We start from the raw sequence: 96,875 nt of genomic DNA, 5'->3' as shown, positions 1-96,875 counted from the left end.
GGGCGGCGGCCGGTTTTCCTCAACAAAAATGGCTGTGGCGCCCACCGCATCTGCACCAGAAGCTACCAAATCAATAGCAACTTCCGGCACGGCTGGCGGCGTGGCGGGCTGCCAGACGCGCACGCCCATTTCGCGCAACATGGCGCGCTGGCGTTTGTCGAGGGTAAGACTCATGGCAGGACACTCATAGCTAACTCACAGGGCCAGGCTCATGACGATGGCATCTTCACGCTTTGACGTGGAGGTCGGGTAGTAATTGCGGCGCGTGCCGACATGGCGAAAACCGTAGCGTTCGTAAATGGCCTGGGCGCGCGCATTGCCCACGCGCACTTCCAGCCACAGCCACCCGGCGCCCTGGCCGCGCGCCCAGATCACCAGCGCATCCAGCATGACATGGGCCCAGCCCTGGCGCTGGTGCGCCGGCGCCACGGTGATGTTGAGCAGGTGCACCTCGTCCACGCCCTTCATGGCGACAAAATAGCCCAGCAGCTCGGCGTTGGGCGCGGCGCCCGCCGTGAGCAGCTGCGCCTGGTAGCCGGCCTTGAGCGAGTCGCTGAAATTGCCCTGCGTCCAGGGCTGCTCGTAAGCGCTTTGCTCGACCTGCACCACCGCCGCCAGCCAGGCGGGCGTCATGGCTTCGAACTGGGCTTCGAGGGGTTTCAGGACGGCGGTCATGAAGGACTGGGGTGTTCAGCGGCGCTTGGCGGCGTTTAACGGCATTTAACGGGAAATGAAGGCTTGATCGACAGGGGCCGCGAGCGCCGCCTGGGCCTTGACCCGGGCGCGCTCTTCGGTGGTAAGGGCTACTTTATCGCGAACATAGAGCGGCAGGGCCAGGGCTGCGTCCACGCACTGCCCGGCAGCGGCCAGGGCCGGGGCCAGCCGCAGCAGGGCCGTCGCGGTCGGCAGGGCTTGGGCCTGTGCCAACGATGCCAGGCCGGCCGGCAGGCGCTCGGCATAGACACCAAACACATTGCCGGCAAGCAGTTGGGCCGCCGGATCCGGCACCAGGTTTTCCGGCCGAATCAGCTCGCAGTCGTGAAGCGATGTCCACACTCCGCTATTGAATTCATAGCTCTGCATATACATTTCGTCCATGCGCGCATCGAGCAGCGCCGTGACCCGGAACGGGGTGTTGTGAGTAAAGCCAGTGACTGCCGCCCGCTGGAAGCGCGCCTCTTCCGCCAGCGCCATCAGGGTGTCTATGGGCAGCACCGGGATGCCGGCGCCATGGTTGGCGCCAAAGGCCAGGCCCTGGGCCACGGCGCAGGCCGTGCGCAGGCCGGTAAACGACCCGGGGCCGCGGCCAAAGGCAATCGCGTCGAGCGCGCCCAGGCTCAGCCCCGCCTCGGCCAGCAGCGCCAGCACCGCCGGAATCAGCGTGGTCGAGGCCTGCGCACCGCCCGGGCCGCTATGCTGCCAGACGCGCAGGCCGTCGGTCACGGCCACCGACAGGTGGTCGGTACTGGTGTCAAAGGCGAGGAATTTTCGAAGTTCAGGCATCAAATAGGGCGCCAGCCCCGTCAGAGTGGGCGCAAATAGCTATCAAAAACAGAGCAGCCGGATCACGGCGCCCGGGCCCACCGGGCTGGCGCCAGTCTGGCGCGCCAGCGGCGGGCCGCAAACACATGCCCTGATTATCCGGCCTGCGCGTTGGCGGGGCGGGGCAACGGATAATTGCCGCATGCTTTTCATCCCATCCCGCGCGCGCTTCAAGAAAGGCCTGGCCGCCGGCCTGCTGGCCGGCTTTCTGGGGCTTGGCAGCCTGCTCGCCAGTCCTCCCGGCACCGCCCAAGGCCTGCCGCCCGAGGTGGACGCGCTGCTGGCACGCGCCAAGGTACCGCGCGAGGCGCTGGCCGCCGTGGTGGTGGATGCCGCACCGGCGCTGAACGGCAAATCGGCGCCCTTGCTGAGCTGGCGCGCCAACGCCGCCATGAACCCGGCCTCGGTCATGAAGCTGGTGACCACCTATGCCGGGCTGGAGCTGCTGGGCCCCTCCTTCACCTGGAACACGCCGGTGTATGTCGATGGCCCCATCGCCAACGGCGTGCTGGCCGGCAACCTCATCATTCAGGGCAAGGGCGACCCCAAGCTGGTGATGGAGCGGCTCTGGCTGCTGCTGCGCCGGGTGCAGGGGCTGGGCATCAAGACCATCACCGGCGACATCCTGCTGGACCGCAGCGCCTTTGCGGTCAGCATGCAGAACCCCGCCGACTTTGATGGCGAACCGCTGCGGCCCTACAACGTCGGCCCCGACGCGCTGCTGATCAACTACAAGACGCTGGTGATGACCTTCACGCCCAATCCGGCCAGCGGCAGCGCCACGGTGAGCGTTGAGCCGCCCCTGGCCGGCGTGCAGCTGCCTGGCACGGTGCCGCTGACCGGCCAGCCGAACAGCGGCGCCGCGCCGGCCGAGTGCTGGGATTACCGGGCGCTGCTGAAGGCAGATTTCAGCGACCCCTTGCGCGTGGCCTTTAACGGCAGCTACCCCATGGCCTGCGGCGAGAAAACCTGGACCGTGGCCTACCCCGACCCCGGCCGCTACGCCGAGCGCGCCGTTGCCGGAATGTGGCAGGAAATGGGCGGCCGGCTGGACGGACAAGTGCGCGAGGGCGCCGCCCCACCGGGCCAGAAGCCGGCCTTTGAAATGGTCTCGCCCACGCTGACCGAGGTGATCCGCGACATCAACAAGTTCAGCAACAACGTGATGGCGCAGCAGCTGTTTCTGACGCTGAGCCTGGCAGCTGGCCAACAGGCGGGCCCGGCCAGCAACGAAGCCTCGCGCGAGCTGGTACGCAGCTGGTGGCAGGCGCGCCTTGGCGAGCAGGACCTGCCGCTGCTGGACAACGGCTCGGGCCTGTCGCGGCTGGAGCGCGTGTCGCCGCAGGGGCTGGCCCGCCTGCTGCAAACCGCCTACGTCTCAGGCGCCATGCCCGAGCTGATGGCCTCCCTGCCCATCATCGGCGTGGACGGCACGCTCAAGCGCAACAGGTCCCGTGTCTCGCAGGGCTGGGCGCATCTGAAAACCGGCACCCTGCGCGACGCCACCGCGCTGGCCGGCTATGTGCACACGCCCAGCGGCAGGCGCCTGGTGGTGGTGGCCATCATCAACCACCCGAATGCGCCGGCGGCACGGCCGGCGCTGGACGCGCTGGTGGACTGGGCCGTGAAGGAGGGTGGCCGATGAGCCCGACCGACTTCATCGGCTCGCTGGCCGCGTGCCTGACCACCGTCAGCTTTGTGCCGCAGGTCTGGCTCAGCTTCAAGACCCGCGACGTCAGCGGCGTTTCGCTGGGCATGTACAGCGTGTTCACTGCGGGTATTGCCCTGTGGCTGGCTTACGGTTTGATGCTGGGCGCCTGGCCCGTGGTGATTGCCAACGCGATTACGCTGGTGCTGGCGCTGGCGATTCTGGGGATGAAATTGATTTATGGCCGTAGCGCCGGTACACCCGCACAGCACAGCTAGGCAAAACAGCCCCAACATGCTGCGTCAATGAACAAGTCTGCTGGTTCTGCAAAAAGTCGCGCCCCGGCTTTTCAACCAACTCGCCTGCCAGGCCAGTTGCCCGAGCGGGCGCGCTGTGCCCTATAGCCTGAATATCGGAAAATGGCCTGCATGGGTGCGGGCGCACTGAGGTGCGCTACTGCAAAACCCCCTATGGAGAGGTCAAGGGCTACCCACCATTCCGGCGGTGCCTGACCAGTGAAGTTGGTGATGACTGCTTTGAGGAAATTATCGACAGGTCAACAGTAGATCCTCTGCGGTCACTGAGAGTTGGGCGTCGAACAATGGAACTGCAGCGACAGCGTTCTTTCGGCACTCTCCACCACATGGGGGATAGTCAAACCACAACGTTTGGTCGAGAATCGCTGCCAATGTGGAACGAGCCATTTCTTACAAGTTACCGGGTTTGTCGCCATTTTTTTTAATGGAGCAAACTATTCAAGCGGGACAAGCCTAAATGCCAGTTTTTGTAGTTGAAGTCGCCACGTTATACCGCAGCACGTTGCGGTTTAAATCACGTTAGCGCTCATGCTCAGAATCGCGATTGCCCTCTTTTTGACCGTTGCAAGCTGCTTCGCTGCAGCCGATGAAGTTACTGCACGGGTGCACTCCACAAGCGAATGGGATCCTCGGGTTTTGGATTGCATCAAGAGGCAGAACGGCGGCATCCTAGAACGCGGTGAATGTCAAGGCGAGCTAATACGCCAGCTCAAGCGTGAACAACGAACAATCCTTGGTCAAATCGGAAAATCTCTTTCAGGGTCTGGGCGCGATCTCACCGACTATCGCTCTGCGGCAAAAGGACTGACAGTGGCGCAAGCCAATTGGGAGAAGTTCGTCCGGGCCGATTGTGAGATTATTGGCGACGTCTTCGGTCAAGGAACTGACCTTGGACCTACTGGAGATGCGTGTGTTGTTGACCACTACAAATTGCGCAATGCACAGCTGCGCTTGTTGCAACGCGACTATCTCAATGACCGCTAACTGGCCGTTCGTGTTGGACGGCTACGCCGCCCCACAACTTCAACGTTAGCGAGATAGAAGTCATGAACCTCCTCATAGATGGTCGTTTTTCGGTAGTGTCTGCTTGCGTGACGGCTGCTGTGCTCATTGGATATGCCGCACCAGATGAAAAGAAGCAGTCTCAATCACAGCTAGTGGTGGAGGCAAACATCGACACCGCTGAAAGCTTGTATTACGTGCCAGGCATTGGTCCTGCAACCGCTGCAAAAATCATGAAGGAAAGAGACCTTCGCGCATTTTCTGGTTGCGATGATTTTTCTAGGCGCCTGGGCATTACGCGGTCGCCGACGGGGTTTGGTTTGGCGCAAATGTCTGAGCGAGGGCTCAGAGTCAATGGCGAAACGTGTCGCTAACTCACCAGTCAAGGCCGATCGCCTGCGGCGTCGGCTAACTTTCACGTTAAACCGCATGAATCCGCTTGGCGCGCTCGTCGGAATATTCATTGACTTAGTTATCGTGATCGCGGCAACTTTAGGGCCTTCTCTTTTGGTTCTAAAGTCACCTCGTCGCGTGGGCCGCATGCGTACTTGGTGGCTCGTTGCCACTTTGATCCCCGCCTGCGTATATTGGGGTTCTGCCGCCGCCTATGGGCATATTCAGAGCGAGGTTGCGTGGTCTGCGTTAGCTGCCGGGCCGTTGGTGTACCTGCTTTTCCTCTTGGTGACTCATAAACAGCGCGTCAAGAAAGGCGTAAATGGAAACTAACGTCGATGTTCAGACCTGCAGGTTTAACAAGTCAATGGAGGACGGATCGCCTACGGCGTCCGCTCATTTCCGACGTTATACGGCTTAGGGACCGCTGGCATGAACGACCGAGGCGATTGCCCAGTTCCTGACACGCATCAGAAGTTCAAGGAGGCGACCTACTTCCTCCGGAAGTGCGCCGAGCACTACCATGACCCCGAAGAATTTCAGTTCAACCTGAATGCTTTTATTCAGGCGCTTCGGAACATCACGTTTATGTTGCAGAGCGAGCCGAGTAAGCCGGAAAACTTTGAATCCTGGTATGCGGGCAAGCAAGCTGAAATGAGGCAGAGCGATCTGCTACGACGATTCGTCCAAGCGCGAAACGTCGTTGTGAAGCAGAGCTCATTGAAGGCACGAAGTACGGCTTGGTCCGGTGTGTTTCGCCGCCGTCGCTTCAAACTCGGAATGCAGCACCCTGTGCCCCTCTTCGCTCCATCAAGATGGGTCATAGAGCGATTGAAGGAAAGGGTTGGCTTTTTTCTCGATGAAGAGCACTCGCAGCCTTGGGAGCAATTCGGAGTGCACAGAACCTGGGTGGTAGAGGAGCTCGGCGAATCGGAAGTGCTGGGCCTGTGCGTCCAATCTCTAAACTACGTCGGTTCGATCGTTGAAGAGGCCCACAGCTTCTTTGGGGCTGAAGTTGAGAGCACGGCGGTGGAAGTAGACATGCTGCGAACTCAAACTCTTCTTGAAACCGATGTCGATCCTTCTCTCGTCGTGAAGTGGGGCTGGGATGACGCCGTATAACCCTTCCATCGAGAGGACCTGCCCCGGCAAGCCGGGTCAGGCCTCTCATGTCAAACGTTAGCCAGCAGGAGGCGAATTGGTCACGTTCGAAGAGTTTCGCGAGTACTGCAAGCGGTTGGGCGGCCAGGTGCTGCAAACTGAGGGCAGAGGAAAGCCGTTCACGGTGTCAGTGGATGGTCCCAAGCTTCAATTCGTCCCTGCTTCGGGTAAGCCGCGGGCTGCGAGCCCGGAGCGGACCGCGAAGGTCTTGGACCTCCTAGCCAAGACTGGAGACTGGTCGCCTGCGACATATCGCCAAATCACCTATCACTCATCGTACATCCTGGGGGTGGCTAAGCATCGGGCAAGTCTCGAGGGGCTCGGCGCGGGCTCAGGCGAGTTCGAGGTCCATCAGAGCGCTCGCGTAACGCCGCACACGAACGACTACTGTGAGGTGTGGGGCCGAAGCGGCTGGAGAAGAGTATCCGTGGCTTCAGCATTGGCTCGGCCGAGTGCACTGACACGTTGCATCGAATGCCACGGTGCTGTGCGCTTGCATGTTGCAGGACCGAAGGGAGTTCCGCGAGCGCACGCTGAACACCGTGAGGGACACGAGGGATGCTCCCTCGGCCACTACTTTTCCGGGCTGCGGTCTTCGCACCCAAACCCAGTGCTAGACCCCGTAGCAGGTTCTGACGAGTCTAGCCAATCTCCGATCAGAAGGGCGCGAGTCGTACATCCTGCACCGCAAGCTTGAGCGAGACGGGAGCTTGCCTAGGCGTGTCAAGGCAGCCCGATTGGCCAAGACCGGGAAGCTGGAATGCGAGGCCTGTGCATTCGATTTTGCCCAAGCTTTCGGAGAACTTGGAGAGGGCTTTATTGAGGCGCACCACCGCGTACCCGTCCACAGGCTTGGTGGCACCACGAAGACGAAAGCGGAGGACTTGGCTCTGGTGTGCCCAAATTGCCACCGCATGCTTCATCGAAGCGATCCGCACTTATCGGTGGACGAGTTGCGCGAGCTGCTGGCGAGCAGAAGTTGCGGCAATGCTGGCTAACAGGTCGTATATGGACTCCCCCTCAACGGCAAGAAACTGACCGATAGTTTGGCTGTTGGGGATGCGCCTGCAGTCGTATACCGGCGGCTAATTTTCAGAGCAGACATTCGCAGATGGACGAACAACTTTCGCGCATGAGCGTGTGATGTAGCCTCTACGCGCCGGCGGCACGGCTTGCCCTCGAAGCGCTGGTGGACTGGGCGCTGAAGGACGGCAGCCGATAGCCAGGGGCGGCCAGCCTGCGGACGGGCGGATGAGTTATCCCTGCCGGATGTGGACAAGGCTGTTGATGACCGAACGGTATGCGGGTAAAACCACCATCTGGCGCGGCCCGCGCCGCAATGCCTGAATTTTGGGCAGCCCCATTGTTGACAGGCTGAACCCGGGAAGGCCAGGATGTGAGCTGCGAACCCAACGAACTGGCGAAAGACGACATGAAGAATGCAACGCCTTATTGCATCGTGCTGACCAGCACGGCCAGCGAGGCGCAGGCCGAAACGCTGGCCCGCCAGATTGTCGAGGCGCGGCTGGGCGCCTGCGTGCAGATCCAGCCGATCCGGAGTTTCTACCAGTGGCAGGGCCAGCTCTGCGCCGAGCCGGAGTGGCAGCTGTCCATCAAGACGCAGCAGGCGCGGTATCAGGAGCTTGAGCAATTCATCCTTGCACGGCATGCGTATGAGACGCCGGAAATCGTGCAGATTCCCATCACTGCCGGCTCGAAGGACTACCTGCGCTGGGTGGATGCCGGCACGCAGGATGATGCCGCCCCCTGATCACCCCTTGAGCGCCCATTGATCGCCCGTTGAGGCCGAAAACGCATGCCCTCAACGGCCAGGCGTGAGGGGGTGCTGCTTGCGCCTCTCCAGCAGTTCAAACAGCCCCATGCCGGCCAGCATCGCGATGACAAACACCACCGCCTTGATCTCCCCCAGGCCAAGAGCGACGAGCGCCGGCCCCGGACAGAAGCCGGCGATGCCCCAGCCTATGCCGAACAGCGTGCTGCCCATGAGCAGCCGGCGGTCTATGAGGCGCGCCGTGGGCAGCTTCATCTCGGCGCCCATCCACGACACGGTGCGCTGGCGGGCCACGAAAAATGCGAGTGCACCAACAGCGATGGCGCCCACCATCACCAAGGCCAGCGACGGGTCCCAGCGGCCGGACAAATCCAGAAAACCCAGCACCTTGGCGGGGTTCGCCATGCCGGAAACGATGAGGCCCAAGCCAAAAACCAGGCCGGTGAGCAGGGAGGTGAAGGCGAGCATGACGACGCCTCAAATGCCGACAAGATGCCGGATCACCCACACCGTGGCGAAACCCGCCGCCATGAAACTGAGGGTGGCGGCCAGCGAGCGCGGTGACAGGCGCGACAGCCCGCACACCCCGTGGCCGCTGGTGCAGCCCGCGCCATAGCGGGTGCCCACGCCGACCAGCAGGCCGGCGACGACGAGGGCCGCGTACTCCGCATCAATCTGCGGCGTGGGCGGGAACTGGAACAGCCCGTAAACCAGTGGCGCCCCGACCAAGCCGAGCACAAAGGCGGCGCGCCACGCGATATCGCCCTTGACCGGCTTGAGCAGCCCGCCCAGCACACCGCTGATGCCGGCAATGCGGCCATTGAGCAAGACAAACATCGCGGCCGCGACGCCAATCAGTACGCCACCGGCTAGCGCCGGCCACGGCGTGAAGGCATTCCAGTCGATAGCCATCATGGCGCCTTGGGGCAGTAAAGGCGGTACAGCACCGCCAGGATTTCGAGCAGCGCGGGGTCGGCGACGCTGTAGAAAATGTTCTTGCCTTGCCGCCGTGTGCTCACCACCCCTTCGCCGCGCAGCACGCCCAGCTGCTGCGACAGCGTGGGCTGGTGAATATCCAGCTGCTCCTCGAGCTCGCTGACGCACATTTCGCCTTGCGACAGCTGACACAGCAGCAGCAGCCGGTCTTCATTGGCCAGCAGCTTGAGGACGGCGACGGCCTGCCCTGCGGCGCCGCGCAAAATTTCGGGGTCTATCAAAGGCTGGGAGAGCATCATCGGGGGGTTCACAGGTTCAAGTTGACATCAATATATCATTTAATATAATGTAGAGCAACGCATTGCCGGGAACGCCCCCCAGAGACACGCATGAGCACCCGAACCACGACCCAGGCTTTCCTGGACCCCACCACCGGGACGGTGTCCTATGTGGTCTGGGACCACGCGACCAGGCACGCCGCGGTCATAGACCCGGTGCTCGACTACGACTTCAAGTCCGGCCACACCAGCACCGAATCCTCCGACCGGGTGCTGGCCTATGTGCATGAACAGAGCCTGCACCTTGAGTGGATACTGGAAACCCATGCCCACGCCGACCACCTGTCGGGCGCGTACCACCTGCAGGAGCGCCTGGGCGGGCGCATCGCCATCGGCGAGAACATCCGCCAGGTGCAGGCCACCTTCCGGAAGATTTACAACCTCGAACGCAGCTTTCTGCCCGACGGCGGCCAGTTCGACCACCTGTTCAAGGACGGCGAAACGTTCAGGATAGGCGCGGTCGAGGCCACCGCGTTGCTGGTGCCGGGGCACACGCCGGCCGACATGGCCTACCAGGTGGATGACTCGGTGTTTGTCGGCGACACGCTGTTCATGCCCGACGTGGGCACCGCCCGCGCCGATTTCCCGGGCGGCGACGCCAGGCAGTTGTACCGCTCCATCCAGCGCCTGCTGGCGCTGCCGCCCGACACCGCGCTGTACGTCTGCCATGACTACCCGCCGGCATCCCGCGAAGCCAGGTGGCAGAGCAGCGTCGCCGAGCAGCGGGCCCACAACATCCATGTGCGCGATGGCATCAGCGAAGACGCCTTCGTGGCCATGCGCACGGCACGCGACGCCACGCTGGGGATGCCGACCCTGATCCTGCCGTCGATTCAGGTCAACATCCGCGCGGGGCAGCTGCCGCCACCCGATGACAACGGCATTGCCTACCTGCGGATTCCACTGAACACCCTGCCGCTTCACAAGTCACCGTGAATCACAGTGTCGAGGGAAGCCGACGGCCCTGGCTTGCTTTCTAGCTTGCTTTACCAGGTCTGATCGCGGAATTTGATGGCCGCGTGCGAGCCATCGCAAAATGGCTTGTTCCGCGACTGCCCGCAGCGGCACAGCGTGACGCGGTTGCGCACCTCGTAGGCAAAGCCGTCCGACGAGATCAGGGGAATTCCGCCGCGCAGCCAGAGCGGCCCGCTGCATTGCTGTTGCGGGTCCTCCACGAGGCCAATCGACACCGGCAGTTCCGGCTCCACGGACTCGTCCGTCCCCTTGTCCCAAGCCTCCAGCCGGCCCGAGGGGCAGTGTCCCACCTGGCGAATAAACATCACCCGGACCCCGGCCTTGTCGGTTTGCGCCACCTGGCGCCATACCTGGCCATGCGGATCGCAAAAGCGGGCGGATGCGCAAAGCTTATGGGCGTCGGCCAGCTGCATGCTGGGGCCGTCGGAAACCTTGGCCTGCGTGAGGTAGGGTTCGCGGCTCGCCGTCTCGGTGCCATCGAAGCCTATCTTTCTATGCGTTCCGTCGCAAAAGGGCTTGCTGCTCGAGTGACCGCAGCGACACAGCTGGTAGCCCGCTGGCGTCGGCAAGGCCTCGCCGGCGACCCAGGTTTCCGAGCCTCCTTCGCCATCCACGCCAATCGTCTGCGTGGCCAGCGGGACCTGGCCGGTGACGATGTAGGGGCCGTTCTTGGAAATGACGACGCGAACGTCCTTGCCTGCTGGGATCATGATCCTATCCTCCGCTCTGGGGTGACAGAAGGAGCGCCTGGCGACGCCGGTGAGAAATTGTAGTGCTCTGATCCGAAAAAAGGGGGGTCTCGCCAGCGCGCCGAACGCTCAGCTTGCCGCGGCCCGCCCGAGCCGGTCGCGCACGCCGTCCCATGCCGCGTCAATCGGTGGGTGTTCGACCCAGATCAGCTGGACGCCCTGGGCATCAAAGTCGCGCAGCACGGCGAACAGCTGCCGGGCGGTGGCCGCCGCGTCGTCCGGCATGCGGCGGTACAGCACCTGCGCCGACTGGATGCGCATGATGGCGCGGGCATAGACCGCGATATGGGCGGCGTCCGCTCCCAGCAGATCGAGCGCGGTCTGGATCGCGCCGGCATCCATCAGGCGCACCCTGGCGTTGGGCGCGTAATGCGCTTCCAGCGTACCGGAGGCGCGCGGTGCCGTCCCCACGGCTTGCGGCCATTCGTCCTTGTCCAGCACCGGCTCGCCGCAGGCGGCTTCCAGCTGCGCGCGCGTGAGCACGCCGGGGCGAAGCAGCACCGGCCGGCCGCGCGTGCAGTCCACGATGCTGGACTCAATGCCGACCTGGCACGGCCCGCCGTCGAGCACCAGCAGCGCGTCACCAAACTCCTGCTGCACATGTTGCGCGGTGGTCGGGCTGACGCGGCCAAAGCGATTCGCGCTGGGGCCGGCCACGCCGGTGTTGCAGGCCTTCAGAAAGGCCAGAGCCACCGGATGCGCGGGGCAGCGCAGGCCAATTGAATTTTGACCACCGGCAGAGGCCGCCGCCACGCCGTCCTTGCGCGGCAAGATCACGGTCAGCGGGCCGGGCCAGAAGGCCTTCATGAGGCGGGCGGCAAAGTCGGGCACATGGCTGGCGTAGTCGCTCACCTGCGCCGCATCGGCCACATGCACGATCAGCGGATGGTCGGACGGACGGCCCTTGGCCGCAAAAATGCCGGCCACGGCCTGGTCATTGGAGGCATCGGCCCCCAGGCCATACACCGTCTCCGTCGGAAAACCGACCAGCGCGCCGGCCTGGATGCGGCGGGCGGCCTGCTCAACGGCCTGCGGGTCGGTGCCGGGCAGAATCATCAGACGCCCTCGAAACCGGGCAGGCCCAGAATCGCGGCGGCCTGGCGCGCCGTGGCCTTGACGCTGGCGACATCGGCGCCAGTGATGTTCAGGTGGCCCATCTTGCGGCCCGCACGCGCCTCGGTTTTGCCATACAGGTGCAAATGCGTGCCGGGCAGTGCCAGCACGGCCTGCCAGTCGGGCGTGTGCGCCCGGCCCTGGGCGTCCAGCCACACCTCGCCCAGCAGATTGAGCATGATGGCCGGCGAATGCTGGCGCGGCTGCGGCAAGGGCAGGCCGGCCATGGCATGCACCTGCAGGTCAAACTGCGAGACATCGCAGGCATCCAGCGTGTAGTGGCCGCTGTTGTGCGGGCGCGGCGCCATTTCGTTGACCACCAGGGCGCCGTGCGCGCTGCCGTCCTCAATCACGAAAAATTCGACGCACAAGACGCCGACATAGCCGATGTGATTTGCTATTGATTTGGCAGCGTCCAGCGCCCGTGCAGCAAGGGCTGGAGGCATATTCCCTTCATAAGCCTCGGTCACGGCCAGGATGCCGTCGACATGCACATTGCACTGCGGCGCAAAGCTGACGATGTCGCCCTGCCAGCCGCGCGCCACGATCACCGAGCATTCGGCCTTCAGCGGCAGCATTTTTTCCAGCACGCAGGGCACCTGCTTCAGGTCTGCCCACGCCGCCGCCAGCCCGGCCGCGTCCTTGACGCGCACCTGGCCCTTGCCGTCGTAGCCCATGCGCGCGGTTTTCAGAATGCCCGGCAGCAAATCGGCGGGTACGGCCTGGAGCTGCTCCGGCGTTTCGATGACCGCGTAGGGCGCGCAACTCACACCCGCCATCACCCCCGATTCAGCGGCGCTGGCCGTGAAATGGGCTTTCTCCTGGATGCGGTCTTGCGCAATGGCCACGGCCGCAGCGCCGGGCGCCACCGGACAGCGGACGGCCAGCGCCTGCAGCGCGCCGGCCGGCACGTTTTCAAATTCGGTGGTGACGGCCGCGCACAGCGAGCTCAGCTGCAACAGGCCGTGCGCGTCGCTGTAACCGGTCTGGATATGGTGGTGACTGGCCCGGCCGGCGGGACTGTGCGGATCCGGGTCCAGCACCGCCGTGAAGTAACCCAGGCGCTGCGCGGCATGCACAAACATGCGGCCGAGCTGCCCGCCGCCCATCACGCCCAGCGTGGCATGCTGGCCCGAGGCCGAAACGGTGCCGGGGAAAATCGGCAAGCGAGTCGGGGCGCTCATGCCTGACCCGGGACAGGCAGGCTCATGGCGCGTGCCGCAGCCGTTTGCTCGGCACGGAAGGCGTTGAGCTTGTCGGCCAGGGCCTTGTCGTGCAGGGCCAGCTGGGCCACGGCAAACAGCGCCGCGTTGGCGGCACCGGCGTTGCCAATGGCAAAGGTGGCGACCGGCACGCCCTTGGGCATTTGCACAATGCTGTGCAGTGAATCGACGCCCTGCAAATGCTTGCTGGCCACCGGCACGCCCAGCACCGGCACGATGGTTTTGGCCGCCAGCATGCCCGGCAGATGGGCGGCGCCGCCGGCGCCGGCAATGATGGCCTGCAGGCCGCGGCCCGAGGCCTGTTCGGCATAGGCAAACAAATCGTCGGGCATGCGGTGGGCCGACACCACCCGGGCTTCGTGCGCCACGCCAAACTGCTGCAGGATCTGCACCGCATGCTGCATGGTCTCCCAGTCGCTGCTGGAGCCCATCACCACGCCCACCAAAGGGCCGGGCAGATTATTTGTCGTCGTCATAGGAGGTCTTCAAGGTCTGGAGGTTGCGGGCAGTGCGCCGGGAACCCCCGATTTTAAGGGCTGGGGAAAATTCCGGCCCCAGCCGCTGCCGAAGGACGGCCGCAGCCGCAAAGAGGCGCTGCCGCTTGCATGCTATCGTTTGGCCTTAGGCAAAGCACTGCGCCAGTTTCTTCGCCCTGAGCAGCGGGTTGCCACCGGCCATGCCGCCCGTTGAAACCCTCTTGTCAAACCCCATCTCAGTACCATCATGATAGACGTCACCATTGCCAATTTTGAAGAAGAAGTCATTGCGGCTTCCATGACCACCCCCGTGCTGATTGACTTCTGGGCGCCCTGGTGCGGCCCCTGCAAGTCGCTGGGCCCGGTTCTGGAAAAGGTCGAAGCCGCCTACGCCGGGCGCTTCAAGCTGGTGAAGATAGATTCCGACCAGGAGCAGCAGCTTGGCGCCGCCTTTGGCATACGCAGCATCCCGACCTGCATCCTGATGGTCAACGGCCAGCCGGTGGACGGCTTTACCGGCGCCCTGCCGGAAGGCCAGATCAAGGACTTCCTCGACAAACACCTGCCGCCCGCGGCCGAAGAAGCCCCGCAAGAGGAACTGCCTGCCGCCGAGGCCGAGGCCGACACCAGCCCCGAAGGCGTACTGGAAAAGCTGCAGTACGCGGTGGCGACCGACCCCGCCAACGACAACGCGCGCTTTGACTATGTGAAGCAGTTGCTGACGCTGGGCCGCAGCGACGATGCCAAGGTGGCCTTCGCGCCAGTGATCGCGCAGACTTCCCACGTACGCCGTTTCGACTCGCTGCAGCGCTGGATGGATGCTATCGATTTCGCAGCTGACAGCGCAGGCGGGGCGGGGGCTGAAGCTACATTTGATGCAAGGATTGCGGCCAACAAGCGGGACTTTGAAGCCCGTTTTGACAAGGCCCGCTGCCTGATGGCGCAGCAGCGCTGGACCGACACGCTGGACGAGTTGCTCGAAATCCTGATGCGCGACAAGAGCTGGAACGAGGATCTGGCGCGCAAAACCTACATCGCCGTGCTCGACATCATGGAAGCGCCCAAGCCCAAGGTGGCCGACGGGCAGATTCCGCCCGAGGACCCGGTGCTGGCCACTTACCGCCGCCGCCTGAGCAGCGTGGTGCTGAGTTAGGCCGCTGAACTAGGCCGCCAGCGTTTGCGGCGCCTCGCCAGCCCGCACTTCTCCCGAGGAAAACGGCCGCCTTTCGGTGGCCAGCACCCGTTTTGCATTCAGGCTGCGGATGGGAATGGAGGCATCGGGCGGAATGCCGCCCGAGAGCTGCAGCGCCAGGTAGCGGCCGCAGCACACGCGCAGGAAGGACGCGAAGTTGTCAATGCGTTCGCGTTCGGCCAGCAGCTCGTCATGCAGCCGGGTGCACAACTGGGGCACGCTCATGCCGTCGCGCCTGGCGATGTCGCCCAGCACATCCCAGAACAGGTTTTCCAGCCGTATGCTGGTGGCCACGCCATGCAGGCGCACCGAGCGGATGCGGCTTGCGTACAGCGCCGGGTCGGCGCTTATGAATACCTCGCACATGATGTGTCTCCAGCGGCTTGGGGATTTCGGCGCGCCCCTGTCGGGCGCCCGAAATCATGCAACGCGCGCCGGCCGCCGTCAATGCGTGATCCGCGTGCCGAGCAGGGTCAGAAACTGGGCAATCCAGGCCGGGTGGGCCGGCCAGGCCGGCGCCGACACCAGGTTGCCCTCGGTGTGCGCGGCGTCGATGGCGATCTCGGCGTAGGTGCCGCCGGCGCGCTCCACCTCGGTGCGGCAGGCCGGGTAGGCCGAGCAGGTGCGGCCCTTGAGCACATCGGCCCCCGCCAGCAGCTGCGCGGCATGGCAGATGGCGGCCACCGGCTTGCGGCTGTCAAAAAAGTGTTTGACCATGGCCACCACGGCCGGGTAGGTGCGCAGGTATTCGGGGCCGCGGCCGCCCGGCAGCAGCAGGGCGTCGTAGTTCTCCACCTCGATCTGTGCAAACGAGGCGTTCAGCGCGAAGTTGTGGCCGGGCTTTTCGCTGTAGGTCTGCGCGCCTTCAAAGTCATGGATGGCGGTCTTGATGTGGTCGCCGGCGACCTTGTCCGGGCAGACCGCGTGCACGGTATGGCCCACGGCCAGCAGCGCCTGAAACGGCACCATGGTTTCGTAGTCTTCGCAGTAGTCCCCGCAAATCATCAGAATTTTCTTGGCGGCCATGTCTGTCTCCTTGGATTGGTCAAACGAAAGAAGACATTCTTGAGCAACGCCCGGCGCTTGTGGTGTTAGCCGGCTGTGACAGCGGTCACGCGAGCAGCCTCCCGACCTTCAATGCGGTCGATTTGATCGCTTTTGACGCAGACCAGTATCGATATGAACCCATTTTTTATCGTCATCAACGAGCGTAAAAAAAGCCGCCGTCCCCCACAAGGGCACGGCGGCTCTGGCGTCCGGCGTGGGCTCAGGCGGCGGTCAGGCGCTCCAGGGCCTCGCGGTACTTGGCGGCGGTCTTTTCGACCACATCCGGCGGCAGGGGCGGCGACGGCGGGGTCTTGTCCCAGGGCTTGCCGTTGATGCGCACGGCCTCCAGCCAGTCGCGCACAAACTGCTTGTCATAGCTGGGCGGATTGGCGCCTTCGGCATAGGCCTGCTCGTAGCCCTCGATGGGCCAATAGCGCGAGGAGTCGGGCGTCAGCACCTCGTCCATCAGCGTCAGGGTGCCGTTTTCATCGAGTCCGAACTCGAACTTGGTGTCGGCAATGATGATGCCCTTGGTCAGCGCGAAGGCGGCTGCCGTGGTGTAAATCTCAATGCTGATTTTTTTGATCTGCGCGGCCAGCTCGGGGCCCACCACCTTGACGACCTGCTCGTAGCTGATGTTTTCGTCATGCTCACCGACCTCGGCCTTGGCTGCGGGCGTGAAGATGGGCTCGGGCAATTTGCCGGCGTTTTTGAGGCCGGCGGGCAGGGGTACCCCGCAGACCGACCGGGATTCCTGGTACTCCTTCCAGCCGCTGCCGGCCAGGTAGCCGCGCACCACGGCTTCCACGGGAATCGGCTTGAGGCGCTTGACCAGCATGGACCGCCCCGTGACCTGAGGCAGCTCGGCGGCCGACACCACGCTCTCGGGCGCCTCGCCGGTGAGGTGATTCGGGCAGATGTGGCCCAGCCGGCCAAACCAGAACAGCGCCATCTGCGTCAACAGCGCGCCCTTGCCGGGAATCGGCTCGCCCAGAATCACGTCAAAGGCGCTCAGGCGGTCGCTGGCCACCATCAGCAGGCGGTCCGTGCCCACGGCGTAGTTGTCACGCACCTTGCCGCGTGCGAGCAGGGGCAGGGAAGTCAGGGCAGAAGTATGGAGTGCTTGGGTCATGGTGGTGTCAAAGTGAAAAAGCCCGCGCGACTCGCAAGTCCACGGGCTTTCAATTATCGCCAATCTGAAAGGACAGGCAGCGGGAGGGCTTCAGCGCAAGGGCTTGAAAGCCCCTTAATGGACCACCTGGGCCAGTTCGCCCTTGGCGTATTTGGCCGCCACGCTGGAGAGGCTTTCGCCCTTGATCTTGCCGGCCTGGCCTTCGCAGCCGAACTCGATGTAGCGCTGCTTGCAGATGGCCTTGGCGGCAGCGGTGGCCGGCTTGAGCCACTCGCGCGGGTCGAATTTGCTGGGGTTCTCGGCCATGAACTTGCGGGCCGCGGCCGTCATCGCCAGGCGGATGTCGGTGTCGATGTTGACCTTGCGCACGCCGAACTGGATGGCCTTCTGGATTTCCTCCACCGGCACGCCATAGGTTTCCTTCATGTCGCCGCCGTACTGGCGGATGATGGCCAGCAGGTCTTGCGGCACGCTGGACGAGCCGTGCATCACCAGGTGGGTGTTGGGAATGCGGCGGTGGATTTCCTTGACGCGCTCGATGGCCAGGATGTCGCCGGTGGGCTTGCGCGTGAACTTGTAGGCGCCGTGGCTGGTGCCTATGGCAATCGCCAGGGCATCGAGCTGGGTGCGCTTGACAAAGTCGGCGGCCTGCTCGGGGTCGGTCAGCAGCTGGTCGTGCGTCATCACGGCATCGGTGCCGTGGCCGTCTTCCTTGTCGCCCTGCATGGTTTCCAGGCTGCCCAGGCAGCCGAGCTCGCCCTCGACCGACACGCCGGTCGCGTGGGCCATTGCCACCACCTTGCGCGTCACGTCGACGTTGTAGTCGTAGTCGGCAATGGTCTTGCCGTCGGCCATCAGGGAGCCGTCCATCATCACCGAGCTGAAGCCCAGATTGATGGCGCCGGCACAGACGTCGGGGCTCTGGCCATGGTCCTGGTGCATGACAACGGGAATGTGCGGGAAGCTTTCCACCGCGGCCTGGATCAGGTGCTTGAGAAAACCCTCGCCGGCGTATTTGCGGGCGCCGGCGCTGGCTTGCATGATCACGGGCGCGTTGACCTCATCGGCCGCCTGCATGATGGCGGTGACCTGTTCAAGGTTGTTGACGTTGAAAGCTGGAATGCCGTAGCCATTGACGGCCGCATGGTCCAGCAGCTCGCGCATCGAAACGAGTGCCATGATCGAAATCCCCAGAAAGTTAAAACGCTGTTGGAAACAGTGGGTTGCTGGCGGCAGGCCGGGCAGCGTGGGGGCTGCCTGAAACGGGCGGTAACCGCGAAGTAACCAGAACCCTGATTCTACCGTTTGCCGGACACCGGCCGGACCAGGGAATGAGGGCCCAAGGTCAGGCGATAACAGCGCGTAAAACGCGCCGGGAGCGACAAGGACGCCGCCACCTTGGCAAAGTTGCCGCCATGCATGTCCATGACGCGGCCGACAATCTTGTGCCCCAGACCCAGCCGCTCCGTCGAAGGCCCGGGGGAATGCGGCCCGGCATGGCTGCGGCCGGCGCCGTCGTCGCACACCTGCAGCCAGGCCTGGCCGGCATCAGAGCCCCACTGGACACAGACGGCCGTGCCTCTCGCGGTGTGCTGCAGGGCGTTGTCTATCAGGTTGCGCAAGGCCAGCTCCAGCAACAGCGGATGCGCCATGACCCGCAGGTCTTCGTCGCCCTGAACACTCAGCGGATGCTCGCCTTCCCAGGCGGCCTGCGCATAGTCCGCCACGACCTGCCTGGCCAGTTCCGGCAGGTTCAGCGCCGCCATCTGCTGCCGGAGATCGGCGCGACTGGCGCGCGCCAGTGCCAGCAACTGGCTGATGACATGGCCGGCGCGCAAGGCCTCCGCGCTGATCTGCTGCAGTGCCTGCTCATGGGCCTGGGGCGGCAAGGCGCCACGCAGCGAGGCGGCCTGCAGGGCAATGGAGGACAGTGGGGTACGCAACTCATGCGCAATTTCGCTGGCCAGCTGGCGTTCGCGCTCCAGCGCCGCCTGCTGCTGCCCCACCAACCGGTTGATGGAGCCCACCACCGAATTGAACTCGCGGTAAGGATGGCGCGCCTGCAAGCGCCCGGCCTTGTCCACCTCCAGCCCGGCGACGTCACGCGACAGGGCCTGCAAGGGCCGCAGGCCGCGCCAGATGGCCGCACCCAGCGCCAGCGCCACCACGGGCAGCAGCCATAAGCCGGGCGCGGCCAGCTGACGGGCCACATCGGCCGCCAGTGCATCGCGTTCCGCGGCCTTGACCAGCACCATGACCTGGCGGCTGTGCGAGGCATCCCATTGCGAAAAGCTGCGCCATGCGGCGACCGGCGTGCCAAGCCGCAGATCGGCAAACCCGCCCTGCGGCGCAAAGGAAGGCAGTGGCGCTTCGCCGGAGCGGGCCATCAGGCGCCCCTCGGCATCCCACACCAGCACGCTGAGAGAAGGCTGGTAGTCGTGACTTTTCAGCACAGGGAAGGCAGTCCGGCCCACTTCACGGGACGTGGCCATGAAAGCCGGAAGATCCAGGTTGAGCAGCAGCGCCGCCGTGCTGGCAAGATGGCCGTCGGTCAGCTCGCCCGCTTCACGAACGCCGGTGCGATAACCCACCGCCACAAAGCCGACCCAGACGAGCAGTAGCGCCGCCAGCGCCCAGAGCAGCAGACGACCAGTGAGCGAGACCTGCCGGCTTGCAAGCGGCTTCATGATGGATCGCTACGGGGGATGAAATAGCCCACGCCGCGCACGGTCTGGATCAGCCCCTCGCCCAGCTTGCGGCGCAAATGGTGCACATGCACCTCGACCGCATTGCTGCCGACCGCGTCCTCCCAGTTGTAAAGACGCGCCTCCAGTTGCTGGCGGGACAGCACGCGGCCGCGCGACTCCAGCAACAGCAGCAGCAAGGCAAATTCGCGCGGGGCCAATTCAACACCCTGACCGGCGCGCAGCACGCTGCGGGCAGCGGGATCAACCACCAGCTCGCCATGCACCAGCAGGGGATGGGCGCGACCGGCGGAGCGGCGCAGCAGCGCACGCATGCGGGCCTCCAGCTCATCGAGGTCAAAGGGCTTGACCAGATAGTCGTCGGCGCCGAGGTTCAGCCCCGAAATCCGGTCCGCCACCTGGTCGCGCGCCGTCATGATCAGCACCGGCGTCAACGGATCCGGCAGTTCGCCCTCCGCCCTTTGGGGCCGCCTGATGCGCTGAAGCAACGCAGCGCCGTCGCCGTCGGCGAGGCCAAGGTCCAGCAGCACCAGGTCAAAAGGTTCGCCGCACAGGGCGGCCCAGGCCGACGCCACGCTGCCGCACACATCAACCGCATAGCCTCGCTGCTGCAAATTGGTTTGCAGGCCCACGGCAATACCGGCATCATCTTCCACCACGAGAATTCGCATGCCCTTATTGTCAGACGCTCCGGTAATTCATGAGTGCCGGCCATTAAGGAGCACATAAGACGCTCAGGTTACATTAACTTTCGTTACGCACGAAACCGTCGCCATGCACCAACGTCCCAAGCCTCCGGCCCCACCCCGACTTTTACTTTGGACCTTGGGCAGTTTTCTACTCTTGCTGGCCTGGGATTATTCGGGGCTGGACCTGACGATGGCGCGCTGGTTTGGCTCGGCCTCCGGCTTTGCGCTCGAAAGCCACTGGCTGTGGCGCGACCTGCTGCACGATGACATCCGGATGCCGCCGTGGCTGGTCGAACTGGGGCTGCTGATGGCCATTGCCTGGCCTTTCGGCACGCTCCGGCGCCTGCCGATGGCGCGGCGCGCGCAGCTGGCATTGACCACGCTGATCGCCCTGCTGCTGGTGTCCACCATCAAGCTCTACAGCCGCACCAGCTGTCCCTGGGATCTGCAGGAATTTGGCGGCGTGGCGAGCCATGTGTCGCACTGGGCCTGGGGCCTTCGCGACGGCGGCACCGGCGGATGCTTTCCGGCGGGCCATGCCTCAGCGGGCTTTGCCTTTCTCGGGGGTTTTTTTGCCTTTCGGCGTGTTCTGCCCCAGACCGCACGCCGCTGGCTGGCCGGCGCGATGGGCGTCGGTTTTCTGCTTGGCTTGGCGCAGCAGGTGCGGGGTGCGCACTACATGAGTCACACGCTGTGGACCGCATGGTTTTGCTGGACTGCCGCCGCCCTGGTGGATCAGGCGGTCAGCCAGCTGATCGCGCGAAAACGGGCACGCGCCCGGGTGCCGGCACCGTCCGAGCGGGTGCCGCTGGCACCGGCAGAGTGACGTGAGCCGGGGCGGGTAAGCCGCCCGGGCGATACGGCCGGATCCCGGAAGCCAGGCCGGCGCGGGGGCCTGGGCCCCAACCCGCCACTTCGCCAGCGCTTACGCCACCCGGCAGATCTTGAGCATGTTGGTGCCGCCCGGCGCGCCCATGGGCTCGCCGCAGGTGATGGCATAGACATCGCCGCTTTGCACGATGTTGCGGCGCAGCAGATGGCTTTCGGCCTGCTCCAGCGCGGTGTCGCGGTCGGCGCTGGTGTCCATCAGCAGCGGCCGGACATTGCGGTACAGCGCCATCCTGCGCTGCGTGGCCAGGCGCGGCGTCAGGGCGTAAATCGGCACGCGTATGTCATGGCGGCTCATCCACAGGGGCGTGGAGCCGCTGTCAGTGAGCGCCACTATCGCCTTGGCGCCGAGGTGGTTGGCCGTGAACAGGGCGCCCATGGCGATCGACTGGTCTATGCGGGTGAAGGTCTTGCCGGAAAAATCGCTTTCTAGTTCCTTGTACTCGGCCTTCTCGGCTTCCAGGCAGATCTTGGCCATCTCTTCCACCGTTTCCAGCGGGTACTTGCCGGCCGCGGTTTCGGCGCTGAGCATCACCGCATCGGTGCCGTCGAGCACGGCATTGGCCACGTCGCTGACCTCGGCGCGCGTGGGCACCGGGTTGACGATCATGCTTTCCATCATCTGGGTGGCGGTGATGACGACCTTGTCGCCGGCGCGCGCCATCTTGATCATGCGTTTTTGCAGGGCCGGCACGGCGGCATTGCCGACTTCGACCGCGAGGTCGCCGCGCGCCACCATGATGCCGTCGCTGACGCGCAAAATTTCCTCGAGCCTGGGAATGGCCTCGGCACGCTCGATCTTGGCGATCAGGCCGGGCTTGTGCTTGTAGGGCGCTGCCGCCACATTGCACAGCTGGCGCGCCATTTCCATGTCGGTGGCGTTTTTGGGAAAGCTCACGGCCACATAGTCGGCCTGAAAGCTCATGGCCGTCTTGATGTCTTCCATGTCCTTGGCCGTCAGCGCGGGCGCCGTGAGGCCGCCGCCCTGCTTGTTGATGCCCTTGTTGTTGGACAGTTCGCCGCCGAGCTTGACGGTGGTGTGCACTTCCTCGCCGCGCACGGCATCCACCGTGAGCACGATCAGGCCATCGTTGAGCAGCAGCACATCACCGGCCTTCACGTCGCGCGGCAGTTCCTTGTAGTCCAGCCCCACGCCCCTGATGTCACCCAGCTCCGTGCGCGAGGCATCGAGCACGAATTTCTCGCCGGGCTCCAGCTGGACCTTGCCTTCGGCGAATTTGCCGACGCGGATTTTCGGGCCCTGCAGGTCGGCCATGATGGCGACTTCGCGGCCGGCGCGCTGGGAGGCTTCGCGCACCAGCTGCGCGCGGTCCACATGGTCCTGCGCCGTGCCATGGCTGAAGTTCAGGCGCACCACATTGACACCGGCGCGGATCATTTTCTCCAGCAGGGCGGGGTCGCTGGAAGCAGGGCCCAGGGTGGCAACGATCTTGGTGGCGCGAAGGGTCATGAATGTCTCCTGTAATTTAGTTTCTTATTCTCACATGGAAAAGTTACCAGGCCGGTACCAAATGGGGTTCGCGCCGGCCATGCAAAAAGGCGCCGCAGCGCCTTTTTGCAAGCAAAACAAGCCTCCAGCCCATACAGAATGCGCGCAAGCAGCTATCAAAACAGGAGCGAATAACAGTTATTCCGCCGCCCGCTTCTGCAGGATTTCGAAGGCCGGCAGCGTCTTGCCTTCGAGGACTTCCAGGAAAGCGCCGCCGCCGGTGGAAATGTAGTTCACCTGCTTTTCGATGCCGTACTTGGCGATGGCTGCCAGCGTGTCGCCGCCGCCGGCAATGCTGAATGCGCTCGATTCGGCGATGGCCTGGGCGATTTCCCGGGTGCCGTTTTCAAAGGCCGCAAACTCGAACACGCCCACCGGGCCATTCCAGACGATGGTGCCGGCCTGCTTGAGCTGGGCGGCGAGCTTCTTCGCGGTCTCGGGCCCGATGTCCAGAATCAGGTCGTCGTCGTCCACCTCGGTGGCGGCTTTCACCGTAGCTGGCGCATCGGCCGCGAAAGTCTTGGCCGTGACCACGTCGGTCGGAATCGGCACGGCAGCGCCGCGCGCCTTCATGGCCTCGATCACCGCCTTGGCCTCGGCCAGCAGGTCGGGCTCGGCCAGGCTTTTGCCGATTTTCAGGCCGGCCGCAAGCATGAAGGTGTTGGCGATGCCGCCGCCCACGATCAGCTGGTCCACGTTGGCGGCCAGCGACTTGAGGATGGTCAGCTTGGTCGAGACCTTGCTGCCCGCCACGATGGCGACCAGCGGCCGCCTGGGGCTGGAAAGCGCGGTCGAAATGGCATCCATCTCGGCGGCCAGCAGCGGGCCGGCACAGGCGATGGGGGCGTATTGCGCAATGCCGTAGGTCGAGGCCTCGGCGCGGTGCGCGGTGCCGAAAGCATCATGCACAAAAATGTCGCACAGCGCGGCCATCTTGCGGCCCAGCGCTTCGCTGTTTTTCTTCTCGCCCTTGTTGAGGCGGCAGTTCTCCAGCAGCACCAGCTGGCCCGGCTGGACGTCCACGCCATCGACCCAGTCGGCGAGCAGCGGAACCCCGTGCCCGATCAGCTCACCCAGGCGCCTGGCCACGGGCGCCAGCGAGTCGGCCGGCTTGAATTCGCCTTCCACCGGGCGCCCGAGGTGGGAGGTCACCATCACCGCCGCACCGGCACTCAGGGCCATTTGCAGGCAGGGAATGGACGCCCGGATGCGGGTGTCTTCCGTGATGCGGCCACTGTCGTCCTGCGGCACATTCAGGTCGGCACGGATGAAAACGCGCTGGCCCGCGGCCTTGCCACTGGCGCACAGGTCGGAAAAACGGATGAAATTCATGAGCAACTCACCAAAGAAACGAGGGGATTTTCAGGCCGGGGCGGCCGCAGAAATGCCTGCCATTGTAGGCCGGCCCTGATGGCGAAACCCGGCGGGAAAAGCCCGGGTGGCTCGCGCAGGGCTACCAGCCCAGGCCCAGGTGCAGCGGCAGGTAGACCGCCATGCCGGCGACGATCGTGCCCAGCACGCCATGACGCCAGTAATACCAGGCGAGGCCGGCCACCACGGCAAACAGCCGCGCGTCTTGCCAGGTGCTGATCAGCTGGCCCTGCGTCATGACGATTTCGGGCACGATCACGGCCGCCAGCGCCGCAATCGGCGCATAGTCCAGGCCGCGCCGGGCCCAGCCGGGCAGGGTCCAGGGCTTGCTGGAAATGAAAAAGAAACAGCGGGTGAGGACGGTCACCAGCGCCATGCCGACGATGGTGAGCAGCGTCCAGGGATCGGTCTGGTTCATGCGGCATCTCCGGACTCTTTGGCTTTGGGGGGCACGGCTTGGGGCATGCCTGGCTTTTCCAGCAGCAGGCACACCGCCACGGCGGCGGCAATGGCCAGCAGGATATTGAGCTTGAGCGGCATGGCATAGGCCGCCACAGCCGCCGCACCGGCAACAGCGGCCGCCAGCACGCGCAGGCGGCTGGTGACGAGCGAGCAGCTGATGCCCAGCAAGGCCAGAACGCCGGCAAAACCCAGGCCCCAGCTGGTCGGGATGAAGTTGGCCAGCGCCACGCCTATCAGGCTGCTGCCGACCCAGTTGGCCCAGCACAGGCCGCAGTTGCCGGCCAGGTAGGCCTGCTGCGCCAGGCGCTGGGCCGCAGCGTCGCTGGGCGCGGGAAAGCGCTGCACGAACAGCACATAGGTCAGGTCGGTCGTCAAAAAGCCGGTCAGCAGGCGCTCCAGCCGGGGCAGGTGCATCAGGTAGTCGCGCAGGTGCGCGCTGAAGACCACAAAACGCAGGTTCACGCAAAAGGCGGCGGCCAGAATCACCCAGACCGGCGCGCCCGCGACGATCAGGGGAATGGCGGCGAGCTGGGCGCTGCCGGCGAACACCAGCACCGTCATCAGCGTGGCCTCCAGCCCGCTCATGCCGGAATTGACCATGGCCACGCCGGTCATCAGGCCCCAGGCGGCAAAGCCGGGGAGCACCGGGAGCATGTCGCGTACGCCCCGGCGGAATTCGGGATGGCGGAAATGGGAGGGACGCAGGAACAAGGGGGGCCTTACTTTCCAAAAATCATGCCGGGCTGCAGCGCGAAGCCGCGCAGGAAATCGGCCACGGCCAGGCGTTTGCCGCCGGCGCGCTGCAACTCGGTCAGGCGCAGCACGCCCTGGCCGCAGGCGACCCTGACGCCGCTCGCATCCACAGACAAAATCGTGCCGCCGTCCACATCTGACGGGCGCAAATAGCTCTCAATTTCATAGCGCCAAAGCTTGATGCTTTCGTCGCCCAGCGCGCTGTGGGCACCGGGAAACGGATCGAAGGCCCGGATCCGCCGGCCTATCACCTCGGCCGGCTGGCTCCAGTCGATCAGCGCCTCGGCCTTGTCGATCTTGTGGGCGTAGCTCACGCCGGCCTCGGGCTGCTTCACCGGCCGCAGGCCGCCGCAGGCCGCCAGTCCCAAGGCCTGGGCGATCAGGCGGCCACCCAGTTCCGCCAGCCGGTCGTGCAGGCGGCCCGTGCTGTCCCCGGGCGTGATGGGCAGGCTTTCGACCAGCAGCATGTCGCCGGTGTCCAGCCCGGCGTCCATCTGCATGATGGTCACGCCGGTCTCGGCATCGCCGGCTTCAATGGCGCGGTGAATCGGCGCGGCGCCGCGCCAGCGCGGCAGCAGGGAGGCGTGGATGTTCAAACATCCCAGTCGGGGCAGGTCGAGCACCCACTGCGGCAGGATAAGGCCGTAAGCCGCCACCACCATGACATCGGCCCGCGCGGCCTCAATGGCGTCGCGGGCGGCGGCAGCATCGTCGGGGTATTTGCCGTCCAGCCGCAGGCTGCGCGGTTGCGCCACGGCAATCTGCTGGTCTTGCTGGTTCTGGGCCCACTGCTTGACGGCGGACGCCTGCAGCTTCATGCCGCGACCGGCGGGGCGGTCGGGCTGGGTCAACACCAGGGGGATTTCAAAGCCGGCGGCGTGCAATCGCGCCAGCGCCACACGGGCAAACTCAGGGGTACCGGCAAAAATGACGCGCATGGGGACTGATTCTAAAGACCCTCAGGGAAATCCCGGAGCTGCACCCCGGAAATCCCCGCAGGCCCTGGCGCCCGCGGCGCGGCTTTCAGTGCGCCAATTCGCGTTCTTCGTCTTTTTTCTGCTTGATCATCTTGGTCTTGATGCGGTTGCGCTTCAGCGGCGACAGGTAATCCACAAACACCTTGCCCATCAGGTGATCCATCTCATGCTGGATGCAGACCGCCAGCATGCCCTCGGCCGCATGGACCTGGAGCTTGCCATCCAGATCCAGCGCCTGGACCTTGACGGCAATCGAGCGCACGACGCCGTCATAAATGCCGGGCACGGACAGACAACCCTCTTCACCCAGCCGGGTTTCCTCGCTGGCCCAGACGATTTCGGGGTTGATCAGCACCAGGGGCTGGTCGCGGTTCTCGCTGACATCGATCACGATCAGGCGCTCGTGCACATCCACCTGCGTCGCCGCCAGGCCAATGCCCGCCGCTTCGTACATGGTTTCAAACATGTCGCTTGCCAGCTGGCGCAGTCGCGCATCAACAGCAGCCACGGGTTTGGCAACCGTGTGCAAACGCGGATCGGGGTAACGGAGTATGGTCAGTTGGGTCATGGGACAAATGGTCAGATGTGGCTATTTTCGCCACTTTTCTCGCTTTTTAAGCATTCCTATATTCCCAGAATCGCGTATTCATTGCTTAATCAAGGGCTTAGATACAGAATCGTTAGTGATTTATCAAGATACAAGCACTCGCAACACGGTTTTTCCCCGTCAGTTCAGCACCGTGCCAGCCAGGTATTAGCCGTAAAGGCCTTCAAAGATGCACATTATTTTTGGTCGCTTCAGTCAGATTTCAATAGCCGCCGCAGCCTTGCTGGGCACCACCGTTGGCCTGCACGCCCAGAATTTTCCGATTACCGCCGGCCAGAAGGCCACCGCCACCCAGGTCGCCGAGACCGGCGTCCCGCTGGCAGACCTGGCGCCAAACGCCCCCGACAGCTACAGCGTCAAGCGCGGCGACACGCTGTGGTCGATTTCCGGCCTGTTCCTCAAAAGCCCGTGGCGCTGGCCCGAACTGTGGGGCATGAACCTGCAGGACATCCGCAACCCCCACCGCATCTACCCCGGCCAACAGCTCTACCTTGAAAAAGCCAATGGCCGGGCCACCCTGCGTACCCGCCAGGCAGCGAACGACGGCCCGCCCACGGACACCGTGCGGGTGTCGCCGCGCACCCGCACCGAATCCCTGGCGGATGCGGCCATCCCCACCCTGGCCACCCATGTCATTGAGCCTTTCCTGGCCGAGCCCCTGATTGTCGACGAGGCCACCTTTGCCCAGGCCCCGCGCATTGTGGCCACGCAGGAAGGCCGTGTACTGCTCAGCCGGGGCGACCGCGCCTATGCCCGCGGGGCGTATGCGGGCGGCGACGCTGGCGGCCAGCCCCTGAGCGACGCCAAGGGTGCGCCGCTGGATTACCGGGTGTTTCGCAATGCCACGCCGCTGAAAGACCCGAGCACCCAGAAAATCCTGGGCTATGAGGCGCAGTATGTGGGCAAGGCCGAACTGGTGCGTGGTGAATCCACCGTCCAGCTGGACGACAAGGAGGGCAAGGCCAGCACCGACATTGTGCCGGCCACCATAGACATCGTCTCCACCAAGGAAGAGATGCGTGTGGGCGACCGCCTGATTGCCGAGCCGCCCCGCGAATTGCTCAGCTACGTGCCGCGAGCGCCCGCCACCGCCATCAAGGGCCAGATTGTCTCGGTCTATGGCAGCGCCGTGGCCTTTGCCGCGGAAAACCAGGTCGTGGTGATCAACCGCGGCAGCAGCGACGGACTGGAGCGGGGTCACGTCATGGCCATCGTCAAGGACGGCCAGCGCCTGCTGGACAAGACCGACAGCGCCCGGCCGCAAATCAAGCTGCCCAATGAGCGCAACGGCTTGATGATGGTGTTCCGCACCTTCGAGCACCTGTCTTACGCGCTGGTCCTGCAGGTCACGGACGGCGTCAAGGTCGGCGACCGCTTCGTCAACCCGAATTGAGGGCCGCGGCGCGCCACGCTGGCCATCAGGCCGGGCCCGCGCTCTTCTGAGCCCGCGAACACGTGGATCCCCAAGAGCTTCAAGCCTGGCTGCGGCTGACCCTGACGCCCGGCGTCGGCAACGAAACCGCCCGCAAGCTGCTGGCCGCCTTCGGGTCGGCGCAGGCGATTTTTGAGCAAAGCGCCAGCACCCTAAGGCAGCTGGGCACCGACAAGCTGGCCAGCGCCCTTCTGACCGAGCCCGCGGCCCTGGCCAGCCAATTGCAGACCACCCTGGACTGGCTGCAGGCGGGTGACGACCGGTGCATCGCCACCCTGGGCGACGCCGCCTACCCGTCCGCCCTGCTCGACATCGAAGATCCCCCTTTGATGCTTTATATGCTGGGAGCCCTTGCCAACCGGTCGCAACAAACAGCTACAAATACCGTAGCAGTCAGGCTGGCCATCGTCGGCAGCCGCAATCCCACGCCGCAGGGTGAAGCCAACGCCCGGGAATTTGCCAGGGCGCTTGCCGGCGCCGGACTCTGCATCGTCTCGGGCCTGGCCTTGGGCATTGATGGCGCGGCCCACGACGGCGCGCTGCTGGGCGGCGGCGAGACGGTGGCCGTGGTCGGCACCGGGCTGGACCGGGTCTATCCCAAAAAGCACCTCGCCCTGGCCCATCGCATTGCCCAGCAGGGCATGATTCTCAGCGAATTTCCGCTCGGCACCCCGCCGCTGATGGCCAATTTCCCGAAGCGCAACCGCATCATTTCCGGGCTGTCCCGCGGCACGCTGGTGGTCGAAGCGGCGCTGCAGTCGGGTTCGCTGATCACGGCGCGGCTGGCCGCGGAGCAGGGCAAGGAAGTCTTTGCCATTCCCGGCTCGATTCATTCACCCCAGTCGCGCGGTTGCCACGCGCTGATCAAGCAGGGCGCCAAACTGGTCGAACTGGCGCAGGACGTGCTGGAAGAGCTGAATCTTCCGCTGAGCGGGTCCTCGGGGCGTGGGACCAGCGCGTCCCTGGGCGCCAAGGGGGATGCGCCGGCCGGAGATCAATCCGCCGATGACCCGCTGCTGGCGGCCCTGGGCTTTGATGCCGTGAGCCTGGATGCCTTGCAGGCGCGGACCGGGCTGGAAACCGCCCGGCTGCAGGCGCAACTGCTGGAACTGGAGCTCAGCGGGCAGGTGGCACGCCTGCCGGGCGGCCTGTTTCAGCGCCTGGCGGCGGGTTAAGCCCTTCTCAAAACCTCATTGATAAGAGGGATACCGCCAGCGCCCAACTGCGTTATATTGGGCACATGTTTGAAGTGCTGGTGTACGTTTACGAGAATTATTGGCAAGGTGACGCTTGCCCCGAACTTCGGCAGCTGGGCCGCAAACTCACCGCCGCTGGATTTGACGCCGAGGAAATCCAGGCGGCGCTGGTCTGGCTTGAAGGCCTGAACACGGCGGCACAGGTCACGCAGATCGGCCTGCCAGCCAAGGCGCCCTCGGGCACGGCCAAATCCCTGTCCACGCCTTCCGCTTCCTCCGGTATCCAGCCCCAATCGGCCCACAGCCTGCGCGTCTATTCGATTGCCGAGCAGACCCATCTGGGCGCGCAGAGCCTGGGATTCGTGAGCTTCCTGGAAACCGCGGGCGTGCTGCCGCCCCACATGCGCGAGATTGTCATTGACCGGGCCATGGCGGCGCCGGGCGAGCCGGTCACGCTGGATGACCTGAAAATCATCGTGCTCATGGTGTACTGGAGTTTTGGCGAGGAGCCCGATGCGCTGGTCCTCGACGAGCTGTGTGACGACACCGAGTTCCGTGTCGCACACTGAAGTCACCCAGCCTGCCGCCTGAAACGGCAGCGCTGTCCAGCCAGCCGCCTCCCCCCAGAGCCTAGGTCTACCCGAGCAAGCGCTCCGGGTTGGCATCGAGCTTGGCCAGGGCGTCGCGTGTGGCGCGCACCGTGAGCGCCTCCTCTTCGGTGGGCAGCAGCAAACCCGCTTGCAGGTAAGCCGCCAGCCGGCGTGCCTGAATCAGGAAATTTCGTCCGTCGGCGGAGGCAAACAGGTGCAGCTGCTTGCGATCGCTGCACCAGGCAAACTGCACATGGCTGATTTTCCCATTGTGGTCCAGGCTGAACCAGGTGCCCAGCTGCAGCTCCTTGGCCCAGGCGCGCATGGCCTCTGTGGGTTGACTGCCCCCATCGGTGATCACCTCGATATCCGCGGCGTCAATCCCTATCATCGTGACCAGGCTGTCGGTGTCCAGCGGCAGGTCGCCGACATCCTCGTCGGACAGGTAGTCCTCCAGATTGGCCAGCCTTTTGGCCATGGCCTCCACCCGCTCCATCGAGATGGCGTCGGTCTTGGACATGAACGCATCGGCCAGCGTGTCGCTGATGACCTTCAGCCGCCTGTCCTGTTCGGGCACGGTCAGGCCCAGCATCGTCATGCCCAGGCGCAAGAGCTGCAGCATCTTGGGCAAATCGGCAATGACGCGGGCACGATCCTCGCGGTTCGGCTTGGCGCTTGCCGCCCACACCAGGTCGGCAGAGGCGCGCTTGAGCGCAATGGTTTCCGCGTGCTGCGGGCCATTTTTCATCGCGGTCATGGCCAGCACCTCGGCCCAGATTTTGAACAGGAATTCGCGGATCTCATCGCGCACCGGCATGTCATTGAGCATGTGGCGCATCTCAATGGTGTACTGGATGGTCATGGTTTCTTTTTGCTCGACCTGCTGCGCCACACTCACCACACGCGCCGAGCTGCCCTGCTGGGAAAGAAATTTGGACAAAAACCTGTCGAACTCGTCGTACACGAGCTGGAAGACCCGGCGCCCGGTTTCGGGATATTGCTCGATCACCTGCACAACCCGCTTGATCTCCGCCTCCATGGCACCGCCCGAGACCGTGACATCGAAACCGAGCACGCAAGAGCCCATGCGGTCAATCAGGCGGCGCGCAGGATGCTGCAGGGAGCCGAAAAATTCGGGCTCGGAAATCGCCACCCGCAGCACCGGCATTTGCAGCCGCGCAAACCAGACGCGAATCACCGGCGGGATCCGGTCTTCGGCCAGAATGCTCTGGAACATCAAGGCCACGATTTCGATGGTCGCCTTTTCGGAAGAAGTGGCCGCCGCCTGTTTGAGGGCGCTGGTGCGCTCGCGCAAGGCACCGGCGGCCTGGTCAACATGCACTTGGCCATACACCTGCCCGGCCGCATCTGCCAACAGCGTAGGTTCTGCGCCGCTTTCTTCCGCCCGCAGCACGCTGCCCATCGCCCGCTGAAGCTGGGGGGAAACCCGGCTGGGGCGGGTGTCGTCATATCCCGCGACCTGGTCTGACAGCAGGCGCCGCAGGTGCCCCATCACGCCCTGGGCGCGCATGCGCGCTCTGGCCAGGGGCGTGGTCCCCGTTTGCATGCGCGTCTCGTCGTAGACCGGGGTGCGGCCCGAGACTGAACCTTGAGGCGCTGATGCCGGGTCTGTCTGGCTGCTGCCCGCAGCCCCGCCGCGCGTGGTTGCGCCACCGACAGCCGGCCCAGACCGGAAATTTGAAGCGCTGCCAGACCCTGGGCTCCCGGCCGCCCCGGTCGGATGGCCGACAGCGCCGAAGCCAAACCGGCCGGAACCGTCACTGGGCAGGCTTTTTTCCTGGTCCGGTTCAGCGGGCATTTTCGGCGCCGTGGCGGTCCCGGCAGCCGCCCCGGCAGCAAAGGGTGTGCGTTTCACCAGCGATCGCAGGTCGATTTCGGCCATCACCCCTTGCTGGACCAGGAACTCATTGGCGGCATGGTAGATCTCCAGCAGATGCTCACCCATGCTTTTCTGGATCAGGTCCTGGACCAGGCGCCAGACCTCCCGGGGCAACGGTGCACGGGCCCACTGCTCGACCAGATGCTGCGCCAGCACTTCCGGGCGAAGAATGTCCTGCTTGTGCAGTTCGGAAGTCGCTTCCAGATTTTGCACGCGCAGCCGCAGGTCGTTGAGTTCCCAGCTCACAGAATCGAGCAAGCGCAGCGCCAGACGCGAGGCGAGAATCTTGTCCTCCATCACTTCGTCGCCCATCAACTCGAGTTTGCTGCTTTCTGCAAACCGTGACGGCGCCGTTGCGGGAAGAAGGGGGATTGATTGCGCCTTGTTCCAGGCGCTGGCAGTGCCCTGAACCCAGGCCGGGCCGCTTTTCTGAAAAGCCTGCCAGGCATCACGCAGTTCCTGCATTTCGCGGGCGCTTCCAGGCTGGGACGCCAGGGCCGAGAGCCTGTCCTGAATGGCTTTGGCCAGCGTGGGCAAGGTGCGCACAGCATGCTCCGTGAACAATGCACGTGCCTGCCCGGCCAGAAAGCTGTTCTTGTTATTGCTTGGAGCCACGCCCGCCCTGAATGGTTAGCCTATAGCTTACACCGTGGCGCCCGCATTGGGATCATTGGGATCCTCTTCCTTTTTGACCTGGCCCTTGACCAGATCTTCCCGCTTGATGCCCAACCACATGGCGATGGATGCGGCCACGAACACCGAGGAATAAATCCCGAACAGGATGCCTATCGTCAGCGCAAGGGCGAAGTAATGCAAGGTGGGGCCACCAAAAAGCAGCATGGACAGCACCATCACTTCGGTGGAGCCGTGGGTAATGATGGTTCGGCTGATGGTGGAGGTGATCGCATTGTTGATGATCTCCACCGTGGTCATCTTGCGATAGCGGCGGAAGTTCTCGCGAATCCGGTCAAAAATCACCACCGATTCATTCACGGAATAACCCAGCACCGCCAGCACCGCCGCCAGCACAGGCAGCGAAAACTCCCACTGGAAGAAGGCAAAGAAGCCAAGAATGATGACCACGTCATGCAAATTGGCAATGATGGCCGCGACGGCGTACTTCCACTCGAAACGGAAGGCGAGGTAGACCATGATGCCCAACACCACCATGGCCAGGGCCTTGAGGCCGTCATGCGCCAGCTCATCCCCCACCTGCGGGCCGACAAACTCGGTGCGGCGCAAGTTCACGTCGGGGCTGGCTGCCTTCAGCGCCGTCAGGACCTTGTCGCTTTGCTGGGCGGTACTCACCCCTTTTTGAGCCGGCAGGCGGATCATCACATCGCGCGAGGTGCCGAAATTCTGCACCTGCACATCGGCAAAGCCAAGGCTGGCCACGGTGGCCCGGATTTTCCCGACATCGGCGGCCTGCGCGTAGTTCACCTCCATCAAGGTGCCGCCGGTGAACTCCACCGAGAGGTGCAGGCCGCGGGAGAACAGGAAAAACACCGCCAGTACAAACGTCGCCAGACTGACCACGTTGAAAATCAGGGCGTGGCGCATGAACGGAATGTCACGCCGGATTTTGAAGAATTCCATCTAGGGTCCTTGAAAGCAGCTCAGGAAAAAATACCGGGTTTATTTCGCCACGGTGCCGGAGGTCTCAGGCCGCCACACCGTGCCAATGGACACCGTCTTGAGCTTTTTCTGGCGGCCATACCAGAGGTTGACCAGGCCGCGCGAGAAAAATACCGCCGAGAACATGCTGGTCAAAATGCCTATGCAATGCACCACGGCAAAACCACGCACCGGGCCGGAACCAAAGGCCAGCAAGGCCAGGCCCACAATCAGCGTCGAAATATTGGAGTCCAGAATGGTCGCCCAGGCCCGCTCGTACCCCGCATGAATGGCGGCCTGCGCGGAGGCGCCGCCGCGCAATTCCTCGCGCACGCGTTCATTGATCAGCACGTTGGAGTCGATGGCCATGCCCAGCGCCAGCGCCATGGCGGCCATGCCCGGCAAGGTCAGGGTCGCCTGCAGCATTGAAAGCACCGCCACCAGCAGCAACAGGTTGACGGCCAGCGCCAGGCCCGAAAACAGGCCAAACAGCAGGTAGTAAACCGCCATGAAGGCCACGATCACCAGAAAGCCCCAGGACACGCTGTGAAAGCCTTTGGATATATTGTCGGCACCCAGCGTCGGCCCGATCGTGCGTTCTTCAATGATTTCCATGGGCGCGGCCAGCGAGCCTGCCCGCAGCAGCAGCGCCAGGTCGTTGGCTTCACCCACGCTCATGGAGCCGGAAATCTGGAAACGGTTGCCGAGTTCGCTCTGGATGACCGGCGCCGTCAGGACTTCGCCCTTGCCCTTTTCAAACAGCAGGATGGCCATGCGCTTCTTGAGGTTTTCGCGGCTGGTGTCGCGCATGATGCGCCCGCCCTTGGCGTCTACCGTCAGATCCACCTTGGGCTGCTGGTTCTGGGAGTCAAAGCCGGGCTGCGCATCCGTCAGGTTGTCGCCGGTCAGGATCACCTGTTTCTTGACAATCACCGCATGGCCATTGCGCTCGAAGAAACGCTCGGCGCCAAAAGGCACGGGGCCGGTGTTGTTTTCGGCGGCTCTCGCCTCGGCGCCGTCTTCCACCAGACGCATCTCCAGCGTGGCCGTGCGCCCCAGGATGTCCTTGGCCTTGGCGGTGTCCTGAACGCCGGGCAATTGCACCACGATGCGGTCTATGCCCTGCTGCTGAATCACCGGCTCGGCAACGCCCAGCTCGTTGATCCGGTTGTGCAGGGTCACCATGTTCTGCTTGAGCGCCTGGTCCTGAATCCGGCGCGCGGCCTCAGGCTTGATGGTGGCGGTCAACTTGTACTCGGTGCCTTCCGGAACCTCAACCATCTGGAGGTCAGGGAACTGGTCCTGGACCAGCGCCTTGGCGGAAGCCAGGGTCTCGGAGTCACGGAATTTGATGTCGATGGCCTGCCCGCTGCGGGCGATGCCACTGTGGCGGATATTTTTTTCGCGCAGCGACATGCGGATGTCGCCCGCCAGGGACTCAGCCCGCTTGGTGAGCGCCGCCTGCATGTCCACCTGCAGCATGAAGTGCACGCCACCGCGCAAGTCCAGCCCCAGGTACATGGGGAACGCATGCAGCGAGGTCAGCCAGGCCGGTGAACGCGACAGCAGGTTCAGCGCAATCACATAAGCAGGATCTGTCGCATCGGGCGACAGGGCCTTCTGGAGAGCGTCCTTGGCTTTGAGCTGCGTGTCGGTGTCGCCAAAACGTGCCTTGACGGAGTGGCCGTCGAGGGCGATGACATCCGCCGTGATGGCCGCGTCCTTCAGCGCCTGCTCCACCTTGGCCACGGTCGTAGTGTCCACCTTGACGGTGGACTTGCCGCTGGAAACCTGCACCGCCGGCGCTTCGCCAAAAAAGTTGGGCAGCGTGTACAAGGCTGCGATCAGTAGCAGGGCCACAATAATGGCGTACTTCCAGGCCGGATAACGATTCATGAGTGGGCTGTTCTGGTGGACGGAGGGACAGAAAGAGGCCTTAAACCGGCCTCAGCGGACCATTAATGGGGCGCCTTGCTTACTTGGCGCTATTGATGGCGCCCTTGGGCAGCACCTGAACGATGGCGCTGCGCTGCAGCTGCACTTCAACGCCAGGCGCGAGTTCGAGGGTCAGGTAAGCCTCGCCCAGCTTGGTCACCTTGCCGAGCAGGCCGCCAGCGGTGGCGACTTCGTCACCCTTGGCTAGGGCTTCAATCATGGCGCGGTGCTCTTTCTGCTTCTTCATCTGTGGGCGGATCATCACGAAATACAGCACCACAAACATCAGCACCAGAGGGAGCATGCCGGTCAGTGAGGACATCATGTCGCCACCAGCGGCAGCTGCGGGAGCGGTTTGGGCAAAAGCAGAAGAAATGAACACGGCTAACTCCACAACGGTATAAAGACACAGACACGCGCTCCGGCCAATGCAGCCAGCGCACAGAGACCATGATTGTATGGGCTGGCCGTGTCACCTAGCCATCACAGGCGCGTCTCGGGGGTATTTGCGCAGCGGCTTGCCCGCCGGTCCCCCGGGAAGCCACGGTGGCGGACCCGCCGTCCGCACACCGGGCTTCAGGCGGCGTGCTGTTGCGACACGGGTTCCGGATGCCGGAAGGACTGCATCAGCGCCGCCCATTGCGGGCGCGCCGTGGCCAGATGCCGGGCCTTGACATGGCCATAGCCCTTGATCAGCTCGGGAATCCGGGCGATTTCCAGGGCCGTGCCATGGTTTTGAGCATTCAGGCCCGCCAAGACCTCTTCAATACTGGCCTTGTACTCATCGATCAGCGCGCGTTCCATCCTGCGCTCCTCGGTCCGGCCAAACACATCCAGCGGCGTGCCGCGCAAACCCTTGAGGCGGGCCAGCAGCTTGAAGCCGGTCAGCATCCAGGGGCCGAATTTCTGCTTTTGCAGTTCGCCCTTGTCGTTTTTGGCGGCAATCAGTGGCGGTGCCAGGTGGTAGTTGAGCTTGAAGTCGCCTTCGAACATGGCGTTGACCTTTTCGACAAAGCCGCTGTCGGCGTGCAGCCGCGCGACCTCATACTCGTCCTTGTAGGCCATCAATTTGAAGAGATAGCGGGTGACCGCCTCGGTCAGCGTGGTTTTGCCCAGCGGCGCCTCTGCCGCACGCACCCTGGTCACAAACGCCTGGTAGGTCTGCGCATAGGCCGCGTTCTGGTAGGCGGTCAGAAAATCCACACGCTTGCTCAGCATCTCGTCCAGTGAGGGCTTCTTCATGAACTCGATCACCTGGGCCGCCTTGAACAGGGCCTGGACCGAGGCCAGGTCGTGGGCGCAGCGACGGCCCCACTCGAAGGCCGCCTTGTTGTTGTCGACCTGCACGCCGTTGAGTTCGATGGCACGCATGAGCGCGGCATGCGACAGCGGCACCCGGCCTTTTTGCCAGGCAAAGCCCAGCATCAGGGGGTTGGTGTAGATCGAATCGCCGACCATCTGCACGGCCACCTGCTCGGCATCAAACGTGCCCATCAGGCCCGGGCCCACGGCGGAACTCACGGCACTTTCGCAGTTGCCGCCCGGGAATTGCCAGCCCGGGTTGGTCACAAACGCCGCCGTGGGCGTGCCATGCGTGTTCATGGCCACATAGGTGCGGCCGGGCTGCATGGCGGCGAGGGTGTATTTGCTGGCCGTGACGATGGGGTCGCAGCCAATCACCAGGTCGGCCTTGGCCGTGTCCACCTTGGTGGTGTAGATGGCCTCGGGCCGGTTGGCGATCTGGATGTGGCTCCAGGTGGCGCCGCCTTTTTGCGCCAGGCCACCCGCATCCTGCGTGACCACGCCCTTGCCTTCGAGGTGGGCGGCCATGCCCAGCAACTGGCCGATGGTGATGACACCGGTGCCGCCGACGCCGCCGACCACAATGCCCCAGGCGCATTCCGCCACCGGCAGCACCGGTTCGGGAATTTCCGGCAAGCCCGAAGGTGCGCCTTTTTTCTCTTTCTTGGGCTTCTTGAGCTGGCCACCCTCCACGGTCACAAAGCTCGGGCAAAAGCCCTTGACGCAGGAGAAATCCTTGTTGCAGGTGTTCTGGTTGATGCGGCGCTTGCGGCCAAATTCGGTTTCCAGCGGTTCCACCGACAGGCAGTTGGACGCTACCCCGCAGTCGCCACAACCCTCACACACCAGTTCATTGATCACGACACGCTTTTCCGGGTCCGCCAGGGTGCCGCGCTTGCGGCGCCGGCGTTTCTCCGTGGCGCAGGTCTGGTCGTAAATGATGGCGGTCGTGCCCTTGAGTTCGCGGAACTCGCGCTGTATGCGGTCCAGTTCATCGCGGTGGTGCACGGTCACGCCGGGCGGCAGCGAGTCGAGCAGTTCGGGGTGGCCCGCACGCGCGGGGCTGATCGGGCCGGTGTGCATGCGGCCGTGGTACTTCTCGGGCTCGTCGGTGACCACGACCATTTTGACCACGCCCTCGGCCCGCAGGCTGTGGGCAATTTGCGGCACCGAGTGCCCCTCGGGCCGTTCGCCGACCTGCTGGCCGCCGGTCATGGCCACCGCGTCGTTGTAGAGGATCTTGTAGGTGATGTTGACACCGGCGGCAATGCTCTGGCGGATCGCCAGCAGGCCGCTGTGGAAGTAGGTGCCGTCGCCCAGATTGGCAAAAATGTGCTGGTCGGTGGTGAAGGCCGACTGGCCGACCCAGGGCACGCCCTCGCCGCCCATCTGGGTGAAGGTGGACGTGGAGCGGTCCATCCAGGTTGCCATGTAGTGGCAGCCAATGCCCGCCACGGCGCGCGAGCCCTCGGGCACGCGCGTGCTGGTGTTGTGCGGGCAGCCGCTGCAAAACCACGGGGCGCGTTCGCCAGTGTCCACGGTGAGTTCGGCCAGCGCACGCTCGCGCGCGTCGATGACGGCCAGCCGGCCCTCCATGCGCGCAATGATGTCGCCGGGCACGCCCAGCTTCTTCAGGCGCTTGGCGATGGCCTTGGCGATGATGGCCGGCGTCAGATCGGCCTTGGCGCGCAGCAGCCAGTTTTCGCTCGGGTTGGGCATGGACCATTCGCCGCCCGAGGCATCGCCCTCGGGCTCGTCGAACTTGCCCAGCACATTGGGGCGCACGTCGGCGCGCCAGTTGTACAGCTCTTCCTTGATCTGGTATTCGATGACCTGGCGCTTTTCCTCGACCACCAGGATTTCCTGCAGCCCCAGGGCAAAGTCGCGCGTGATGCTGGCTTCCAGCGGCCAGACCACGTTGACCTTGTGCAGGCGTATGCCCAGCTGGTGGCAGGTGTCCTCGTCCAGCCCCAGGTCGATCAGCGCCTGGCGCGTGTCGTTGAAGGCCTTGCCGCTGGCGATGATGCCGAAGCGGTCTTTCGGGCCCTCGATCACGTTGTGGTTGAGCTTGTTGGCACGGATGTAGGCCAGTGCGGCATACCATTTGTAGTCCATCAGGCGCGCTTCCTGCTCCAGCGGCGGGTCGGGCCAGCGGATGTGCAGGCCGCCGGGCGGCATCTGGAAGTCCTCGGGAATGATGATGCTCACGCGGTCCGGGTCCACCGACACCGAGCTCGACGACTCCACCACCTCCTGGATGGTTTTCATGCCCGACCAGACGCCGGAAAAACGGCTCATGGCGAAGGCATGCAGGCCCATGTCGAGAATGTCCTGCACGCTGGACGGGAAAAACACCGGCAGGCCGCAGGCCTTGAAGATATGGTCGCTCTGATGCGCCGCGGTCGAGCTTTTGGAGATGTGGTCATCCCCGGCAATGGCGATCACGCCGCCATGCCTGGCGGTCCCCGCCATGTTGGCGTGCTTGAACACATCCGAGCAGCGGTCCACGCCCGGGCCCTTGCCGTACCAGATGCCGAACACGCCATCGAACTTGTTGGTCTGCGGAAAGATGTCGAGCTGCTGGGAGCCCCAGACGGCGGTGGCAGCCAGCTCTTCATTGACGCCGGGCTGGAACACCACGTTCTGTACGGCCAGGTGTTTTTTGGCGGCCCACAAGGCCTGGTCGTAACCGCCCAGCGGCGAGCCGCGGTAGCCGCTGATGAAACCTGCGGTGTTCAGGCCGGCGAGGACGTCACGCGTGCGCTGCAGCATGGGCAGGCGCACCAGCGCCTGCACGCCGCTCATGAAGGCGCGGCCGTGGTCAATGGAATATTTGTCGTCCAGCGTGACGGTTTCCAGCGCTTTGCGGATGTGATCGGGCAGCGGGGCGTTCATGGTCGTTGTCTCCAGATGGTGGCTAATGCCGGCCTTGCGGGCTGGTCTCTACAGGGCCAAACCCGGTTTTGGCCGGCCCGCTATCTCCCTGCAAAGTGTATGCGTCACGGGCGGATAAATCTTTGCTTTCTTTGCCCGATAAAAGCCTACTCAAGAAAGAATCTTGCCGCAAAATAAGAGAAATGGAAACACTAGACAAGTTCGACATTGCCATCCTGAAAGAATTGCAGCTGGAAGCCCGGCTGACCAACGCCGAACTGGCCTCGCGCGTGGGCCTGTCGGCCGCGCCCTGCTGGCGCCGCGTGCGGGCGCTGGAAGAAGCCGGCTACATCACCGGCTACCGTGCCGAGATCAACCGCTACAAGATAGGCCTGGGCGTGCTGGCCTTCGTGCGGCTGGATGCCGACCGCAACAACGGCAACGCGACGCGCGAGCTGGAAGAAGCCATCAAGAAGCTGCCCGAAGTCATCGCCTGCCACTACATCAGCGGCACCGGCACCTTCGAGCTGCAGGTGGTGGCGCAGGACCTGGAAGCCTTCAGCAAGTTCGCGCTGCAAAGCCTGATCAACCTGCCGAATGTGAAAGACCTGCATACCAGCTTCTCGCTGGGCGAGGTCAAGGCCAGCAGCGCGTTGCCGCTGGAACACCTGAGACGGACCGCGCGCTGAGGCTGAAATATGACTGAAACAGGCCTGTAGCGCTTGCGGAACGGGCGTATTCAGCTATCGTTTCAATAGCAAATCACCAAGCACCGGTGACACGGCATCAGTCACGCACGCGGCACGGGCCGAGGCGCTTACTTGGGCCAGAGCACCCAGAGCCGCAGCGGCTGGTTGACGCGCGACGCCATCTCGCCGGCCTCGGCCCCCGTGCCCGCGAAATAGTCGGCCCGCACCGCCCCCACGATGGCACTGCCGGTATCCTGCGCAAACACCAGCTTCTGCAGAGCGGCCGCATTGCCGCGGGAGGCCAGCCACACGGGGGTGCCGTAGGGAATGCTGCCCGGGTCGACCGCAATCGAGCGCCCCGGGGTCAGCGCCACGCCCTGCGCACCCTTGGGGCCAAAAGCCGCATCAAAATCACTGAGCACCTCTTCGCGGAAGAAGATATAGCGCGGATTGCTCCAGAGCAGCTGCTGCACGCGCTGCGGATTTTGCGCCACCCAGGCCTTGGTGGCGTCAGGCCAGGGGCTGACCTTGCTGACGCCCTGCTCCAGCAACCACTGGTTCACGCTGCGGTAGGGCTGGTCGTTGGAGCCGGCAAAGGCGACGCGCACCGTGCGCTGCGCGCCGTCGGGCTCGCTGATGCTGAGCCGGCCCGAGCCCTGGATGTGCAGCACCAGGGCGTCGATGGGGTCGGCCACCCAGGCGATTTCCCGGCCCTTGAGGGCGGCCTTCGCCTCGGGCAAGGTATCGATTTCCTGCCGCGAGAACCACGGCTTGCGGCTGCCCAGCGTGGCCGGCGTGCGGTACAGCGGCACCTCGTAAGCCCCGCCCGCCTGGCGGCTGGCCTTGAAAACCGGCTCGTAATAGCTGGTCAGCAGACCCTCTGCGCTCCCCTGCAGGGCCTCGACCCGATAGGGCTGGAGGCGGGCCAGCATCCAGGTACGCTGCTCTTCCCCGGACGCAATGCTCAGGCGCCGGACCTCGCCGCACAGCGGCGCAAAGGTCGGGCCTGGCCGCTCGCAACTCTTGATCCAGGCGTTCCAGGCTTCAAACAGCGCATCCTCCTCAAACCCCGGCAACTCGGCCCAACGGACAGGAACCCAGCGGCTTTTGGCCTTCAGCAAGGGCGCGGGCAATGGCCCCGCATCGCCCGGGCGCTGGCCTGTTGCCGTGGGCTCCGCGTCAGCACCGGGCGGCAATGGCGCCATGGGCGGCAGGGGCGTGCCCACGCAGGCGGCGAGCAGCGCCACGATGGCGATAATTGACGCCAACCGTATTGACCGCCCTGAGCGCATCGAAGCGGTATCTGCAATCCAAGGAAATGTCATGGCCCTACTTTTTCTCGAAGCCCTGGGGGCGTTGCTGCTGCTGGTATTCATTGTGTGGTGGACGATGTTTTCGGGCCGTCGGCATGGCGAGCTGAAAGACGATTCAGCGCACCCCGCGCCGCCCCTGGAAGCCGAGAAAAACAAAACCCGATAGCTACAAATTTCGTAGCATATTAGCCAGCTCCACCGCCGACTTGACCCCCATCTTGTCAAAAACGCGGGCCCGGTGAACCTCCACCGTCCGGACGCTGATATCCAGCTCGTCGGCGACCAGCTTGTTGGGCAACCCCTCCACGACCAGGCGCATCACGTCGCGCTCGCGATCGGTCAGGCCGTCCAGCCGCGCCTGCAGGCCGATGGATTGGCTGTGCTCGGCCAGCGCGGCCGCGGAATGCTGGAGCGCCAGCACCACCCGGTCCACCAGCGCGTTGTCTGAAAACGGTTTTTCACAGAAATCGAAGGCGCCGCGCTTGACGCTGGCCACTGCGGTGGGCACATCGGCATGGCCGGTCAAAAAGATCACCGGCAGGGTCGGCAGCAGGCCATAGGCAATCAGCTTTTCAAACATGGCCAGGCCGCTGAGGCCCGCCATGCGCACATCGAGCAACACGCAGGACGGGGCCTCGACCTTGAACTGCTGCGACACCCGGGCATCGAAGGCTTCGGCGGAGTCAAAGGTCTCGCTCAGCAGGCGCCGCGAACGCAGCAGCCAGGCAAGCGCATCGCGCACGCCGGCGTCGTCATCGACGATGTAAACCGTGGCGTTGTGAATGGGTTCCATGGTCAGGTTTTCCAGGTGGCCTAGGAGGCGTTCGGCGCGGCGGCGTCAGTCGTCTGCGCCAACGCCACCGGCAGGGTAAAAGTGAAAATGGTACCTTGCGGCTGCGCGGGCTCAAATCCGAGGAAACCGCCGTGCTGCTCGATCACGGTGCGGCACAGGCTCAGGCCCAGGCCCATGCCCTCTTCCTTGGTCGTGAAAAAGGGGGTGAAAAGCTGCTTGGCGACCTGCTCCGAAATCCCCTCGCCGCAGTCCGTCACCGAAAACTCCACCCAGCGGCTTTGCGCCCTGGAGGCCGCCGGGCGAATGCGCAGCGTCAGCACTTTCTCGTGCAGGGCCGCAGGCGTCTGTGCCGCCGGCGCTTCCTGCGCGCCCTGCATGGCCTGCATGCCGTTGCGCGACAGGTTGAGCAGCACCTGCTCGACCATGGTGCGGTCGCACCGCACCGGCGCGCAGGCCGCATCCACCTCGATCGCCACGCGCACCCCCAGCTTGCGGGCCTGCAGGCTGACCAGCGGCATCACCGCGTCGAGCAGGGCACGCGGCGCCACCGCCTCGCGCACCTGATCGCGCCGCCGCACAAAGTCGTGCACGCTTTTGATGACCTTGCCGGCACGCTCGGCCTGCTCGGCAATGCGGCGCATGGCCAGCTGCAGTTCTTCGGACAGCGGCGGCTCCGGATGGTCCGCGCCCGGGCCGCCCCGGAAAGACGTCGCCATGGGGGCGGTTGCACCTTCCTGCAGGAGATTGAGCGAGCCGGTCGCATAGCTCGAAATGGCGGCCAGCGGCTGGTTCAGCTCATGGCTGAGCAGCGAGGCCATTTCACCGACCATGGCCAGCCGCGCCGTGGCCTGCAGGCGGTCCTGGCTGGCGCGGGAGAGCTCCTCAATGCGGCGCTGCTCACTCACATCGAGAATGGCACTCATCCAGCCGGTGTGCTTGCCCACGGCGTTGATCAGCGGCGCCTCCATGATGAGCACCGGGAACCGCGTGCCGTCGCGCCGCATGAACACCGACTCATGGCTCTCCTGCGGCAGATTTTTACCCGACAGGCGAACTTGCTGGCGCTGCTGGTACATGTCCGCCAGTTCCGGGGGCCAATAGGGCGAGGGGAAGCTCTGGTTGAGCAAATCCTTGGCCTCCACCCCCACCATCTGGCAAAAGGCCGGATTGACATAGGTGATACGTCCCTCCAGATCCCGCGCACGCAGGCCCGTGCGCAGCGAGTCCTCCATGGCCTTGCGAAAGGCCAGGGCCTCGCCCAGGTCGTGCTCCACCTTCTGGCGCCGCCGCATGTCGCGGGCCAGCAAAAAAAGCACGGCCAGCAAAGTCAGTGACATGGCCGTGACCAGCGCCGTCAGGATATTGGGGAACAGGGCCGGCGTCCCGAGCCGGCGCTCCATGCGGACGACCAGCGTGTTGCCCGACAGGTCCAGCAGTTGCTGCGCGACATAAATCCGGCTGCCGCGCGAAGGCACGCCGAGCAGCGCCAGACGCGTGCCATCGGCCTCCGTGAACGACAGGCCCACACCTCGCACCAGCTGCTTGCCCACCAGTTCGCCCAGGATGTCCTGCAGCGAATAGGTCGCCACGATGTAGCCGGTCACGCGGCCGGCCAGCACCAGGGGCATGCACATGTCCAGAACTTCCATGCCCATGCCATCCGGTTGCGGCAGGAAGTAGCTGGTGGAATAGGTCGGGCCGCTCAGACGGCTGGCCGTCGAGCAGGTCAGGCTGACATCAGCCTCCATGCTGCCGCGCCCCAGCCGTTCGAACACCGAGAAGCGGTACGGCGTCTCGACCGCCCCCAGCACCTGCAGCGCCTGGTTGCGCCACTCCAGCCGCATGATTTCACGGTTTTCGCGCAGCAGATCGGCCGCCCGCGCACGCCAGGCGTCGGGCGTCTGTTCAAACGCGTGCAGGGCCTGAAACGTATGCAGGTTGCGGGTCAGCCCCGAACGGATGTCGGCCACGGCTTCCGCCGCATCATGCTCCAGCCGGCTTTGCACCATGCTGGATTCGTAGCGTCCGCTCAGCCAGATCAGGGTCCCCAGCAGGGCCACGACCAGCGCCACCAGCAAGGCCCACAAAGACCAGCGCCGGCTGGCCCAGCTGATGCCACGCCACGGGGAAAATCTCACGCGCTTGAGCTTCACAGCACGCGATGCCCCAGGGCCGGAAGACGGCGCCGCACGTCCTGAAGATGGGCACCCAGCACCTCGCCCATCACCAGCCCCGCACCTTCGGCCTGCTGCGCCAGAACCTGGCCCCAGGGATCCACCAGCATGCTGTGGCCCCAGGTGCGGCGCGCATTTTCGTGGATGCCCCCTTGGGCGGCGGCCAGCACATACGCCAGATTTTCAATCGCCCGGGCGCGCAGCAAGACCTCCCAGTGCGCCTGGCCGGTGGTGTAGGTGAAGGCGCTGGGCACCAGCAGCAGATCGGCCTTCAGGGCACGGTAAAGCTCGGGGAAGCGCAGGTCGTAGCAGACGCTCATGCCTATGGTGTAGACATGGCCGTCACGCGACGCCAGCTCAAACCGGACCGGCTGCGAGCCCGGCTCCAGCACGCGGGTTTCGTCGTAGTCTTCCTGGCCTTGCGCAAACCTGAACAAATGGACCTTGTCGTAGCGCGCCACGCAGTCGCCCGACGGCGCGTAAGCCAGTGAGCAGTTGCGTGCCCGGCCGGCGTCGGGGGTCGCCATCGGCAGGGTGCCGCCGACAATCCACAGCCCCAGTTCACGCGCCGAACGGCTCAGGAAATCCTGGATCAGGCCGCGCCCCGCGGTTTCCCGGATTTTCAGTTTGTCGGTGTCCTTCAAACCCATGACGCAAAAATACTCGGGCAGCACCGCCAGCTCGGCCCCCTGGGCGGCGGCCTGGGCAAGCAACTGGCCGGCGGCCTCCAGATTCGCCTGGACGCCGGTGCCTGAAACCATCTGGATGGCAGCAACTTTCATGATCAACGGGTCTCCGTGGAAGTGACATCAGCCTGACCTTCGGGCTGGGCTTTGCGGCTCACCTTGGTGATTTTGGGGTCTGACCAGGTGCCATCGATCTGGAACTCCTGGGTGGCCGCCTGCATCAGCGGGCGGCGCAGAAACATCTGCGCCAGAAAGCTGCCCAGGCCAATGGCCGGGTTGATGACCGTGGCAATCAGCGAAGCCGTGCCGGCATTGATTTCAGGCACGACGACCACCCGGATATTTTGCGTTTCACGGGCAATGTCGGCGCTGCCTGCCATCAGCACGGCGGCATTCACGCCGCGCATCTGCAGGTTGTTGGTGGTCGCCAGCCCCTGGTTGATGTTGACGTCGCCGCGCACGAAGTCGAAGGCAAAGCCTTCGGAAAAGACATCGCGGAAATCCAGCGTCAGGCGCCGGGGCAGGGACTGCAGGCTCAGCACACCCAGCAGCTTGGCGATGCCCGGGTCGGCCTTCACAAACTGCCCCGACTCGACATTCACGTTGAACTGCCCGCTCATGCTCGGATAGTCCAGGCTCAGGGGGGAGCCCATCCAGGCCACCTGGCCTTCGAGCTTGCCCTTGCCGCGGCGGATCAGCTCGCCCATGCCGAAGCGTTTGAGCAGCTCACCGGAGTCGGCCATGTCCAGCTTGAAGTTCATCGCGGTACGGCGGCGCTCGGCGGCGGCCTTTGCCGTGGCGCGCGATCCGCTGGTCCCTGGGGAGGTGGCCGGCACGTTCACGGCCGCCCAGTTACCCGTCGCCGTGAACACGGCTTCGGGCAGGATCACGTTGAATTTGTTCAGGCGCCACTCGCGAACGCCCTCGCGCGCTGCGCCAAAGCTGCCCCGGTTGACCGCATCAATTTCAACCCGCCCCAGCTTCTTGCCGCGCAACTCCATGTCCTCCACCACGATGTCCAGGGCCGGAATACTGGCAGGCTGCTCATCCAGAATGGCTTCCACATCGCTGGCCGCGCTGGGCGCCAGGCTCAAACGCGAAAGCCGCGCATACACGCGTCCCGCGCCAATGCCGCCGGGCTGGCGAAACTCCGCATAGCCGTTGAGCTCGGACGCCTCGATATTGGCGCGCCAGTTCAAGCCTTCTCGTGATCCGCCCACCACCACATTGTTCAGCCTGCGCCCCCCCACCAGCAGTTCCCTGGCGCGTATGGCCATTACCGTGGGCAGATAGGTCATGGCCGCATTGGCGTCCGAGTGGCTGGCGGCCACGGAAGCCGGCCCGGAGGCGGCGCCGGTCGCGGCACTGTCGCCAGATGGCGTGGAAAGAATTTTCTCCCAGGCATCCAGGTCGACCCGGGCCAGGTTGATGTTGGCGGCCACGCCCGCTTCCTGCGACGGCACCGTTTCACCGGCCTCCAGACCCACGGCAATGCCGCCCCGGAGCACACGGGGTTCGGCGCCGCTCAGGTCGCGCACATAGTTGATCGAAGCCACGCGGCCAATGCTCAGCGACAGCTGATCCTGCAGTTTCTGCCCCATGCTCATGGAATCCCGCAGCAGGGCATTCTCGAACCGGAGCGGCAGCGCAGCCTCCGCGGTTTTGCCCAGGGGGGCCGGCAGGCTCAGCGCCAAACCCTGCAAACTGCTGGCCACCATGAACTCGGAAACCCCGCGCCGAAAGCCCAGCGAGGCGGTGTAGGCGGTGCTGCCGCTGGCGTGTTGGGCCATGCGGGAGACAAGCCCCAGGTTGCCAGCCTTTCGCAAGCCCTCTGCGGTGAGCGTGCCCTGCGCCTTGAAGGCCACGCTGGTGCCGGCCTCCGGCCCGCCTGCCGCCGGACGGGTCGCAGTGCGCGTGCCGCCATCAAAACGGATATCGCCGCCCAGGAGCTGCGCCTGGGCGCCTGCGACCGAAAACCCCCGCTCGCTCACGGTCACCACGCCCTTGAGTTTGCCCAGCTGCGGGGTCCCCGGGGTGAACTGCACATCATTGCCGGGCAGGGTGATGCTTCCCTCGACCCGCGATTTGTCGATCGAATGAATCGGCAGGTTCAGGCGAAAACGGTAATCGCCCGCGCCGGTGGCCACGGCCTTGGCCAGCACCTGGTCCGTCATGCCGCCCACCGGCGAGGTGTTGACGAAGCCCAGCGCGTCGGCCAGCGCCCCCTTGAGCTCAAGCGCCACCTCGACCGTGGCGTTATGGATCAGGTCGGGAATTCGGGCACTGCCCTTGAGCAGCTGCAGGCCGGGCAAGCCCGCCAGCTTTCCGGTGGCGCCGTTGACCTCGAGGGCCGCCCGGTTGAAGACCAGCTCGCCATCGAGCCCGGTGAGGGCCGGCCACGGCGCAGCGCCGGCCGGCTGCAGGGTGTTCGGCACATAGGCAAAGTGTCCGTTTTTCACTTTGGCGGAAACCCGGAAATCGCCCTGCGCCGGATTGGCGAAGGGGAGCTGGCTGACGGGGCCCTTGACCTTGAATTTCACGTCGCTGACCTGGCCCTGCACCACGGCATCGCGCACATAGTGACGCGCCTCTGGCGCCAGCACCAGCGGCAAATAACGGTGCACCCGGCTACCATCGCCCCGGCTCAAGCTGCCCTGCAGATCCAGCACGCCGGGGAAGCGGTGGTCGGACAAGGGGCCAGCGCCGGCCGCGGTAGCCGGGGTCGTCGGAGCGGGGGCCGAATCGTCGGTGTGCCAGCTGACCTGCGCCTCACCCTGCGCATCGGTATTGGCAAACTGCAGATTGCGCAGTTGCACTTCCATTTTGCGGCCTGAAAACTTCCACTGGGCGTCCACCGACAACTGATCGAGCGGGAGCTGCGGCTCCTCGAAGATGCCCGGCAGATCAAGCCCGCCGTTGAGGATTTTTACTTTGGCGTGGCCGCCTTCGTTCGTGAGGTCAAAATCAATCGCCGCCCCGCTGATGCCCGGCCGGCCGGGGCTGTCGTGCGAGACAGCGCTTGCGGCGCCAGCCACGCTCAAACCCGCCACGCGGCCCTTGGCGGCAAAGCTGGCAGGCGCCTCCGGCGGCCCCTGCCAGCGGAGGTCCACGGTCTCCACCAGGCCCCTGGGGGCAAAAGAAGTCAGGAGCTCATGGGTCGCACTGTCCAGCGGCAGGCGATGGGCAATCTGCGCCAGCGCGGCCAGGTCCAGCATGTCGCCCTTGAACTCGCTGTGCAGGGGCGCTCCCGCTGCATCGCTGGTTTGGACCAGCGCCAGGTTGCCACCGGGCCACTGCAGGCCCTCCCGGGTTCGAAACCGCAGGCCCTGGGTGTTGAAATCAAAACCATCGGCGCGCCGTCCGCCGCCGAAGCGCCCGGCGACGGACTCAAACCCGAGTGGCTGCAACTTCTGGCCGAGCCTGGCCTCCACCTGCTGCAGCGCCACATCGGCCACGCCTCCGGTGATTTTCCCCTTGCTGACATCCGCCCAGGCGCGCAGCGCCCCGTGGCCTCCGATCAGCTCCACGCCCAGCGAGTCCAGGTTGCTGTATTGCTTGACGCGGGACAGGTCGACACGGTCGGACCCGGCGTAGAGCTGGCCGGTCCATGTCGCCAGATCGCCGGCCTTGGTCGACAACAAGGACTGCCTGAAGATGCCCCTGAGGGTGAAGCGCTCACCCCATTCGGCCGGCGGCGTGGCATCCAGGCGCATGAGGTGGCGCCGCCGGGCATTGCGCATGACGCCGTCCACCTGGGTCAGCGTCAAAGGCGGTGCCTGGCGCAACTCGTCGGTCCAGTGCACGGTCCCGCCGCGCAGGACAAACTCGGTCTGCGAGAAAAACCAGTCGGCCACCGCGCTGTGGCCGGCGGCCTGCTCCCTGGACACATCCAGCCCGCCCACATAGATTTGGCCATCGGCGGCGCGCCGGACATCGAATTCGGGCTGGTCGATATACAGCTGCTCAAAGCCCAGCCCCCAGAGCGAGGAGGGCGACAGGGCGCCCAGCAGGCGCGGCAGGCGCAGGGCCTCGCGCCCTTGCGCATCCAGCAGGGTGACGTCGCGCAACTCAAACGACGGAATCATGCCCTGCGAATGGGCGCTGATCTGGCCAATGCGGACCGGCACCCCCAGGGCCTTGCTGGCCTCTGCTTCCAGGCGCGGACGGAATTCTCCGATTCGCGGCACAATCCAGCCATGCAGCACGATCCAGCTCAGGCCGAAGAGCAGCCAGGCGGTCACGACCAGCCACAACACCAGGCGCACGGCGCCGGTGATCCATCGCAGGCGTCGGGACGGCAGGGCTGAGAGAGTGGGAATCGTTGGCTCCATTGACATGAGAATTATGACCGCCGACGGCGCAGCCCGCCCGGCGCAAAACCACGATGATTTGTGAAGTAGTGTGATGACCGTCGCCTCCACCGCCTGTCCCAACCCCCCGCCTTCCTCCCAGTCGGCCGCCTCGGCCTATTCCCGGTTTGTTCTGCGCATTCGCCGTCGCTACGCGGAACAGATGCCGCTGCTGCCTGCCGGCGCGCCGCTGCGTGCGACCATGCAAACCACTCTGGAGGCGCTTCTGGCGAGCGGCCTGGACACCGGCTCGGCGCTGCGCGTGCTGCGCCAGCTGGTGATGGAGCGGCTGGTGGTGCTCGATTGCGACGGCGCCTGCGAACATCAGGCGCCGCTCGTTGTGGTGACCCGGGCCATGACCGAGCTGGCCGAACTGGCCCTAGATGTGGCCATGCAAAATTCCGGCGAGGCGCTGGACGCGATCTATGGTGCGCCGCAGGCACCCGGCGGGGCGCGCGCCCAGATGTGGGTGGTGGGCATGGGCAAGCTCGGGGCGCGGGAACTCAATGTCTCCAGCGACATCGACCTGATTTACGTCTATGACCACGACGGCGAGACGGCGGGCCGCAGCGATGGCCGCGGCCAGATCTCCAACCACGAATACTTTGCGCACCAGGTCAAGGCGGTTTTCAACCTGATCGGCGATGCCACCGAGCATGGCTTCGTGTTCCGCGTCGACCTGGCCCTGCGGCCCAACGGCAACTCCGGGCCGGCCGCCATTTCGCTCAGCGCGCTGGAAGAGTATTTCCAGGACCAGGGGCGCGAATGGGAACGCTTTGCCTGGCTGAAGAGCCGCGTGGTGGCGCCCCTGGCCTGCATACGCAGCGGCTCGGCACAGGCCTTGCGCGGCTCCGTGCTGCCCTTCGTCTTCAGGCGCTACCTGGACTACAACGTGTTTGATGCGCTGCGCGTGCTGCACCGCCAGATTCGCGACCATGCGGCCAAGCGCTGCGCCGGCCATCCCGAGCGCGCCAACGATGTGAAGATGTCGCGCGGCGGCATTCGCGAGATCGAATTCACCGTGCAACTGCTGCAGGTGGTGCGCGGCGGCCGGTTCCCCGAACTGCGCACCCGCCCGACCGTTGACGCCCTGCAGCGCCTCGCCCATGCCGGGCTGATGCCCCAGGATACCGCCGACGCCATGGCGCGGGCCTACGACTTTTTGCGCAAGGTGGAACACCGCATCCAGTACCTGGATGACCAGCAAACCCATGTCCTGCCGACCCGCGACGATGACCTGGGCTGGATTGCGCAAACCCTGGGCTACAGCAGCTGCGGCGCGCTTCTCAGCGAACTGGACGCGCACCGCGAGCTGGTCGCCGGCGAGTTTGACCGCCTGCTGGGCGGCAGCGCCGACTGCAAGCGCTGTGGCAAGGTTGCCGGCGCGCCGCCTCAACAGCTCGATGAGCTGCTCGACCAGCTGTCGGAGCAGTGGCCGGAACAGTTTCGCGCCCGGCTGGCGCCGTGGCGCCAGCACCCTCGGGTACTGGCCCTGCGCGAGGACTCGCGCACCCGCCTGATGCGGCTGCTGCAGCGCACGGCGCAGTGGCTGCAGGAAGGCAGCGTCACGGAAGAAGCCGCCGTTCGGCTGATCGACTGGATTGAGCCCCTGCTCAGGCGGGAAAATTACCTGGCCCTGCTGCAGGAGCGCCCGGCCGTGCACCAACGCCTGCTGCGCCTGCTGGGTGCGGCCAGGTGGCCGGCGCGCTACCTGCTCCAGCACCCCGGCCTGATTGACGAACTGGCCAGCGACGAACTGCTGCATGAACGCTTTGACCCCCTGGCTTTCGCCAGGGAGTTGCAGCAGCGGCTGGCCGCGCTCCGGCGCACCGGCGAGGACGACGAGGAAACCTGCCTGAACCTGCTGCGCCGCGCCCACCATGCCGAGGTGTTCCGCACGCTGGCCCGGGATGTGGAAGGGGTGCTCAGCGTCGAGCAGGTGGCCGACGATTTGAGCGCGCTGGCCGAAGCCGTGCTGCGCATCACCACCGACTGGTGCTGGCAGCGCCTGAAAAACCGGCACCGCGACACGCCCCAGTTCGCCATCATTGCCTACGGCAAGCTGGGCGGCATGGAGCTCGGCTACGGCAGCGACCTGGACATCGTGTTTGTCTACGAAGACGAGGACGAGCGCGCCCCCGAAGTCTATGCGGCCTTTGTGCGCAAGCTGATCAACTGGCTGACCGTCAAGACCGGCGAGGGCGACCTGTTCGAGATCGACACCGCCTTGCGGCCCAACGGCAATTCAGGCCTGCTGGTGACCAGCTTTGAGGCCTACACACGCTACCAGCAGCAACGCGGCAGCAACACCGCCTGGACCTGGGAGCACCAGGCCATGACGCGCGCCCGCTTCGTGCTCGGCGATGAATCGCTGCGCCAGCGCTTTGACCTGGTGCGCGAGGCCGTCGTCACCGCGCCGCGCGAGGCGGCGGCGCTGCGCCATGAAATTGTGGCCATGCGCGAAAAGGTGCGCGGCGCCCATCCCGTCAAAGGCGGCAAATTTGACATCAAGCACAGCACCGGCGGCATGGTGGATGCCGAGTTTGCGGTGCAGTTCCTGGTGCTTTCACAATCGGCACGGCACCGGGAGCTGATCGACAACGTGGGCAACATCGCCCTGCTGCAGCGCGCGGAAACCGCCGGCCTGCTGCCCGCGGGCATTGGCCGGCAGGCCGCCGCTGCCTACCGCGAACTGCGGCGCGTGCAGCACCATGCCCGCCTCAACGAGGAGCCGACCCAGGTCACGCCACCGGCGCTCCTGGCCGAGTGCACCGCCATCCAGCAGCTGTGGGCCGCCGCCTTCCCGTCAGGCAGCTGATTGTGAGCGGCTCTTAGTTCAATCAATCGTTTGACTCATGTGCTTTAATCCAGCACATGAATGCCTCCAGACGCCCCAAAACCCCCTTGCGCTTTGCGGGCCCCCAGGGCGCGAGCCGAAAGCAGCGCGCAGATGGCGTGGAAGCGCGGGCGCAGTTGCTGCACGCGGCGCTCAGGCTGTTCTCTGAAAAAGGCTTTGCCAAAACCTCGACCCGCGAGATCGCGCAGGCGGCCGGCGCCAACGTCGCCGCCATCAGCTATTACTTCGGCGACAAGGCCGGGCTGTACCGGGCGGTGTTTACCGAGCCCATAGGCAGCGCGCGCGACGATATCGCGCTCTACAACCAGCCCCATTTCACGCTGCGCCAGTCGCTGCAAGGCTTCTTCGCGGGTTTCCTCGAACCGATGCGCCAGGGTGAGCTGGTGCAGCTGTGCACCCGGCTGCACTTTCGCGAAATGCTGGAGCCCACCGGCCTCTGGGCGGAAGAGGTCGACAACGGCCTGAAGCCCGCGCATGCCGCGCTGGTGGCCGTGCTGTGCCGCCATCTGGCGCTTGCCGAGGCCGATGACGATGTGCACCGGCTGGCCTTTTCCATCACCGGGCTGGCCGTCCAGCTGTTCATCAGCCGCGACGTGGTGGAGGTGATACGGCCGCAGCTGTTCGGAACGCCCGAAGCCATAGCCCGGTGGGCCGGCAGCCTGGTGGGCTACGCAGAGGCCATGGTCGCTGTCGAAGCGGCCCGGCGAAGTACCGCACCCACCCACCGTTCTGCGGCCAGCCCTGTACGCATGAGGACTGCAAGCCATGAAAAGGTCTGAGCGCCAACCGCAGCCTTCCCGCCGGCTGAACCTGTGGCTCCGCCTCTGGCCCTTGGGGGCTTTATGGCTGGCGGGCTGTGCGGTCGAAGCCCCGTTTGCCCCTGTCGCCGTCGCCATTCCGCCCGCGTGGCAGGCTCCCTTGCCGGCGGCAGGCACCACGGCGGCATTGCCGCACCGCGGCAGCCTGGCCAGCCTGGCGCAGTGGTGGCAGCAGCAGAATGACCCCTTGCTCGTGGAGTTGATCATGGCCGCCGAGGCCGCCAGCCCGTCCATCGTGTCGGCGCTGTCCAACATCGAGCAGGCGCGCGCGTCCCGTGTGGCCTCCGGCGCGGCCATGCTGCCCACCCTGGACGCTGTCGGCAGCGTCACCCGCAGCCGCCCGCCACCCGTGAGCCGGACCATCTCCCCGATCACCACGACCCGCGAGGCGGGCTTGCAGTCGTCGTGGGAAATCGACCTGTTCGGCCAGTACGCCGCCAGCCGCGATGCCGACCAGCAGCGGCTGGAAGGCTCCCAGGCGCTGTGGCACGCTGCGCGGGTGTCGGTCGCCGCCGAGGTGGCCAATCAGTACTACAGCCTGCGGGCCTGTGAAAAACTGCTGGCTGTCGCGCGCGCCGATGCCGCGTCCCGGGAGGAAACCTCGCGCCTGGCAGAACTCAGCACCCAGGCTGGCTTTCAGGCGCCCGCCACCGCCGCACTGGCGCGTGCCAGCGCGGCAGAAGGCCGGGGCAACGCCATCCAGCAACGCACGCTGTGCGATCTCGATGTCAAGGCGCTGGTGGCGCTGACCGCCATGGCAGAGACCGACTTGCGGCAAAAACTGGCCCAGGCGCCCGCCGACCTGGCGCAGGAATCCCCGGCGCCCGTGGTCAGCGTGCCGGCCGAGGTGCTGGCCCAACGGCCCGATATTTTCAACGCGGCGCGCGAGGTGGATGCTGCCCACCTGGAGGTAGGCAGCGCGCGCGCGGAACGCTACCCGCGCCTGAACCTCAGCGGCTCCATCGCCACCGCCGAATCGAAAACGGGTCATTTTTCGCAGCGCTTTGACACCTGGTCGGTGGGGCCGCTGCAACTGACCATTCCGCTGTTTGATGGCGGTGCGAGCGAAGCCAACGTGGAAGCCGCCAAGGCGCGGTACGAGAACGCGGCGGCCCAGTACCGCGGCAGCGTGCGCCAGGCCGTCCGGGAGGTGGAAGAAGCCCTCGTCAACCTGCAAAGCACCGCGGAACGCAACCAGGACGCCATGGTCGCCGCCGAGGGCTACCTTGCATCCTTCACCGCAACCCAGGCCCGTTACGCCAGCGGCCTAATCAGCCTGGTGGAACTCGAAGACGTGCGGCGCACCCTGCTGGCGGCGCAGAGCGCCGTCGTGAACCTGCAGCGCGAACGCCGCAGCGCCTGGGTGGCCCTATACCGGGCGCTGGGCGGTGGCTGGACCGCGGCCAGCCCGCCGCCACCGCCCATGACCAGCGATGTTTCTGCCCCGATCACACCCGCCCTGCTCACCGCCCCCTGAGGGCGGCGCCCCGCCTTGCCACTGCCCACACGACCGACGGATCACCTCTCATGGAAAACTTCAAGCGCAAGCCGCTAGCTCTTGTTTTGATAGCTGCCATCGCCCTGTCTGCGGGCGCAGTAGCCATTTTTTCTTCAAAATCCGGGGCCGCCCCTGCATCCGGGGCAGGGGCCGCCAAGCCGGCCCTGACGGTGACCACGGCGCTGCCGCAGCCGCTCAGTCTTCCTGTCAAGCTCAGCGCCAATGGCAGCATCACGGCCTGGCAGGAAGCCATCATCGGCTCCGAATCCAACGGCCTGCGCCTGATCGAGGTGCGGGTCAACGTGGGTGACAAGGTCAAGGCCGGGCAGGTGCTGGCCGTGTTTTACGAAGGCAGCGTGCAGGCCGACACCGCGCAGGCGCGCGCCAGCCTCCTGGAAGCCCAGGCCAATGCGCTGGATGCCGCCGACAACGCGGCGCGCGCACGCACGCTGGAGCGCTCGGGCGCCCTGAGCGCGCAGCAGATCAACCAGTACAACACGGCCGAACAAACCGCCAAGGCCCGCGTCGAAGCGGCCCAGGCCGTGCTCGCCGCGCAGCAGCTGCGCGGCCGCCAGACCCGGGTGCTGGCCCCCGACAGCGGCGTGATTTCCGCGCGCAGCGCCACCCTGGGCGCGGTGGTGGGCGCCGGCACGGAGCTGTTTCGCATGATTCGCGGCGGACGCCTGGAGTGGCGCGCCGAAGTCACCTCGGCCGAGCTGGGCCGCATCCAGCCCGGCACACCGGTCACGGTGACGGCCGCCAGCGGCGCCGAACTCAGGGGCCGGGTGCGCATGGTCGCCCCCAGCGTGGACCCGCAAACCCGCGCCGGCCTGGTCTATGTGGACCTGCCTGGCTCTGCCGGCATGGCGTCGCCGGCCAAGGCCGGCATGTTTGCCCGGGGCGAATTTGAGCTGGGAACGACGGCCGCGCTGACGGTTCCGCAACCCGCGCTGGTGCTGCGCGACGGCTTCAGCTATGTGTTCCGGCTGAATGCCGACCAGCGCATCAGCCAGCTCAAGGTGCAGACCGGCCGGCGGGTCGGTGACCGGGTCGAGATCACCGCCGGCCTGGCCGCCGACACACGGGTCATTGTGAGCGGTGCCGGCTTTCTGAACGACGGTGATCTGGTGCGGGTGAACGATGCCTCAACATCAAATCAGCCTGCAGCCCCCGCCAGTTCAGCGCAGATAGCTACCAATTAAGGAGCAATCTCCTCATGAATGTCTCCGCCTGGGCTATCAAGAATCCGATCCCTGCCGTCATGCTGTTTGTGCTGCTGAGCTTTGCGGGCATGCTGTCGTTCAAAGCGATGAAGGTGCAGAATTTTCCCGACATCGATCTGCCCACGGTGTCGGTGTCGGCCTCGCTGCCCGGCGCGGCACCGGCCCAGCTTGAGAGCGAAGTGGCGCGCAAGCTGGAAAACTCGATGGCCACCCTACAGGGCCTCAAGCACCTCTACACCAAGGTGCAGGATGGCGGCGTCAGCATCACCGCCGAGTTCCGGCTCGAAAAACCGGTGCAGGAAGCCGTGGATGACGTGCGCGCCGCCGTGGCCAAAGTGCGCGGCGAATTGCCGGGCGATGTGCGCGACCCGGTCGTCACCAAGATGGACCTGGCTAACCAGCCCGTGCTGGCCTTCACCATCCGCTCACCACGCATGGACCAAGAGGCGCTGTCCTGGTTTGTCGATAACGATATTTCGCGCAAGCTTCTGGCCGTGCGTGGCGTGGGCGCCGTCAATCGCGTAGGCGGCGTGTCGCGTGAGGTACGCGTGGCGCTGGACCCCTCGCGCCTGCAGGCTTTGGGCGCCACCGCGGCCGACATCTCGCGCCAGCTGCGCCAGGTCCAGACGGAAAGCGCGGGCGGCCGCGCCGATCTGGGCGGCAGCGAGCAACCCATGCGCACGATGGCGACCGTCAAGTCCGCCGAGGAGCTGGGCCGGCTGGAGCTGGCCCTCAGCGATGGCCGGCGCATCCGGCTCGATGAGGTGGCCACTGTCAGCGACACCACGGCCGAGCCGCGCGCCGCCGCCTTGCTCGACGGCAAGCCGGTGGTGGGCTTCGAGGTATCGCGCAGCCGCGGCGAAAGCGAAGTCGCGGTGGGCGCGGCGGTGCGAAAGGCGCTGGCCGAACTCAAGCAGCAATACCCCGACGTGGAACTCACCGAAGCCTTCAATTTTGTGCAGCCGGTGCAGGAAGAGTACGACGGCTCCATGAACCTGCTGTACGAAGGCGGCATGCTGGCGGTGCTGGTGGTGTGGCTGTTCCTGCGCGACTGGCGCGCGACCTTCGTGTCGGCCGTGGCGCTGCCGCTGTCGGTGATCCCGGCGTTTATCGGCATGCACCTGCTGGGCTTTTCCATCAACGTCATCACGCTGCTGGCACTGTCCCTGGTGATCGGCATCCTGGTGGATGACGCGATCGTGGAGGTGGAGAACATCGTGCGCCACCTGCGCATGGGCAAAACGCCTTACGAAGCGGCGATGGAAGCGGCCGATGAAATCGGCCTCGCTGTGGTGGCCACGACTTTCACGCTGATTGCCGTCTTCTTGCCCACCGCCTTCATGAGCGGCGTGGCCGGAAAGTTCTTCAAGCAGTTCGGCTGGACCGCCTCGCTCGCCGTCTTCGCCTCGCTGGTCGTGGCCCGGGTGTTGACGCCCATGATGGCGGCCTACATTCTCAAGCCCATCGTGGGCCAGCATTCGGAGCCTCGCTGGATGAAGCTCTACCTGCGCGCGGCCACCTGGTGCATGCAGCACCGCGCAACGACCATGGCCTTCGCCACCGTCTTTTTCTTCGGCTCGGTGATGCTGATTCCGCTGCTGCCCACCGGCTTCATTCCGCCCGACGACAACTCGCAAACCCAGGTCTACCTGGAGTTGCCGCCCGGCGCCACGCTGGCGCAAACCAAAGCCTCGGCAGAACAGGCGCGCCTGCTGGTGAGCCAGGTGGCGCATGTCAAAAGCGTCTACACCACCATTGGCGGTGGCTCGGCCGGGAGTGACCCGTTCGCCATGCAGGGCGCAGCGGAAACCCGCAAGGCCACCCTGACGGTGCTGCTGGCCGAACGCAGCGCCCGCCCGCGCAAGCAGGGCATTGAAAACAAGATGCGGGCCGCGCTCGAAGCCCTGCCGGGGGTGCGCAGCAAAGTCGGACTGGGCGGCTCGGGAGAGGCCTATATCCTGATGCTGACCGCCGAAGATCCCAACGCGCTGCAAACCGCCGCGCTGGCGGTTGAAAAAGACCTGCGGACCATTCCGGGCCTGGGCAACATCTCGTCCAGCGCCAGCCTGGTGCGGCCGGAAATCGCAGTCCGTCCCGATTTCGCCCGCGCCGCCGATCTGGGCGTGACCAGTGCGGCCATGGGCGAGACGCTGCGCATTGCCACCGTCGGCGACTACGAGGAATCGCTGCCCAAACTGAACCTGCCCGAGCGGCAGGTGCCGATTGTCGTCAAGCTCGACGACGCCGCACGCAAAGACCTCAGCGTGCTGGAGCGCCTGGCGGTGCCCAGCGTCAAGCCGGGTGTCGGCCCGGTAATGCTGGGGCAGGTCGCCACCCTGGAAGTGACGGGCGGCCCGGCCATCATCGACCGCTACGACCGCTCGCGCAACGTCAAGTTTGAGATCGAGCTTTCGGGACGGGCACTCGGCGATGTCACCGAAGCGGTGAAAAAGCTTCCGGCCATCAAAGACCTGCCGGCCGGCGTCAAGGTGGTGGAGGTCGGTGACGCCGAAGTCATGGGCGAGCTGTTTGCCAGTTTTGGCCTGGCCATGCTGACCGGCGTGCTGTGCATCTACATCGTGCTGGTGCTGCTGTTCAAGGATTTCCTGCACCCGGTGACGATTCTTGCCGCTTTACCTTTGTCATTGGGCGGCGCCTTTGTCGGCCTGCTGATGGCGCAGAAAGCCTTTTCCATGCCCTCGCTGATCGGCCTCATCATGCTGATGGGCATCGCCACGAAGAACTCCATCCTGCTGGTTGAATATGCCATCGTGGCGCGGCGCGAGCACCAGCTGTCACGCCGGGACGCCCTGCTCGACGCCTGCCACAAGCGCGCCCGGCCCATCATCATGACCACCCTGGCCATGGGCGCAGGCATGTTGCCGATTGCCCTGGGCCTGGGCGCCGCCGATCCCAGCTTTCGCTCACCCATGTCGATCGCGGTCATAGGCGGGCTGATCACCTCCACCGTGCTCAGCCTGCTGGTGGTGCCCGCGGTGTTTACCTACATCGACGACCTGGAACACGGGATCAGGCGCCTGGCGGGGCGCTTGCGCGGACGCCGGCAGGGCGCCAGAAACCCCCAGGGCCAAGCCGGGCAATAGCCCGCCAGCCGGCCCTGGCACCGGTTTTGTCGTGTTGACCTGTAAAAAGCAGCCTCGCCGTGCAATTTTGGTGATTTAGCCGCCCGCTCCGCGCGGGTTTCTATTGGCCCCGAAAGCCGGCTGGCTTATACTTACAAGCTTGGCTTTACATTTCTTAACATGTCAAAACGCGTACTGCTTTCGGGCGCAACCGGCCTGATTGGCGGCGAGTTGATGCTTCTTCTGGCCGGGCGCGGCGTCTATAGCACCGCTGTGGTGCGTGCCCCGGATGCCGACCAGGCCCGCCAGCGCCTTCTCGAACGTCTGCAAAAAAGCGTTTTGTGGAAGCCTGAATTTGCCGAGATGGTGTCGGCGCAAGCCGGCGATGTGATCGAGCCCAACTTCGGCCTGAGCACCGAAGTGCTGCAATCGGCAGACGTGGTCCTGCACTCCGCGGCCAGCACCTCCTTCAAGCCTGGTGCGGGCGTCTACCCCATCAATATCAAGGCCGCCGAGCAGTTTTCCGGCATCCTCAAAAACCTCAAGCCCTCGCAGCGCGGCTTTTTCGTGGGAACGGCGGCCGTGACCACCGAGCCGCGCGGCGTGATCACCGAAGACCAGCCGTTTGCCGGCTATGCCAACGACTACATCCGCTCCAAGCGCGACGCCGAGACGCTGTTGCGCGCCGCCGGCAGCCCCTTTGTCAGCCTGCGACCCGGCATCGTGCTGGCCCGCGGCATTGACGACGCCAAGCTGTCGCGCAACATGCTGTGGGCGATTCCGGTGATGGCCGAGCTGGGCGATGTGCCGCTTGACCCGATGGCCAAGCTCGACTTTGCACCGGTGGACTTCATCGCCGGCGCGTTTGCCGAAATGCTGCTCAAGGCCGACCTGACGCATGACTGCTACCATGTGTCGACCGGGGAAGACTCCATGACCTTCAAGGCGCTGGCCGATGAGCTGAAAACAAGCATGCCCGGCATCGGCAAGATGGTGATGCGCGGCCGCGACTATGTGCCCACGCCCCAATTCGCCCGCCAGCGCTGGATGTACGAAGCCCTGCAGCCCTACCTGCCCTTCCTGACCGCCGACGCGGTGTTCAGCAATGCCCGCCTGCGGGCCGAAATCGGTGCGGCGGCCATGGCGCCGGCGCCCAGCAGCTACCTGGGCGAGCTGCTGGGAAGCTTCAGCCTGTCGGATGCCGTCCGGCAGATGTACACGCCCTGAGGCAGAAAAAACAAGGCCATCACTTTGTAGAATGCCCCCGTCGATCCCGGCCACTGGTAGTTGTCGTATCGATGAGGGACAATACAAATTGCTTACACATTTACTGGTTGGGTAATGAATTCTGATTTGATCAATCTTTTTGCCGAGACCTTTGGCATCAGCGAGGACAAACTGCTGCCGGATGCCACGCTGGAGAGCCTGGGACTCGACTCCCTGGCGGTCATTGAATTCCTGTTCCAGATCGAAGACAAGTTCGGCATCCAGATTCCCGATCAGGCGAATCCGCCGCGCACCCTGGGTGAAATGGTCCAGCTGATTGAGCCCCTGTTGCCAGCGGGCAAGCCAGGCGCCTGAGCCCCAGGACGGGGCTGGTCAAGACTGCCATGCGTCGCGTTGCCATCACCGGTCTTGGCGTTGTTTCCGCCATTGGAACCGGCACCCCCGTATTCTTTGAGTCGCTGCTCTCGTCCCGCTCGGGCATCCGGTTCATAGACATCCCCTTTCCAACCGGCACCGAAAGCGTGCTGGCGGGGGCGGTTGACTTCGATCCCGACCCTCACTTTCCACGCGCCCGTCTGCTGACCATGGACCGGGTCAGCCAGTTTGCGCTGGTCGCGGGCCGTGAGGCCATGGCCCAGGCCGGACTGAGCGACGCGACCGCCTGGCCTAGCCGCCTAGCGCCGGAGCGGTTTGGCGTTTCCATGGGGACCGGCAGCGGCGGTGCCAGCTCCACCGACGTGGCCTACACCGCCTTGCTGGAGCAAAAAGTCGCGCGCCTGCGCCCCATGACGGTTGTGCTGGCCATGAACAATGCCATTGCCGCCCATGTGTCGATGGAATTCGGCCTCAAGGGGCCGAGCAGCACCGTGTCCAATGCCTGCGCTTCCTCGGCTACCTCCATCGGGGAAGCCTTTCGCCAGATCCGGCACGGCTATGCCGATGCCATGCTGGCAGGCGGCGCGGAAGCGCTGCTGAACCGCGGCACCATCAAGGCCTGGCAAGCCATGCACACCCTGGCCAAACCGCATGCCGATGGCGCCGAAACCTCATGCCGTCCGTTTTCCCTTGACCGCACCGGCCTGGTCCTGGCCGAGGGTGCAGCCATGCTGGTGCTGGAAGAATGGGAAAGCGCCCAACGTCGCGGTGCCAACATCCTGGCTGAACTCTCGGGCTATGCCTCGACCACCGACGCCCATCACCTGACACAGCCCGAGCCGCAAGGGCAAGCTCGCGCCATGACGCTGGCGCTCGCCGATGCGGAGCTGAATGCCTCCGACATCGGTTACCTCAACGCCCATGGCACCGCCACCGAGGTCGGTGATGTGGTGGAAACCAACGCCATCAAGCTGGCCTTTCAGAATGCCGCCAGCCGCTTGCCCGTCAGCTCCAGCAAAGGGGGGCATGGGCACGCCATGGGCGCGGCGGGCGCCATGGAATTCATCGCCAGTGTGATGGCCTTGCGGGCCGGACAGCTGCCACCGACCGCCTTCCTCGAACACCCGGATCCACGTTGCGATCTCGACTACATCCCCCTGGTGGCACGGGATTGCCCGGGCTTGCGCGTGATCATGTCCAATTCGTTCGCGTTTGGCGGCTCCAACGCCGTGCTGATCGCCAAAGCGGCCTGAACGCCCTGACGACCCATGGTCGCTCGCGGCCGGATCGTGGGACAGCCGGCAAAAAACTCCGTCAGTTGGCGGACCGGATTTTTTTCACCAGCGCCGTGGTGGAATAGCCCTCGACAAACGGAATGGCCAGGGCCTGGCCGCCATAGGCTTTCACAACGGCCGTTTCGGCCAGCTTTTCCATGTCATAGTCGCCGCCCTTCACCAGGATGTCGGGCTTGAGTTCGGCGATCAGTTCCAGTGGCGTATTCTCGTCAAACCAGGTCACCAGACTCACGGACTCCAGCGCCGCCATCAGGACGGCCCGGTCCTCTTCATTGTTGAGCGGGCGGTCAGGCCCTTTGCCCAGCCGCCTGGCCGAAGCGTCCGTGTTGAGCGCCAATACCAGGCTGCCGCCCAGCTCGCGTGCCCGGGCCAGGTAAGTGGCGTGGCCGCGGTGCAGCACATCGAACACGCCATTGGTGAAGACCACCGGCCTGGCAAGCGCCGCCACCCGGGCCGGCGCCTCCTCGCGCGCCACGATTTTGTCGAAAAAAACCGGCTTGCTCACGCGGCCAGCGGTTTGCTGTCAGGCGCGATGACGGCGGCCAGCTCCTTGCCGATTCCCTTGCGGAAGCGATTGAGTTCCTGGACGCTCTTGAAGCTCTGGTTCATCAGCAGGCTCAAGTTATGCAGGATGCGGTCGACGACCTTGCCCTCCCACACGGCATCAAACTTGATCTGGGTGTCCAGCCAGTGCTCCAGCCATTCGGGGTTGGGCAGGCGGCTCTGGATGGTGTCGCGCGGGAACAGGTTCTTGTTCACATGCAGGTTGGTCGGATGCAGGGCCTGCGCTGTGCGGCGGGCACTGGCCATGAGCACCCCCACCTTGGTGAAGGCCGTCCTGGCTTCGTTGCCGAAGTTGTTGATGGCGCGCTTCATGTAGCGCAGGTAGGCGCCGCCATGGCGCGCCTCGTCCTGGCTGAGCTGGGTGTAAATCTGCTTGATGACCGGCTCGGTATGCCATTCGCTGGCACGGCGGTACCAGTGGTTCAGGCGGATCTCGCCACAGAAATGCAGCATCAGGGTTTCCAGCGCGGGCGCCGGCTCGAACTCAAAGCGCACCTCATGCAGCTCTTCTTCCGTGGGCGCCAGGTCAGGCCTGAAGCGCTTGAGGTATTCCATGAGCACCAGCGAATGCTTTTGCTCCTCGAAAAACCAGATCGACATGAAGGCCGAAAAATCGCTATCGTCCTTGTTGTCACGCAAAAACATCTCGGTCGCCGGCAGGGCCGACCACTCGGTGATGGCGTTCATCTTGATGGTTTGGGCCTGTTCGTCGGTGAGTTTGGATGCGTCAAAACTGGCCCAGGGGATGTCCTTGTCCATGTCCCAGCGGACGGATTCCAGTTGTTTGAACAGTTCGGGGTAAAGCATGGGAACTCCTTGGCAAGCGGGTACGCAGGGAAATCTGCCTCGGATGTCCTGCCGGTTCATCCTGGGTACTCCCCTGATTTTAGGCGGCGAATGTGACAAGTGGTGACTTGCGGGGCTTTTGCCAACTTATCCCATGGATTTCGGCCTGAATGCCGGGGCATTTGCCAACCGGCGGGTGTTTCCAGAAACTTTCTGCCTCCCCTCAGCGCGGACTTCCAACCCGCAGGCCAAAGCTGAATCCGGCGGCAGGGCCGGGCGCCGGCCCAAAGACCATCGCTTCAACCCGACTTTTGGGGCGGCCTGCGTTGCAGGCGCAAACGCGTCAGAATGAATCCACCATGAATCGCATCCGGCACCAGCCAGCGAGTCCAGCCATGCCCCTTCCTGCCGCCAGACCCTTGCGCGCGATCACCCTCGCCATCCTGGGCGCCGCGCTGTGCACGGCGGGCGTCGGGGCAGCAACGCCTGTTGCGCCCGTGGCCCCGGCGGCGGCCTGTACCGGCCTCCTGCAACAGACATTCCTGCGGTTGCAGGATGAGAAACCGCAGTCTCTTTGCCAGTACAGCGGCAAGGTGGTGGTCGTGGTCAATACCGCCAGTTTTTGCGGCTTCACGCCGCAATATGAGGGCCTGGAAGCGCTTTATGCCAAATACAAGGACCGCGGCCTGGTGGTGCTGGGCTTTCCTTCCAACGACTTTTCGCAGGAAACCGGCAGCAACAAGGAGATTGCCGATTTCTGCGAAAACACCTTCGGCGTGAAATTTCCGATGTTCACCAAAACCAGTGTGCGAGGTCAAGACGCCAGTCCCCTGTTCAAGCAACTGGCCGCCCAGACCGGCACCGCACCGCGCTGGAACTTCTACAAATACGTGATAGCGCGCGATGGCGTCAGCGTCACCAGCTTCAACTCCATGACCGACCCCGCCAGCCGCCAGTTTGTCGGCGAGATTGAAAGGCAGCTGGCCAGCAAATGGCCGCATTAACAAAAATTTACCTGGCCAAGCCCGGGGACGCTGGGAACTACCGCGGCAGCAGGTCCTCTATATTGAAATCAGCGCGGTTTTTTCACATGAACGGCGCAGTCAAAAACAGTTTCATTGTTGCGAAGCCTTTTGAACCGTTTCGGTTCGAATGCAATCCCGGGGCGCTCCTCCTCCTCCCTCCCTCCCTCGTTCGCGCCGGGGCGCTTCGCAGCATTTTTATCTTCCGGGTGTCCGCATGAGGGCGGCGCCCCTGCGCCTTGCAATGATTGCTTAAGGTATTTCCGGGCTGGCTGCTGGGCACCGCCCTGAACGGCCAAGCCGGAGTACGCGGCATTTTCAGCCACATGCGTGAGGCGCCGGCCGAAAAGCCGCCGTCTTGCGTCGCGCGCCCACCCGCTACATTTTTAATAGCTGCTTGCGCCCATTCTGATTGGGCTGGATACATCTTTTACAGAAATATCAGCCGGGCTGCGTGTCAGCAAAGCTGGGGCGCTGAACCAGTTTTTCCTGCAGCCTGGCGAGGTTGGGATGGCTTTCGCGCCAGTTGATCTGCGGAAAACGCAAATCCAGGTAGCCCAGCGCGCAACCGACCGCCACATCCGACAGGCTGAAATGAATGCCGCTGCAAAAAGCCTTGTCGGCCAGCCCCGCGCTCATGGCCTTGAGGGCGGTGGCCATCTTGCCCGTTTGCCGCTCTATCCAGGCCTGGCTGCGCTCGCCGGCGCCGCGGCCCGACCAGGTGGCCTCCAGCCGCGCCAGAATGGCGGCGTCCAGCACGCCATCGGCCAGCGCCTCCCAGGTCTTGACCTCGGCGCGCTCGCGGCCCTGCACGGGAATGAGCCGGCCCACGGGGGACAGGGTGTCCAGGTATTCGACGATCACACGGGAGTCAAACACGGCTTCGCCGCCCTCCATGACCAGGCAGGGCACCTTGCCCAGCGGATTGGAAGCGTTGATATGGGTATCGGCGGCCCAGACATCCTCCAGCACCAGCTGGTAATCGAGTTTTTTCTCAGCCATCACAATGCGTACTTTGCGCACATAGGGGCTGGTGGCAGAGCCGATGAGTTTCATAGTGGGTGAGATCGTAGTCCGGGGGAAGAGGATTCTATCGAGTATGCCCGCAGTGACGGCCGATGAAAGCCCAAGGCGTGCGAATTTGCACGATTTTGGCCCCGCCGCAGGCGGCAGGCCATGCGGCCCCCCGCCATCGGGCGCCCGGCCTACAATTGGCGCATGAGCTTTTCCACCATCAATGCGCTGTCCCCGCTGGACGGCCGCTACGCCAGCAAACTGAGTCAACTTCGTCCCCTGATGTCCGAGCAAGGCTATATGCACCGCCGGGTTCAGGTGGAAATTGCCTGGTTTATCGCCCTGTCTGACGCCAAGTTCGCCGAGTTCAATCCACTGAGCCCCGGTGCCCGTACCTACCTGCTGAACCTCGTCAAAAACTTCTCCGAGGCCGATGCGGTCGCCATCAAGGAGATTGAAAAGACCACCAACCACGACGTGAAAGCCGTGGAGTACTGGATCAAGTCCAAGTTTGAAGCCCGCCCCGAGCTGCAGCACGCCAGCGAATTCGTGCACTTCGCCTGCACCAGCGAAGACATCAACAATACCAGCCATGCGCTGCAGCTCAAAAGCAGCCGCGAACTGGTGCTGCTGCCGGCGCTCGACAAGGTGATTGCACTGCTGCGCAAGATGGCCCACGCCTATGCCGACGAGCCCATGCTCAGCCGCACCCACGGACAGACCGCCAGCCCTACCACCGTGGGCAAGGAGATCGCCAACGTGATGGTGCGCCTGGTCAATGCGCGCGAGAAAATTGCCGGCATCCAGCTGATGGCCAAAATGAATGGCGCCGTGGGCAACTACAACGCCCACCTGTCGGCCTGGCCCGAGTTTGACTGGGAAGCCTTCAGCAAGAAGGTCATCGAAACCCCCGAGCCGCTGGGCCTGGGCCTGACCTTCCAGCCCTACAGCATACAGATCGAGCCGCACGACTACATGGCCGAGCTGTTCGACGCCGTGGCGCGCACCAACACCATCCTGATCGACTTCGCCCGCGATGTCTGGGGCTATGTCAGCGTGGGCTACTTCAAGCAGCGCCTCAAGGACGGCGAGATCGGCTCGTCCACCATGCCGCACAAGGTCAACCCGATTGACTTTGAAAACGCCGAAGGCAACCTGGGCCTGGCCAACGCCCTGCTCAGGCACCTGAGCGAGAAGCTGCCGATCAGCCGCTGGCAGCGCGACCTGACCGACTCGACCGTGCTGCGCAACATGGGCGTGGCGCTGGGTTACGCGGTGCTGGCCTACAACTCGCTGAGCATCGGGCTGAACAAGCTCGAACTCAACCGCGAGGCGCTGGCCGATGACCTGAACGCCTCATGGGAAGTGCTGGCCGAACCGATCCAGACGGTGATGCGGCGTTACGGCGTGCAGGGCGCGTATGAAAAGCTCAAGGAAGTCACCCGCGGCAAAACCGTCCAGGCCGAAGACCTGCACGGCCTGATCCGTTCGCTGGAGATTCCCGAAACTGAAAAAGAGCGTCTGCTGGCCATGACGCCGGCCAACTATGTCGGCATGGCGGCCGAACTGGCCAAGCGGGTCTAAAAAGCACTTGGGCGCGGGCTGACATGGGGCCCGCGTCATGTTTGGGCCTGCGGTGGCATATCCGCTCCACAGTGCCAGCACTGCTCAAACCCACCTTCTACGATTTCGCCACAAGCACACAGCCAGCGCCGCTGCGGCCGGTTTTGCAACGCGTGCAACAAGGCCTGTGCGCGGGCCTCGTCCTCGTCATGCGTGAGCCAGACCTCGGGCAGGCACTGGTCGGGCGGCAGTTCGCCGGCGATAGCGCCCAAAAAGTAACGCTGCACGCTGGCCGCGATGCCGGCCTGCTGCAGGGCGTCGGCCCACAGCGCGGCCATCGCAATATTGGGTGCGCGGGTCAGTCGGAGCATGGCATCAGTGTAGTCCGATTCGCTCCCAAATCAATAGCTGCCTGCACCCGCCCCTTAAGGGCTAAAGGCCGAAATGACTGGTATTTTTCAGGATGCGTCAGGTGGCGCGGCCGGGGCCTTGTTCTCGAGCGCCCGGTCGGCGTAGCGGCCAAAGCGCCAGGCCGTATCCTCCTGCGTGATGCGCCGCCAGGTGCTGCGCTTCTCGGCGGGCGTCATCTCCGGCCAGCGCTGGACTTCTTCAAAAGTGCGGCCACAGCCCTTGCACATGTCATCGCCCTGGCTGGTCGAGCAGATCGCGATGCAGGGGGTATCGGCCTGGGTGTCGTACCAGCTGCGCCAGGCCGCCATGGCCTGGGGCGGAAAGCTCCGCTCGTCGGCCTCGTCCTCATGGTAGAAAACCATCAGCGCATAGACCTCGGCCAGCACGCGCAGCTCGGGCGCGAGCGTCACGCCGTCGGACGACGGTTTTTTCTCGCGCCAGTAGTTGATGGCCGCTTCGATATCGGTGATGTGGATGCCGGGCATGGAGAAGAGGTATTAGTGCTGGTCCGCGCCATGAAAGGCGCCGCAAGGCCGGGCTGTTCATTATCGGCCAGACGCCCGCGCCGCTCGCCGCCCCACCGCAAAGCCGTGGCTGCCGGAAGGGCTCTGGCAACCCAGGCAACGCCCGCCCGGCCACGCGCTACAGCTGGACTTGCGCAACACCGATGCCGTCAAATTCGGCAATCACCCGGTCTCCGGCCCTGGCATGCAAAACGCCCACCCAGGTGCCCGTGGTCAGGACCGTGCCGGCGGCCACGGTGCGGCCGCCGCGCGTCGCGTGGCGCAGCCATTCACCAACGCCCCAGACCGGATTGTCCAGCGAATGGGTGCCTTGGCGCTGGACCACCGGCTGCTCGCCAATGAACACGCGGCAGACCTGCTTGGCCCAATCGCGCGGCGCCCAGGGCACCCACGGGCCCAGCACCAACGCGCCGTGCGTCTGCAGATCGGCCAGGCGCAGCAGCGCCGGCGCCGACATGCCGCCGGTCCAGCGCGAATCGACGACTTCTATGGACACCGCCATGGCCTCTATCAGCGCCGAGGCGCTGGTTTCGTCCAGCGTGGCCGCCCGACCCGCATCGACCGCCTCGCCCAGGCGCAGGGCGACCTCGGCCTCGATGCCGCGCATGCCGAAGGCAAACGCGCCGGCGGTGGCCGGGCTGTTCCAGACACCGGCCGGCGGCAGGGGCGCATGCGTCAGCGTCGCCTGGCGCGAGGCGCCACCCGACTTCCAGTGCATGGGCCCCTCGGCGCCGTACCACTGCAGGGCCTCGGCCACGCCGGCCTGCACCGCATAAGCCTGTTCTGCGCTGGTCAGTGTTTCGGAAAATTCGCTCGCCTCGGCGAGGCGATGCTCATGGCGTGCGCGCAGCAGCGCATTGACGACGGTGGTGACGCAGGGGTCAGACATGCAGGAGGCTCCTTGGTACAAAGTGGTGGGAAGGCCGTCACAGCGGTGGCCAGCGGTCGGCCCAGGGGGCCGCCGCCTCGTAGGCCGCCCCCAATTCCAGCAGCATATCGTCTGCGCCGTAAGCGCCGATTATCTGCACGCCTATGGGCAAACCGGACGAAGAAGGCTGGGCCGGCACGGCCAGCGCCGGCAGGCCGGCCGCATTGACCCAGGCGGTGAACACCGCATGGCCGCGCGGCCCCACAGTCTGGCCGGCAATGACGGACGGAAAGGCTTCTTCCGCCGGCCAGGGCAAGGCGGCGGCGGCTGGCGTCACGAGGACGTCGATGTCACTAAACAGGCGCGCGCAGTCGCTGCGCAGCTGCGCCACGGTTTCCAGGATCTCCCACAGGCGCGCCGCCGGCTGGGCCGCGCCCTGCTGCGCCATCTCCAGGTATTTGGCCGATGCGCCCTCGCGCCAGGCCGGGTGGGTCTCGAAGAGATGGGCCAGGCCGACCTGGCCGACCACCGGCCAGGCCGTGGCCATGAAGGCGAGGTCCAGCGGCATCGCGCCCTCGGTCACCGTGTGGCCGAGATCCGCCAGGCGCCGGGCCGCCCACGCGCAATTCGCGGCGATCTCCGGGTCCACCGGCGCACCGTCCAGCGTCGGCACGTACAGGATGCGCAGCGGGCCGGCGCCGCGCCGGGGAGCGCGCGCCGCCTCGGCCGCCAGCGAGTGCCTGTCGGTGACACGGGGGCCGCGCAATGCGTCGAACAGCAGCTTCACGTCGGCCACGGTACGCGCCATCGGCCCGACCACCTCGAAGTCGAGCAGCAGCGAGGGCAGGCCCTGGCCGCGCGCCAACGCGCCTATCGAGGGCTTGAGACCGACCACACCGCAGTGCGAGGCGGGCCGGCGGATGGAGCCGCCACCGTCGGTGCCCAGGGCCAGCGGCGCGATGCCGGCGGCCACGCCGGCGACCGCGCCGCCGCTGGAGCCGCCCGGCGTCAGCGCCGGGTTCCAGGGGTTGCGCGTGGTGCCGAACAGGCGGTTGCTGGTGTAGCCCTCCAGCGTGAACTCCGGCACATTGGTCTTGCCGAGGATCAGCGCTCCGGCCGCCCGCAGGCGAGCCACCGGCAACTCGTCGCACGCCGCGCGGTGCTCGCGCAGCGCCGGCGAACCCCAGGTGGTTGGCAGGTCACAAGTCAGCAGGTTGTCCTTGATGCTCAGTGGAATGCCATCGAGCGGGGACAGCGGCCGGCCGGCGGCGAAGCGGGCGCCGGCGGCGCTCGCTTCGTCGAGGACGGCGGCATCGCGGCGCGCCACGACCGCGTTGAGTGTCGGATTGACGGCCTCGAGCCGGGCCAGGCAACTCTCAACCACGGCTCGCGGGGTCAGCGAGCCCGCCCGGTAGCGACGTTGCAGTTCGCTGGCAGACAACTGCCACGCTTGGGAGACGTCGTTCGCTGTCATTGGCATGCCTTCAGCTGCGGGCCGGCAGCCAGGTCACGCGTTGCGGCATCCTCATCCGTCGCAGCGTGAACAGGACCATGACCATCATGGCGACCATCATTGAATGTATTCATGGTTCGATATTCTGTACAAAGACTTGGTTGGAATCAGTCAATCACCGGATGCCGGCAAGCTTGCGCAAAAGGCTGCGGCAGGCTGCCGGCACTGGACCAATCACGGGAACGTCGAAGCGAGTGCTCAAGGCTTGCGCAGCCTGACCTAGCGGTCCGCCGCCTATCACCACAGCCTGGGCGTGGTCGATCTCTATGCAGGCCGCTACCGCATCCGCCAGCGCCGCTTGCAGCGCCGCCGGCTGCTGGCCGAGCGCCTGCGGGTCACCACTCGTGAAACGCACGCCGCTAAAAGCAGCCGCTAGCCCATGGTGCCGCACATTGGCCTCGATCGAGGCTGACATGGATGGCGTGGTGGTCGCGATACCAAACCGGCGCCCATGCTGCGCCGCCTCACGCATTGCGGCTTCGCCGATACCCACGACGGGCACGGCCAGCCGTTGCCTGAGCAACGCCACACCGGGATCGCCAAAGGCCGCGACGATGACGCCACAGACCTCATCCGCCGCCAATTCCGTTTGCGTCAAGGCCAGTTCACCAACGGCATGCGCGGCGGCCTGCAGGTCTGCCTCTTCAATAATCATCGGCACACCATGCGGCATCGTTAAACCGCGGATCTCCGGCGCGCCGCCCGGCCAGCTGGCCAGGCAAGCACGAGCGATATCAACCATCATCTGCGTGGTGAGCACGGAGGTGTTGGGGTTGACCAGCAAGATGGGCTTCATGCAGGCCTCAAACCGGTCTTGCAGCGGCGGCATCGCTCACCGCGGCATCTGTTTGCTCATTGTCCGCAGTGTCACCCATGGGGCGGCCGAAAGTTTCCGGTGCAAATTGCACGCTCAGCGCAAACACCCCATACATCCCGGCCAGCAGGGTGAACATGCCGCCAATCCCGTAAGACTGGAACACCTGGCCACTGAGCAGCGGCGTCAATGCACCCGCCAGTGTGCCCAGCGCCAGGATCATGGACGTGCCGAAGGCGCGCACATGGGTCGGATATTGCTCCGGCGCAAAAATCCAGATCGAGGTATTGAGGAGCACCACACAGAATGTGAAGGACGCCCCGAACAACAGCACCAGCGCCACGTTGGAGGTGAGGAAAGCAAAGCACAATCCGGCTGCGCAGGCCAATCCCGCACCGAGGGTCAGCACGCGCTTGCGCGGGAAGTGATAGCCGCAATAGGAAGCTGCCAGCGCACCGAACAGGCTGCCGCTTTGCATCACCATCGTAAAGAGCAAACTCTTGGAGATGGTGTAGCCCTGAGCGATCAGGATGGTGGGCATCAGCGTCAGCACTGAAATCTGGGCGCCGTAGGTCATCGAAACCGCAACGCCGAGAGCGATCGTGCGGCGTTTCAACCGTCCCGAAAACAGCGCGCGCACGCTCTCCAGAAAACTCATTTTCTTGTGCGCAGTATCGTCTTGCGACCAGGCCTTGACATAGGTCCTTGGTTGACCCTCCAGTTTCCCCAGTCGTCCCGAAGCCAGGATAGACAACACGCGGTTAGCTTCATCGACTTTGCCTTTCGATAACAGGAAACGCGGAGTCTCTGGAATAAAACGCCGGTAGAACACCACGAAGATGACCGGCACGACCAGGCAGCCGAACAGCCAGCGCCAGCTGTCCGGTCCCGGGAACATGGCAAATACCGCTAAACCGAAGGCCGGCGCCAGCATATTGCCAATCCCGCCGCTCCCCACGCTGACCAGGCCCACCGCGGTACCGCGAAAGCGGGTAGAGCACAGTTCGGCCAGCATCGTGACGGCAATGGAAATCTCCCCGCCCAGGCCTATGCCAACAATAAACCGGCCCGCTGCCAATACCGTGTAATTCGGTGCAAGGGCGCAAATGATCGCGCCCAAGGTGAACAGCAGCAAGTTGGCGCTCAGCATCGTGCGCCGGCCGTATCGGTCGGCGATATAGCCCGAGGCGATGCGCCCGAGCGCGGCGGCACTGAAGGTCAGGGTATTGAGGAAACCTACTTGTGCTATCGAAATGCCCCATTGCTCGCGCAACATGGGTCCTATCAATCCCACGGCGTTCTGTTCGAATACATCGAACATCACACCTAGCATGATCATGAAGATGATTTTTTTATGAGAAGCCGTTACGCCGATATCGTCCATCGCCCGGTCAAGCTCATGCTGTTGCGGGGATTTCGACGTTTGAGTCGTCATTTCTGCACCCATGGTTGTCTCCTGTAGGTTGGGGTCCGCCGAGTGCGCCTCGGACTATTTGTCACGGGAATCGTTTGCTGTTTCAAGCTCAGCCATGAAGATTCCCCTTGCGTCGTTCACTCCAATGCTGGCGTTGTATGAGGCGCTCACTCCACCGGATACCGGGCGGTCGCTTGTGCGGTCGATTGCAGGTGCGCCATGGCCGCCACGACGCCGCTGCCCTGCAGCGCAACGCCGGCCAGCCCCAGGCCCATCTCGCAACCGCTCAAGGTCGCCATCAGCGTGAGGTCGTTGCATTCGCCGAGGTGGCCGATGCGGAACATGCGGCCCTTCAACTTGCCCAGGCCGGCGCCCAGCGACATGTTGAAGTGCTCATAAACCAGCTTACGCACCCGGTCGGCGTCCACGCCGGCGGGCATCATCACGCCGGTGAGCACCGGGGAATGGCAGGCTTCCTCGACGCACTGGATCTCCAGGCCCCAGGCACGCACGGCTTGGCGGCAGGCCGCGCCGAGTCGCAGGTGGCGGGCGAACACATTGTCCAGACCCTCCTCGAGAATCATGTCCATGGCCTCGGCCAGGCCGTAGAGCAGGTTGGTGTTGGGTGTGTAGGGCCAGTAGCCGGTGCTGTTCATCTCGACGATCTCGTCCCAGGCCCAGAAAGCCTTGGGCAGCCTGGCCACGCGGCTGGCCGCGAGGGCTTTGGGCGACAGCGCGTTGAAGCTGATGCCGGGCGGCAGCATCAGGCCCTTTTGCGAACCGCTGACGGTGACGTCCACGCCCCATTCGTCGTGGCGGTAGTCGGCCGAGGCCAGCCCGGAGATGGTGTCGACCATCAGCAGCGCCGGGTGCCTGGCCCTGTCGATCGCGCGGCGCACGGCGGCGATGTCCGTCGTCACGCCGGTGGAGGTCTCGTTGTGCACCACGCACACCGCCTTGATGCGATGGGCGCTGTCCGCCTGGAGGCGCTGCTCGATGAGATCGGCTTGCACGCCGCGCCGCCAGCCCTCGATGCCGGGCAGACCGAGGAACTCGGGCTCAAGGCCCAGGCGCTCGGCCATCTTTTTCCACAGCGACGCAAAGTGCCCGGTTTCATACATCAGCACCGCATCGCCCGGGCTCATGGTGTTGGTCAGGGCCGCCTCCCAGGCGCCGGTACCCGAGGCCGGATAAATCACCACGGGATGCTGCGTCTTGAAGATGGCACGGATACCGGCGAGCACCTGCCGGCCCAGTGCACCGAACTCGGGCCCGCGATGGTCTATGGTTGGGTAGCTGATCGCCCGCAGGATGCGGTCGGGAACCGGGCTGGGGCCGGGGATTTGCAGGAAGTGGCGACCGGCAGGGTGAAAGTTCAGGTTTGGCATGTCAGGGTAGCTCCTTTTTGGTATACAAAATACAATAAGCCGAATAGTGCCACGCAAAAAGCCAGGCTGTCTAGTGATTAACCCGAATTTTGAATACATAATGCAAATCATGGACAACGTTTTGGATGCAGGAATCGAGGTCGCACGCGACACGCTTCAACAGCGGGTGGCGATTCGGCTGCGCGAACTGCTGATCCAGGGCGTGCTCGCGCCAGGCGCCAAACTCAATGAACGCGAACTGTGCGAACGACTCGGCGTTTCCCGCACGCCGCTGCGCGAGGCGATTCGCCTGCTGGCGGCCGAAGGACTGATCACGCTGGACCCCGGCCGTGGCGCCTTCGCCCCCGTGTTCTCGCTGGCCGATGTCGCCCACACCTTCGATGTGCTCGCCGTGCTGGAAGGCCTGGCCGCCGAACTGGCCGCCAGCCAGATCACCGAAGCCGAGCTGGAAGAACTGCAGGCGCTGCAGCTTGAAATGCAGGCCGCCTTCGAGCGTCACGACCTGCCCCACTACTACCGGGCCAACGCCCGCACCCACGAGCTGCTGAGCACGGCGTCGCGCAACCCGGTTCTGCGCGCGACCTGGCAGCAACTCAATGCCCGCATGCACGCGCTGCGCTTTCGCTCCAACCAGGACGAGGCCAAATGGGCACAGGCCCTGAACGAGCACGCACTCATGATCGAGGCGCTGCAGGCACGCGACGGTCCGGCCCTGAGGGACTTGCTGGTGCATCATCTGCATCGCAAGCGTGATGCGGTGCTGGAGCAGCTCGCCATCGCATCGGCCGCCAAGCCGGTCTGAGCGGCCGCGCCGCGCATGACAGGCCGGGCGCATCCCTTGCCGAGAAAGACCCTGGCTTGCAAAAGCCCTTGTTTTGTTGTCCAATAACTGACCGAAGGGGAGTAACTCCCTCGTTTTGCTGCACTAATTCGATAACAGACACAACAGCAAAATCGCTTCAGCAAGTCGTCAATACGAAGTTCACACTTCCGGCTTGTTGGGCATGCAGCGACACTGCATGTCGAGCCAGACCTTCGATTGAAACCTGTTCAGGTTTGATCGAAGCGTTCGCGGCATACAGCATCTGATCCGCACCACGCCATTCAACCTGTCCGGTTCCACGAGTCCGGAAATCCGCACGTCGGATTTCCACGTCGAAACTTGATACGGAGTGTGTGCAATGGAATTGTTTTCAACCCCCTGGTGGTCGGCCCTGCTGGCGATCATCCTCATCGACCTGGTGCTCGCTGGCGACAACGCCATCGTGATTGCCCTGGCCGCCCGCAACCTGCCGCCCCCTCTGCAGAAAAAAGCCATCTTCTGGGGCGCCGCCGGAGCCATCGTGGTCCGCTCGGCCATGACCGTGGGCGTGGTGTGGCTGCTGAAGGTCCCCGGCCTGATGCTGGTGGGCGGCCTCGGTCTGCTGTGGATCGCCTACAAACTGCTGGCCGACGACGGCGGCGGCGAACATGACGGCCCGGTGGCCAGCACCTTCTGGGGGGCCATGAAGACCATTGTGGTGGCCGATGCGCTGATGGGCATAGACAACGTCCTGGGCGTCGCTGGCGCCGCGCACGGCTCGTTTGACCTGGTCATCATCGGCCTGCTGGTCAGCGTGCCCATCGTGATGTTTGGCAGCTCGGTGGTGCTCAAGCTGGTGGAGCGCTTTCCCGTCATCATCAGGCTAGGCGCTGCCGTGCTGGCCTTTACCGCCGCCAAGATGATCGTCGGCGAACAGCTGCTGGACCCGATTTACGGCGGTCCCAATGCCCTGCCATCCGAGGGTCTCCTGCATACCGCCGCGGCATGGGCCACCTATGCGCTGGCCATCGCCGGCGTGCTGGGCGCGGGCTGGTGGGCCACCCGGCGCACCAAACCCCAAGGCGACGCCAAGCTGATTACCCGCTGAAAAGGGCAATTCCGGGGCCCCATGGGCCCTTGTCTGGCAAGTAGCCGAGCTTTTATAACGACGACAACTCAAGGAGAACTTTATGGACAACATCATTGTGTACGTTGACGATGCCGCGTACGCCCTGCAGATGCTGCAGCCCATGCTGCCCTCGGGCGATACCCGCAGCCCCACCCGCTGGATCGTGGTGGGCTGCGCGCCACGCGTGACGCACCGTGTCAGCAAATGGGTGACCCACAGTGCCCGGGAAAGCTGGCGTGGCAAATGGGCGGAAAAGGTCTTTTCGCAGCTGTTGCCGCTCCTGCAGAAAGAGGGTGACACCGTGCTGACGCAACTGGCACAGAGTACCTTGTGCGCCCAGACCGAGTCCCTGATCAAGACACATGGCGCCGCCCGGGTGCTGGATGCGCGCCGGCCCAAGTTCGGCCAGGACCTGCAGCCCGTCACCGCCACGCAAGCCCAGGAAAGTCACGGCTTGCTGGGCTATGCCGCGGCGCTGGCAGGCGCTGGGCTGCTGGTCGCCACGGATTGAGGGGCTCACCACGTGCAGCGCCCTGCCCCAGCGGGGCTAAACATGCTCGGGGCAGCCCTTCGCGGCGTTGGATGCCCCCCACTTTTTCACATCGAACAGTTGTCGCTGCGATGGTATTCTGGGGCCATGAAACTCATCATCAACTGGCTTTGCAGCGCGGCCGCCTTGCTGGCGGTGGCTTATCTTTATTCAGGCGTGACGGTGAGCAGTTTCACCGCGGCGCTGGTTGCGGCGGCCGTGCTCGGGGCCCTGAACATGGTGGTGCGCCCCATCCTGGTTCTGCTGACGCTGCCGGTGACGCTGGTGACGCTGGGGCTCTTCCTGTTCATCGTCAACGCTCTCATGTTCTGGGCGGCGGCCGGTCTGGTCAGCGGCCTGAGCGTCAAGGGATTTGGCGCGGCGCTGATTGGCTCCCTGATCTACTCGGTGCTGCAGCTAGCGATCGACTTTGTCCTGGAGCACCTGCTCCTTAAGCAGTGATTCGATCTGGCGGGCCCGCGTGTCGATGATCGAGCCCTCGACGTAATCGGCGCTGTCGGGCTTGCTGCGCATCTGCGCCTGCGCCGCCTTCAACCGATCCAGTGCCGCTGCGTAATCCAGCTGAGCGGCCCGGCTTTCGGCATCGGCCCGAATTGCCCGGACACTCTGGTTCTGGTTGCCGTAGGCCACGGCCAGCAGCTGCCAGGCCATGGCATCTTTGGGATGGGCCGCGACCCAGGTCTGCAAGCGATCCGACACCTCTTTCGCCCGGTGCGCCGCCGTTAATGACTTGGCCTGGGTCAATACATCAGCCCGTGAGGTGGTCTTGGCCATATCGAAGGATGACGCCGAGGGCGGCACCTTCCCCGCCAGCAAATCGATCTCAATGGCCAGCAGTTCCACCGCGTCGTTGGCGCGCTGAATGTCCGCAGTGAGCGGCTTGAGGCGGGTCAGAAAACCTCGCGCACCGGCAAAGTCACGCAACTGGGCCGCCGCCAACGCGCCCGCATACAGGGCGCCGGCATCACGGATATTGGCCGCCGAGGCCGGTGATTGCAGCGGCTGCAGTGAAGCGCCCCGGTGCTGGGCTTCGGCCACCATGGCGCGCAGCGCATCGACCCCGGGAACCGCCAGAATACGGGCGCGGGCAGCCATCATCCCGTGCAGCAGGTGCGCCTTGCCGGCTTCGACTTCCTTTTCTTTTGACGGCTTGGCGGCATCCACGGACGCCAGTTGCACCCGGGCTTGCGCCCCGGCAATCCGCTCGGTGGTCAGCGGGTGCGAGCGCAAGTAGGGGAAAGAGCCGTTGTCGTTGAGCCGGGCGGCCTGCTGCAGCTTTTCAAACATGCTGGCCACGCCACGGCTTTCAAAGCCGGCATCGGTCATGACACCAAAGCCGACACGGTCGGCTTCCCGCTCCATGTCGCGTGAAAAATTCAGCTGGTTCTGCGCCGCGACCGCCTGGCCGCCGACGATGGCGGCGCCGGCAACATCACCACTTTTTCCAGCCGCGAGGGCGCCCAGAACCATGGCGGCAATCATCCAGGGCATTTGCCGGCTCTGCTGCGTCATCAGGCGCGAAATATGTCGCTGCGTGACATGGCTGAGCTCGTGCCCCAGCACCGCCGCCATTTCATCGGCGTTGCTCACGGTGGAAATCAAACCGAGGTGTACCCCGAAATAGCCGCCGGGCAGCGCGAACGCATTGATAGACCGGTCGCGCACCAGAAAGAGCTCCCAGGCAAACCGTTCATCCAGTTCGGCCGACAGCTCACCCCGCGCCCGCGCAGCCGCCAGCAAGGGCTGCCAGATGCCTTGAAGGTAGTCGCCCAGCACCGGGTCATCAACGTAATCCGGATCGCGGTAAATGCTGACGGCAATGCGATCCCCAATGCGGCGCTCCGCAGCGGTGCCCAGCTCGGAGTTGTCGCCCAGCGAGGGTAGGGAGCCTGCAGCGCCGCCGGGCGCTTGCGCCAGCGAGACATTGGCAGACGCCACCAACACCACGGTGGTCAGCGCCAGCCGGCTCAGGGCCAGGCCGCCTTTTGCGCGGAGATTTTTGGAACGAATCGATGGGAACAAAAGCAATTACCTCGGCAGTGGTGGTGGGTCCGCAATCCAAGCTCTTATGATGAGGGATGGTTGTAAAGGTTTTGTAACAGCATGACGACGTCTTCTTCAGCGCTCACCCATTTTGATGCTCAGGGCCAGGCCCACATGGTCGACGTGGCGGACAAGGCGGCCACACACCGCATCGCCGTGGCACAGGGCCGTATCGTCATGAATCCGGAAACCCTTTCCGTCATTCTTGGCGGCAATGCCAAAAAAGGCGATGTGCTGGGCATTGCACGCATTGCCGGCATCATGGGCGCCAAAAAAACGAGTGACCTGATTCCCCTGTGCCATCCGCTGGCGTTAACGCGCGTCGCAGTGGATTTCACGCCGGATGAAAAAAATACCAGCATCGCATGCCGCGCGACCGTCGAAACCGTCGGCCCAACGGGTGTGGAGATGGAAGCGCTGACAGCGGTGCAGGTGGCCCTGCTGACCATCTACGACATGTGCAAGGCTGTCGATCGCGGCATGACCATCACCGACGTGAAACTGCTCGAAAAGCACGGGGGGAAATCGGGAAGCTATCTGGCGGGCCCCTGATGGCGCTCAGGCAAGGAGCGCCACGCGTTGTAATTGGGGTTGAACTTTGCAGATCATCCGGCCCGCATCAACCAACCGTATGTGCCTTGGCCCACTGGGCATGGTCTTTTGGGAACGCTGCGCGGTACCTTGCCAGATAAAACAAGGCCTCATCATCGCGCCCCAGCATCACCGCACTCTCAATCAGCTTTTCAATGACGCGCGGCTCGGGCGAATAGTGCAGCAGCGCCCTTGCCGTGTCGAAGGTCCACTGCGCGTTGGCCTGCGTCAGCGGCGTGATGCTCAACTCGGCAAAGCGCACCTGATTGGCAAACAGCCACGAGTTGCGGATTTTGGCCAGCGTATCGTCACGATAGGCCGCGGCGCGCACCTCGGGCGCCCGGTAAATCTGGCTGATGCGGTGGTAATCCCACATCGCATAGCCGGTTATCGCTATCAAAACAATAGCTATATGCACCCGCAATGTATGGGCCAGGGGCCGATTTTGCTTGAATTCCTGGCCAGAGTCCATGTTATTGCCACGCCGCAGCATGAGCACGCACAGCCCCACGGCCATCTGGAAAGGCCCGTACCAGAGCGGGTACTCCAGCAGGCTGTGCAGCCCGATCAGCGCCAGCACGCCCCAAGCCAGTTGGCGTGAAGAATCCATCTCAGACCAGGGCCGCTGCCGCCAGACCCACCATATGAAAGCGCCACACAGCAGCAACGCGGCCGGCACACCCAACTCCACCGCCAGATGCAAGGGCAGGTTGTGCGCGTTGTCCAGAATCTCGCAAAAGCGCGGCCCATCGTAGCGCGTGATGTAGTGCGCGTAACCCAGCTCGCCCCAACCCCAGCCCAGCCAGGGCTTCTGGGCAATCAAGTGCAGCACGTTAGACCAGAGCGTCAGGCGGCTGGCGCAGAGCGGGTCGCCCGCGTGCAGGCGGGCCAACATGCCCTGCGCCGACAGATCCAGCCCGGCCAGCCAGGGCAGTGCCAGCGTTGCCAGCACATAAGCCCCCACCGCAGCCACCAGCACACGGCGAAGCACCGGCTGGCGCCATCCGCCCCAGATCCCGAATAGCGCGCACAGCAAGCCGAGCTGTAGCAGCCCCGTTCGCGATGAAGATGCAGCGTTTCCGGCCGCCAGCAAGCCCGCCGCGACCCACGTCAACCACTGACTGCGCCCGGCAAAGCGGCCCGTTGCCGCAAGCCACAGCAGGGCCGCCAGAGACAGGCTGGTCAAGGTCGCAAACTGGTTGCGCTGGCGCAAATTGGCAAACGCCTCGCCCACTTCCGTCTGGTTCATCCACGGTGAAAAGTGGCCCGCCGCGCCGAAATACTGGCACAAACCGATCCCGCTGCTGAGCAGCCCCGCCGCCAGCCATGCCCATGCAATGGCAGGCATCCAGCGCCCTGCGCGCAAACGGTCAGGGCCCCGACGCCACACGCCCAACAGCAGCGCAGCGCAGGCCCACGAGAACAGCAAGGGCATGGCAGCCGGCGTGGGCGCCGGGGCAAACGGGTTGAGCCACGGCAATGCGATGAACAGGAAAATGGGAATGGACGTAATCAAGGGAAAGGCAGCGAATCAGGGCGCTTGGACATCAAAGTTGAATCGAGCCATTATCTTGTCTGGCCAAGCAGGTGACTCAAAATCCAGACGATCGGCACGCGCTGCAGGCCGAGGTCAAGAGGCGCCGGAATAACAAAGCGAAAGCGCGTCGCCATTGTGAGCTTAGCGCAGCAATCCACTATCCGAGCCGTCGAATTGAATGCTTAAGATAATGTCGGGTGAGGCTGACCTTGATGGCCCACTTTTGCAATAGCTATTTGCCCCAACCAATCATGGATTAGAGCTTATTTTGATATTCAACAGAGGGCGTGATTGGCAGATGAGTTGGCGACTAAACCAAATCAGCGACTTGATTTCAGGTGATGGGAATTTAAATCCAATCCCGATTAAATAATTGATCCATAGGCCTCACAAAACGTTCAGTTCGGCCAAGGAACGGCGGCAATTGCCGGGTTGCCATGAGAGTCTTGTGCCCAGACGCGTCTGATCAAATCACACTCCTCGACGCTGGAAATTTTGCATATCCTGCTTAGCCATTGCCGCGCCTCCTCCCGACGGTCATTTAAAGCCAACGCAGTGGCGGCTTTATAGAGCACGCCACCACCAGGATAAGCATTGACCACTTGAAGCACCCAAGCCAACTCCTCCGCGCTCATTCCTCGCTTCACTTCGTAGCGCATCAAACCAATTCTTTCCCGCAACTGGGTCAACAACACAACGTCTGGGGGCTTTCCTGGCGGCAAAGTACCGATGCGTGCCAGTTCAAAGCGTAGTGTCTGAAAGCTAGACTCCACCCGGAAGTAGTCGCGAACAAGACCCGAAAAAAGTAGTGCCGCCGCAAGCCAGAGACAACTCAACGTCCAGCGCGGCGTAATCCCCACGGGTTTCCCGCCAACACGACTATTCAACACACCCATCACCATGCCTGTTGGCAACAAAAAATAGGCGTAGTGCAGCGGCAACTCCAGCATGGCGTGAATCCCAATGACGCCAAGAAACATGACCAGCATGGCATCTTTCGCATTCGAGACGGCTCGAATATAGGAACTGAACCACCAAGCCAGGGCCAAAGATACAAAAAGACCGATCGGCCAACCAAGCCACAAAACCAAATCAAGAAACAGGTTGTGCGATTGCCCAAAGGTCCCATGCAAAGGAGGAAAAGCAGATGCCACAGCAAGCTGCGCGTGCCCCACCTCAGTCCACCCATATCCAAACCAGGGACGATTCAAAGTCGCATTCAGGAACAAGCGCCAAGCCAAGGGGCGCAACTCACCCTGGAGCTGTCCTCTGAAGTAACTGTGTTCAGAGACGAGTAGCAAAGAGTCGGCCAGCCCTCTTAAAAGTGGGGGGCACACCCAAAAGAACACAAACAAGGCGGTTACACTCCAGGGTACCCATTTTGAACGCCAAAGTCGTCTCCAAGCCCACGTTGCGCCCACTAAGAATGTCAACCCGAGCCAAGCGGTGCGGGACTGGGTCAGCGCGATGCCAAGCAACAAAAAACAGGCCAGCATCCAGGCCACCGATGCTCTGATTTTTTGATTGACAAAGCCCCAGGCACAAGCCAGCAAACCCCAGAGCAATAAGGTTGCGAGCTGATTGGGTTGTCCAAAATTGGCATAGGGGCGTTCACCCGCCAAGCCCATGGACCATAAATCAAAGATGCCCGTGTCCATCAAGCCCAGCCAAGTCTGAAGCTGTAGATTGACTGACAAAATAGAGGCCGCGCCAATAGCCCAGAACAAGCCGCCAGCCAACTGATCGGGGCATGCCCGTTCCCACCGTTGACCGGTCAACAACGCCAACAGCAGGCCCAACAGATAAGCGGTAGAGATCCAGGCCTGTCCCGCGAAGGAAATCAGGCCTGCACTGTATTGCAGCCACGGGACGCAAACCAGCACCGCCACCAGCACAGCGGAGCCATGCCACTGCGTGGGCGATTTGGAACGCAAGATCACGGCGACGGATGCCAGCGCAAGTACTGCCGCAGTCCATGCATCAGCGTGAAATCCAGCCCACGGCGGGTAATGATTCGGCAATAACCATGCACATGACAGCGCACAGGCCCACCCGCCAAGCCAGAAAGACGTTAGCGGTGGATCACCCACTCGAATCATTCGCCGCTGCGAAAACCAGCGGATATCGGATGTCAGTAAGGAATTCATCATGCAGAAAAAGCAAGAGGCCCTTTTCAGGGCCTCTTGTGTTTAGCAATTCACGAAAAACTTATTACTTGCAGCTTGCAGGCAAGTACTTGGCATCAATGGGATTGGTAGCGCCTGCTGCGCAAACCCATGTCACCTGACCATTCGCGGCCAAGGTTCCAGTCATTTGAAGTGTCTTGCTGCTGATCTTCGCATCGCCTGCTGCTGTAGTTGTCACGGTAATAACACCCGTCGAGGCATCGGTCTGGGAATACGCGACACCCGATACATACTTCGAAGATTGATTATCAACCACCAAGCTCGCCGTTGCGGGCATGGCCGCGTTAACCTGAGCAGCCTCGGCCACGCTAGTTTTCGCCGAGGAAGCGGCCAAAATCACTTCAGACACTTTGGCACGCACGGTGTAATCTTGATAAGCCGGCAAAGCCACGGCCGCCAAAATACCAATAATCGCCACAACGATCATCAATTCGATCAGGGTGAAACCCTTTTGAACCTTTTGCATGGAACGCTTCATTTAAAACTCCTTGGTTGGAAAAACTGACGCAAGGACTAACGCAGATTGCATGCCAAGCCTTGCAAGGACGTTTTTGCGAACTTAAGCGTGATATTTTTCCAAACCCGGCATGTCAAAGTTACGTTTTTTGACCATTAACACCAAAACAAACGACATTTTTGTCACCAGATACCGGCCGGCCGGAGCACTTTCAGATCGCTCAGACCCGTAATCACTTTCTTCGTGCTGCCCACTTTCAGAGCTCGCATGGGTCAGCAGTCCTCATTGACCATTGACGGCGTATAGGGGCAGTCGATCTGCCTTAAACAGCCTGCGGAAGACTTGAAAAACTCGTCTCATGATCGCGTTCCGGCAGGGCTGCTTACAACTCAAACTCCTGCCCCGCCCGCAGCCATCGGATGTCATGCGGCAGGTTGGACCCCGCCAAATGCGTCTGCTCAAGCCGCTGTACCTCCGCCATGATGAGCGCCGTCTCGGCCGGCTTGGTATGGGTGATGTAAATCGGGTAGTTCCTGCCCGGGCCTATGCACTCGAGCTCGCTGGCAAGCACGTCGGGCGACAAATGCAGGCTGCGTTGGGCCAGGCCGCGCTCGCGGTTGCTAAATGCCGTTTCAATCACCAGCATGGCAACGTTCAGCTGATTGATGCGGTCCCACAAGGCAGGATTTATTTCGGTGTCGCCGGTAAACACCCAACAGCCCTTGTTGCCGGTCACGGCGTAGCCCACCGCTGGCACCGTGTGCACAGCGGGCAGCACTTCCACCTGCTTGCCGGCCAGCCACAAGGTTTGCCCCAACTCCAGCGGGTGAAAGCGGATGAATGGCGCCGCCGGCGTCGGGATTCTTGAAAAATCCGGCCAGATCGTGTTGTTGAAAATATGCGCCTGCAGGGCGTCAATCGTGGCTTGCAGGGCGTGAACCTGAATGGGCCTGGTCCTGCGTGCAGCGATTGCATCCACCATCAGCGGCAACGCCGCGACATGGTCCAGGTGGGAATGGGTCAGCAGCACATGATCGATACCGGCCATTTCATCGAGCGTGAGATCACCAACGCCCGTGCCGGCGTCGACCAGCAGATCATGGTCCAGCAAAAAAGACGTGGTACGGCAGTCCCTGGCGATAGCCCCCGAGCAGCCCAGTACACGTACTTTCATGCGGTTTTCCCTGTTGGTAGCTGGTATCAAACTTGAAGCCCTGGGCCCGGGCCATCGACTCGGTCGCGCTACCTCCGGCCGCGTGATCCGCCAACGCATCTGGCCCGCAACCACCAGAGGGCTCTGCCCATGCCCCTTGCCGGAACCTGGAACGCACCGGCACGCATTTCAATGCTGCACAAACTGCATATGGGTGCCGGCCAACTCGAGCATGTCACCATGTTTCAGCGTCACCGGCTCGGCACCAATGACGGTGCCGTTCAATGTGGGCTTGCCAAAGCCTTCCACATGGGTCACGACAAAACCCTGGGGACGTCTGGTAATGGCGGCGACCGCAACGCCTGGCTTGCCGATGGTGGTCACCACCTTGACGAGGGCCACTTCGCGACCCGCAGCGGCCCCCGACATGACCTTGATGGCGGCCCCCGAACCCAGGCCAGCATCGGCCACCGGCGCAGCAGCAATGCCCGTTGCGGCAAACCCTGTCGTGTCCGCGGGGCCTGCCACCATGGTTTTTTCAAACGCGGCCGACCCGGCCTCATTCACGTACTTGATTCTGTACTTGCCAATCTCAACGGTGTCATTGTTTTGAAGCAACTGCTTCTTGACAGCCTTTCCATTGACATAGGTGCCGTTGGTGCTGTTGAGGTCTTCGAGGTAAACCTCGTTGCCCGACATTTGCAGCACGGCATGTTCCCCACTTACAGCCAGGTTATCGATGACCACGTCGTTGTAGGGCCTGCGGCCCAGGGATGTCCGGTCTTTCGTCAACTGGACTTCCTTGATCACGACACCGTCAAGAGAGACGATCATTTTCGGCATGGCCGACTCCTGTCTGTTTTCAATTTTGCAGTCACCGCGCTATTTTCCCAGCATTCTGGACAGAAGGCCGCGCTTCGCAGCGTCTTCTTTCGCACACGCCAGCAATACGGAAATATTGTCACGCCCGCCGGCTTCGTTGGCCTCCACAATCAGTTGCTTGGCCTTATGCTCCAGCGTTCCTGCCCCCTTCAGGATGGCAGCGATGCCAGGGTCGGTCACCATGTCCGACAGTCCGTCCGAACACATCAAATAGATATCGCCCGCTTCCACACGGTATTCGTTGACTTCAACCAGCACGGTGTCTTCAACGCCCAGCGCACGCGTCACAAGGTTTCTGTTCAACGAGGTCAGCGCCTGCTCGGGGGTGATCAGGCCGGCATCCAGCTGCTCCTGAAGCAGGGAATGGTCTTTGGTGATCCGCTGAAGTTCCTGACCGCGCAAACGATAGCAGCGCGAGTCCCCGATATGGCCCAACGTCAGGCGGTTTTCCTGGAAAACACCGACCACCAGCGTGGTCCCCATGCCGGCGTACTGGGGGTTGGAGCTGGCCGCGTTGAAAATCGAGTGGTTGGCATTTTCCACACAAATTTCCAGGGCCCGGCGCACTTCCCTGGCAGTGGCATGCCTGCCAGCATGAGACAGCCAGCGGCCCATTTCCGACTTGATAAAAGCCACGGCCATGCCGCTGGCCACCTCGCCCGCGTTATAGCCGCCCATGCCATCGGCCAGGATACAAAGCCGCGTCGCCGCATCAAACGCCACCGCATCTTCATTGTTCTCCCGCACCAGCCCCGGGTCTGTTTGGGTGCAAATCTGGTAAATCATCTTGTTCATGCTATCGCGGCGTCTGCGCCATCCGCAACGCAAGCCTGCCGCCGGGCCCCTGGTCCACGGGGACGCGGGGTAGCGGCGTGGATGTATAAGGATGCATCATAGGACCGGAAAACCAGCCGGCAGGCCAGAACTGATTCCATTTGCCAGATGATCGCACTGCCCATCCCCTGTCCTGATTCGCCGCACAGCCGCAGCCGCTTTATTTAATCGGTATTTTCGCGCTTCAGGGCTCCCGCCAATCGGTTCGGACGAGCTACAAGCACCTGACAGCGGACATTAACAGAGGGGGGGGCTGGCGGACAAGCGACTTTTGCACGCGGGCCGCAACTAATGCGGCAAATAGGTACTATTTGGCAAAATCCGGCCTCTACTCAGGTCTCAGGCAAGACCTGGCGCCATAGAGGCGCCATGGGACCGGTGTTGGGGCCGGTCACTGCCCGCCGCCCCGAGGCTGGGCGAACGGGGGGAAAACATCATTTCCTTAGGTGGCCGAGCTTGTCTTTTGCTGGCGCTTCGTGAGGTAAGTCCCCAAGGCCACGACCAGTACGGCCCCCACCATGCCGCCAAAGGTGACTGTTTGCTCGCTCACGGCGCCCAGATGGGTGGTCACGGCCGGATCGGTCAGCAGCATTTCGCCGGCCAGGAAGCCCAGCAGCGCCGCACCAATCGTGATGATGATAGGAAAGCGCTCCATGACCTTGGTCAGTAGCGTGGCGCCGAAAACGATCAAGGGAATGCTCACCAGCAGGCCCAGTATCAGCAGCGGCAGATTGCCCTTGGCGGCCGCGGCCACGGCCAGCACGTTGTCCAGGCTCATGACCAGATCGGCAATCAGGATGGTACGGATGGCGGCCATCATGCCGTTGATTTCATGGCCTTCGCCGTCTTCCTCTTCTTCACCCTTGAGCAGGTCAACGCCGATGTAGACCAGCAAAATGGCGCCGACTATCTTCAGGTAGGGCAGGCTCAGCAGCTGGATGGCCACGATGGTGAGCACGATACGCATCACGATCGCGGCGGCGCTGCCCCAGAAGATCGCCTTGCCGCGCTGCTCGGGTTTCAGCGTTCGCGCCGCCATGGCAATCACCACGGCGTTGTCGCCGGACAGCACGATGTTGGCAAGCACGATGGAGCCGAAGGCGCTCCAGAACAAAGGCGATGCGAGGTCTAGTCCGAAAATCATGGCGGCTCCGTTGTTAAGCATGAAAAAAAGCGCCGATTAGCGCTTTCTTTCAAATTGCTTTCAGTTTAATCCGGAGCGACCCCTGCCGGGATTAGTACTACTGCTTATCCAAGCAATAAGTTCTAGCTACCGGCAACATCCATGATGCATTGCCTTAGAGCAGGGCCTTCAGCAGCTTGGCCATTTCGGAAGGGTTGCGCGTCACGGTGAAACCACACTCCTCCATGATCGCCAGCTTGGCATCGGCTGTGTCGGCACCGCCAGAGATCAGCGCACCGGCGTGGCCCATGCGCTTGCCGGCTGGTGCCGTCACGCCGGCGATGAAACCGACGATGGGCTTTTTCATGTTGGCCTTGCACCACATGGCCGCTTCGGCTTCATCCGGGCCGCCGATTTCGCCAATCATGATGACGGCGTCGGTGTCCGGGTCGTCGTTGAAGGCTTTCATCACATCGATATGCTTCAGGCCATTGATCGGGTCGCCACCAATACCGACGGCGCTGGACTGGCCCAGGCCGATCTCGGTGAGCTGCGCCACGGCTTCATAGGTCAGCGTGCCGGAGCGGCTGACCACGCCAATGCGGCCCTTGCGGTGGATGTGGCCGGGCATGATGCCGATCTTGATCTCGTCGGGCGTGATGAGACCCGGGCAGTTGGGGCCCAGCAGCAGGGTTTTCTTGCCGCCGGCGGCTTCCTTGGCCTTCATGCGGTTGCGCACTTCCAGCATGTCACGGACGGGAATGCCTTCGGTGATGCAGATCGCCAGGTCGAGATTGGCTTCAACCGCTTCCCAGATGGCAGCAGCGGCACCAGCCGGCGGCACGTAAATCACCGACACGGTCGCACCGGTCGCCTGGGCGGCCTCGGTCACGTTGGCGTAAATCGGGATGCCTTCGAAGTCCTCGCCGGCTTTCTTGGGGTTCACGCCCGCCACAAAGGCCTCTTTGCCGTTCGCGTAGTCGCGGCACATGCGGGTGTGGAATTGACCGGTCTTGCCGGTAATGCCTTGCGTGATGACTTTGGTGTGTTTGTTGATGTAGATCGACATGCTTGTTCCTAATCGCTTGCGCGGGCTTACTTGACGGCGGCGACGATTTTGGTCGCGGCTTCGGCCATGGTGTCTGCGGCAATGATGGGCAGGCCGGAGTCGGCCAGCATCTTCTTGCCCAGGTCTTCGTTGGTGCCCTTCATGCGCACGACCAGCGGAACCGACAGGTTGACCGCCTTGCAGGCGGCGATCACGCCGTCGGCAATGGTGTCGCACTTCATGATGCCGCCGAAGATGTTGACCAGGATGCCCTTGACATCGAGGTTCTTCAGCATGATCTTGAAGGCTTCGGTGACCTTCTCGGCGGTGGCGCCGCCGCCCACGTCCAGGAAGTTGGCGGGCTCGCCGCCGAACAGCTTGATGGTGTCCATGGTGGCCATGGCCAGGCCGGCGCCGTTCACCAGGCAGCCGATGTTGCCGTCCAGGCTGATGTAGGCCAGGTCAAACTTGCTGGCCTCGATTTCGGCCGGATCCTCTTCGTCCAGATCGCGGAAGGCCACGATTTCAGGGTGGCGGAACAGCGCGTTGGGATCGAAGTTGAACTTGGCGTCCAGCGCCATCAGCTGGTTCTTGCTGTCGCGGTTCAGGGGGTTGATTTCCACCAGCGACGCGTCGGTGTCCATGTAGCACTTGTAGAGCTTCTGGAAGATGTCCACGGCCTGGGCGGTGGACTCTGCAGGCAGGCCGATGCCGTTGGCGATCTTGGTGGCTTGCGCGGCATTCAGGCCGGTGAGCGGGTCGATGTATTCGGTGATGATCTTCTCGGGCGTGGAATGGGCCACTTCCTCGATGTCCATGCCGCCTTCGCTCGACGCGATGAAGGCCACCTTCTGGGTGGCGCGATCGGTCACGAGGGAGACGTAGTATTCCTTCTGGATATCAGCACCGTCTTCGATGTAGAGGCGGCGGACCTTCTGGCCTTCAGGGCCGGTCTGGTGCGTCTTGAGCTGCATGCCGAGGATTTCGCCAGCGATGCGCTTGACATCGTCAATGGTCTTGGCAACCTTCACGCCGCCGCCCTTGCCACGGCCACCGGCGTGGATCTGCGCCTTGACTACCCACACCGGGCCGCCGAGCTTCTGTGCGGCTTCCACCGCTTCCTGCACCGTGAACGCAGGAATACCGCGCGGCACAGGCACACCAAAATTGCGCAAGATTTCCTTGCCTTGGTACTCGTGAATTTTCATGAAAAACCTTCAGGATTCAGTAAAAGAGGGGTGCAACAGGGGTTTGGGCAGGTGCTGTTGGGATGTCAAAACAAGCCACATCGGCTCAAAACCAGCATGTTAGCGGTTACTGCAGGCAGCAACTCGGAACTGTATCATGTTGCGACGCACAATTCTTAAGCCGTTTTAACTACCCCATTGACCCTGGCGCGCGCCTCCGGCTGTTGCTTGGCCGCCTGTTAGTCCACCGAAAGTTCTTATGCCCAAAGTTTTTATTGATGGAGAAGCCGGCACCACAGGCCTGCAAATCCGTGAACGCCTGCAAGCCATGTCGCCCATCAAGCTGGTCAGCATCGCGCCCGAACTGCGCAAGGACCCGGCCGCCAAGCGCGAACTGATGGCGCAGGTGGACCTGGTGATCCTGTGCCTGCACGACGACGCGGCGCGTGAATCGGTGGCCATGATTGACTCGCTCACCGGCAAAAAGCCCAAGATCATTGACGCCTCCACGGCCCACCGCACCGCGCCGGGCTGGGTCTTCGGCTTTCCCGAACTGGTCAAGGGCCAGCGCGAAGCCGTCATGGCGGCCGAGCGCGTGGCCAACCCCGGCTGCTATGCCACCGGCGCGATTGCGCTGATCCGCCCGCTGGTGGACGCCGGCCTGCTTCCGGCCGATTTCCCCCTGAGCCTGCCATCCGTCAGCGGTTACTCCGGTGGCGGCCGGCAGATGATCGAGGCTTACGAAGCCGGCACCGCCCCCGCGTTCGAGCTCTACGGCCTGAGCCTGGAGCACAAGCACCTGCCCGAAATCATGAAATACACCGGCCTCACACGCCGCCCGGTGTTCATTCCCTCGGTGGGCAACTTCATTCAGGGCATGCTGGTGCAGCTGCCGCTGCACCTGGACCTGCTGCCCGGCCAACCCAGCGCCGCGCAGCTGCAGGCGGTGCTGGCAAGGCATTACGCCGGCAGCGAATGGGTGACGGTGGAAGCTGCGCCCTCCTCCGGCAAGCTGGACGCCCTGGCGCTCAAGGACACCAACAAGATGGAGTTGCGCGTGTTTGGCAACGACAGCTACCGCCACGCCGTGCTGGTAGCGCGGCTGGACAACCTGGGCAAGGGCGCCTCCGGCGCCGCGGTGCAAAACCTGAAGCTGATGCTCGGGCTTTGATTTGCTATATATTTAATAGCTTACTACGCCCATTTTTATTGGGCCAGAGCCCGATTTCATTGATCCCAGGGCGTTATTCATCGTCCGGGCCGGAAACCACGCGGCGAATCACCTCGCCGCCAAAACCGCGGGCCGCCAGAAAACGCATCTGTTTGGCGCGCCCGGCGGCGTCCGCTGCCGGCCCGTCAAACTTCTTGCGCCAGATCTCGCGGGCACGCGCCAGTTCGCTGGCCTTGAGGCCGTCCATCGCCTCGGCCACGGCCTCCGCGCCCAGCCCCTTGTTCAGCAGTTCGTGCTTGATGCGCGCCGCGCCGTAACGCCCGGCGCGCCGGTGGATCACCGACTCGACCACGCGCGCCTCGCTGATGAAATCCTTGGCCTGCAGCTCATCCAACACCTGCGCCAGCTGGCCCGGCGCTTCCTCATGCGGAGCCAGCTTGCGCTCCAGCTCGGCCCGCGAATGTTCGCGGGCCGCCAGATAACGCAGGGCACGTCCCTTGAGCGAGAGTGCAAAGCCCGCCTTGGTCGCTGGTTTGGCTGTGTTCATCGAATGAATGGATAGCCGCGGCTCCCGCGCGGGCCACAGTTGCTCTCTTTTCAGGAGCTGACTGCACCCACACAGCCTGGGTCAGGGCCTGGTTTAGCTTGTGAACCTCAGACGCCGGCTTTCACGGCCTTCTCCGCCTTGGCGGGCTTGGCCGCCTTGTCTGACGCATAGCCGGCATCCACCGCGGCCTGCACCAGCGGAATGCCCAGCGACTCGCGCACCTTGTTTTCGATCTCGATCGCGAGCTCCGGGTTCTCCTTGAGGAATTCACGCGAGTTGTCGCGGCCCTGGCCGATTTTTTCGCCGTTGAAGGCGTACCAGGCACCGGCCTTTTCCACGATGTGGCCGGCCACCCCCAGGTCCAGCACCTCGCCGAGGCGGCTGATGCCCTCGCCATACAGAATGTCGAATTCGGCGGTCTTGAACGGTGAGGCCACCTTGTTCTTGACCACCTTGACGCGGGTTTCGTTGCCGATGACCTCTTCGCCTTTTTTGATGGAGCCGATGCGGCGGATGTCCAGGCGCACCGAGGCGTAGAACTTGAGCGCATTGCCACCGGTGGTGGTTTCGGGGCTGCCGAACATCACGCCGATCTTCATGCGGATCTGGTTGATGAAGATCACCATGCAGTTGGCCTTCTTGATGGTGGAGGTCAGCTTGCGCAGCGCCTGGCTCATCAAACGGGCTTGCAGGCCGGGCAGGGAGTCGCCCATTTCGCCTTCGAGTTCGGCCTTGGGCGTGAGCGCCGCCACCGAGTCCACCACGATCAGGTCGACCGCGCCGGAGCGGGTCAGCGAATCGACGATCTCGAGCGCCTGCTCGCCGGTGTCGGGCTGGGAGATCAGCAGCTCCTGCAGGTTCACGCCGAGCTTTTGCGCATACTGGATGTCCAGCGCATGCTCGGCATCGACAAAGGCGCAGGTGCCGCCGAGCTTTTGCATCTCGGCAATCACCTGCAGGGTCAGCGTGGTTTTGCCGGACGACTCCGGCCCGTAGATTTCGACGACGCGGCCGCGCGGCAGGCCGCCGACGCCCAGCGCAATGTCCAGGCCCAGCGAGCCGGTGGAGACCACCTGGATGTCCTCGATCACCTCGCCGGCGCCCAGCTTCATGATGGTGCCCTTGCCGAACTGCTTTTCGATCTGGGCCAGCGCGGCCTGCAGGGCCTTGGCTTTTTCGGTGTTCAGGGCAGCGGTTTGCACAGGGTTTTGGGCGGGATTCAGTTTGCTGGTCAATTCCATGAAAAACTCCTTGAAAATCAATGATGTAAAAAACTTTTGCGTGTTTTCAGTCGCTGCTTTTAAAAACAGGCTGGATGCATGACCAGTACTTTATGGGCGCCATATAAATAAGTAAACCCTGTTTTTAGTCAGTTTGCCTGATTAATTGCTACGATGGCAGCATGCAACAAAGCCGTACCCAAGCGCCAGCTCAAAAACCACCGGACGAAGCCAATCCCCCCATCGATCTGGGCTGGCGCCTCACGCATCTGGGGCGCCGGCTCGGCCATGCCTTGCGCCGCTTTGACGAACGCGTGCTGGCACTCATGGCCAGCAGCGTGGAAGTGCCGCTGGCACTGTCCAACCTGGCCGCGCGCGACCAGGTGGGCGCCGCGCACATTCACATCACCCGCCACCTGGCCGTGGGCGGCTCGCGCCTGACCGAGCTGGCCAGCAGCGCCGGCATGAGCAAGCAGGCCATGGGCGACCTGGTCGACCAGTGCGAAGCCTGGGGGCTGGTGCGGCGCGAGGCCGACCCGCATGACAAACGGGCCCGGCAGGTGGTGTTCACCGAATCCGGCCTGCTGTGGCTGGAAGCCTTCAGGCGCGCCGTGGCGCAGGCCGAAGAGGAGTTCCGGCAGGCCGTCGGGCAGGATGTGGCCACCGTGGTGGCGCTGGGGCTGGAGGCCTATGCGAGCGCTTAGGGCCTGTCAGCAAATCCAGGGCCGCAAAAGCCTAAAATTTGCCTGACAAGTAAAACACGGTCCCGCAGGTCCTGCCGGGGCTGACACCTGGAGACAGCCATGCGTATTCTGATTGCCGAAGACGACCAGGTCCTGGCGGATGGCCTGCTGCGCACCCTGCGCGCGTCGGGCGCAGCGGCTGACCATGTGGCCAGCGGCACCGAGGCCGATGCGGCCCTGCTCACCAACACCGAATTCGACCTGCTGATTCTTGATTTGGGTCTGCCGCGCATGCACGGCCTGGAAGTGCTGAAAAGGCTGCGCGCGCGCGGCTCGGCCATGCCGGTGCTGATACTCACCGCAGCCGACAGCGTGGAAGAGCGCGTCAAGGGACTGGACTACGGCGCCGACGACTACATGGCCAAGCCCTTTTCGCTGCAGGAGCTGGAAGCGCGTGTGCGCGCCCTGACCCGTCGCGGCATGGGCGGCGCCAGCAGCACCATCAAGCACGGCCCGCTGGTGTATGACCAGGCCGGGCGCGTGGCCACCATCGACGGCCAGATGCTGGAGCTGTCGGCGCGCGAGCTGGGCTTGCTGGAAGTGCTGCTGCAGCGCGCCGGCCGCCTCGTCAGCAAGGACCAGCTGGTCGAGCGCCTCTGTGAATGGGGCGAGGAAGTCAGCAACAACGCGATCGAGGTGTATATCCACCGCCTGCGCAAGAAGATTGAAAAAGGGCCGATACGCATTGCGACGGTGCGCGGCCTCGGTTACTGTCTTGAGAAGATTCCCAGTTGATGCGCCTTGCCCCTTCCCCCGCTGGGGGAAGGCTGGGATGGGGGCCTGCCGCCTCCGGAACCTGAACTGCAAGGTCAATTCGCCCCCGCTCGCCCCCATCCCGACCTTCCCCCAAAGGGGGAAGGAGCAAAAACCGCAGACCGTTGATATGGAGCACCCTGATCCTTGGCCTTAAGACTTTTCCAGCGCGAGCGGCGCAGCCTGTTTGGCGAGATCCTCGACTGGATGCTCACGCCGCTGCTGCTGCTGTGGCCCATCAGCCTGGCGCTGACCTGGCTGGTGGCACAGAACATTGCCGGCAAGCCGTTTGACCGGGCGCTGGAATACAACGTGCAGGCGCTGGCCAAGCTGGTGGTGGTCAAGAACAACCAGGTGCAGTTCAACCTGACGGGGCCGGCACGCGAAATCCTGCGCGCCGACGACACCGACCAGGTCTATTACCAGGTGCTGGGGCCGCGCGGCGAATACCTGAGCGGCGAACACGATTTGCCCCTGCCGCCGGACGAGGAAAAGCTCACCAACGGCGAAGTGCGGCTGCGCGAAGACGTCATCCAGGGCGAGGATGTGCGCGTGGCCTACACCTGGATCAAGGTGGAGGTGCAGGGCGCGGCGCCGGCCACTTCACCGGTGTTGGTGCAGGTGGCCGAAACGCTGGAAAAGCGCAAGACGCTGGCGACCGAAATCGTCAAGGGCACCATGGTGCCGCAGTTCGTGACCTTGCCGCTGGCCGTGCTGCTGGTGTGGCTGGCGCTGGTGCGCGGCATCAAGCCGCTGGCGCAGCTTGAAAGACGCATACGCGCGCGCAAGTCCGACGACATGAGCCCGCTCGATGACACCGCGGTGCCCGAAGAGGTGGCGCCGCTGGTGTCGTCAATCAACGACCTGCTGAGCCGGCTCAAGGTCTCGCTCACCACGCAAAAGCGCTTTCTGGCCGACGCGGCGCACCAGCTCAAGACACCGCTGGCCGGCCTGCGCATGCAGGCCGATCTGGCGCAGCGCGAAACCGACGCCGAGGACCTCAAGAAGTCGCTCAAGCAGATTGGCCGCGCCAGCATACGCGCGACCCACACTGTGAACCAGCTGCTGGCGCTGGCCCGCGCCGAAACCACAGGCCGCAGCCTGGCCAAGCAGCGCGTGGACCTGGTGCACGTCGTCTCGGAAGTCATGGCCGACTCGGTGCCGCGTGCGCTGGAAAAGCAGATCGACCTCGGCTACGACGGGCCCGCCGCCGGCGAGCAGGCGACGCAGCTCGAAGGCAACCCGACCCTGCTCAAGGAACTGGTGCGCAACCTGCTCGACAACGCCATCAACTACACCCCCGAAAAAGGCCAGGTCACGCTGCGGCTGATGACCGACCGCTTCAGCGGCGTGCTGGTGCTGCTGGTTGAGGACTCGGGACCCGGCATTCTGGAATCCGAGCGCGAGCTGGTGTTCCAGCCTTTTTACCGCACGCTGGGCACCAACGTGGATGGCTCCGGCCTGGGCCTGGCGATTGTTCTGGAAATTGCCCAGCAGCACGGCGCCACCATCACCATTGAAGACGCCAGGCTGCCGGGGCATGCGCAGTCGCCGGGCACGCGCGTGACGGTGCGCTTCGTCGGCATCGGCCAGGGCGGCGCGGAATGAGCGCGACCGCCCGTCCGTCAGAGCAAAGACAGGCCTCAGCCCAAACAATACGGGCGTCAACAGCTATTAAATCTATAGCAACTCGTGCTTAACGCCTGGCCGGCGGCCATTGATCGTGCAGTGTTACCGCCACGCGTTCGCCCCAGAGTTCGATCTGTGCCGGCGTGCCGGCATGCGCCTGGTTGGCGCTGTCGCCGCGCACATAGCCCAGCGCCACACAGGCGCCGGCCAGCGGGCTCCAGCCGACCGAGGAGATTTCCCCCACCGATTCGCCCTTGAACAGGATGGCCTCGCCGCCCCAGGCAAACGCATCGGGCGTCTCAAACACCAGCGTCACCAGCTTTTTGCGCAGCGGCTGGCCCTGGGCCTGGCGCAGCGCCTCCTTGCCCATGAATGCTGCGGGCTTGTCGAGCTTGACGGCGTAAGCCAGGCCCGCCTCCCAGGGCGTTTCATCCGGCCCCAGCTCGGCCCCCCAGGCGCGGCGGCCCTGCTCGATGCGCAAGGCGTCGAGCGCGTAGTAGCCCGCGTCGCGCAGGCCCAGCGGCTGGCCGGCCTCCATCAGCGCCAGGTAGACATGGCGCGCCATTTCAATCGGCACATACAGCTCAAAGCCCGGGCCGCCGACATAGCTCATGCGCGCGGCACGCACACGCGCAAAACCGACATCAATCTCCTTGGTCCAGGAGAACTTCAGCGCCTCGGGCGACAGATCGTCGGGGCTGACCCGGCCCAGCAGTTCGCGCGCCTTCGGACCCATGACCGAGAGCACCGAGTACAGCGCCGAGACGTCGGTCAGCACCGCGTGCTCGGCCTCGCCGATATGCCGCGAGATCCAGTCGTAGTCGCGCACGGTCTGCGCCGAGCCGGTGATGATCATGAAGCGGTCCGCGGCCTGCCGCATCACCGTGAGGTCGCTTTCAAAACCGCCGCGCTCGTTGAGCAGGGCGGTATAGACCATCTTGCCGATAGGCACGTCCATCTCGTTGGCGCACAGGCGTTGCAGCACGGCCAGTGCGTCGCGGCCCTGCAGCAGGTATTTGGAGAACGAGGTCTGGTCGTAGAGCGCCACCGCTTCGCGGGTGGCCTTCTGCTCTTCAATCATCCAGGGTAACCAACCGGGTGCGTCAAGCGTATAGGGCGGGCGTTCCTGGTGCTGCTCCTTCCCCCTTTGGGGGAAGGCTGGGATGGGGGCTGCAGTGGGCGCAGCCG

90 protein-coding genes are annotated in these 96,875 nt (G+C 64.0%); 36 read left to right on the top strand and 54 right to left on the bottom strand.

Translation table 11 applies throughout. From position 1 onward, the window contains the following. Positions 1-195: 195 nt before the first annotated feature. Together rimI and tsaB are read right to left on the bottom strand one after the other, a co-directional pair. On the bottom strand, positions 196-675 hold the full coding sequence (gene rimI / locus PJE01S_RS17565) for a ribosomal protein S18-alanine N-acetyltransferase (RefSeq protein ID WP_068834937.1): 480 nt from the start codon (positions 673-675) through the stop codon (positions 196-198). Between the two features lie 45 nt (positions 676-720). Continuing rightward, positions 721-1,503, bottom strand: coding sequence for a tRNA (adenosine(37)-N6)-threonylcarbamoyltransferase complex dimerization subunit type 1 TsaB (tsaB, locus tag PJE01S_RS17560; RefSeq protein WP_068834936.1), 783 nt, complete (start codon positions 1,501-1,503; stop codon positions 721-723). Positions 1,504-1,684: 181 nt separating this feature from the next. Here tsaB and dacB point away from each other — a divergent pair, with 181 nt between their 5' ends. From dacB to cutA, 9 genes are all read left to right on the top strand, one after another. After that, positions 1,685-3,187, top strand: a complete 1,503-nt coding sequence (gene dacB, locus PJE01S_RS17555; RefSeq protein WP_068834935.1) for a D-alanyl-D-alanine carboxypeptidase/D-alanyl-D-alanine endopeptidase — start codon at positions 1,685-1,687, stop codon at positions 3,185-3,187. Next, the gene (locus tag PJE01S_RS17550) at positions 3,184-3,468 is read left to right on the top strand and encodes a SemiSWEET transporter (protein ID WP_068834934.1); all 285 of its coding nucleotides are present in this window, start codon (positions 3,184-3,186) and stop codon (positions 3,466-3,468) included. Before dacB ends, PJE01S_RS17550 begins: the two co-directional genes overlap by 4 nt. 567 nt (positions 3,469-4,035) lie before the next feature. Continuing rightward, positions 4,036-4,491 carry a lysozyme inhibitor LprI family protein gene (locus PJE01S_RS24630; RefSeq protein ID WP_084389615.1) on the top strand — a complete coding sequence of 152 codons (456 nt, stop codon included), beginning with the start codon at positions 4,036-4,038 and terminating at the stop codon, positions 4,489-4,491. 62 nt (positions 4,492-4,553) lie between these two features. Beyond that, positions 4,554-4,883, top strand: coding sequence for a ComEA family DNA-binding protein (locus PJE01S_RS25265; protein ID WP_157090377.1), 330 nt, complete (start codon positions 4,554-4,556; stop codon positions 4,881-4,883). A 55-nt stretch (positions 4,884-4,938) separates the two neighbouring features. Next, positions 4,939-5,235, top strand: coding sequence for a hypothetical protein (locus tag PJE01S_RS25260; protein ID WP_157090376.1), 297 nt, complete (start codon positions 4,939-4,941; stop codon positions 5,233-5,235). 99 nt (positions 5,236-5,334) lie between these two features. Next, a complete protein-coding gene (locus PJE01S_RS17545) occupies positions 5,335-6,024 on the top strand; it encodes an Ea47 family protein (protein WP_068834933.1) in 690 nt (229 codons plus the stop codon). Positions 6,025-6,151: 127 nt separating this feature from the next. Next, complete coding sequence (locus tag PJE01S_RS26405; RefSeq protein ID WP_500796507.1) at positions 6,152-6,760, top strand: hypothetical protein; 609 nt, start codon at positions 6,152-6,154, stop codon at positions 6,758-6,760. Positions 6,761-6,773: 13 nt separating this feature from the next. Further along, positions 6,774-7,061, top strand: coding sequence for an HNH endonuclease (locus PJE01S_RS26320; protein ID WP_369406098.1), 288 nt, complete (start codon positions 6,774-6,776; stop codon positions 7,059-7,061). 398 nt (positions 7,062-7,459) lie between these two features. After that, a complete protein-coding gene (gene cutA / locus PJE01S_RS17535; protein ID WP_245660830.1) occupies positions 7,460-7,834 on the top strand; it encodes a divalent-cation tolerance protein CutA in 375 nt (124 codons plus the stop codon). 51 nt (positions 7,835-7,885) lie between these two features. Here cutA and PJE01S_RS17530 read toward each other — a convergent pair whose 3' ends face one another. Genes PJE01S_RS17530 through PJE01S_RS17520 form a run of 3 tightly spaced genes read right to left on the bottom strand, consistent with a single transcriptional unit; the run spans position 7,886 to position 9,090 of the window. Further along, on the bottom strand, positions 7,886-8,323 hold the full coding sequence (locus tag PJE01S_RS17530) for a YeeE/YedE family protein (protein ID WP_068834931.1): 438 nt from the start codon (positions 8,321-8,323) through the stop codon (positions 7,886-7,888). A 9-nt stretch (positions 8,324-8,332) separates the two neighbouring features. Continuing rightward, positions 8,333-8,767, bottom strand: coding sequence for a YeeE/YedE family protein (locus PJE01S_RS17525; protein ID WP_174548561.1), 435 nt, complete (start codon positions 8,765-8,767; stop codon positions 8,333-8,335). Beyond that, on the bottom strand, positions 8,767-9,090 hold the full coding sequence (locus PJE01S_RS17520; RefSeq protein WP_068834929.1) for an ArsR/SmtB family transcription factor: 324 nt from the start codon (positions 9,088-9,090) through the stop codon (positions 8,767-8,769). Before PJE01S_RS17520 ends, PJE01S_RS17525 begins: the two co-directional genes overlap by 1 nt. 90 nt (positions 9,091-9,180) lie before the next feature. On the opposite strand from PJE01S_RS17520, the gene PJE01S_RS17515 reads away from it, so the two are divergent. Further along, entirely contained in the window at positions 9,181-10,065 is an 885-nt protein-coding gene (locus tag PJE01S_RS17515) for an MBL fold metallo-hydrolase (protein ID WP_068834928.1), read from the top strand. A 50-nt stretch (positions 10,066-10,115) separates the two neighbouring features. On the opposite strand, the gene PJE01S_RS17510 is transcribed toward PJE01S_RS17515, so the two are convergent. The 4 genes from PJE01S_RS17510 to purE all read right to left on the bottom strand — a co-directional run bounded on the left by PJE01S_RS17510 (position 10,116) and on the right by purE (position 13,665). Further along, on the bottom strand, positions 10,116-10,814 hold the full coding sequence (locus PJE01S_RS17510; RefSeq protein ID WP_068834927.1) for a CDGSH iron-sulfur domain-containing protein: 699 nt from the start codon (positions 10,812-10,814) through the stop codon (positions 10,116-10,118). Between the two features lie 108 nt (positions 10,815-10,922). Then, positions 10,923-11,909, bottom strand: coding sequence for an L-threonylcarbamoyladenylate synthase (locus PJE01S_RS17505; RefSeq protein WP_068834926.1), 987 nt, complete (start codon positions 11,907-11,909; stop codon positions 10,923-10,925). After that, entirely contained in the window at positions 11,909-13,150 is a 1,242-nt protein-coding gene (locus PJE01S_RS17500; RefSeq protein WP_068834925.1) for a 5-(carboxyamino)imidazole ribonucleotide synthase, read from the bottom strand. Before PJE01S_RS17500 ends, PJE01S_RS17505 begins: the two co-directional genes overlap by 1 nt. Then, positions 13,147-13,665 carry a 5-(carboxyamino)imidazole ribonucleotide mutase gene (purE, locus tag PJE01S_RS17495; protein ID WP_068834924.1) on the bottom strand — a complete coding sequence of 173 codons (519 nt, stop codon included), beginning with the start codon at positions 13,663-13,665 and terminating at the stop codon, positions 13,147-13,149. The genes PJE01S_RS17500 and purE overlap by 4 nt, the downstream gene beginning before the upstream one ends. 247 nt (positions 13,666-13,912) lie before the next feature. Here purE and trxA point away from each other — a divergent pair, with 247 nt between their 5' ends. Next, positions 13,913-14,818, top strand: coding sequence for a thioredoxin (gene trxA / locus PJE01S_RS17490; RefSeq protein WP_068834923.1), 906 nt, complete (start codon positions 13,913-13,915; stop codon positions 14,816-14,818). A 9-nt stretch (positions 14,819-14,827) separates the two neighbouring features. Here the strand turns inward: trxA and PJE01S_RS17485 are convergent, their stop codons facing one another. From PJE01S_RS17485 to PJE01S_RS17460, 6 genes are all read right to left on the bottom strand, one after another. After that, complete coding sequence (locus tag PJE01S_RS17485; RefSeq protein WP_068834922.1) at positions 14,828-15,223, bottom strand: ribbon-helix-helix domain-containing protein; 396 nt, start codon at positions 15,221-15,223, stop codon at positions 14,828-14,830. Positions 15,224-15,301: 78 nt separating this feature from the next. Continuing rightward, on the bottom strand, positions 15,302-15,883 hold the full coding sequence (locus tag PJE01S_RS17480) for a DJ-1/PfpI family protein (protein WP_068834921.1): 582 nt from the start codon (positions 15,881-15,883) through the stop codon (positions 15,302-15,304). 241 nt (positions 15,884-16,124) lie between these two features. Beyond that, positions 16,125-17,036 carry a phosphoribosylaminoimidazolesuccinocarboxamide synthase gene (locus tag PJE01S_RS17475; RefSeq protein WP_068834920.1) on the bottom strand — a complete coding sequence of 304 codons (912 nt, stop codon included), beginning with the start codon at positions 17,034-17,036 and terminating at the stop codon, positions 16,125-16,127. 114 nt (positions 17,037-17,150) lie between these two features. Further along, complete coding sequence (gene fba / locus PJE01S_RS17470) at positions 17,151-18,215, bottom strand: class II fructose-bisphosphate aldolase (protein ID WP_068834919.1); 1,065 nt, start codon at positions 18,213-18,215, stop codon at positions 17,151-17,153. Between the two features lie 119 nt (positions 18,216-18,334). Then, positions 18,335-19,723 (bottom strand): sensor histidine kinase, encoded by a 1,389-nt coding sequence (locus PJE01S_RS17465; protein ID WP_068834918.1) that lies wholly within the window; start codon positions 19,721-19,723, stop codon positions 18,335-18,337. Continuing rightward, positions 19,720-20,412, bottom strand: a complete 693-nt coding sequence (locus tag PJE01S_RS17460) for a response regulator (protein WP_068834917.1) — start codon at positions 20,410-20,412, stop codon at positions 19,720-19,722. Before PJE01S_RS17460 ends, PJE01S_RS17465 begins: the two co-directional genes overlap by 4 nt. Before the next feature lie 103 nt (positions 20,413-20,515). Between PJE01S_RS17460 and PJE01S_RS17455 the strand changes: the two genes are divergently transcribed. Continuing rightward, positions 20,516-21,256, top strand: coding sequence for a phosphatase PAP2 family protein (locus PJE01S_RS17455; protein WP_068834916.1), 741 nt, complete (start codon positions 20,516-20,518; stop codon positions 21,254-21,256). Positions 21,257-21,355: 99 nt separating this feature from the next. On the opposite strand, the gene pyk is transcribed toward PJE01S_RS17455, so the two are convergent. The 6 genes from pyk to def all read right to left on the bottom strand — a co-directional run bounded on the left by pyk (position 21,356) and on the right by def (position 26,959). Then, positions 21,356-22,789, bottom strand: a complete 1,434-nt coding sequence (pyk, locus tag PJE01S_RS17450; protein ID WP_068834915.1) for a pyruvate kinase — start codon at positions 22,787-22,789, stop codon at positions 21,356-21,358. Positions 22,790-22,966: 177 nt separating this feature from the next. Continuing rightward, positions 22,967-24,160 (bottom strand): phosphoglycerate kinase, encoded by a 1,194-nt coding sequence (locus PJE01S_RS17445; RefSeq protein WP_068834914.1) that lies wholly within the window; start codon positions 24,158-24,160, stop codon positions 22,967-22,969. A 121-nt stretch (positions 24,161-24,281) separates the two neighbouring features. Beyond that, complete coding sequence (locus PJE01S_RS17440; protein ID WP_068834913.1) at positions 24,282-24,617, bottom strand: AzlD domain-containing protein; 336 nt, start codon at positions 24,615-24,617, stop codon at positions 24,282-24,284. Continuing rightward, complete coding sequence (locus PJE01S_RS17435; protein ID WP_068834912.1) at positions 24,614-25,372, bottom strand: AzlC family ABC transporter permease; 759 nt, start codon at positions 25,370-25,372, stop codon at positions 24,614-24,616. The genes PJE01S_RS17440 and PJE01S_RS17435 overlap by 4 nt, the downstream gene beginning before the upstream one ends. An 8-nt stretch (positions 25,373-25,380) precedes the next feature. Next, positions 25,381-26,352 (bottom strand): methionyl-tRNA formyltransferase, encoded by a 972-nt coding sequence (fmt, locus tag PJE01S_RS17430; protein WP_068834911.1) that lies wholly within the window; start codon positions 26,350-26,352, stop codon positions 25,381-25,383. A gap of 85 nt (positions 26,353-26,437) precedes the next feature. Continuing rightward, a complete protein-coding gene (def, locus tag PJE01S_RS17425) occupies positions 26,438-26,959 on the bottom strand; it encodes a peptide deformylase (RefSeq protein WP_068834910.1) in 522 nt (173 codons plus the stop codon). 208 nt (positions 26,960-27,167) lie between these two features. On the opposite strand from def, the gene PJE01S_RS17420 reads away from it, so the two are divergent. The 3 genes from PJE01S_RS17420 to PJE01S_RS17410 all read left to right on the top strand — a co-directional run bounded on the left by PJE01S_RS17420 (position 27,168) and on the right by PJE01S_RS17410 (position 30,195). Then, on the top strand, positions 27,168-28,391 hold the full coding sequence (locus PJE01S_RS17420; protein WP_068834909.1) for a LysM peptidoglycan-binding domain-containing protein: 1,224 nt from the start codon (positions 27,168-27,170) through the stop codon (positions 28,389-28,391). Positions 28,392-28,453: 62 nt separating this feature from the next. Beyond that, entirely contained in the window at positions 28,454-29,605 is a 1,152-nt protein-coding gene (gene dprA / locus PJE01S_RS17415; RefSeq protein ID WP_068834908.1) for a DNA-processing protein DprA, read from the top strand. A 65-nt stretch (positions 29,606-29,670) separates the two neighbouring features. Continuing rightward, entirely contained in the window at positions 29,671-30,195 is a 525-nt protein-coding gene (locus PJE01S_RS17410; protein WP_068834907.1) for a Smg family protein, read from the top strand. Between the two features lie 67 nt (positions 30,196-30,262). Here PJE01S_RS17410 and PJE01S_RS17405 read toward each other — a convergent pair whose 3' ends face one another. The 5 genes from PJE01S_RS17405 to PJE01S_RS17385 all read right to left on the bottom strand — a co-directional run bounded on the left by PJE01S_RS17405 (position 30,263) and on the right by PJE01S_RS17385 (position 39,862). Further along, positions 30,263-32,731, bottom strand: a complete 2,469-nt coding sequence (locus PJE01S_RS17405) for a DUF1631 family protein (protein WP_068834906.1) — start codon at positions 32,729-32,731, stop codon at positions 30,263-30,265. A gap of 27 nt (positions 32,732-32,758) precedes the next feature. Next, positions 32,759-33,712 (bottom strand): protein translocase subunit SecF, encoded by a 954-nt coding sequence (secF, locus tag PJE01S_RS17400; RefSeq protein WP_068834905.1) that lies wholly within the window; start codon positions 33,710-33,712, stop codon positions 32,759-32,761. A 39-nt stretch (positions 33,713-33,751) separates the two neighbouring features. Continuing rightward, positions 33,752-35,626 carry a protein translocase subunit SecD gene (gene secD / locus PJE01S_RS17395; protein ID WP_068834904.1) on the bottom strand — a complete coding sequence of 625 codons (1,875 nt, stop codon included), beginning with the start codon at positions 35,624-35,626 and terminating at the stop codon, positions 33,752-33,754. A gap of 79 nt (positions 35,627-35,705) precedes the next feature. Next, entirely contained in the window at positions 35,706-36,047 is a 342-nt protein-coding gene (gene yajC / locus PJE01S_RS17390) for a preprotein translocase subunit YajC (RefSeq protein ID WP_068834903.1), read from the bottom strand. 194 nt (positions 36,048-36,241) lie between these two features. Beyond that, the gene (locus PJE01S_RS17385) at positions 36,242-39,862 is read right to left on the bottom strand and encodes an indolepyruvate ferredoxin oxidoreductase family protein (protein ID WP_068834902.1); all 3,621 of its coding nucleotides are present in this window, start codon (positions 39,860-39,862) and stop codon (positions 36,242-36,244) included. A 182-nt stretch (positions 39,863-40,044) separates the two neighbouring features. On the opposite strand from PJE01S_RS17385, the gene PJE01S_RS17380 reads away from it, so the two are divergent. Then, positions 40,045-40,530 (top strand): Lrp/AsnC family transcriptional regulator, encoded by a 486-nt coding sequence (locus tag PJE01S_RS17380; RefSeq protein ID WP_068834901.1) that lies wholly within the window; start codon positions 40,045-40,047, stop codon positions 40,528-40,530. A gap of 128 nt (positions 40,531-40,658) precedes the next feature. Here the strand turns inward: PJE01S_RS17380 and mltA are convergent, their stop codons facing one another. Further along, positions 40,659-41,906: a murein transglycosylase A gene (gene mltA, locus PJE01S_RS17375; RefSeq protein WP_084389613.1), complete on the bottom strand. Its 1,248-nt coding sequence runs from the start codon at positions 41,904-41,906 to the stop codon at positions 40,659-40,661. On the opposite strand from mltA, the gene PJE01S_RS25585 reads away from it, so the two are divergent. Beyond that, entirely contained in the window at positions 41,854-42,009 is a 156-nt protein-coding gene (locus PJE01S_RS25585; protein ID WP_169804396.1) for a hypothetical protein, read from the top strand. The two genes, mltA and PJE01S_RS25585, sit on opposite strands and share 53 nt — an antisense overlap. Here the strand turns inward: PJE01S_RS25585 and PJE01S_RS17370 are convergent, their stop codons facing one another. The 4 genes from PJE01S_RS17370 to PJE01S_RS17355 are packed head-to-tail and all read right to left on the bottom strand — an operon-like array spanning position 42,010 to position 49,827. Further along, entirely contained in the window at positions 42,010-42,636 is a 627-nt protein-coding gene (locus PJE01S_RS17370) for a response regulator transcription factor (RefSeq protein WP_068834899.1), read from the bottom strand. It abuts the gene before it with no gap. Between the two features lie 20 nt (positions 42,637-42,656). Beyond that, positions 42,657-44,774, bottom strand: a complete 2,118-nt coding sequence (locus tag PJE01S_RS17365; protein ID WP_068834947.1) for a two-component system sensor histidine kinase NtrB — start codon at positions 44,772-44,774, stop codon at positions 42,657-42,659. 11 nt (positions 44,775-44,785) lie between these two features. Further along, complete coding sequence (locus PJE01S_RS25680) at positions 44,786-45,592, bottom strand: carbon-nitrogen hydrolase family protein (protein WP_068834898.1); 807 nt, start codon at positions 45,590-45,592, stop codon at positions 44,786-44,788. Positions 45,593-45,594: 2 nt separating this feature from the next. Beyond that, the gene (locus PJE01S_RS17355) at positions 45,595-49,827 is read right to left on the bottom strand and encodes a YhdP family protein (RefSeq protein WP_068834897.1); all 4,233 of its coding nucleotides are present in this window, start codon (positions 49,825-49,827) and stop codon (positions 45,595-45,597) included. A gap of 73 nt (positions 49,828-49,900) precedes the next feature. Here PJE01S_RS17355 and glnE point away from each other — a divergent pair, with 73 nt between their 5' ends. From glnE to PJE01S_RS17315, 8 genes are all read left to right on the top strand, one after another. Continuing rightward, a complete protein-coding gene (gene glnE / locus PJE01S_RS17350) occupies positions 49,901-52,663 on the top strand; it encodes a bifunctional [glutamate--ammonia ligase]-adenylyl-L-tyrosine phosphorylase/[glutamate--ammonia-ligase] adenylyltransferase (protein WP_068834896.1) in 2,763 nt (920 codons plus the stop codon). A 56-nt stretch (positions 52,664-52,719) separates the two neighbouring features. Beyond that, positions 52,720-53,481, top strand: coding sequence for a CerR family C-terminal domain-containing protein (locus tag PJE01S_RS17345; protein ID WP_068834895.1), 762 nt, complete (start codon positions 52,720-52,722; stop codon positions 53,479-53,481). After that, the gene (locus PJE01S_RS17340; RefSeq protein ID WP_068834894.1) at positions 53,468-54,997 is read left to right on the top strand and encodes an efflux transporter outer membrane subunit; all 1,530 of its coding nucleotides are present in this window, start codon (positions 53,468-53,470) and stop codon (positions 54,995-54,997) included. The genes PJE01S_RS17345 and PJE01S_RS17340 overlap by 14 nt, the downstream gene beginning before the upstream one ends. Positions 54,998-55,047: 50 nt before the next feature. After that, on the top strand, positions 55,048-56,220 hold the full coding sequence (locus PJE01S_RS17335) for an efflux RND transporter periplasmic adaptor subunit (protein ID WP_068834893.1): 1,173 nt from the start codon (positions 55,048-55,050) through the stop codon (positions 56,218-56,220). A 14-nt stretch (positions 56,221-56,234) separates the two neighbouring features. Continuing rightward, positions 56,235-59,345 (top strand): efflux RND transporter permease subunit, encoded by a 3,111-nt coding sequence (locus PJE01S_RS17330; RefSeq protein ID WP_068834892.1) that lies wholly within the window; start codon positions 56,235-56,237, stop codon positions 59,343-59,345. Positions 59,346-59,504: 159 nt separating this feature from the next. Further along, the gene (locus tag PJE01S_RS17325) at positions 59,505-60,551 is read left to right on the top strand and encodes an SDR family oxidoreductase (protein ID WP_068834891.1); all 1,047 of its coding nucleotides are present in this window, start codon (positions 59,505-59,507) and stop codon (positions 60,549-60,551) included. 114 nt (positions 60,552-60,665) lie between these two features. Further along, on the top strand, positions 60,666-60,905 hold the full coding sequence (locus tag PJE01S_RS17320) for an acyl carrier protein (protein WP_084389612.1): 240 nt from the start codon (positions 60,666-60,668) through the stop codon (positions 60,903-60,905). A gap of 29 nt (positions 60,906-60,934) precedes the next feature. Next, a complete protein-coding gene (locus PJE01S_RS17315; RefSeq protein ID WP_068834889.1) occupies positions 60,935-62,179 on the top strand; it encodes a beta-ketoacyl-[acyl-carrier-protein] synthase family protein in 1,245 nt (414 codons plus the stop codon). A 61-nt stretch (positions 62,180-62,240) separates the two neighbouring features. Here the strand turns inward: PJE01S_RS17315 and rfaE2 are convergent, their stop codons facing one another. Continuing rightward, positions 62,241-62,726: a D-glycero-beta-D-manno-heptose 1-phosphate adenylyltransferase gene (gene rfaE2, locus PJE01S_RS17310; protein ID WP_068834888.1), complete on the bottom strand. Its 486-nt coding sequence runs from the start codon at positions 62,724-62,726 to the stop codon at positions 62,241-62,243. Next, positions 62,723-63,592, bottom strand: coding sequence for a ferritin family protein (locus PJE01S_RS17305; protein ID WP_068834887.1), 870 nt, complete (start codon positions 63,590-63,592; stop codon positions 62,723-62,725). The genes rfaE2 and PJE01S_RS17305 overlap by 4 nt, the downstream gene beginning before the upstream one ends. 374 nt (positions 63,593-63,966) lie before the next feature. On the opposite strand from PJE01S_RS17305, the gene PJE01S_RS17300 reads away from it, so the two are divergent. Next, positions 63,967-64,575: a glutathione peroxidase gene (locus tag PJE01S_RS17300; RefSeq protein WP_068834886.1), complete on the top strand. Its 609-nt coding sequence runs from the start codon at positions 63,967-63,969 to the stop codon at positions 64,573-64,575. A 459-nt stretch (positions 64,576-65,034) separates the two neighbouring features. Here PJE01S_RS17300 and PJE01S_RS17290 read toward each other — a convergent pair whose 3' ends face one another. Further along, on the bottom strand, positions 65,035-65,649 hold the full coding sequence (locus tag PJE01S_RS17290) for a glutathione S-transferase N-terminal domain-containing protein (protein ID WP_068834884.1): 615 nt from the start codon (positions 65,647-65,649) through the stop codon (positions 65,035-65,037). Between the two features lie 162 nt (positions 65,650-65,811). Between PJE01S_RS17290 and purB the strand changes: the two genes are divergently transcribed. Further along, positions 65,812-67,191, top strand: a complete 1,380-nt coding sequence (gene purB / locus PJE01S_RS17285) for an adenylosuccinate lyase (RefSeq protein WP_068834946.1) — start codon at positions 65,812-65,814, stop codon at positions 67,189-67,191. A gap of 35 nt (positions 67,192-67,226) precedes the next feature. On the opposite strand, the gene PJE01S_RS17280 is transcribed toward purB, so the two are convergent. From PJE01S_RS17280 to PJE01S_RS17250, 7 genes are all read right to left on the bottom strand, one after another. Beyond that, positions 67,227-67,541, bottom strand: a complete 315-nt coding sequence (locus PJE01S_RS17280) for a putative signal transducing protein (RefSeq protein WP_068834883.1) — start codon at positions 67,539-67,541, stop codon at positions 67,227-67,229. 87 nt (positions 67,542-67,628) lie between these two features. Continuing rightward, positions 67,629-68,066, bottom strand: a complete 438-nt coding sequence (locus tag PJE01S_RS17275) for a DUF3717 domain-containing protein (RefSeq protein WP_068834882.1) — start codon at positions 68,064-68,066, stop codon at positions 67,629-67,631. Positions 68,067-68,223: 157 nt separating this feature from the next. Then, the gene (locus PJE01S_RS17270; protein WP_068834881.1) at positions 68,224-68,994 is read right to left on the bottom strand and encodes a fumarylacetoacetate hydrolase family protein; all 771 of its coding nucleotides are present in this window, start codon (positions 68,992-68,994) and stop codon (positions 68,224-68,226) included. A 37-nt stretch (positions 68,995-69,031) separates the two neighbouring features. Further along, a complete protein-coding gene (locus PJE01S_RS17265) occupies positions 69,032-70,447 on the bottom strand; it encodes an amidase (RefSeq protein ID WP_068834880.1) in 1,416 nt (471 codons plus the stop codon). A gap of 154 nt (positions 70,448-70,601) precedes the next feature. Continuing rightward, positions 70,602-71,282: an aspartate/glutamate racemase family protein gene (locus tag PJE01S_RS17260; protein WP_068834945.1), complete on the bottom strand. Its 681-nt coding sequence runs from the start codon at positions 71,280-71,282 to the stop codon at positions 70,602-70,604. 7 nt (positions 71,283-71,289) lie between these two features. Further along, on the bottom strand, positions 71,290-72,747 hold the full coding sequence (locus tag PJE01S_RS17255; protein WP_068834879.1) for an MFS transporter: 1,458 nt from the start codon (positions 72,745-72,747) through the stop codon (positions 71,290-71,292). A gap of 134 nt (positions 72,748-72,881) precedes the next feature. Further along, positions 72,882-74,102, bottom strand: a complete 1,221-nt coding sequence (locus PJE01S_RS17250) for a pyridoxal-phosphate-dependent aminotransferase family protein (RefSeq protein WP_068834878.1) — start codon at positions 74,100-74,102, stop codon at positions 72,882-72,884. A gap of 109 nt (positions 74,103-74,211) precedes the next feature. Between PJE01S_RS17250 and PJE01S_RS17245 the strand changes: the two genes are divergently transcribed. The 4 genes from PJE01S_RS17245 to PJE01S_RS17230 all read left to right on the top strand — a co-directional run bounded on the left by PJE01S_RS17245 (position 74,212) and on the right by PJE01S_RS17230 (position 77,024). After that, a complete protein-coding gene (locus PJE01S_RS17245) occupies positions 74,212-74,904 on the top strand; it encodes a GntR family transcriptional regulator (protein ID WP_068834944.1) in 693 nt (230 codons plus the stop codon). Between the two features lie 379 nt (positions 74,905-75,283). After that, positions 75,284-76,012, top strand: a complete 729-nt coding sequence (locus tag PJE01S_RS17240) for a TerC family protein (protein ID WP_068834877.1) — start codon at positions 75,284-75,286, stop codon at positions 76,010-76,012. 82 nt (positions 76,013-76,094) lie between these two features. Then, a complete protein-coding gene (locus PJE01S_RS17235) occupies positions 76,095-76,544 on the top strand; it encodes a hypothetical protein (RefSeq protein WP_068834876.1) in 450 nt (149 codons plus the stop codon). A 126-nt stretch (positions 76,545-76,670) separates the two neighbouring features. Continuing rightward, positions 76,671-77,024, top strand: coding sequence for a phage holin family protein (locus PJE01S_RS17230; protein ID WP_068834875.1), 354 nt, complete (start codon positions 76,671-76,673; stop codon positions 77,022-77,024). Here the strand turns inward: PJE01S_RS17230 and PJE01S_RS17225 are convergent. After that, positions 76,980-78,554: a M48 family metalloprotease gene (locus PJE01S_RS17225; protein WP_068834943.1), complete on the bottom strand. Its 1,575-nt coding sequence runs from the start codon at positions 78,552-78,554 to the stop codon at positions 76,980-76,982. The two genes, PJE01S_RS17230 and PJE01S_RS17225, sit on opposite strands and share 45 nt — an antisense overlap. 132 nt (positions 78,555-78,686) lie before the next feature. Between PJE01S_RS17225 and moaC the strand changes: the two genes are divergently transcribed. Further along, positions 78,687-79,178 (top strand): cyclic pyranopterin monophosphate synthase MoaC, encoded by a 492-nt coding sequence (moaC, locus tag PJE01S_RS17220; RefSeq protein ID WP_068834874.1) that lies wholly within the window; start codon positions 78,687-78,689, stop codon positions 79,176-79,178. A 67-nt stretch (positions 79,179-79,245) separates the two neighbouring features. Here the strand turns inward: moaC and PJE01S_RS17215 are convergent, their stop codons facing one another. The 9 genes from PJE01S_RS17215 to sucC form a co-directional block, all read right to left on the bottom strand. Continuing rightward, complete coding sequence (locus PJE01S_RS17215) at positions 79,246-80,733, bottom strand: PglL family O-oligosaccharyltransferase (protein ID WP_245660825.1); 1,488 nt, start codon at positions 80,731-80,733, stop codon at positions 79,246-79,248. Between the two features lie 419 nt (positions 80,734-81,152). Beyond that, a complete protein-coding gene (locus PJE01S_RS17210) occupies positions 81,153-82,901 on the bottom strand; it encodes a PglL family O-oligosaccharyltransferase (protein ID WP_169804395.1) in 1,749 nt (582 codons plus the stop codon). A 64-nt stretch (positions 82,902-82,965) separates the two neighbouring features. After that, the gene (locus PJE01S_RS17205; RefSeq protein WP_281178626.1) at positions 82,966-83,418 is read right to left on the bottom strand and encodes a pilin; all 453 of its coding nucleotides are present in this window, start codon (positions 83,416-83,418) and stop codon (positions 82,966-82,968) included. A gap of 361 nt (positions 83,419-83,779) precedes the next feature. Continuing rightward, positions 83,780-84,571: an MBL fold metallo-hydrolase gene (locus PJE01S_RS17200; protein WP_068834872.1), complete on the bottom strand. Its 792-nt coding sequence runs from the start codon at positions 84,569-84,571 to the stop codon at positions 83,780-83,782. Positions 84,572-84,739: 168 nt separating this feature from the next. Beyond that, positions 84,740-85,393: an FHA domain-containing protein gene (locus tag PJE01S_RS17195; protein ID WP_068834871.1), complete on the bottom strand. Its 654-nt coding sequence runs from the start codon at positions 85,391-85,393 to the stop codon at positions 84,740-84,742. Positions 85,394-85,432: 39 nt separating this feature from the next. After that, positions 85,433-86,218, bottom strand: coding sequence for a Stp1/IreP family PP2C-type Ser/Thr phosphatase (locus tag PJE01S_RS17190; RefSeq protein WP_068834940.1), 786 nt, complete (start codon positions 86,216-86,218; stop codon positions 85,433-85,435). A 490-nt stretch (positions 86,219-86,708) separates the two neighbouring features. Next, entirely contained in the window at positions 86,709-87,410 is a 702-nt protein-coding gene (locus PJE01S_RS17185) for a TerC family protein (protein ID WP_068834870.1), read from the bottom strand. Between the two features lie 154 nt (positions 87,411-87,564). Next, positions 87,565-88,458: a succinate--CoA ligase subunit alpha gene (gene sucD, locus PJE01S_RS17180; protein ID WP_068834869.1), complete on the bottom strand. Its 894-nt coding sequence runs from the start codon at positions 88,456-88,458 to the stop codon at positions 87,565-87,567. 26 nt (positions 88,459-88,484) lie between these two features. Then, positions 88,485-89,645, bottom strand: coding sequence for an ADP-forming succinate--CoA ligase subunit beta (gene sucC / locus PJE01S_RS17175; protein ID WP_068834868.1), 1,161 nt, complete (start codon positions 89,643-89,645; stop codon positions 88,485-88,487). A gap of 238 nt (positions 89,646-89,883) precedes the next feature. Here sucC and argC point away from each other — a divergent pair, with 238 nt between their 5' ends. Next, entirely contained in the window at positions 89,884-90,795 is a 912-nt protein-coding gene (gene argC / locus PJE01S_RS17170; RefSeq protein WP_068834867.1) for an N-acetyl-gamma-glutamyl-phosphate reductase, read from the top strand. A 73-nt stretch (positions 90,796-90,868) separates the two neighbouring features. Here argC and recX read toward each other — a convergent pair whose 3' ends face one another. Both recX and recA read right to left on the bottom strand, forming a co-directional pair. Next, positions 90,869-91,342, bottom strand: coding sequence for a recombination regulator RecX (gene recX, locus PJE01S_RS17165; protein ID WP_068834866.1), 474 nt, complete (start codon positions 91,340-91,342; stop codon positions 90,869-90,871). A gap of 107 nt (positions 91,343-91,449) precedes the next feature. Next, positions 91,450-92,583 carry a recombinase RecA gene (gene recA, locus PJE01S_RS17160; protein ID WP_068834939.1) on the bottom strand — a complete coding sequence of 378 codons (1,134 nt, stop codon included), beginning with the start codon at positions 92,581-92,583 and terminating at the stop codon, positions 91,450-91,452. Positions 92,584-92,744: 161 nt separating this feature from the next. On the opposite strand from recA, the gene PJE01S_RS17155 reads away from it, so the two are divergent. From PJE01S_RS17155 to PJE01S_RS17145, 3 genes are all read left to right on the top strand, one after another. After that, complete coding sequence (locus tag PJE01S_RS17155) at positions 92,745-93,266, top strand: MarR family winged helix-turn-helix transcriptional regulator (RefSeq protein WP_068834865.1); 522 nt, start codon at positions 92,745-92,747, stop codon at positions 93,264-93,266. Between the two features lie 99 nt (positions 93,267-93,365). Further along, positions 93,366-94,040 carry a response regulator gene (locus PJE01S_RS17150; protein ID WP_068834864.1) on the top strand — a complete coding sequence of 225 codons (675 nt, stop codon included), beginning with the start codon at positions 93,366-93,368 and terminating at the stop codon, positions 94,038-94,040. A 225-nt stretch (positions 94,041-94,265) separates the two neighbouring features. Beyond that, a complete protein-coding gene (locus tag PJE01S_RS17145) occupies positions 94,266-95,666 on the top strand; it encodes a sensor histidine kinase (RefSeq protein ID WP_068834938.1) in 1,401 nt (466 codons plus the stop codon). An 88-nt stretch (positions 95,667-95,754) separates the two neighbouring features. Here PJE01S_RS17145 and PJE01S_RS17140 read toward each other — a convergent pair. Beyond that, positions 95,755-96,875 (bottom strand): aminomethyl transferase family protein (locus PJE01S_RS17140; protein WP_169804394.1); only part of this gene is annotated, 1,121 nt, incomplete at its 5' end.

This window comes from Polaromonas jejuensis NBRC 106434 (genome assembly GCF_001598235.1).
Taxonomy (GTDB): Bacteria; Pseudomonadota; Gammaproteobacteria; order Burkholderiales; family Burkholderiaceae_C; genus Polaromonas; species Polaromonas jejuensis.
Note: the sequence above shows the minus strand (reverse complement) of the source record. Positions and strands in the feature narration are given on the sequence as shown.

What these genes read in the sequence shown, in the direction of transcription:
- rimI (WP_068834937.1), bottom strand. Translation starts at nt 675, where the DNA reads ATGACCGCCGTCCTGAAACCCCTCGAAGCCCAGTTCGAAGCCATGACG.
- tsaB (WP_068834936.1), bottom strand. Translation starts at nt 1,503, where the DNA reads ATGCCTGAACTTCGAAAATTCCTCGCCTTTGACACCAGTACCGACCAC.
- dacB (WP_068834935.1), top strand. Translation starts at nt 1,685, where the DNA reads ATGCTTTTCATCCCATCCCGCGCGCGCTTCAAGAAAGGCCTGGCCGCC.
- PJE01S_RS17550 (WP_068834934.1), top strand. Translation starts at nt 3,184, where the DNA reads ATGAGCCCGACCGACTTCATCGGCTCGCTGGCCGCGTGCCTGACCACC.
- PJE01S_RS24630 (WP_084389615.1), top strand. Translation starts at nt 4,036, where the DNA reads ATGCTCAGAATCGCGATTGCCCTCTTTTTGACCGTTGCAAGCTGCTTC.
- PJE01S_RS25265 (WP_157090377.1), top strand. Translation starts at nt 4,554, where the DNA reads ATGAACCTCCTCATAGATGGTCGTTTTTCGGTAGTGTCTGCTTGCGTG.
- PJE01S_RS25260 (WP_157090376.1), top strand. Translation starts at nt 4,939, where the DNA reads ATGAATCCGCTTGGCGCGCTCGTCGGAATATTCATTGACTTAGTTATC.
- PJE01S_RS17545 (WP_068834933.1), top strand. Translation starts at nt 5,335, where the DNA reads ATGAACGACCGAGGCGATTGCCCAGTTCCTGACACGCATCAGAAGTTC.
- PJE01S_RS17530 (WP_068834931.1), bottom strand. Translation starts at nt 8,323, where the DNA reads ATGCTCGCCTTCACCTCCCTGCTCACCGGCCTGGTTTTTGGCTTGGGC.
- PJE01S_RS17525 (WP_174548561.1), bottom strand. Translation starts at nt 8,767, where the DNA reads ATGGCTATCGACTGGAATGCCTTCACGCCGTGGCCGGCGCTAGCCGGT.
- PJE01S_RS17520 (WP_068834929.1), bottom strand. Translation starts at nt 9,090, where the DNA reads ATGATGCTCTCCCAGCCTTTGATAGACCCCGAAATTTTGCGCGGCGCC.
- PJE01S_RS17515 (WP_068834928.1), top strand. Translation starts at nt 9,181, where the DNA reads ATGAGCACCCGAACCACGACCCAGGCTTTCCTGGACCCCACCACCGGG.
- PJE01S_RS17510 (WP_068834927.1), bottom strand. Translation starts at nt 10,814, where the DNA reads ATGATCCCAGCAGGCAAGGACGTTCGCGTCGTCATTTCCAAGAACGGC.
- PJE01S_RS17505 (WP_068834926.1), bottom strand. Translation starts at nt 11,909, where the DNA reads ATGATTCTGCCCGGCACCGACCCGCAGGCCGTTGAGCAGGCCGCCCGC.
- PJE01S_RS17500 (WP_068834925.1), bottom strand. Translation starts at nt 13,150, where the DNA reads ATGAGCGCCCCGACTCGCTTGCCGATTTTCCCCGGCACCGTTTCGGCC.
- purE (WP_068834924.1), bottom strand. Translation starts at nt 13,665, where the DNA reads ATGACGACGACAAATAATCTGCCCGGCCCTTTGGTGGGCGTGGTGATG.
- trxA (WP_068834923.1), top strand. Translation starts at nt 13,913, where the DNA reads ATGATAGACGTCACCATTGCCAATTTTGAAGAAGAAGTCATTGCGGCT.
- PJE01S_RS17485 (WP_068834922.1), bottom strand. Translation starts at nt 15,223, where the DNA reads ATGTGCGAGGTATTCATAAGCGCCGACCCGGCGCTGTACGCAAGCCGC.
- PJE01S_RS17480 (WP_068834921.1), bottom strand. Translation starts at nt 15,883, where the DNA reads ATGGCCGCCAAGAAAATTCTGATGATTTGCGGGGACTACTGCGAAGAC.
- PJE01S_RS17475 (WP_068834920.1), bottom strand. Translation starts at nt 17,036, where the DNA reads ATGACCCAAGCACTCCATACTTCTGCCCTGACTTCCCTGCCCCTGCTC.
- fba (WP_068834919.1), bottom strand. Translation starts at nt 18,215, where the DNA reads ATGGCACTCGTTTCGATGCGCGAGCTGCTGGACCATGCGGCCGTCAAT.
- PJE01S_RS17465 (WP_068834918.1), bottom strand. Translation starts at nt 19,723, where the DNA reads ATGAAGCCGCTTGCAAGCCGGCAGGTCTCGCTCACTGGTCGTCTGCTG.
- PJE01S_RS17460 (WP_068834917.1), bottom strand. Translation starts at nt 20,412, where the DNA reads ATGCGAATTCTCGTGGTGGAAGATGATGCCGGTATTGCCGTGGGCCTG.
- PJE01S_RS17455 (WP_068834916.1), top strand. Translation starts at nt 20,516, where the DNA reads ATGCACCAACGTCCCAAGCCTCCGGCCCCACCCCGACTTTTACTTTGG.
- pyk (WP_068834915.1), bottom strand. Translation starts at nt 22,789, where the DNA reads ATGACCCTTCGCGCCACCAAGATCGTTGCCACCCTGGGCCCTGCTTCC.
- PJE01S_RS17445 (WP_068834914.1), bottom strand. Translation starts at nt 24,160, where the DNA reads ATGAATTTCATCCGTTTTTCCGACCTGTGCGCCAGTGGCAAGGCCGCG.
- PJE01S_RS17440 (WP_068834913.1), bottom strand. Translation starts at nt 24,617, where the DNA reads ATGAACCAGACCGATCCCTGGACGCTGCTCACCATCGTCGGCATGGCG.
- fmt (WP_068834911.1), bottom strand. Translation starts at nt 26,352, where the DNA reads ATGCGCGTCATTTTTGCCGGTACCCCTGAGTTTGCCCGTGTGGCGCTG.
- def (WP_068834910.1), bottom strand. Translation starts at nt 26,959, where the DNA reads ATGACCCAACTGACCATACTCCGTTACCCCGATCCGCGTTTGCACACG.
- PJE01S_RS17420 (WP_068834909.1), top strand. Translation starts at nt 27,168, where the DNA reads ATGCACATTATTTTTGGTCGCTTCAGTCAGATTTCAATAGCCGCCGCA.
- PJE01S_RS17410 (WP_068834907.1), top strand. Translation starts at nt 29,671, where the DNA reads ATGTTTGAAGTGCTGGTGTACGTTTACGAGAATTATTGGCAAGGTGAC.
- secF (WP_068834905.1), bottom strand. Translation starts at nt 33,712, where the DNA reads ATGGAATTCTTCAAAATCCGGCGTGACATTCCGTTCATGCGCCACGCC.
- secD (WP_068834904.1), bottom strand. Translation starts at nt 35,626, where the DNA reads ATGAATCGTTATCCGGCCTGGAAGTACGCCATTATTGTGGCCCTGCTA.
- PJE01S_RS17385 (WP_068834902.1), bottom strand. Translation starts at nt 39,862, where the DNA reads ATGAACGCCCCGCTGCCCGATCACATCCGCAAAGCGCTGGAAACCGTC.
- PJE01S_RS17380 (WP_068834901.1), top strand. Translation starts at nt 40,045, where the DNA reads ATGGAAACACTAGACAAGTTCGACATTGCCATCCTGAAAGAATTGCAG.
- PJE01S_RS25585 (WP_169804396.1), top strand. Translation starts at nt 41,854, where the DNA reads ATGGCCCTACTTTTTCTCGAAGCCCTGGGGGCGTTGCTGCTGCTGGTA.
- mltA (WP_084389613.1), bottom strand. Translation starts at nt 41,906, where the DNA reads ATGAATACCAGCAGCAGCAACGCCCCCAGGGCTTCGAGAAAAAGTAGG.
- PJE01S_RS17370 (WP_068834899.1), bottom strand. Translation starts at nt 42,636, where the DNA reads ATGGAACCCATTCACAACGCCACGGTTTACATCGTCGATGACGACGCC.
- PJE01S_RS25680 (WP_068834898.1), bottom strand. Translation starts at nt 45,592, where the DNA reads ATGAAAGTTGCTGCCATCCAGATGGTTTCAGGCACCGGCGTCCAGGCG.
- PJE01S_RS17355 (WP_068834897.1), bottom strand. Translation starts at nt 49,827, where the DNA reads ATGGAGCCAACGATTCCCACTCTCTCAGCCCTGCCGTCCCGACGCCTG.
- glnE (WP_068834896.1), top strand. Translation starts at nt 49,901, where the DNA reads ATGACCGTCGCCTCCACCGCCTGTCCCAACCCCCCGCCTTCCTCCCAG.
- PJE01S_RS17345 (WP_068834895.1), top strand. Translation starts at nt 52,720, where the DNA reads ATGAATGCCTCCAGACGCCCCAAAACCCCCTTGCGCTTTGCGGGCCCC.
- PJE01S_RS17340 (WP_068834894.1), top strand. Translation starts at nt 53,468, where the DNA reads ATGAAAAGGTCTGAGCGCCAACCGCAGCCTTCCCGCCGGCTGAACCTG.
- PJE01S_RS17335 (WP_068834893.1), top strand. Translation starts at nt 55,048, where the DNA reads ATGGAAAACTTCAAGCGCAAGCCGCTAGCTCTTGTTTTGATAGCTGCC.
- PJE01S_RS17330 (WP_068834892.1), top strand. Translation starts at nt 56,235, where the DNA reads ATGAATGTCTCCGCCTGGGCTATCAAGAATCCGATCCCTGCCGTCATG.
- PJE01S_RS17325 (WP_068834891.1), top strand. Translation starts at nt 59,505, where the DNA reads ATGTCAAAACGCGTACTGCTTTCGGGCGCAACCGGCCTGATTGGCGGC.
- PJE01S_RS17320 (WP_084389612.1), top strand. Translation starts at nt 60,666, where the DNA reads ATGAATTCTGATTTGATCAATCTTTTTGCCGAGACCTTTGGCATCAGC.
- PJE01S_RS17315 (WP_068834889.1), top strand. Translation starts at nt 60,935, where the DNA reads ATGCGTCGCGTTGCCATCACCGGTCTTGGCGTTGTTTCCGCCATTGGA.
- PJE01S_RS17305 (WP_068834887.1), bottom strand. Translation starts at nt 63,592, where the DNA reads ATGCTTTACCCCGAACTGTTCAAACAACTGGAATCCGTCCGCTGGGAC.
- PJE01S_RS17300 (WP_068834886.1), top strand. Translation starts at nt 63,967, where the DNA reads ATGCCCCTTCCTGCCGCCAGACCCTTGCGCGCGATCACCCTCGCCATC.
- PJE01S_RS17290 (WP_068834884.1), bottom strand. Translation starts at nt 65,649, where the DNA reads ATGAAACTCATCGGCTCTGCCACCAGCCCCTATGTGCGCAAAGTACGC.
- purB (WP_068834946.1), top strand. Translation starts at nt 65,812, where the DNA reads ATGAGCTTTTCCACCATCAATGCGCTGTCCCCGCTGGACGGCCGCTAC.
- PJE01S_RS17280 (WP_068834883.1), bottom strand. Translation starts at nt 67,541, where the DNA reads ATGCTCCGACTGACCCGCGCACCCAATATTGCGATGGCCGCGCTGTGG.
- PJE01S_RS17275 (WP_068834882.1), bottom strand. Translation starts at nt 68,066, where the DNA reads ATGCCCGGCATCCACATCACCGATATCGAAGCGGCCATCAACTACTGG.
- PJE01S_RS17270 (WP_068834881.1), bottom strand. Translation starts at nt 68,994, where the DNA reads ATGTCTGACCCCTGCGTCACCACCGTCGTCAATGCGCTGCTGCGCGCA.
- PJE01S_RS17265 (WP_068834880.1), bottom strand. Translation starts at nt 70,447, where the DNA reads ATGACAGCGAACGACGTCTCCCAAGCGTGGCAGTTGTCTGCCAGCGAA.
- PJE01S_RS17260 (WP_068834945.1), bottom strand. Translation starts at nt 71,282, where the DNA reads ATGAAGCCCATCTTGCTGGTCAACCCCAACACCTCCGTGCTCACCACG.
- PJE01S_RS17255 (WP_068834879.1), bottom strand. Translation starts at nt 72,747, where the DNA reads ATGGGTGCAGAAATGACGACTCAAACGTCGAAATCCCCGCAACAGCAT.
- PJE01S_RS17250 (WP_068834878.1), bottom strand. Translation starts at nt 74,102, where the DNA reads ATGCCAAACCTGAACTTTCACCCTGCCGGTCGCCACTTCCTGCAAATC.
- PJE01S_RS17245 (WP_068834944.1), top strand. Translation starts at nt 74,212, where the DNA reads ATGGACAACGTTTTGGATGCAGGAATCGAGGTCGCACGCGACACGCTT.
- PJE01S_RS17240 (WP_068834877.1), top strand. Translation starts at nt 75,284, where the DNA reads ATGGAATTGTTTTCAACCCCCTGGTGGTCGGCCCTGCTGGCGATCATC.
- PJE01S_RS17235 (WP_068834876.1), top strand. Translation starts at nt 76,095, where the DNA reads ATGGACAACATCATTGTGTACGTTGACGATGCCGCGTACGCCCTGCAG.
- PJE01S_RS17230 (WP_068834875.1), top strand. Translation starts at nt 76,671, where the DNA reads ATGAAACTCATCATCAACTGGCTTTGCAGCGCGGCCGCCTTGCTGGCG.
- moaC (WP_068834874.1), top strand. Translation starts at nt 78,687, where the DNA reads ATGACGACGTCTTCTTCAGCGCTCACCCATTTTGATGCTCAGGGCCAG.
- PJE01S_RS17210 (WP_169804395.1), bottom strand. Translation starts at nt 82,901, where the DNA reads ATGAATTCCTTACTGACATCCGATATCCGCTGGTTTTCGCAGCGGCGA.
- PJE01S_RS17205 (WP_281178626.1), bottom strand. Translation starts at nt 83,418, where the DNA reads ATGAAGCGTTCCATGCAAAAGGTTCAAAAGGGTTTCACCCTGATCGAA.
- PJE01S_RS17200 (WP_068834872.1), bottom strand. Translation starts at nt 84,571, where the DNA reads ATGAAAGTACGTGTACTGGGCTGCTCGGGGGCTATCGCCAGGGACTGC.
- PJE01S_RS17195 (WP_068834871.1), bottom strand. Translation starts at nt 85,393, where the DNA reads ATGCCGAAAATGATCGTCTCTCTTGACGGTGTCGTGATCAAGGAAGTC.
- PJE01S_RS17190 (WP_068834940.1), bottom strand. Translation starts at nt 86,218, where the DNA reads ATGATTTACCAGATTTGCACCCAAACAGACCCGGGGCTGGTGCGGGAG.
- PJE01S_RS17185 (WP_068834870.1), bottom strand. Translation starts at nt 87,410, where the DNA reads ATGATTTTCGGACTAGACCTCGCATCGCCTTTGTTCTGGAGCGCCTTC.
- sucD (WP_068834869.1), bottom strand. Translation starts at nt 88,458, where the DNA reads ATGTCGATCTACATCAACAAACACACCAAAGTCATCACGCAAGGCATT.
- sucC (WP_068834868.1), bottom strand. Translation starts at nt 89,645, where the DNA reads ATGAAAATTCACGAGTACCAAGGCAAGGAAATCTTGCGCAATTTTGGT.
- argC (WP_068834867.1), top strand. Translation starts at nt 89,884, where the DNA reads ATGCCCAAAGTTTTTATTGATGGAGAAGCCGGCACCACAGGCCTGCAA.
- recX (WP_068834866.1), bottom strand. Translation starts at nt 91,342, where the DNA reads ATGAACACAGCCAAACCAGCGACCAAGGCGGGCTTTGCACTCTCGCTC.
- recA (WP_068834939.1), bottom strand. Translation starts at nt 92,583, where the DNA reads ATGGAATTGACCAGCAAACTGAATCCCGCCCAAAACCCTGTGCAAACC.
- PJE01S_RS17155 (WP_068834865.1), top strand. Translation starts at nt 92,745, where the DNA reads ATGCAACAAAGCCGTACCCAAGCGCCAGCTCAAAAACCACCGGACGAA.
- PJE01S_RS17150 (WP_068834864.1), top strand. Translation starts at nt 93,366, where the DNA reads ATGCGTATTCTGATTGCCGAAGACGACCAGGTCCTGGCGGATGGCCTG.
- PJE01S_RS17145 (WP_068834938.1), top strand. Translation starts at nt 94,266, where the DNA reads ATGCTCACGCCGCTGCTGCTGCTGTGGCCCATCAGCCTGGCGCTGACC.